This window comes from Microbacterium sp. Z12_35 (genome assembly GCF_058310475.1).
This window is the reverse complement of the sequence record NZ_JBZEGJ010000001.1, coordinates 109981-222273: the sequence shown is the minus strand read 5'-3', so window position 1 is coordinate 222273 and position 112293 is coordinate 109981. Positions and strand designations below refer to the sequence as shown.

109 protein-coding genes, 2 tRNA genes and 2 pseudogenes (2 of these 113 cut by a window edge) are annotated in these 112293 nt (G+C 67.6%); 55 read left to right on the top strand and 58 right to left on the bottom strand.

Annotated features, from left to right (window positions below; all coding sequences use genetic code 11):
• From mmsB to AC4FS1_RS01145, 5 genes are all read right to left on the bottom strand, one after another.
• A protein-coding gene (gene mmsB, locus AC4FS1_RS01165; RefSeq protein WP_491151933.1) for a multiple monosaccharide ABC transporter permease crosses the window boundary here: on the bottom strand, window positions 1-916 show its 5' portion. The gene continues 308 nt to the left of window position 1, outside the view; 916 of the gene's 1224 nt are visible here — the first part of the coding sequence; its start codon is at window positions 914-916; the stop codon falls past the left edge of the window.
• A gap of 22 nt (window positions 917-938) precedes the next feature.
• Window positions 939-2465, bottom strand: a complete 1527-nt coding sequence (gene mmsA / locus AC4FS1_RS01160) for a multiple monosaccharide ABC transporter ATP-binding protein (protein WP_491151932.1) — start codon at window positions 2463-2465, stop codon at window positions 939-941.
• Window positions 2466-2563: 98 nt separating this feature from the next.
• Complete coding sequence (chvE, locus tag AC4FS1_RS01155) at window positions 2564-3691, bottom strand: multiple monosaccharide ABC transporter substrate-binding protein (protein WP_491151931.1); 1128 nt, start codon at window positions 3689-3691, stop codon at window positions 2564-2566.
• A gap of 44 nt (window positions 3692-3735) precedes the next feature.
• Window positions 3736-4470, bottom strand: coding sequence for an L-ribulose-5-phosphate 4-epimerase (locus AC4FS1_RS01150; RefSeq protein WP_491151929.1), 735 nt, complete (start codon window positions 4468-4470; stop codon window positions 3736-3738).
• 117 nt (window positions 4471-4587) lie between these two features.
• The gene (locus AC4FS1_RS01145) at window positions 4588-5607 is read right to left on the bottom strand and encodes a LacI family DNA-binding transcriptional regulator (RefSeq protein WP_491151927.1); all 1020 of its coding nucleotides are present in this window, start codon (window positions 5605-5607) and stop codon (window positions 4588-4590) included.
• A 117-nt stretch (window positions 5608-5724) separates the two neighbouring features.
• On the opposite strand from AC4FS1_RS01145, the gene AC4FS1_RS01140 reads away from it, so the two are divergent.
• Window positions 5725-6282 (top strand): hypothetical protein, encoded by a 558-nt coding sequence (locus AC4FS1_RS01140; RefSeq protein WP_491151925.1) that lies wholly within the window; start codon window positions 5725-5727, stop codon window positions 6280-6282.
• On the opposite strand, the gene AC4FS1_RS01135 is transcribed toward AC4FS1_RS01140, so the two are convergent.
• Window positions 6266-7591: a M20/M25/M40 family metallo-hydrolase gene (locus AC4FS1_RS01135; RefSeq protein WP_491151923.1), complete on the bottom strand. Its 1326-nt coding sequence runs from the start codon at window positions 7589-7591 to the stop codon at window positions 6266-6268. The genes AC4FS1_RS01140 and AC4FS1_RS01135 overlap by 17 nt on opposite strands.
• Window positions 7592-7714: 123 nt before the next feature.
• Between AC4FS1_RS01135 and AC4FS1_RS01130 the strand changes: the two genes are divergently transcribed.
• The 4 genes from AC4FS1_RS01130 (at window position 7715) to AC4FS1_RS01115 (ending at window position 11934) form a co-directional block, all read left to right on the top strand.
• Window positions 7715-8578: an NYN domain-containing protein gene (locus tag AC4FS1_RS01130; RefSeq protein WP_491151921.1), complete on the top strand. Its 864-nt coding sequence runs from the start codon at window positions 7715-7717 to the stop codon at window positions 8576-8578.
• A gap of 155 nt (window positions 8579-8733) precedes the next feature.
• Window positions 8734-9804 (top strand): substrate-binding domain-containing protein, encoded by a 1071-nt coding sequence (locus AC4FS1_RS01125; protein ID WP_491151920.1) that lies wholly within the window; start codon window positions 8734-8736, stop codon window positions 9802-9804.
• Between the two features lie 73 nt (window positions 9805-9877).
• The gene (locus tag AC4FS1_RS01120; RefSeq protein WP_491151918.1) at window positions 9878-10669 is read left to right on the top strand and encodes an ATP-binding cassette domain-containing protein; all 792 of its coding nucleotides are present in this window, start codon (window positions 9878-9880) and stop codon (window positions 10667-10669) included.
• Window positions 10666-11934 carry a sugar ABC transporter permease gene (locus AC4FS1_RS01115; RefSeq protein ID WP_491151916.1) on the top strand — a complete coding sequence of 423 codons (1269 nt, stop codon included), beginning with the start codon at window positions 10666-10668 and terminating at the stop codon, window positions 11932-11934. The genes AC4FS1_RS01120 and AC4FS1_RS01115 overlap by 4 nt, the downstream gene beginning before the upstream one ends.
• Before the next feature lie 17 nt (window positions 11935-11951).
• Here AC4FS1_RS01115 and AC4FS1_RS01110 read toward each other — a convergent pair whose 3' ends face one another.
• The 7 genes from AC4FS1_RS01110 to AC4FS1_RS01080 all read right to left on the bottom strand — a co-directional run bounded on the left by AC4FS1_RS01110 (window position 11952) and on the right by AC4FS1_RS01080 (window position 20783).
• The gene (locus AC4FS1_RS01110) at window positions 11952-12644 is read right to left on the bottom strand and encodes an NAD-dependent deacylase (protein WP_491151914.1); all 693 of its coding nucleotides are present in this window, start codon (window positions 12642-12644) and stop codon (window positions 11952-11954) included.
• A 1-nt stretch (window position 12645) separates the two neighbouring features.
• Window positions 12646-13275: a hypothetical protein gene (locus AC4FS1_RS01105; protein WP_491151912.1), complete on the bottom strand. Its 630-nt coding sequence runs from the start codon at window positions 13273-13275 to the stop codon at window positions 12646-12648.
• 31 nt (window positions 13276-13306) lie between these two features.
• Complete coding sequence (locus AC4FS1_RS01100; protein WP_491151910.1) at window positions 13307-14830, bottom strand: ATP-dependent DNA ligase; 1524 nt, start codon at window positions 14828-14830, stop codon at window positions 13307-13309.
• Window positions 14831-15982: 1152 nt separating this feature from the next.
• The gene (locus AC4FS1_RS01095; protein WP_491151909.1) at window positions 15983-16390 is read right to left on the bottom strand and encodes a DoxX family protein; all 408 of its coding nucleotides are present in this window, start codon (window positions 16388-16390) and stop codon (window positions 15983-15985) included.
• A gap of 20 nt (window positions 16391-16410) precedes the next feature.
• Complete coding sequence (locus AC4FS1_RS01090; protein WP_491151907.1) at window positions 16411-17178, bottom strand: LLM class flavin-dependent oxidoreductase; 768 nt, start codon at window positions 17176-17178, stop codon at window positions 16411-16413.
• 69 nt (window positions 17179-17247) lie between these two features.
• Window positions 17248-19806 (bottom strand): ATP-dependent Clp protease ATP-binding subunit, encoded by a 2559-nt coding sequence (locus tag AC4FS1_RS01085; RefSeq protein ID WP_491151906.1) that lies wholly within the window; start codon window positions 19804-19806, stop codon window positions 17248-17250.
• A gap of 86 nt (window positions 19807-19892) precedes the next feature.
• Window positions 19893-20783, bottom strand: coding sequence for a hypothetical protein (locus AC4FS1_RS01080; protein ID WP_491151904.1), 891 nt, complete (start codon window positions 20781-20783; stop codon window positions 19893-19895).
• A gap of 68 nt (window positions 20784-20851) precedes the next feature.
• Between AC4FS1_RS01080 and AC4FS1_RS01075 the strand changes: the two genes are divergently transcribed.
• Window positions 20852-21619: an EI24 domain-containing protein gene (locus tag AC4FS1_RS01075; protein WP_491151903.1), complete on the top strand. Its 768-nt coding sequence runs from the start codon at window positions 20852-20854 to the stop codon at window positions 21617-21619.
• Here AC4FS1_RS01075 and nhaA read toward each other — a convergent pair.
• Window positions 21573-23423, bottom strand: a complete 1851-nt coding sequence (gene nhaA / locus AC4FS1_RS01070; protein ID WP_491151901.1) for a Na+/H+ antiporter NhaA — start codon at window positions 23421-23423, stop codon at window positions 21573-21575. The genes AC4FS1_RS01075 and nhaA overlap by 47 nt on opposite strands.
• Before the next feature lie 106 nt (window positions 23424-23529).
• Here nhaA and AC4FS1_RS01065 point away from each other — a divergent pair, with 106 nt between their 5' ends.
• Window positions 23530-23685: a hypothetical protein gene (locus AC4FS1_RS01065; RefSeq protein WP_491151900.1), complete on the top strand. Its 156-nt coding sequence runs from the start codon at window positions 23530-23532 to the stop codon at window positions 23683-23685.
• A 133-nt stretch (window positions 23686-23818) separates the two neighbouring features.
• Here AC4FS1_RS01065 and AC4FS1_RS01060 read toward each other — a convergent pair whose 3' ends face one another.
• A complete protein-coding gene (locus AC4FS1_RS01060; protein ID WP_491151899.1) occupies window positions 23819-24283 on the bottom strand; it encodes a DUF3817 domain-containing protein in 465 nt (154 codons plus the stop codon).
• Window positions 24284-24400: 117 nt separating this feature from the next.
• On the opposite strand from AC4FS1_RS01060, the gene AC4FS1_RS01055 reads away from it, so the two are divergent.
• Complete coding sequence (locus AC4FS1_RS01055; RefSeq protein ID WP_491151897.1) at window positions 24401-25531, top strand: class I SAM-dependent methyltransferase; 1131 nt, start codon at window positions 24401-24403, stop codon at window positions 25529-25531.
• Window positions 25532-25567: 36 nt separating this feature from the next.
• Here AC4FS1_RS01055 and AC4FS1_RS01050 read toward each other — a convergent pair whose 3' ends face one another.
• The 6 genes from AC4FS1_RS01050 to nrdH form a co-directional block, all read right to left on the bottom strand.
• The gene (locus tag AC4FS1_RS01050; protein ID WP_491151895.1) at window positions 25568-25984 is read right to left on the bottom strand and encodes a hypothetical protein; all 417 of its coding nucleotides are present in this window, start codon (window positions 25982-25984) and stop codon (window positions 25568-25570) included.
• Window positions 25985-26058: 74 nt separating this feature from the next.
• Window positions 26059-26376, bottom strand: a complete 318-nt coding sequence (locus AC4FS1_RS01045) for a hypothetical protein (RefSeq protein ID WP_491151893.1) — start codon at window positions 26374-26376, stop codon at window positions 26059-26061.
• Window positions 26377-26497: 121 nt separating this feature from the next.
• The gene (nrdF, locus tag AC4FS1_RS01040; RefSeq protein ID WP_491151892.1) at window positions 26498-27472 is read right to left on the bottom strand and encodes a class 1b ribonucleoside-diphosphate reductase subunit beta; all 975 of its coding nucleotides are present in this window, start codon (window positions 27470-27472) and stop codon (window positions 26498-26500) included.
• Between the two features lie 32 nt (window positions 27473-27504).
• Window positions 27505-29604 (bottom strand): class 1b ribonucleoside-diphosphate reductase subunit alpha, encoded by a 2100-nt coding sequence (gene nrdE / locus AC4FS1_RS01035; RefSeq protein WP_491155613.1) that lies wholly within the window; start codon window positions 29602-29604, stop codon window positions 27505-27507.
• A 50-nt stretch (window positions 29605-29654) separates the two neighbouring features.
• The gene (nrdI, locus tag AC4FS1_RS01030; protein ID WP_491151890.1) at window positions 29655-30122 is read right to left on the bottom strand and encodes a class Ib ribonucleoside-diphosphate reductase assembly flavoprotein NrdI; all 468 of its coding nucleotides are present in this window, start codon (window positions 30120-30122) and stop codon (window positions 29655-29657) included.
• Window positions 30123-30156: 34 nt separating this feature from the next.
• Window positions 30157-30390, bottom strand: a complete 234-nt coding sequence (gene nrdH / locus AC4FS1_RS01025) for a glutaredoxin-like protein NrdH (RefSeq protein WP_491151888.1) — start codon at window positions 30388-30390, stop codon at window positions 30157-30159.
• 382 nt (window positions 30391-30772) lie between these two features.
• Here nrdH and AC4FS1_RS01020 point away from each other — a divergent pair, with 382 nt between their 5' ends.
• Window positions 30773-31978 carry an MFS transporter gene (locus tag AC4FS1_RS01020; protein WP_491155612.1) on the top strand — a complete coding sequence of 402 codons (1206 nt, stop codon included), beginning with the start codon at window positions 30773-30775 and terminating at the stop codon, window positions 31976-31978.
• Between the two features lie 9 nt (window positions 31979-31987).
• On the opposite strand, the gene AC4FS1_RS01015 is transcribed toward AC4FS1_RS01020, so the two are convergent.
• On the bottom strand, window positions 31988-32392 hold the full coding sequence (locus tag AC4FS1_RS01015) for a pilus assembly protein CpaE (protein WP_491151887.1): 405 nt from the start codon (window positions 32390-32392) through the stop codon (window positions 31988-31990).
• Between the two features lie 60 nt (window positions 32393-32452).
• Between AC4FS1_RS01015 and AC4FS1_RS01010 the strand changes: the two genes are divergently transcribed.
• The 5 genes from AC4FS1_RS01010 to AC4FS1_RS00990 all read left to right on the top strand — a co-directional run bounded on the left by AC4FS1_RS01010 (window position 32453) and on the right by AC4FS1_RS00990 (window position 36606).
• Complete coding sequence (locus AC4FS1_RS01010) at window positions 32453-33208, top strand: alpha/beta fold hydrolase (RefSeq protein ID WP_491151885.1); 756 nt, start codon at window positions 32453-32455, stop codon at window positions 33206-33208.
• Window positions 33209-33308: 100 nt separating this feature from the next.
• A complete protein-coding gene (locus AC4FS1_RS01005) occupies window positions 33309-34472 on the top strand; it encodes an acyl-CoA dehydrogenase family protein (RefSeq protein ID WP_491151883.1) in 1164 nt (387 codons plus the stop codon).
• 34 nt (window positions 34473-34506) lie between these two features.
• Complete coding sequence (locus AC4FS1_RS01000) at window positions 34507-35778, top strand: DUF445 domain-containing protein (protein WP_491151882.1); 1272 nt, start codon at window positions 34507-34509, stop codon at window positions 35776-35778.
• A gap of 16 nt (window positions 35779-35794) precedes the next feature.
• Entirely contained in the window at window positions 35795-36145 is a 351-nt protein-coding gene (locus AC4FS1_RS00995; RefSeq protein ID WP_491151880.1) for a gamma-glutamylcyclotransferase family protein, read from the top strand.
• Complete coding sequence (locus AC4FS1_RS00990; protein ID WP_491151879.1) at window positions 36142-36606, top strand: SixA phosphatase family protein; 465 nt, start codon at window positions 36142-36144, stop codon at window positions 36604-36606. The genes AC4FS1_RS00995 and AC4FS1_RS00990 overlap by 4 nt, the downstream gene beginning before the upstream one ends.
• A 73-nt stretch (window positions 36607-36679) precedes the next feature.
• On the opposite strand, the gene AC4FS1_RS00985 is transcribed toward AC4FS1_RS00990, so the two are convergent.
• A complete protein-coding gene (locus tag AC4FS1_RS00985; protein WP_491151877.1) occupies window positions 36680-37678 on the bottom strand; it encodes a LacI family DNA-binding transcriptional regulator in 999 nt (332 codons plus the stop codon).
• Between the two features lie 153 nt (window positions 37679-37831).
• On the opposite strand from AC4FS1_RS00985, the gene AC4FS1_RS00980 reads away from it, so the two are divergent.
• The 5 genes from AC4FS1_RS00980 to AC4FS1_RS00960 all read left to right on the top strand — a co-directional run bounded on the left by AC4FS1_RS00980 (window position 37832) and on the right by AC4FS1_RS00960 (window position 44226).
• On the top strand, window positions 37832-39070 hold the full coding sequence (locus AC4FS1_RS00980; RefSeq protein WP_491151875.1) for a sugar ABC transporter substrate-binding protein: 1239 nt from the start codon (window positions 37832-37834) through the stop codon (window positions 39068-39070).
• Window positions 39070-40182 (top strand): carbohydrate ABC transporter permease, encoded by a 1113-nt coding sequence (locus AC4FS1_RS00975; protein WP_491151874.1) that lies wholly within the window; start codon window positions 39070-39072, stop codon window positions 40180-40182. Before AC4FS1_RS00980 ends, AC4FS1_RS00975 begins: the two co-directional genes overlap by 1 nt.
• Entirely contained in the window at window positions 40179-41108 is a 930-nt protein-coding gene (locus AC4FS1_RS00970; protein WP_491151873.1) for a carbohydrate ABC transporter permease, read from the top strand. The genes AC4FS1_RS00975 and AC4FS1_RS00970 overlap by 4 nt, the downstream gene beginning before the upstream one ends.
• Entirely contained in the window at window positions 41105-43039 is a 1935-nt protein-coding gene (locus AC4FS1_RS00965; protein WP_491151872.1) for a glycogen debranching N-terminal domain-containing protein, read from the top strand. The genes AC4FS1_RS00970 and AC4FS1_RS00965 overlap by 4 nt, the downstream gene beginning before the upstream one ends.
• 71 nt (window positions 43040-43110) lie before the next feature.
• Window positions 43111-44226, top strand: a complete 1116-nt coding sequence (locus AC4FS1_RS00960; protein ID WP_491151870.1) for a baeRF11 domain-containing protein — start codon at window positions 43111-43113, stop codon at window positions 44224-44226.
• Window positions 44227-44252: 26 nt separating this feature from the next.
• Here AC4FS1_RS00960 and AC4FS1_RS00955 read toward each other — a convergent pair whose 3' ends face one another.
• Both AC4FS1_RS00955 and AC4FS1_RS00950 read right to left on the bottom strand, forming a co-directional pair.
• Complete coding sequence (locus AC4FS1_RS00955; RefSeq protein ID WP_491151869.1) at window positions 44253-44729, bottom strand: YbaK/EbsC family protein; 477 nt, start codon at window positions 44727-44729, stop codon at window positions 44253-44255.
• Window positions 44730-44765: 36 nt separating this feature from the next.
• Window positions 44766-45566, bottom strand: a complete 801-nt coding sequence (locus AC4FS1_RS00950) for a class I SAM-dependent methyltransferase (protein ID WP_491151867.1) — start codon at window positions 45564-45566, stop codon at window positions 44766-44768.
• A gap of 129 nt (window positions 45567-45695) precedes the next feature.
• On the opposite strand from AC4FS1_RS00950, the gene AC4FS1_RS00945 reads away from it, so the two are divergent.
• A complete protein-coding gene (locus AC4FS1_RS00945; RefSeq protein WP_491151865.1) occupies window positions 45696-46772 on the top strand; it encodes a Glu/Leu/Phe/Val dehydrogenase family protein in 1077 nt (358 codons plus the stop codon).
• Between the two features lie 6 nt (window positions 46773-46778).
• On the opposite strand, the gene AC4FS1_RS00940 is transcribed toward AC4FS1_RS00945, so the two are convergent.
• The 3 genes from AC4FS1_RS00940 to AC4FS1_RS00930 form a co-directional block, all read right to left on the bottom strand.
• On the bottom strand, window positions 46779-47510 hold the full coding sequence (locus AC4FS1_RS00940) for a ThuA domain-containing protein (protein WP_491151864.1): 732 nt from the start codon (window positions 47508-47510) through the stop codon (window positions 46779-46781).
• Window positions 47507-48637 (bottom strand): Gfo/Idh/MocA family protein, encoded by a 1131-nt coding sequence (locus AC4FS1_RS00935; protein ID WP_491151862.1) that lies wholly within the window; start codon window positions 48635-48637, stop codon window positions 47507-47509. The genes AC4FS1_RS00940 and AC4FS1_RS00935 overlap by 4 nt, the downstream gene beginning before the upstream one ends.
• A gap of 475 nt (window positions 48638-49112) precedes the next feature.
• Window positions 49113-49838 (bottom strand): acetolactate decarboxylase, encoded by a 726-nt coding sequence (locus AC4FS1_RS00930; protein ID WP_491151861.1) that lies wholly within the window; start codon window positions 49836-49838, stop codon window positions 49113-49115.
• Between the two features lie 143 nt (window positions 49839-49981).
• Here AC4FS1_RS00930 and AC4FS1_RS00925 point away from each other — a divergent pair, with 143 nt between their 5' ends.
• Window positions 49982-50413, top strand: coding sequence for a DUF6069 family protein (locus AC4FS1_RS00925; protein ID WP_491151860.1), 432 nt, complete (start codon window positions 49982-49984; stop codon window positions 50411-50413).
• 350 nt (window positions 50414-50763) lie between these two features.
• Window positions 50764-51303: a GNAT family N-acetyltransferase gene (locus tag AC4FS1_RS00920; protein WP_491151858.1), complete on the top strand. Its 540-nt coding sequence runs from the start codon at window positions 50764-50766 to the stop codon at window positions 51301-51303.
• A gap of 254 nt (window positions 51304-51557) precedes the next feature.
• On the opposite strand, the gene AC4FS1_RS00915 is transcribed toward AC4FS1_RS00920, so the two are convergent.
• The 4 genes from AC4FS1_RS00915 to galU form a co-directional block, all read right to left on the bottom strand.
• A tRNA-Ala gene (locus tag AC4FS1_RS00915) sits at window positions 51558-51630 on the bottom strand.
• A gap of 67 nt (window positions 51631-51697) precedes the next feature.
• Complete coding sequence (locus AC4FS1_RS00910) at window positions 51698-52645, bottom strand: large exoprotein (RefSeq protein ID WP_491151856.1); 948 nt, start codon at window positions 52643-52645, stop codon at window positions 51698-51700.
• A gap of 147 nt (window positions 52646-52792) precedes the next feature.
• Window positions 52793-53422, bottom strand: coding sequence for a GNAT family N-acetyltransferase (locus AC4FS1_RS00905; RefSeq protein ID WP_491151854.1), 630 nt, complete (start codon window positions 53420-53422; stop codon window positions 52793-52795).
• A gap of 23 nt (window positions 53423-53445) precedes the next feature.
• On the bottom strand, window positions 53446-54336 hold the full coding sequence (gene galU, locus AC4FS1_RS00900) for a UTP--glucose-1-phosphate uridylyltransferase GalU (protein WP_491151852.1): 891 nt from the start codon (window positions 54334-54336) through the stop codon (window positions 53446-53448).
• Between the two features lie 108 nt (window positions 54337-54444).
• Between galU and AC4FS1_RS00895 the strand changes: the two genes are divergently transcribed.
• The 3 genes from AC4FS1_RS00895 to mscL are packed head-to-tail and all read left to right on the top strand — an operon-like array spanning window position 54445 to window position 55816.
• Window positions 54445-55041: a 5-formyltetrahydrofolate cyclo-ligase gene (locus tag AC4FS1_RS00895; protein WP_491151851.1), complete on the top strand. Its 597-nt coding sequence runs from the start codon at window positions 54445-54447 to the stop codon at window positions 55039-55041.
• A gap of 14 nt (window positions 55042-55055) precedes the next feature.
• A complete protein-coding gene (locus AC4FS1_RS00890; protein ID WP_491151849.1) occupies window positions 55056-55361 on the top strand; it encodes an FmdB family zinc ribbon protein in 306 nt (101 codons plus the stop codon).
• A 26-nt stretch (window positions 55362-55387) separates the two neighbouring features.
• A complete protein-coding gene (gene mscL, locus AC4FS1_RS00885) occupies window positions 55388-55816 on the top strand; it encodes a large conductance mechanosensitive channel protein MscL (RefSeq protein ID WP_491151848.1) in 429 nt (142 codons plus the stop codon).
• Between the two features lie 601 nt (window positions 55817-56417).
• Here the strand turns inward: mscL and AC4FS1_RS00880 are convergent.
• Both AC4FS1_RS00880 and AC4FS1_RS00875 read right to left on the bottom strand, forming a co-directional pair.
• A complete protein-coding gene (locus tag AC4FS1_RS00880) occupies window positions 56418-56624 on the bottom strand; it encodes a hypothetical protein (RefSeq protein WP_491151846.1) in 207 nt (68 codons plus the stop codon).
• Entirely contained in the window at window positions 56611-60309 is a 3699-nt protein-coding gene (locus AC4FS1_RS00875) for an AAA family ATPase (RefSeq protein WP_491151844.1), read from the bottom strand. The genes AC4FS1_RS00880 and AC4FS1_RS00875 overlap by 14 nt, the downstream gene beginning before the upstream one ends.
• A gap of 200 nt (window positions 60310-60509) precedes the next feature.
• Here AC4FS1_RS00875 and AC4FS1_RS00870 point away from each other — a divergent pair, with 200 nt between their 5' ends.
• On the top strand, window positions 60510-61019 hold the full coding sequence (locus AC4FS1_RS00870; RefSeq protein ID WP_491151842.1) for a methylated-DNA--[protein]-cysteine S-methyltransferase: 510 nt from the start codon (window positions 60510-60512) through the stop codon (window positions 61017-61019).
• A 63-nt stretch (window positions 61020-61082) separates the two neighbouring features.
• Here the strand turns inward: AC4FS1_RS00870 and AC4FS1_RS00865 are convergent, their stop codons facing one another.
• Complete coding sequence (locus AC4FS1_RS00865; protein ID WP_491155610.1) at window positions 61083-62693, bottom strand: monocarboxylic acid transporter; 1611 nt, start codon at window positions 62691-62693, stop codon at window positions 61083-61085.
• A 32-nt stretch (window positions 62694-62725) separates the two neighbouring features.
• A complete protein-coding gene (locus tag AC4FS1_RS00860) occupies window positions 62726-63076 on the bottom strand; it encodes a DUF485 domain-containing protein (protein WP_491151840.1) in 351 nt (116 codons plus the stop codon).
• A gap of 139 nt (window positions 63077-63215) precedes the next feature.
• Between AC4FS1_RS00860 and AC4FS1_RS00855 the strand changes: the two genes are divergently transcribed.
• The 3 genes from AC4FS1_RS00855 (at window position 63216) to AC4FS1_RS00845 (ending at window position 64858) form a co-directional block, all read left to right on the top strand.
• On the top strand, window positions 63216-64073 hold the full coding sequence (locus AC4FS1_RS00855; protein ID WP_491151838.1) for a response regulator transcription factor: 858 nt from the start codon (window positions 63216-63218) through the stop codon (window positions 64071-64073).
• 32 nt (window positions 64074-64105) lie between these two features.
• Window positions 64106-64456 (top strand): histone-like nucleoid-structuring protein Lsr2, encoded by a 351-nt coding sequence (locus AC4FS1_RS00850; RefSeq protein ID WP_491151836.1) that lies wholly within the window; start codon window positions 64106-64108, stop codon window positions 64454-64456.
• Between the two features lie 117 nt (window positions 64457-64573).
• Window positions 64574-64858, top strand: a complete 285-nt coding sequence (locus tag AC4FS1_RS00845) for an iron-sulfur cluster biosynthesis family protein (protein WP_491151834.1) — start codon at window positions 64574-64576, stop codon at window positions 64856-64858.
• A gap of 118 nt (window positions 64859-64976) precedes the next feature.
• On the opposite strand, the gene AC4FS1_RS00840 is transcribed toward AC4FS1_RS00845, so the two are convergent.
• A complete protein-coding gene (locus AC4FS1_RS00840; protein ID WP_491151832.1) occupies window positions 64977-65174 on the bottom strand; it encodes a hypothetical protein in 198 nt (65 codons plus the stop codon).
• Window positions 65175-65320: 146 nt separating this feature from the next.
• Here AC4FS1_RS00840 and AC4FS1_RS00835 point away from each other — a divergent pair.
• Window positions 65321-65392 (top strand) — tRNA-Arg (locus tag AC4FS1_RS00835).
• A 218-nt stretch (window positions 65393-65610) separates the two neighbouring features.
• On the opposite strand, the gene AC4FS1_RS00830 is transcribed toward AC4FS1_RS00835, so the two are convergent.
• Window positions 65611-66741 (bottom strand): site-specific integrase, encoded by a 1131-nt coding sequence (locus AC4FS1_RS00830; protein WP_491151830.1) that lies wholly within the window; start codon window positions 66739-66741, stop codon window positions 65611-65613.
• Between AC4FS1_RS00830 and AC4FS1_RS00825 the strand changes: the two genes are divergently transcribed.
• Window positions 66731-67351 (top strand): DNA/RNA helicase domain-containing protein, encoded by a 621-nt coding sequence (locus AC4FS1_RS00825; protein ID WP_491155608.1) that lies wholly within the window; start codon window positions 66731-66733, stop codon window positions 67349-67351. The two genes, AC4FS1_RS00830 and AC4FS1_RS00825, sit on opposite strands and share 11 nt — an antisense overlap.
• Before the next feature lie 457 nt (window positions 67352-67808).
• Here AC4FS1_RS00825 and AC4FS1_RS00820 read toward each other — a convergent pair whose 3' ends face one another.
• The 9 genes from AC4FS1_RS00820 to AC4FS1_RS00780 all read right to left on the bottom strand — a co-directional run bounded on the left by AC4FS1_RS00820 (window position 67809) and on the right by AC4FS1_RS00780 (window position 77929).
• Window positions 67809-69167 (bottom strand): DNA methyltransferase, encoded by a 1359-nt coding sequence (locus AC4FS1_RS00820; protein ID WP_491151829.1) that lies wholly within the window; start codon window positions 69165-69167, stop codon window positions 67809-67811.
• Entirely contained in the window at window positions 69164-70039 is an 876-nt protein-coding gene (locus tag AC4FS1_RS00815) for a ParB/RepB/Spo0J family partition protein (RefSeq protein WP_491151828.1), read from the bottom strand. Before AC4FS1_RS00815 ends, AC4FS1_RS00820 begins: the two co-directional genes overlap by 4 nt.
• On the bottom strand, window positions 70036-70881 hold the full coding sequence (locus tag AC4FS1_RS00810; protein ID WP_491151826.1) for a ParB/RepB/Spo0J family partition protein: 846 nt from the start codon (window positions 70879-70881) through the stop codon (window positions 70036-70038). Before AC4FS1_RS00810 ends, AC4FS1_RS00815 begins: the two co-directional genes overlap by 4 nt.
• A 343-nt stretch (window positions 70882-71224) precedes the next feature.
• Complete coding sequence (locus tag AC4FS1_RS00805) at window positions 71225-72244, bottom strand: sigma-70 family RNA polymerase sigma factor (RefSeq protein WP_491151824.1); 1020 nt, start codon at window positions 72242-72244, stop codon at window positions 71225-71227.
• Window positions 72245-72304: 60 nt separating this feature from the next.
• Window positions 72305-72694: a hypothetical protein gene (locus AC4FS1_RS00800; protein WP_491151822.1), complete on the bottom strand. Its 390-nt coding sequence runs from the start codon at window positions 72692-72694 to the stop codon at window positions 72305-72307.
• Window positions 72691-74664: an AAA family ATPase gene (locus tag AC4FS1_RS00795; protein WP_491151820.1), complete on the bottom strand. Its 1974-nt coding sequence runs from the start codon at window positions 74662-74664 to the stop codon at window positions 72691-72693. Before AC4FS1_RS00795 ends, AC4FS1_RS00800 begins: the two co-directional genes overlap by 4 nt.
• Complete coding sequence (locus AC4FS1_RS00790; protein ID WP_491151819.1) at window positions 74664-74882, bottom strand: hypothetical protein; 219 nt, start codon at window positions 74880-74882, stop codon at window positions 74664-74666. Before AC4FS1_RS00790 ends, AC4FS1_RS00795 begins: the two co-directional genes overlap by 1 nt.
• Before the next feature lie 19 nt (window positions 74883-74901).
• Entirely contained in the window at window positions 74902-76944 is a 2043-nt protein-coding gene (locus AC4FS1_RS00785; protein WP_491151817.1) for a DEAD/DEAH box helicase family protein, read from the bottom strand.
• 136 nt (window positions 76945-77080) lie between these two features.
• Window positions 77081-77929 (bottom strand): FRG domain-containing protein, encoded by an 849-nt coding sequence (locus AC4FS1_RS00780; RefSeq protein WP_491155606.1) that lies wholly within the window; start codon window positions 77927-77929, stop codon window positions 77081-77083.
• 495 nt (window positions 77930-78424) lie between these two features.
• On the opposite strand from AC4FS1_RS00780, the gene AC4FS1_RS00775 reads away from it, so the two are divergent.
• The 4 genes from AC4FS1_RS00775 (at window position 78425) to AC4FS1_RS00760 (ending at window position 82284) form a co-directional block, all read left to right on the top strand.
• A complete protein-coding gene (locus AC4FS1_RS00775) occupies window positions 78425-81169 on the top strand; it encodes an AAA family ATPase (protein WP_491151815.1) in 2745 nt (914 codons plus the stop codon).
• Window positions 81170-81212: 43 nt separating this feature from the next.
• The gene (locus AC4FS1_RS00770; RefSeq protein WP_491151813.1) at window positions 81213-81446 is read left to right on the top strand and encodes a hypothetical protein; all 234 of its coding nucleotides are present in this window, start codon (window positions 81213-81215) and stop codon (window positions 81444-81446) included.
• The gene (locus tag AC4FS1_RS00765; protein WP_491151811.1) at window positions 81443-81787 is read left to right on the top strand and encodes a type II toxin-antitoxin system PemK/MazF family toxin; all 345 of its coding nucleotides are present in this window, start codon (window positions 81443-81445) and stop codon (window positions 81785-81787) included. Before AC4FS1_RS00770 ends, AC4FS1_RS00765 begins: the two co-directional genes overlap by 4 nt.
• A gap of 215 nt (window positions 81788-82002) precedes the next feature.
• Complete coding sequence (locus AC4FS1_RS00760; RefSeq protein ID WP_491151810.1) at window positions 82003-82284, top strand: hypothetical protein; 282 nt, start codon at window positions 82003-82005, stop codon at window positions 82282-82284.
• 61 nt (window positions 82285-82345) lie between these two features.
• Here the strand turns inward: AC4FS1_RS00760 and AC4FS1_RS00755 are convergent, their stop codons facing one another.
• Together AC4FS1_RS00755 and AC4FS1_RS00750 are read right to left on the bottom strand one after the other, a co-directional pair.
• Window positions 82346-82966 carry an HAAS signaling domain-containing protein gene (locus tag AC4FS1_RS00755; protein WP_491151808.1) on the bottom strand — a complete coding sequence of 207 codons (621 nt, stop codon included), beginning with the start codon at window positions 82964-82966 and terminating at the stop codon, window positions 82346-82348.
• The gene (locus AC4FS1_RS00750; RefSeq protein WP_491155604.1) at window positions 82956-83297 is read right to left on the bottom strand and encodes a PadR family transcriptional regulator; all 342 of its coding nucleotides are present in this window, start codon (window positions 83295-83297) and stop codon (window positions 82956-82958) included. The genes AC4FS1_RS00755 and AC4FS1_RS00750 overlap by 11 nt, the downstream gene beginning before the upstream one ends.
• 166 nt (window positions 83298-83463) lie before the next feature.
• Between AC4FS1_RS00750 and AC4FS1_RS00745 the strand changes: the two genes are divergently transcribed.
• The 12 genes and pseudogenes from AC4FS1_RS00745 (at window position 83464) to AC4FS1_RS00690 (ending at window position 96714) form a co-directional block, all read left to right on the top strand.
• On the top strand, window positions 83464-84063 hold the full coding sequence (locus AC4FS1_RS00745) for a hypothetical protein (protein ID WP_491151806.1): 600 nt from the start codon (window positions 83464-83466) through the stop codon (window positions 84061-84063).
• Window positions 84032-85564 carry a restriction endonuclease gene (locus AC4FS1_RS00740; RefSeq protein ID WP_491151804.1) on the top strand — a complete coding sequence of 511 codons (1533 nt, stop codon included), beginning with the start codon at window positions 84032-84034 and terminating at the stop codon, window positions 85562-85564. The genes AC4FS1_RS00745 and AC4FS1_RS00740 overlap by 32 nt, the downstream gene beginning before the upstream one ends.
• A 274-nt stretch (window positions 85565-85838) precedes the next feature.
• A complete protein-coding gene (locus tag AC4FS1_RS00735) occupies window positions 85839-86069 on the top strand; it encodes a hypothetical protein (protein WP_491151803.1) in 231 nt (76 codons plus the stop codon).
• 133 nt (window positions 86070-86202) lie between these two features.
• Window positions 86203-87189, top strand: a complete 987-nt coding sequence (locus tag AC4FS1_RS00730; RefSeq protein WP_491151802.1) for a phospholipase D-like domain-containing protein — start codon at window positions 86203-86205, stop codon at window positions 87187-87189.
• A gap of 439 nt (window positions 87190-87628) precedes the next feature.
• Window positions 87629-88318, top strand: coding sequence for a hypothetical protein (locus AC4FS1_RS00725; protein ID WP_491151801.1), 690 nt, complete (start codon window positions 87629-87631; stop codon window positions 88316-88318).
• Window positions 88319-88698: 380 nt separating this feature from the next.
• Window positions 88699-88860, top strand: a pseudogene (locus AC4FS1_RS00720) (NERD domain-containing protein); the annotation flags it as partial.
• Between the two features lie 221 nt (window positions 88861-89081).
• Window positions 89082-89270, top strand: a pseudogene (locus AC4FS1_RS00715) (type I restriction enzyme endonuclease domain-containing protein); the annotation flags it as partial.
• Window positions 89271-89276: 6 nt separating this feature from the next.
• Window positions 89277-89945 (top strand): hypothetical protein, encoded by a 669-nt coding sequence (locus AC4FS1_RS00710; protein WP_491151800.1) that lies wholly within the window; start codon window positions 89277-89279, stop codon window positions 89943-89945.
• A complete protein-coding gene (locus AC4FS1_RS00705; protein WP_491151798.1) occupies window positions 89938-92808 on the top strand; it encodes a hypothetical protein in 2871 nt (956 codons plus the stop codon). The genes AC4FS1_RS00710 and AC4FS1_RS00705 overlap by 8 nt, the downstream gene beginning before the upstream one ends.
• Before the next feature lie 186 nt (window positions 92809-92994).
• A complete protein-coding gene (locus tag AC4FS1_RS00700) occupies window positions 92995-93717 on the top strand; it encodes a DUF6994 family protein (protein WP_491151796.1) in 723 nt (240 codons plus the stop codon).
• A gap of 86 nt (window positions 93718-93803) precedes the next feature.
• The gene (locus tag AC4FS1_RS00695) at window positions 93804-95102 is read left to right on the top strand and encodes a hypothetical protein (protein WP_491151795.1); all 1299 of its coding nucleotides are present in this window, start codon (window positions 93804-93806) and stop codon (window positions 95100-95102) included.
• 427 nt (window positions 95103-95529) lie between these two features.
• Entirely contained in the window at window positions 95530-96714 is a 1185-nt protein-coding gene (locus AC4FS1_RS00690) for a hypothetical protein (RefSeq protein ID WP_491151794.1), read from the top strand.
• A 304-nt stretch (window positions 96715-97018) separates the two neighbouring features.
• On the opposite strand, the gene AC4FS1_RS00685 is transcribed toward AC4FS1_RS00690, so the two are convergent.
• Together AC4FS1_RS00685 and AC4FS1_RS00680 are read right to left on the bottom strand one after the other, a co-directional pair.
• A complete protein-coding gene (locus tag AC4FS1_RS00685) occupies window positions 97019-97351 on the bottom strand; it encodes a hypothetical protein (protein ID WP_491151793.1) in 333 nt (110 codons plus the stop codon).
• Between the two features lie 379 nt (window positions 97352-97730).
• Complete coding sequence (locus AC4FS1_RS00680) at window positions 97731-98435, bottom strand: TetR/AcrR family transcriptional regulator C-terminal domain-containing protein (RefSeq protein ID WP_491151791.1); 705 nt, start codon at window positions 98433-98435, stop codon at window positions 97731-97733.
• 154 nt (window positions 98436-98589) lie between these two features.
• On the opposite strand from AC4FS1_RS00680, the gene AC4FS1_RS00675 reads away from it, so the two are divergent.
• From AC4FS1_RS00675 to AC4FS1_RS00665, 3 genes are all read left to right on the top strand, one after another.
• Entirely contained in the window at window positions 98590-99288 is a 699-nt protein-coding gene (locus AC4FS1_RS00675) for a hypothetical protein (protein ID WP_491151789.1), read from the top strand.
• 69 nt (window positions 99289-99357) lie between these two features.
• Window positions 99358-100128, top strand: coding sequence for a DUF2382 domain-containing protein (locus tag AC4FS1_RS00670; RefSeq protein WP_491151787.1), 771 nt, complete (start codon window positions 99358-99360; stop codon window positions 100126-100128).
• 250 nt (window positions 100129-100378) lie between these two features.
• Window positions 100379-101050 (top strand): VOC family protein, encoded by a 672-nt coding sequence (locus AC4FS1_RS00665; RefSeq protein ID WP_491151785.1) that lies wholly within the window; start codon window positions 100379-100381, stop codon window positions 101048-101050.
• Between the two features lie 15 nt (window positions 101051-101065).
• Here the strand turns inward: AC4FS1_RS00665 and AC4FS1_RS00660 are convergent, their stop codons facing one another.
• Together AC4FS1_RS00660 and AC4FS1_RS00655 are read right to left on the bottom strand one after the other, a co-directional pair.
• A complete protein-coding gene (locus AC4FS1_RS00660) occupies window positions 101066-102307 on the bottom strand; it encodes an amidohydrolase (RefSeq protein WP_491151784.1) in 1242 nt (413 codons plus the stop codon).
• Between the two features lie 56 nt (window positions 102308-102363).
• A complete protein-coding gene (locus AC4FS1_RS00655) occupies window positions 102364-103149 on the bottom strand; it encodes an alpha/beta fold hydrolase (RefSeq protein ID WP_491151782.1) in 786 nt (261 codons plus the stop codon).
• A 194-nt stretch (window positions 103150-103343) separates the two neighbouring features.
• On the opposite strand from AC4FS1_RS00655, the gene AC4FS1_RS00650 reads away from it, so the two are divergent.
• Window positions 103344-103937, top strand: a complete 594-nt coding sequence (locus AC4FS1_RS00650; RefSeq protein WP_491151781.1) for an HNH endonuclease signature motif containing protein — start codon at window positions 103344-103346, stop codon at window positions 103935-103937.
• Between the two features lie 150 nt (window positions 103938-104087).
• Window positions 104088-104762: a Type 1 glutamine amidotransferase-like domain-containing protein gene (locus tag AC4FS1_RS00645; RefSeq protein WP_491151779.1), complete on the top strand. Its 675-nt coding sequence runs from the start codon at window positions 104088-104090 to the stop codon at window positions 104760-104762.
• Window positions 104763-104786: 24 nt separating this feature from the next.
• On the opposite strand, the gene AC4FS1_RS00640 is transcribed toward AC4FS1_RS00645, so the two are convergent.
• Entirely contained in the window at window positions 104787-105803 is a 1017-nt protein-coding gene (locus tag AC4FS1_RS00640) for a LacI family DNA-binding transcriptional regulator (protein ID WP_491151777.1), read from the bottom strand.
• A 155-nt stretch (window positions 105804-105958) separates the two neighbouring features.
• Between AC4FS1_RS00640 and AC4FS1_RS00635 the strand changes: the two genes are divergently transcribed.
• From AC4FS1_RS00635 to AC4FS1_RS00625, 3 genes are all read left to right on the top strand, one after another.
• Window positions 105959-106894, top strand: coding sequence for a dihydrodipicolinate synthase family protein (locus AC4FS1_RS00635; protein ID WP_491151775.1), 936 nt, complete (start codon window positions 105959-105961; stop codon window positions 106892-106894).
• A gap of 133 nt (window positions 106895-107027) precedes the next feature.
• Window positions 107028-108338: an Nramp family divalent metal transporter gene (locus AC4FS1_RS00630; RefSeq protein WP_491151773.1), complete on the top strand. Its 1311-nt coding sequence runs from the start codon at window positions 107028-107030 to the stop codon at window positions 108336-108338.
• A gap of 65 nt (window positions 108339-108403) precedes the next feature.
• Window positions 108404-109285 carry an alpha/beta fold hydrolase gene (locus AC4FS1_RS00625; protein ID WP_491151771.1) on the top strand — a complete coding sequence of 294 codons (882 nt, stop codon included), beginning with the start codon at window positions 108404-108406 and terminating at the stop codon, window positions 109283-109285.
• Here AC4FS1_RS00625 and arfB read toward each other — a convergent pair.
• The 4 genes in view from arfB to AC4FS1_RS00605 are tightly spaced (at most 23 nt apart) and all read right to left on the bottom strand, a layout consistent with a single transcriptional unit that may run on beyond the window.
• Window positions 109254-109691 carry an alternative ribosome rescue aminoacyl-tRNA hydrolase ArfB gene (gene arfB, locus AC4FS1_RS00620; RefSeq protein ID WP_491151769.1) on the bottom strand — a complete coding sequence of 146 codons (438 nt, stop codon included), beginning with the start codon at window positions 109689-109691 and terminating at the stop codon, window positions 109254-109256. The two genes, AC4FS1_RS00625 and arfB, sit on opposite strands and share 32 nt — an antisense overlap.
• A gap of 23 nt (window positions 109692-109714) precedes the next feature.
• Complete coding sequence (locus AC4FS1_RS00615) at window positions 109715-110716, bottom strand: Gfo/Idh/MocA family protein (RefSeq protein ID WP_491151767.1); 1002 nt, start codon at window positions 110714-110716, stop codon at window positions 109715-109717.
• Complete coding sequence (locus AC4FS1_RS00610; protein WP_491151765.1) at window positions 110716-111768, bottom strand: zinc-dependent alcohol dehydrogenase; 1053 nt, start codon at window positions 111766-111768, stop codon at window positions 110716-110718. Before AC4FS1_RS00610 ends, AC4FS1_RS00615 begins: the two co-directional genes overlap by 1 nt.
• 2 nt (window positions 111769-111770) lie before the next feature.
• Window positions 111771-112293 carry the 3' end of an alpha-galactosidase gene (locus AC4FS1_RS00605; RefSeq protein ID WP_491151763.1) on the bottom strand. The gene runs 1679 nt beyond the window's last position, so only the last 523 of its 2202 coding nucleotides appear in the window; its start codon lies off the right edge, out of view — the gene reads right to left on this strand; it ends in the stop codon at window positions 111771-111773.

The window sequence follows — 112293 nt, the reverse complement described above, 5'->3', positions numbered from 1 at the left end:
TCACGAACAACCAGAAGTCCACGCGGCGGGTCTTGATCCCCGACAGCTCCGCGGCGTGGCGGTTGCCGCCGATGGCATAGATGTGGCGGCCGAACACCGTCCGCTTCATCACGAGGCCGTAGACCATCACGAGCACCGCCAGCACGATCAGGGTCACCGGGATGCCCTTGTACGACGCGAGCGAGTAGGTGAAGAAGGCGATCGCCGCGGCGATGAGCACGAGCTTCACGATGACCCAGACGATCGGCTCGACCTCCTGACCGTACTTGGACCGCCCCGCGCGGGTGCGCATCTGCTGCACGACGACGGCGACGATGGCCACGGCGCCGATCGCGAGCGTGAAGATGTCGGGATCGGTTTCGCCGAACAACCCCGACAAGAACCCGTTGCCCAACGCTCGGTACTCCGTCGGGAACGAGCCGATGTTGGCGTTACCGAGGACCACGAGCGCCAGCCCGCGGAAGATCAGCATGCCCGCCAGGGTCACGATGAACGCGGGAATCCCCACGAAAGCGATCCAGAAACCCTGCCACGCGCCCACCAGCGCTCCGATGAGGAGCGACAACAGGATGGCGAGCCACCAGGGCATGCCCATCTCCACCGCGAAGACGCCCGAGAGCGCCCCGACGAAGGCCGCCACCGATCCCACCGAGAGGTCGATGTGCCCGGCGATGATCACCATGACCATGCCGATGGCCAGCACGAGGATGTAGCCGTTCTGCACGACCAGGTTCGAGATGTTCTGGGGGCGGAGCAGGATGCCGTTGGTCAGGATCGTGAAGAGGGCGACCACGGCGATCAGGGCGATGAAGATGCCGTTCTTGCCCAGATCGGCCAGCACGTGGCTGAACCAGCGCGTGAATTTGTTGTCCGGCGGGTTGATGTTCGCGCCGACGGCCTCGGTGTTGTTCGTCATTGATCTGTCTCCCGAACCCCCGTCAGCGGGGGTTCTCCATGGTCATGAGCTTGAGGACGGACTCGGGGGTGGCTTCGGAGATGGGCACCTCGCCGGTGATGCGGCCCTCCGACAACGCATACACGCGGTCGGAGATGCCCAGGAGCTCCGGAAGCTCCGAGGAGATGACGATGATGCCCTTCCCCTCGGCCGCGAGCCGGTTGATGATCGTGTAGATCTCGTACTTCGCGCCGACGTCGATGCCGCGGGTGGGCTCATCCAGGATGAGCACGTCGGGGTCGGAGTAGATCCACTTCGACAGCACGACCTTCTGCTGGTTTCCGCCGGAGAGCTTTCCGGTCTTGACGAGCACGCTCGGGGCCTTGATGTTCAGTTCGCGCCGGTAGTCGTTGGCGACCTTGAACTCCTCGTTGTCGTTGACGAGACCGGCCTTCTCGAGCTTCCGCAGGGAGGCCATCGAGATGTTGCGCTTGATGTCTTCGATGAGGTTCAGCCCGTACGTCTTGCGGTCTTCCGTCGCATACGCCAGGCCGTTGTCGATCGCCTCCGACACGGTGCGCGTCTTGATCTCTTTCCCGCGCATGAACACCTTGCCGGAGATGCGGGTGCCGTAGCTGTGGCCGAACAGGCTCATCGCGAACTCGGTGCGCCCGGCGCCCATGAGGCCCGCGATGCCGACGATCTCCCCCGCGCGGACGTTCAGGGAGACCTTGTCCACGATGACGCGGGACGGATCCTGTGGATGGTGCGCCGTCCAGTCCTCGACGCGCAACAGCTCTTCGCCGATGTGCGGCTCGTGGTCGGGATAGCGGTGCTCGAGGTCGCGCCCCACCATGTCTTTGATGATGCGGTCTTCGGTGACCTCGGCCTTCGCGATCGTCTCGATCGTCTTACCGTCGCGGATGACCGTCACGGTGTCGGCGACGCGTTTGATCTCGTTCAGCTTGTGGCTGATGATGATCGAGGTCACGCCCTCTTCCTTGAGCTGGAGGATGAGGTCCAGGAGGTGCGCGGAGTCCTCGTCATTGAGCGCAGCGGTCGGCTCATCGAGGATGAGGAGCTTGACGTCCTTCGACAACGCCTTGGCGATCTCGACGAGCTGCTGCTTTCCCACGCCGATCTGACTGATCTTCGTGGTGGGGTTGTCGCGCAGTCCGACGCGGGCCAGCAGCGCTGCCGCCTCGAAGTTCGTCTTGTTCCAGTCGATGAGACCGGCGCTCGTGCGCTCGTTGTTGAGGAAGATGTTCTCCGCGATCGACAGATACGGGCTGAGCGCCAGTTCCTGGTGGATGATGACGATCCCGCGGGCCTCGCTGTCGCGAAGGTTGCGGAACTGCACCTCGTCACCGGCGTAGACGATCTCGCCGTCGTAGGTGCCGTGCGGGTAGACGCCCGACAACACCTTCATGAGCGTCGATTTGCCGGCGCCGTTCTCGCCGCAGATCGCGTGGACATCTCCCGAGCGAACCGCGAGGGTGACATTCGACAGCGCCTTGACGCCGGGGAAGGTCTTGGTGATGCCGCGCATCTCCAGGATGTTCTCTGACACGTTTCCGACTTCTTCCGAGAAATGGGGATGTAGCGGGCCGCCGCGACGGTGGACGGGAGCCGAAGCCCCCGCCCACCGTCACGGTTCAGGTTCGGACCTTAGAGGCCGAGGTCCTCGGCCGTCCAGTATTCGGACTCCACGAGCACCGGCTCGACGTTGTCCTTCACGACCGGAACCGGCGCGAGGAGGTACGACGGGACGATCTTCACGTCGTTGTCGTAGGTCTCCTCGTCGTTGACCTCGACCTCGTCGCCCTGGAGGGCGGCGATGGCCATGTTGGCCGCGACCTTGGCGAGCTCGCGCGTGTCCTTGAAGATCGTCGCGTACTGCTCGCCCGACAGGATCGCCTTGACCGAGTCGACCTCGGCGTCCTGGCCGGAGATGGTCGGCCACTCGTCACCGACGGAATACCCGGCGTCGGCGAGGGCCGAGATGATGCCGCGCGAGATGCCGTCGTACGGTGACAGCACCGCGTCGACCTGGGTGCTGCCGTCGGAGTAGGACGAGGTGAGGATGTCCTCCATGCGGCTCTGGGCGGTCTCGCCGTCCCAGCGGAGCGTGGCGGCCTGCTCGATGTCGGTCTGACCCGAGTTCACGACCAGCGTGCCGTCTTCGATCAGGGGTTCGAGCACGTCCATCGCGCCATCCCAGAAGAAGAACGCGTTGTTGTCGTCCAGCGAACCGGCGAACAGCTCGACGTTGAACGGGCCGGCGGGGGCACCATCCACGGGGTTGCCCTCGAGGTCGGTCAGGCCCAGGCCGTTCAAGAGCGTCCACGCCTGCTGCTGCCCGACGAGGAAGTTGTCGAACGTGGCGTAGTAGTCGACGTTCTCCGAACCCTTGATGAGGCGGTCGTAAGCGATCACCGGGATGTCGGAGTCGGCGGCCGTCTGCAGGACCTCGGAGAGGGTCGTGCCATCGATCGACGCCACGATCAGCGCCTCAGCGCCCTTGGTGATCATGTTCTCGATCTGAGAGACCTGCGTGGGGATGTCGTCCTCCGCGTACTGAAGGTCGACCGAGAAGCCCTGCTCCTCCAGCGTCTTCTTGACGGCGTTGCCGTCCTGGATCCAGCGCTCAGAGCTCTTGGTGGGCATCGCGACGCCGATGAGACCGCCGTCGCCGCCGCCCTCCCCGCCGCTGCCGCTGCCGCTGCCTCCGCTGCAGGCGGAGAGCATCAGGGCGCCTGCGGCGATGGTCGCGAGAAGAACCTTCTTTGCCTTCACTGTGTGTCCTTTCGTTGGACGTCTTCGTCTCGGTGTTCCGATATTCAGTTGTGTGCTTGTTGGCCGTAGACGTTCTGGTACCGGTCGTAGAGCCGGTCGATGGCGTCCTGCGGGATGGGGATCAACTCACCGGCCTCCCGCGCGTAATGGACGGTGCGGGCCACGTCCTCGAGCATCACGGCGGCCTTCACTGCATCCCGTGCGCTGGAGCCGATGGTGAACGGTCCGTGGTTCTGCATGAGCACGGCGCGGCTGCGATGCCCCCGAAGGGTCTCGACGATGCCGCGACCGATCGAGTCGTCGCCGATGATCGCGAACGGGCCCACCGGGATGGGACCGCCGAACTCATCGGCCATCGCGGTGATCACGCACGGGATCCCCTCGCCACGCGCCGCCCATGCCGTAGCGAACGTCGAGTGCGTGTGCACCATTCCCCCGACTTCGGGCATGCTCCGGTATACGTAGGCGTGGGCTGCGGTGTCGCTGGAGGGAGAGCGATCGCTCCCGGGGGTTCCGGGCACCACGACACCATCCAGGTCGCACAGGATCATGTTCTCCGGCGCCAACTCGTCATACGAGACGCCCGACGGCTTGATGACGAACAGGTCGGCCCCCGGCACCCGTGCCGAGACGTTGCCGCCGGTCCACACGACCAGGCCGTAGCGCACGAGTTCGCCATGCAGCGCAGCGACGTCGGCGCGGGTACGCGCGATCGCAACCTCGGTCCTCGCGCCCACCACATACTGCTCCTGGCGGCTGGCCTCGGCGCTCCCGCTCATCCCGTGGACTCCTTCGCCTCTCGGATGCCCGGTCTATGTGACCGTTCACATCGGGCAACTATAGTTCCCATTCCGACCGGGGTGTCAACTGTGGCGGTTTCGTTACCGTAACGGCCGCTAGAGCCGCGCGGCCGGCCCGGTCGACGTGCGGACGACGAGTTCGGGCACGATCGCCGCGCTCACCGCGTCGGTCGGCAGGTCGCCTCCCCCGAGCAGCAGGTCCACACATCGGCGTCCCAGCTCGGGGAAGTCCTGGCGCACCGTTGTCAGCGGAGGCGAGAAGTGCGCAGCCTCGGGGATGTCGTCGAAGCCGACGATGCTGATGTCGCCGGGGACCTCCAACCCTTCCTCCCTGGCGGCGTGCAGGAGCCCGAGCGCCATCTGGTCGTTCGAGGAGAAGATCGCCGTGAAATCGCGCACGCTGAGCAGTTCACGGCCTGCGTAATACCCGAAGTCCGCCGTCCAATCGCCCAGGATCGGAGCCGTGGTGGGAACGTCCTGCGCCGACATCTCCTCGAGGAAACCGCGCATCCGCGCCTCCGCCTCCACCCAATCCTGGGGCCCGGCGAGGTGGTAGATGTGGCGATGCCCCAGCTCGATGAGGTGGCGCGTGGCCATGCGCGCACCGGCGATCTGGTCCACCGACAGTGTGTGGCCCGGGTCGATTTCGGCCGACTGCAGCGTCACGTAAGGGATATCCAGTTGCTGCGCGACGATCGCCCGGATCACCCGCACCTGCGGTGCGATGACCACCAGACCCTCGATCGACTGGGCCATCAGGTGCGAGATCCCCTGCGCGATGGAGTCCGGGTCACGCGCTTCGATGTAGGCCGTGCTGACCCAGTACCCCCGCGCGCGGGCGGCTGCCTCGATCGCGGCGATGCTGGAGGCCGGGCCGTACTGCGTGCTGGAAGCGGCGAGGATGCCGATCGTCTGCGAGCGCGAGGTCACCAGCGCCCGCGCGGCCCGATTGGGCCGATATTGCAGCTGCGCCATGATGTCCAGCACTCGGGCGCGCGTCTCCGGGCGGATGCTGGGGTGGTTGTTGAGCACCCGCGAGACCGTCTGATGCGAGACATCTGCCAACCGCGCGACGTCGCGGATGCTGGGGCGTCGCCCGCTCGCGTCCTCGCTCATCCTTCTCCTCCGGCACTGTCGTGTGCGCGAACGATACCGCCCGCATGTGACTGTCACACGATGGTGAAGCGCACGTCGGATTCTGTCACATGAGTGTCACATGCCTACACTGTGCGCGTGTCCCGGTTCGCGCGATTCCTACCCCTCAGTCAGCGGGAGACCGCTGATGAAGCGGCCGTCTCGAGCGACCGGCGAGCCGCCGTTGCCGACGTGGTGGACCGTGCAGCCGATCTCATCGGCGCGGCTCCGGCGACCGCGGCGGAGCGCATGGAGCTCTTCCTCGCCGACGCGGGCCTCCGCGGCGAGGCGGGCTCGCCGCTGACCGAGGACCCGGTTGCGGCCCTGCGCAGCGTCGCCGTCGCCGTCCGCTCCGGCCGGCGGCGCAGCATCCGCACCCTCGCGGCGACCGTGCGCGCACTCCTCGTGCTCGCCCGCGAGAACGGCGTGGACGCGGGCCTCGACCCGTTCCTCGCCGGGGCCGCCGCCCTATACGCCTCGGGCTCCGCTCCCGCGGATCGTCGCGCCGTCGTCCGGGGGTTCACCGTCCGGGCAACGGATGCGGACTGGTCCTTCGGACACGGGCCGGTGCTGGAGGGCACCGCATCCGGCATCGCCGCGTTCCTCCTCGGGGTCTCCGACGACCCCCCGCGGCGACCGGTCAGCGGGCGAGAATGAGCTCGCGGTAGAACGCGATACCGCGCAGCCACACCTCCACGCCGATGCGCTCGTCGTGCGCGTGCAGCGCATCGCGCTGGGCGCGGGAGAGGCGGAAGGGCGCGAAGCGGTAGACGCTTTCGCTGATCGTGGTGAACCAGCGGCTGTCACTGGCGCCGAGCTGCACGTAGGGCAGCGTCACCGCATCGGCGCCGAGCGTCCCCTGCACCGTCGCAGCCAACCGTCGCCACTCCGGCCCGCGCCAGGGCGACACCGGCGAGGGCTCGGAGCCCTCCTCGAGGGAGATCTCCACGAGCGGATCGGCGATCGCGCGGCGGAGGTGCGCTGTCGCCCCCGCCAGGGTGTCGCCGGTCAGCAGGCGGACGTTGACCCACGCCCGCGCAGACGTGGCCAGCACATTGCGTCCGTCCGCGCCGGCCAGTTCGGTGACGACGGCGGTCGTCCGCACGAGCGCATTGGTCTCGGGTCCGAGCGCTGACAACGCGCGGGTGAGCACCGGCGCGAGGGCCCCCGCCCCCGCGTACACCGCGCGCAGCGGCTGCGGAACATGCGCGGCGGCGGTGGCGAGCATCGCCCGCACGGGAGCGGCGAGGCGGACGGGGAAGGGGCGGCGGCGGATGCGGTCGATGGCCCGGGCGAGCCGGGCGGTCGCCGGCATCCGCGGCGGAGTGGAGGCGTGACCGCCGGCTTCGCGGGCGGTCAGCACGAAGGTGGCGATTCCGCGTTCCGCGACGCCGATCATCGCGGCGGGAGCCGACAGGCCCGGCAGGACGTCCTCCACAATCGCTCCGCCTTCATCCAGTACCAGCCCCGGCTGCACGCCGCGCTCGCGGAGAGCGGCAGCCAGCGCCTGCGCGCCGGTGCCGTGCGTCTCCTCGTCGTGGCCGAACGCGAGATACACGTCCCGGGGCGGCGTGGCCTTCTCGGCGAGCAGAGCTTCCACCGCCTCGAGGATCGCCACCAGCGCGCCCTTGTCGTCGATCGCGCCGCGCGCGTGGATCTCGGCGACGGGCCCTTCCCCGACGATCTCCGCGGCGAAGGGCGGATGCTGCCACTCGGCGTCCACGACCGGAACGACGTCCTGGTGCGCCATCAGCACCAGCGGCTCGGCGGAGGTCTCACCCTCCCATCGGTACAGCAGTGCCCCGTCGCCCACGACCTCCCGCTGGAGCCGCTCATGCACGAGCGGGTAGAGCCGCTCCAGTGCAGCGCGGAACTCCTCGAACCCGGCGGGGTCGATCTGCGACGTGTCGGAGCGGGAGACGGTAGGGATGCGCAGCAGCTCTCGGAAGCGGTCGATCGGGTTCACGCGATGAGCCTAGGGGCCCGTTGCGCTCGAAGCTCAGCCGACTCCGCGGCTGCGCACGCCGGACAAGTGCCGCAAGGTGGGTCTGCGGTACCCGGGCGAGGGCGTACCCGGCAGACTGGTGCCATGCCCGATTCGCAGAACGCCCGCGTCGCCGTCTACCTCGACTTCGACAACATCGTGATGTCCTGGTACGACCGGGTGCACGGCCGCAACGCGTATGCCCGCGACCGCAGCAAGATCGCAGAGAAGCCGGCCGAACCCGAGATCGTCGAGCGGCTCGCCCAGGCCACGATCGACGTCGGCGCCATCATCGACTACGCGGCCTCGTTCGGCACGCTGGTCCTCACCCGCGCCTACGCCGACTGGTCCTCCCCCGTCAACGCCGAATACCGCACGCAACTGGTGGCGCGCGCGGTCGACCTCGTGCAGCTTTTCCCGGCCGCCGCCTACGCCAAGAACGGGGCGGACATCCGCCTGGCAGTGGATGCTGTGGAAGACATGTTCCGCCTCCCCGACCTGAGCCACGTGGTGATCGTGGGCGGGGACTCGGACTATGTTCCCCTCGCCCAGCGGTGCAGACGACTCGGTCGCTTCGTCGTCGGGGTGGGGGTGGCCGGCTCCACCGCGAAGTCTCTGGCAGCGGCGTGCGACCAGTTCGACGCGTACGACTCTCTCCCCGGCATCGCACTGCCCACCCCGGAGAAGAAGGACCCATCGCCCTCGCGGTCGCGGACCCGCAAGCGCACCACCGATCCTGGCGCGGACCTGCTCGAGCGTGCCCTGCGGCTGGGCGGGGAACGCGAGGAGAACGAGTGGCAGCACGCGTCGACGGTGAAGAGCCTCATCAAGCGCCTCGACCCGGCGTTCAGCGAGAAAACGTACGGTCAGAAGAGCTTCTCCGACTTCGTCAAGGCGTACACCGAGGTCGCCGAGACGGACGAGTCCGGCAACGTGGTGCTCGTTCGCCTAGCACCTGCACGCGGCTGAATCCACCCTCCCCCGGACGAAACTTTCGCAGTGTTTACCGAAACGTGACCTCCCGATCGATGCGCTAGCCGCGGGGGGCAGTGCATCATTTCAGGGCCACGTCCATGGAGGCGGGGGCACACCAGGAAACACCTCACACCAATGGAGGGTGAGAAATGAAGCGAAGCTCATTGTCCGCCGTGGTAGCGCTCTCAGGCGCTGCGGCGGTGCTGCTCGCAGGATGTTCCGGGGGATCTGGGGGCGGATCGTCGACCGAGGGCGGAGGGGAAGCCGCCGACCGGGCGTGCGTCATCCTCCCCGATGCCGCCTCATCGCCCCGCTGGGAGAACTTCGACCGCAAGTACCTGCAGGAGGGCCTCGAAGAGGCCGGGTTCGACGTGGACATCCAGAACGCCCAGGGCGACACCAACAAGTACTCGACCATCGCCGACCAGCAGCTCACGCAGGGCTGCGGCGTGATGCTTCTGGTCGACTACCAGGGTGCCGCGGAGGCCGTCGCTGCCAAGGCCACCGCCGAGGGTATTCCCGTCATCGCATACGACCGGCCTTTCGAGGGCGCCGACTACTACGTGTCCTTCGACAACGTCGAAGTGGGTCGCCTGGAAGGCCAGACGGTGCTCGACGGGCTCGCGACGGCCGGCAAGGACCCGGCCACCGCGGTCGTCGTCTACATGGGGGGCGACCCCACCGACGGCAACGCGGCCATGTTCAAGGAGGGCGCCGTCGAGGTGATGGAGGCCGCGGGGATCACTCCGGCCGCCGAGCCCCCGGGGATCTGGGACCAGACCAAGTCGCAGACCAACTTCGAGCAGGCGCTCACCTCCCTCGGAGGGGCCGTCGACGGAGTCTGGGTGGCCAACGACACCAACGCGGCCGGCGTCATCAAGGTTCTGCAGAACAACAACCTCGCCGGCGTGGCCGTGTCCGGCCAGGACGCCAACGTGGCGGGGCTGCAGAACATCCTGCTCGGCTGGCAGACGGCGACCGTCTACAAGCCGGTGAAGGAGGAGGCCGACGCGGCAGTGGAGGTGGCCGTCGCCCTGCTGAACGGGGAAACGCCCACCGCCGACCAGGAACTGGAAGACGGCACACCGTACATCGCCGTCACGCCGCAGCTGGTGGGCCCGGAAGAGGTCATCAACGTCGTCGAAGCCGGCGACGCGGATGCCGCCGAGATCTGCACGGGCGACGTCGCCGCCAAGTGCACCGAGTTCGGAGTGCAGTAACGCTCCTCCGTGGGGCGCCGCGTCCTCGGGCGCGGCGCCCCCGCTCTGTCCGATGGAAGACAAGGAAGCGGGAATGACACAGCCGATCATCGAACTCTCGGGCGTGAAGAAATCCTTCGGCCCCGTCAACGTCCTCAAGGGCGTCGACCTGAAAGTGCACCCCGGTACCGTGACGGCCCTCGTGGGCGACAACGGCGCCGGCAAGTCGACCCTCATCAAGGGCCTCGCGGGCGTGCAACCCTACGACGAGGGCGAGGTCCGGATCGACGGTACCCACCGCGACCTGCACACGCCGCGGGATGCGGCCGGCTTCGGTATCGAGGTCGTCTATCAAGACCTGGCGCTCTGCGACAACCTCGACATCGTGCAGAACATGTTCCTCGGCCGGGAGGAACTCACGGCGGGGACCCTGGACGAGGGGCGGATGGAGCGGGAAGCATCCGACACGCTGCGGTCACTGTCCGTGCGGACCGTCAAGTCCGTCCGTCAGAAGGTGGCCTCGCTCTCCGGGGGTCAGCGTCAGACGGTGGCGATCGCCCGCGCCGTGCTGAAGAAGGCCCGCGTGGTCATCCTCGACGAGCCGACCGCCGCGCTGGGTGTCGCACAGACCGAACAGGTGCTGAACCTCGTTCAGCGTCTCGCCCAGCAGGGGGTGGCTGTCATCCTGATCAGCCACAACCTCGCCGACGTCTTCGCGGTCGCCGACGACATCGCCGTGCTGTACCTCGGCCAGCTGGTCGCGCAGGTGTCGGCGAAGGATGCCACTCGCGACGACATCGTCGGCTACATCACCGGCACCAAGACACCGCCCGGCGTGTCCCTCCTCTCCACCGACACGATCATCACTCCGGGAGACCTGGCATGAGCACCGTCACCAACGCCTCACCCGACCCGGTCGCCGGCGACCTCATCGGAAGCGGTGTCGAAGGAGGACTCCGCGACCAGATCGCCGCCTGGTGGCAGCGGATCCGCTCCGGAGACATGGGCGCCCTTCCCGCCATCGGCGGGCTCGTCGTCCTGGCTCTGCTGTTTTCCACGCTCAGCCCGTTCTTCCTCACCGAGCGGAACTTCGCCAACCTGCTGAATCAGGCCGCGACGCTGGTGATGCTCGGCATCGCCCTGGTCTTCGTGCTGCTTCTGGGCGAGATCGACCTGTCGGCGGGCGTGACCGGCGGTGTGGCGATGGCCCTCTTCGTCGTGCTCAACGCACAGTTCCAGGTGAATTGGATTCTCGCGCTCCTCGTCGGGTTCGCCGTGGGGTTGGCCACCGGAGCTCTGATCGGGTTCTTCGTCGCCCGGGTCGGCATCCCCTCGTTCGTCGTGACGCTGGGCTTGTTCCTCGGCTATCAGGGGCTCGCCCTCCTGATCATCGGGGACGGCGGACTGTACCGCCTGCAGGTGCCCGAACTCGTGGCCCTGCAGAACGGAAACCTTCCCGTCTGGGCCGGGTGGGGGATGCTGGTCGTCATGCTCGCGGTCTCGGGCGGGACGTCGTTCTTCGATCGAGCGCGTCGCACGAAGGCGGGGGTCCCCAACCGGGCGCTCTCGCTCGTGTGGATCAAGCTGGCGGTCATCGCCGTGATCGGTGGGGTCTTCGTCTTCATCCTGAACCAGGACCGCGGCCAGTCCGTCGTCGCGGTGCAGGGCGTGCCGATCATCGTGCCGGTCACGCTGGTGATCCTGTGGATCGGAACCTTCGTGCTGGACCGCACGCGGTTCGGCCGCTACATCTACGCGATCGGCGGCAACGCCGAGGCGGCTCGCCGCTCGGGGGTGAAGGTGCGCTGGGTGAAGTGGTGGGCGTTCGTCATCTGTTCCACGCTCGCGGTCGTCTCGGCCCTGTTCAGCGTTTCCCGGGTGGGGTCGGTGGATGCGACGGTCGGGCGCGACATCGTCCTCAGCGGTGTCGCGGCGGCGGTGGTCGGCGGCGTGAGCCTGTTCGGAGGCCGCGGACGCCTCATCCACGCCGCCATCGGCGCGCTCGTGATCGCATGCATCACCAACGGCCTCGGGCTTCTCAACCTCCCCGCGGGCATCAACCTGCTCGTCACCGGCGGCGTCCTGATCCTCGCCGCCACGGTGGACGCCGTGTCTCGAGTACGGGCGGGAGGGTCCTTCCTCCGAAGCTGAGCGTCGGCCCGGCGACGTCAGGCGCGGGCGAGGACTTCCTCGACCCACGCGGGCACGACAACCGTCGCCGGGCCGGTGCGCACCTCGTCGAACGGCACCAGCGGGTTGCTCGGCACGAGGTTCAGCTCCATGGTGCGCCCGCCGCACGCAGCCGCCAGCGCCGCGTAACCGGCGGCGGGGTAGACCTCACCGGAGGTACCGACCGAGACGAAGAGGTCACACTCGCTGACCGCACGCTCGATGGCGTCCAATCCGTACGGCATCTCCCCGAACCACACCACGTCGGGGCGGAGCGTGCGGGCCCCGCAGTGCGGGCACTCGGGCCGACCGAGCAGGTCGCCCATCTCCGGGGTGCGCGCGCCGCAGCGGGAGCAGAGCGCCTTCTGCAGCTCTCCGTGCATATGAATCAAGCGCGACGTGCCGGCCCGCTCATGAAGATCGTCGACGTTCTGCGTCACGACCAGGAGATCGTCGCCGAGCGCCTGCTCCAGACGCGCGAGCGCGAGGTGGGCCGCGTTGGGGGCGACGGATCCGGCGATCCGGCGTCGGAGGTCGTAAAAGGCGAGCACCGTGTCGGGATCGCGGGCGAATCCTTCCGGGGTGGCGACGTCGGCGATGTCATGCCCCTCCCACAGGCCTCCCGCATCACGGAAAGTGGCGAGGCCGCTCTCAGCGGAGATTCCCGCCCCGGTGAGGACGACGATGCGCATGTCAGGGGCTCGGAATCTGCGCGTCGACGTGCGTGAGGACCCGGTCCCAGACGTCGGCGAGTGCCAGCCGCGCGTCGCCGGCTCGCGCGGGGCTCGGGGGGATGATGTCGGCGCGTGCGCTCGCGAGGTGGGCGGCGTACCACTCGGCTGCATCCGGCGGGGCCGTCGCATCCCGTGACCCGTTGAAAATGGCCGTGGCTGCGGGCACACGGGCGAGGGTGGCGGCCGTGAGATCTGCCGCGAGGGGACTGTCGGGCGGAGGCGCGGCCACGAGGGCGAGCCGGTCGACCCGCGCGCCGAGGCCGGCCGCGAGCGCGACGGTGAACAGGGCGGCCGCGCGCTCCCCCACCAACCCCACGATGCCGCGGGGCACTTCCTCGCGGAGGAGCGTGAACACCTCCGCGGCGGCCGATTCGGCCGGTGTCTCCCCGCCGAAGGTCGGCGGGTTGTCCAGCTCCGCAGCCCCGACCTCCACCAGGAGCAGCCTCACCCCGTGCCGCCTCGTGATGCCGGGTTCCGGATCCGTCAGGGCGATCGGGCCGCTACGCAGCACCAGGACGGTGCGGGGCGCCTCCGCCGGGCCGACGCTGCGGTATTCGATCTCGAAGGCGGGTCCCTGGGCGCGGGTCATGTCGTCATCCTGACACGGGCGGACCCGGACGTCAGCCCCGCAGCATCCCGCGCAGTCGCTGGATGCTGTCGGCGTCGGCCGGGCGTTTGTCGGGCCGGTACGCCTTCACGCGAGCGAAGCGCAATGCCACCCCGCCGGGATAGCGGGTGGAGCGCTGCACCCCGTCGATCGCGATCTCGACGACGGCCACCGGCTCCACGTACACGGTCCGCGCGGTGCGACGTGTCTGGATCGTCGGGAAGTAAGCGGTCTGCCAGCGCAGCAGCTCGTCGGTGAGCCCCTTGAAGGTCTTGCCGACCATGACGAAGTCGCCGGGCTCACCGAATTCCCCCTCGGCGTCATACGCGCCGAGGTGCAGGTTCGACAGCCACTGCGCTCGGCGTCCTGACCCCTCCTCGACGGCGAGGACGACGAGGTCGAAGGTGTGCACCGGCTTGATCTTGATCCACGCGGCGCCGCGGCGGCCGGCGACGTAGGGCGCGGCGACATCCTTGACCATCACGCCCTCATGGCCCGCGTCCAGCGCCGCTGCCGAAAAGGCCTCCCCCGCCGCGGGGTCGTCCGTCGTGAGGACGGGGACGCGCCAGGGACCTGCGATCCGCTCCAGCTCGCTCTGGCGGGTGGACAACGGCTCGTCGAGGAGGTCGCGTCCGTCGGCGTGCAGGATGTCGAAGAACCAGGGGCGAAGCGCGACCTCCCGGGCAGCCTCGGCGCCGAAGCGTGCCATCGTGTCTTGGAACGCACGAGGGGCGCCGGACTCATCGAGGGAAAGCGTCTCGCCGTCGAGGATGAGGTCGGTGGCCGGCAGCGCCCGGACCACCTCGACGATCTCGGGCACGCGAGCGGTGACGTCGGCGAGACTGCGTGTGAAGACGCGCACCTCGTCGCCGCGGCGGTGCACCTGGATCCGGGCACCGTCGAGCTTGTATTCCACAGACGACATACCGGTCGCCGAGACCGCATCGGCGACCGTCGCCGCCGTGCTGGCCAGCATCGGGAGCACAGGGCGGCCCACGACGAGTCCGACATCCGCGAGCGCCGCCGGCGGTTCGGTCAGCGCCACGCGAGCCGTCTCCCCGAGATCGCCCGAGAGCATCGCCGCTCGGCGCACGACGGCAGGATCGCGCTCGGCCGCGCGGGCGATCGCATCCAGCAGCACGCCCTCCAGCGCGCCTGTGCGCAGCTCCCCGAGCATGACCCGAACGATGAAGTCCCACTCCTCGGTCGTCGCCCGTTCCGCCAGCGCCGCCAGGACGCGCGTGCGGCGCGCACCGGAACCGGCGCCCGCGGTACGAGCCAGTTCCTCGAACGCGGCGTCGACGTCGGCGATCGCGAGCGAAGGCGAGTCCGGATGCGCGACCGAGAGGTCGGTCATCGAACGCCATCCCACGCCGAGGCGTCCCTGCCGCGGCGACGCGGTGAGGAAACCCACGGTCGCGAGGATCTCGTCGGGTTCCAGCCGGGCGAGCAGCCCGGCGAGCGCGTCGACCTTCGCCAGCCGCGACCGCGTCGCCGCGACGGCGGATGCGGTGGCGACGACCTCGGCGAGGAGCATCCCGGAATTCTCGCACCCACCCCCGACACCCCGCGCCGGGGTGGCGGACGCCCTGCCCGCCGGATAGGAGGTGTCCTGCGGTGCGGCGGAGGTGCGGCGTGCGGGGGCGGGGTGGGCGCGGGTGAGGCGGGGTGGGGCGTGGCGCGGCGGCCGGGGGCGGGGCGGGGGCGGGGGTGTGCTGGCGGCGCCGCGGGCGTGGGGGCGGGCACCCTCCGCCCGCCCCCACGGGCACCTCGGGAGGAGATGTGCACTCCGGAGGACCCAAACCCCACATTCCCCCCTCCCCACTGCACATCCCCTCCCCCAGTGCACACCCCAACGCCACGCGGGCGGGGCAGGCGGGCACCTCGGGAGGAGATAAGCACTCCGGAGGACCAAAACCCCACATTCCCCCCCTCCCCACTGCACATCCCCTCCGCAACCGCACACCACAACGCCGCGCGGGCGGGGCAGGCGGGCACCATCCGCCCGCGCCCCAGAGGCACGTCGGGAGGAGATGTGCACTCCGGAGGGCCCCCAAACCCCACATTCCCCCCTCCCCACTGCACATCCCCTCCCCCAGCGCACACCCCAACGCCACGCGGGCGGGGCAGGCGGGCACCTCGGGAGGAGATGTGCACTCCGGAGGACCCAAACCCCACATTCCCGCCTCCCCACTGCACATCCCCTCCCCCAGCGCACGCCACAGCGCCGCGGGGGCGAGGCGGGCGGGCACCATCCGCCCGCGCCCCAGAGGCACGTCGGGAGGAGATGTGCACTCCGGAGGGCCCAAATCCCACATTCCCCCCTCCCCACTGCACATCCCCTCCCCCGGCGCACGCCACAACGACCCCCGGGCAAGGCGGGCGGGCACCTCGGGAGGAGATGTGCACTCCGGAGGGCCCAACCCCCACATTCCCCCCTCCCCACCGCACATCCCCTCCCCAACCGCACACCACAACGCCGCGCGCGGCGTCCCGTTCGAGACGAGCACTATCCGCTCGCGCCCCACGAGCACCTCGGGAGGAGATGTGCACTCCGGAGGACCCAAACCCCACATTCCCCCCTCCCCACCGCACATCCCCTCCCCAACCGCACACCACAAAGCGCACCGCGCGTCCCCCGACGCGCGGCACCGGGCGTCCCCCGAGGCGCGCGAAGCGGGGTGCAGCGCTAGCGCGACGGCGGGCGCGTGGCCCACAGCGCCCAGGCCACGAGGATGGGCTGGAGGAAGAGCCGGATGAGGCGGGCACGGTCCGTGCGCAGGCCCGGGGCCGGCCGACCGGTGCGCCATTGATGCACGTTGCCCGGGAAAACCGCAACGAAGAAGGCCGCGATCACCGCGCCGATGCGCATCCGCTCACGCGGCAGGCCCACGACCGCCGCTCCGAGCACCAGCTCGGCCGCGCCGGAGGCCACGACGATCGCATCCTTGTCCATCCGCAGCATCCCCGGCGCCCAGTCCGGCACGACGATCCGGTAGCCGCGGCGTCCCCAGGTCAGGTGGGAGGCGCCGGCCGCCAGAAGGAGCGCGGCGAGCGCCCATCGGGCCGATGTCCGGAGGGATTCGAGGCGCAGCATGCCGACAGTGTCGCACGCGTTCAGCGCAGGCGAGCCGGCGCCGTCGCGGCGACGAAAGACAGGTACGCCTCGAGGTCCTCGGTGTCAGTCACGGCGCGGAGGACCACTTCGCCGGCTTTCTCGTACGTGGGGAGGCCCCGACGGAGCGCGGCCTCATCGGGGAAGGTCGCGGCGGCGGCGTCCACTCCCATCCGTGCGAAGTTCGCGGCGTAGTTCGGGAAGGATGCGTAACGTGCGGTCTCGGCGTCCAACCGCGGGCGCGCGCCCGCGGTAACCGCAGTCCGGACGTAGACGGCGACCTGCGCGTCGGGTGACACCGCCGCTGCTTCCTGCGCTTGCGCGACCGCCAGCTGCGGGGGTACCCAGTTCAGGAGAATGCCGTCGGCGTGCTCGGCGCCGAGTCGCCGCATCCGCGGTCCCAGTGCGCCGACGACGATGCGCGCGTCGAGGCGGCTCCGCAGCACGGCGATCGCGTCGGCGACACGCCCCACGGCCCCCGCGCGGGCGGCACCCGAACCGATGCCGAGGACGAGGCGGTCAACCGGGATGCCGGCGGCCTCGACATCATCGGCGATCTCGGCCGCGGGACGCCGGTCGACAGGGATGACCCCGGTGGCGAGCGTCAGGCGGGTGGTGGTGCGGGCCGCGGCCGCCAGCGCGGCGATCGCGTCGCCGCCGGGGGTGTCGTTCACCCACAACCTCGCGAACCCGGCATCTTCCACCGCCGGCGCGAGGCGAGCGATGAGGTCGGGGCCGAGCGAGCCTGCCACTCCCAACGAGACCGTCATGGTTCCACCCTGCCATCAAACGCCGAATGCCCCCGAGGCTGACCTCGGGGGCATTCGGCGTTTTCAGAGTCAGGCGGCTTGAGCGAAGGCGGACACCGACCGGACGGCGAGGTCGCCGTTCACGGCGTCGACCGCCACCGCACCTCCGTCGACGAGCGCGCCCGTCACGAAGAGGTCGGCGATGCGGTCATCCAGCTCGCGCTGGATCAGACGCCGCAGCGGGCGAGCGCCGTACTCGGGCTCGTACCCGTGCTCGGCGAGCCAATCCACGGCCGCCTCGGTGACCTCGAGCGTCACCTCGCGCTTCGTCAACCGCGCCTCGGTCGCGCCCAGCATCAGCCGCACGATCTGCCGCAGCTGCGGCTGGTCGAGCTTGCGGAAGAGGACGATCTCGTCGATGCGGTTCAGGAACTCCGGCCGCATGGCCTCGCGGAGCTTGCCCATGACACGGTCGCGAAGGTCCTTGTCCGACCCGAACCCGGTCGCTCCCCCGCCGTCGGCGATGAAACCGATCGCTCCGGAGCGCGACGCGAGGAACTCGCTGCCGATGTTCGACGTCATGACGACCACCGTGTTGCGGAAGTCGACCGTGCGTCCCTGACCATCGGTGAGGCGACCGTCGTCGAGCACCTGCAGGAGCAGGTTGAACACGTCGGGGTGCGCCTTCTCGATCTCGTCGAACAGGACGATCGAGTACGGGTTGCGCCGCACACGCTCGGTCAGCTGCCCGGCCTCGTCGTAGCCGACGTATCCCGGAGGGGCACCGACCAGCCGCGAGACCGTGTGCCGCTCGCCGAATTCGCTCATGTCGAAGCGGATGACCGCGGAGTCATCGTCGAACAGCGACGCGGCAAGCGCCTTGGCCAGCTCCGTCTTTCCGACACCCGTGGGGCCGAGGAAGAGGAACGAACCCACCGGCCGGTGGGCATCGCCCATGCCGGTGCGGTTGCGGCGGACGGCCTTGGCGACCGCGGCCACCGCGTCGTCCTGACCGATCACGCGTCCGTGCAGTTCGTCCTCCAGCTGTGCCAGACGCTCCCGCTCGGACTCGGTCACCCGGTTCACCGGGATGCCGGTGGCCCGGCTGATGACCGCGGCGATCTCGGGCTCGTCCACGACGGCCTCGCCGGAGCGTGCCGAACGACCGGCGGAGGTCGCCGCATCCAGCTTCTCCTGAACCTTGACGATCTCATCGCGGATGCGGGATGCCTCTTCGTAGTGCTCGCCGGAAACGGCGGCGTTCTTGTCGGCCTCGAGAGTCGCCAGGCGCTCCATCAGACCGGAAACGTCCACCTTCACTCCGAGCCGAAGCCGGAGGCGTGCACCGGCCTGGTCGATGAGGTCGATCGCCTTGTCGGGCAGCACGCGCTCGGTCAGGTAACGGTCGCTCAGCTCGACGGCGGCACGCAGCGCGTCGTCGGTGTAGGTGACGCCGTGGTGCTCCTCGTACGCTGAGCGCAGGCCGCGCAGGATCTCGACCGAGTCCTCGACCGAGGGCTCGCCCACGCGCACCGGCTGGAAGCGACGCTCCAGCGCCGGGTCCTTCTCGATCGTGCGGTACTCCTTCAGAGTGGTCGCACCCACGAGGTGGAGATCCCCCCGCGCCAGGCGCGGCTTGAGGATGTTCCCGGCGTCCATGCCACCGTCACCGGCGCCACCGGCGCCCACGACCGTGTGCACCTCGTCGATGAAGACGATGACCTCGCCCTTGCGGGCCGCGATCTCTTCCAGCGTCTGGGTGAGGCGCTCCTCGAAGTCGCCACGGTAGCGGGTGCCTGCGAGCATCGCCGGCAGATCCAGCGCGATGACGCGCTTGTCGCGCAGCTGCTCGGGTACGCGCTCCTCCACGATGGCGGAAGCGAGCCCCTCCACGATGGCGGTCTTACCGACGCCGGCCTCTCCCACGAGAACAGGGTTGTTCTTCGTACGGCGGCTCAGGATCTCGATCGTCTGCTCGATCTCGTCTGCACGCCCGATGACGGGGTCCAGCTCGCCGGCGCGCGCGCGGGCGGTGAGGTCGGTGCCGAACTTGTCGAGGTTCGGCGTCTCGCTCTGGCTCGCGGCGTCTGCCGGTGCCTCTTGCGACCCGCCGGCACCCACGGTCTCCCGCAGTCCCTGCGTGAGGGCCTCAGCCGTCACACCGGCCTGCGCGAGCACCTGCCCGGCGGGAGCGTCCTGCGCGAGGACGAGCGCGAAGAAGAGGTGTTCGGGGTCGACGTAGGTGGAGCCGGATGACCGGGCCACCTGGAAAGCGTGGAACAGGGCGCGCTGCACCGATGCGGTGACGACGGCGCCGTCCACGTCGGCCGGGGCGGATGCGGCGGGAAGCCGCTCCTCCGTGGCGCGGGCGATCGCGGCGGGGTCGGCACCGATGCGGGCGACGGCCTCCCGGGCCGGCTCGTCATCGATGAGAACGCGCAGCAGGTGCAGCGCGTCAAGCTCTCGCTGGCCGCGCTCGAGCGCGAACCGCCCCGCGTTCTGAAGCAGGGTCTGCGTGCGTGCGCTCAGGAAGCGACTGAGGTCGATCGACCGCTCCGCACGTGCACGTTCGCCGGCGAGGTACCGCGCGAGGAACTCGTCGAACGAGCTCGCGCCGTCGCCGGTGTTCGGGGTGAAGTCTTCGGGCATTCCCGTCTCCTGTAGTACTTGAGTCGTGAGCGATCAAGCTCTAACTTGAGCGCTCTGTTATCAAGTTCAACGCGGACGGTGCGACGCTATTCCCGGTTCGTGGAGAAAACGCTCGGGTCGATGTCGTCCCACAGCTCCACCGTCTGGACCAGCCAGAACACCGCGAAGAGCACCAGTGCGACAGCCTCGCCCGCGAAGACGAGGGGCCGCCCGGAGGAGGCGGCGGCAACCGCGGAGGCGCCCGAGGCGTCGAGGGCGGTGACGGCGGCGAGGAAGAGCAGAGAGACGGTGATGCCCGCCGCGATGACGGCATACACGAGACGCAGGATGCTGCGCCGCTGCGCCGACCGTGCCCAGGGGCGGAGGGCCGCCAACGCGGCCACCGCGGCGACGAGCGCGAAGAACCCCAGGGTCGCCGCGAAGTGCGCCCCGGCCACGAAGGACTCCGGCGCCAGCGTCCACCACGCCGTTCCGCCCAGCACGAGCAGGCCGGCGGCGAGGATCGTCGCCGCTCCCCCGACGGTGAGCGTCCGCTGGACCGCACCCACGACCAGGGCCGTCACGACGGCGAGGGCTCCGATCACCGACAGCGTCAGCATCCCGTTCGCCACATCCGCGAGCGCGGAAGCGGGCACGCAGGGCGTCGCGTCGGGACAGCCCGGGTCGAAACCGGGGACCGCAGCCGGCGTGACAGGCGTCGGCACGAGGGCGATCACGGGCGCCAGCACGGCGGCGAGATCCAGCAACGCCTGCTCGACGCTGCGTCCGGACAGCGCCAGAAGCGCCAGCGACACCGCGCACAGCGCACCCACGAAGACGTTGCGTGCCGGGGTGTAGTAGGCCGCGCTCACCGAACCCAGTGGCCCGCCGAGCGCCACCTGCGCCCCGATCCCTACACCGAGGAACACCAGCACCCCGATCAGGGACAGGCGCACATACCGATACGTGCGGTGTGTCGATGTGGTCCGCAGTCGCACGGCGCCTCCTCCCCCGACGGGCTCCCATCCTGTCACCGCGCTCGCACGCGGGCTGGAAGACTGGCGGTATGCGTGAATTCGCCAGAGGGGTCGGGACACTGGGGCGGGGGTTCGCACTGTGGCGCCGCATCCCCGCCGTCATGGCGCTCGGGCTCGTGCCGGCGGTCATCGTGGTCGTTCTCGTGGTGGGCGGGCTCGTCGCTCTCGCCTTCGCCCTTCCCGACATCGCCTCCGCCCTCACCCCGTTCGCCGACGGGTGGCCGGAGTTCTGGGCGGGAGCGCTGCGGATCGCGGTGTCGCTGGCCACCCTCGGCGGAGCGTTCTTCCTCGCGGCCGTGACCATCACCGCGGCGACTCTGGCCCTCGGCGAGCCGTTCTACGACCGAATCTGGCGTGCGGTGGAGCGGGAGACGACCGGTGCGATTCCCGACGCCGCTTACGGCTTCTGGCGTGCGGTGGGCGACGCGGGTCGGCTCCTCCTGCGGGGCCTGGGCGTGGCGATTCTCGCGTGGATCGTCGGCTTCGTCCCCGTGGTGGGGAGTATCGCGGGAGCGATTCTCGGCGTCACCCTCACCGGCTGGCTCCTCGCCGACGAACTGTCCTCGCGCGCCCTCGCCGCGCGCGGACTCGACCGGCGTCAGCGGCGAGCGCTCCTTCGCGCCTCCCGCCCGCGCGCTCTCGGGTTCGGGGTCGCGACGCAGCTCTGCTTCCTCATCCCCTTCGGCGCCATCGTCGTGATGCCCGCTGCGGTGGCCGGCTCCACCCTGCTCGCGCAGGACCTCCTTCGCCTCAGCGCTCCTTCGGGGCCGCCGGAACCCGGCTCTGCAGCGCGCTGATGAGCGTGGCGGAGTCGTACGGCCCCGTGTGCCGATAGCCGTTGACGAAGAACGTCGGCGTGGAGTGGAGGTCCATGATCTCCGCGTCCAAGCGGTCATCCTGGATGTGGCGCTGCACCCTCCCGGAGGCGAAGTCGCGCGCGAAGGTGTCGGGGTCGAGACCCAGCATCTCTGCGTAGCGGAAGAGATCGTCGCGCTCGAGGTGATCCTGGTGGGTGAAGAGCTTGTTCGCCATCCGTCCGAACTCGCCCTGGCGTCCGGCGGCTTCGGCCGCCTGAGCGGCCTCCTGCGCGTGCGGATGCACGTGATCCAGGGGAAGGTGACGCCAGACCCAGCGCACGTCGGCGCCGAAGTGCTCGCGCACCGCGTCGACCGACCCCGTCGCCCGGCTGCAGAAGGGGCACTCGAAGTCGCCGTATTCGACGATCTCGTACGGCGCGTCCATGGTGCCGAACACGTGGTCCCGCGTGGGGTCGACCGGTCGGGCCAGCTTCAACCCGATCGCTTGCGGCGGAACCATCCGGTCCCCGAGAGCCAGGATCGCCCAGCCGAGGAAGAACGCCAGAACGGATGCGGTGAGCACGGCGACGCGCGCGATGTCCTGGCTCTCGGGGTCGCTGATGGCGATCGGAACGAGGAAGAGGGAGATGGTGAACCCGATCCCCGACAGTGCTGCGCCGCCCGCGACCCGGTGGAAGCTGAGGCCGGGAGCGAGCTGCCCCTTTCCCAGGACGCACACGAGCCATGCCGCACCGAAGATGCCGACGAACTTGCCCACCACGAGACCCGCGAGGATTCCCCACGCGAGCGGCGAGGTCACCGCATCCTGGAGCGTCTGCCCGGTGATGTGCACCCCGGCGTTGGCCAGGGCGAAGATGGGCAGCACACCGTAGTTGATGTAGGGCCGCCATGCGGCCTGGACGCGGTCGTTGATCGAGATGGAGTCGCGCAGGCTGCGCGAGACCGCCGCCGCGTATCGGGGGTTCGGCGATTCGCGGAATGCCTGCGCCTGCTCGGCGGCGCGCTCCACGTCGCCGCGGCGGGGCGGGAAGACGGGGATGAGCAGCGCCACGGCCACGCCCGCGAGCGTCGGGTGGATTCCGGCCATGTAGATCTCGACCCATAGCGCCGCGCCGAGCACCACATAGGCCAGACCCCGGACAGGGGCGGGGAGGAAGCGCACCAGGGCCAGGAGCCCGATGAGAGCGATGGAGATCACGAAGGGCCAGACATCGAGGCCGTTGTTGTAGAACAGTCCGATTGCCAGCAGCGCACCGATGTCGTCCACCACCGCGAGGGTGAGGAGGAAGGTGCGGAGCCGTGCCGAGAATCTGGGCCCGATGATGGCGAGTGCCCCCACGAGGAAGGCGGTGTCGGTCGAGATCACGACACCCCACGCGTCCATTTCGCCGCTGTTGAGGTTGAGGAGGATGAAGATGACCGCCGGGATGATCAAGCCGGCGACGGCGGCCGCGATGGGCACCATCGCGCGCGACCGATCCGTCAGCTCACCGACAGTGAACTCGTTCTTGACCTCCAGCCCCACGAGGAAGAAGAACAGGGTCATGAGCCCCTCGTTCACGAACGCGTGCAACGTGAACGTCACCGACGCGTCTCCGGCGCCGATCGTGAGCGGCAGCTCCCACAGGTCGTGGTAGGTGTTGCCCGGCAGGTTCGCCCACACCATCGCGACGACCACGCTGCCGAGCATGATTGCGGCCGCGAGGCGGTCGCCGCGCAGGGGCTTCCTGTGGTGTCGCCCGTGAACCTGATCACTGGGGCGCGGTCGCTGGGCGGTGGTCACGTCTTCATCCTGTCTTGTCCGCCATGGGATGCGTGAGGTGCGGGGCCTCCGCGGGGATGGAACATTCGGGGCCGCTGGGCACGGTACCCTGGGTTCGGGAGGTTCCATGTACGTTATCGCGCTAATCCTGTTCCTCGGTGGAGTCTTCCTCGTGGGCATCTCCTTCGCGTTGGTGCCATTCCAGGCTCTCTTCTTCATTCTGGGCATCCTGTGCGTGTCGGCGGCCCTCGCGCTGCCCATCCACTTCAGCCGTCGCGTCTGACGCGCCGCCGCGCCCCGCGGTGTAGCCGCGCCCAGGACCGCGAGACCGCTTCTCCGCCACGAGACCGCTGACGACGGCGGTCGTCTCGTGGCGGTGATGCAGTCTCGGGGCCCGGGATGCTCCGGGGGCGAGGTCAGCGGGGTCCGCCGGGCGGGCCGATGACGAGCAGCACGACGTACAGCGCCGCCACGCCGGCGAGAAGCACAAGCGCGAGCACCCACGGTCGACGCAGGAAGAACCGCAGCATCCGGTCCAGCGGGCGCCGGTCACGCGGATCGGCGGTCTCCTCCCGCCGCCACTCCCCCGTCAGCCGGCCCGTGCGATGCAGCCACACCTCGGTGGGCACGGTCGCGTACGGGATGACGGCGCTGGCGATCGCGACCACAGTCGGCCAGGCACTCCAGCGCTGGTTGAGGGCGACGAGGATGGCGGTCGCGCCGTAGGCGAGGAACACGAAGCCGTGGATGCCGCCACCGATCGTGACGGCGATGCTCCAGCCGGCAACCGCCCGCATGATCAGACCCGCGAGAAGCAGGGTCCACGAGATCGCCTCCGCGATCGCCAGCGTGCGGAACAGCGTCAGGGGCGCGCGGAACACAGGTTCTCCTTGTCGGGTGGGTTCTCACCAGCCTATGGGCGTCCCCGGAGGGGGCCGACGCACGTCCGCCCCCGAGGGGACCGACGAACGTCCAGCGCTCGCGGGTACCGTGGGGAAGTGGAATTCTCCCTTGACGCCCTGCGCCGTGACCCCGAATCCGAACGCGAACCCGGCGACGCTGAGCTCGCTCACGATGCGGCCGATCGCCTGTTGCTGGACGCGTCCGCCGCCGCCCGCGAACCCCTCGGCCGCGATGAGATCGTCGTGATCGGAGACGTGTACGGCGCGCTCGCGCTCTCCGCCGCAGCCGAAGGCCCGTCCGGGGCCTCCGCTGTCCGGGTGCACCAGGATGCCCTGTCGGGCGAGCGCGCGCTCGGCGGGAACGCCCGCCTGACCGGCCTCGCGGATCGTGTCCGGTCGCTGCCGCTGGACGCGGATCTCGTCCGCGACGCACGCCTCGTGCTGCTGCGTCTGCCGCGCTCACTGGACGAACTCCGCGACATCGCGGGGCTCATCGCCGCGCACGCAGCGCCCGACGTCGTGGTGTTCGCCGGCGGGCGGATCAAGCACATGAGCCTCGCCATGAACGACGTCCTGCGCGAGAATTTCACGACGCTCGACGTCACGCACGCCCGGCAGAAGTCTCGCGTACTCATCGCCCGCGGACCCAAGAACGGGCATGATCCCGTGCCGAGCCGGGGCGAACACGACGGCGTCACGATCTGCGCCTTCGGCGGGGTCTTCGCGGGCGCCTCCCTCGACATCGGAACGCGGCTGTTGCTCGACCACCTGCCCTCCCCGGCGCTCCCGGCCGGCGAACCGGCCATCGACCTGGGCTGCGGCAACGGCATCGTCGCCGCGACGCTGGCGGTGCGCGATCCGGACCTGCAGGTTTACGCGTCCGACGATTCCGAGGCCGCGGTCCGATCGGCGCGTGCCACGGCCGAGGCGAACGGGATCGCCGACCGGATGACAGTGGTGCGCGATGACGCGCTCTCCCGCCTCCCGGACGCCAGCGCGTCGTTCATCGCGCTGAATCCGCCGTTCCACCGCGGCGCTGCAGTCGACGAGGGTCTCGCCTCCTCCCTGTTCGCCGACGCCGCACGGGTGCTGCGCTCGGGCGGCGAATTGTGGACGGTGTGGAACTCGGCACTGCAGTACCGCCCCACCCTCGAGCGCGTGGTCGGCCCGACGCGCCAGATCGCGCGCAACCCCAAGTTCACGGTGACGGCCTCGCGGAAGAACTGAAGGGGCTGGGGGCGGCCACCGTCAGCTCCCGCGCGATCACCCGCCGGCGCCGCCGGGATCGAGCAGCTCGCCGATCTCGGCCACCCGTACGATTCCCTCGGCCGCAGCCGCCAGCGCAGGGTCGTCGGTGATGAGGGCATCCGCCTGCAGGGACGCCACGGCGAGGTACTCCGCGAGTGCCGTGTCTTCCCAGTCGTGTTGCGCGGCGATCCGCCACGCGGTGGCTCGCGAGACCCGATCGCCGAGCAGCCGGATCTTCAACCCTGCGATCTGTTCGAGGAGCCGGCGCCCCTCGGCTTCGCCCCGGCGGCCGGCGCGCACGTCGCGATACAGGGAAGACAGAGCGTGGGAACGGAGCACCGCCGGCCCCACGAGCTGATGCCCGGAGGCGACGGGGAGCGCGTCCGTCACGATCCGGAGGGCGACAGCGGCATCGATGGCGTATCGGGTCATGACGTCATGCTCCCGCGGACCCCGGACATGCGCGCAGGGCGGATGCCGCAGCATCCGCCGCTCGCCGCAACAGCTCAGGCGACGACGTCGAAGTGTTCCACCGTGGGCTCACGGTCGACGAGGAACGCATCATCCTCGGGGTAGAACACCGCCACGGAGATGTCGGCGCCGGCGAAGGCCACGATGTCGTCCCGGGAGCGCCACAGCGACAGCGTTCGCACTTCGGTGCGCCCGTCGCCGAGGTCGCGCATCACGGCCCACGCGCCCCGGTTTCCGGGCGTGGCCCGATACTCCCGCATCCCCGTCTCGGTCAGGTAGCGGCCGTACGCGTCGCGATCGGCGGTGCGGATCCAGCCGGTCCAGCTGCGGAGAACCGTGGCGTCAGCATCCATGCCGGCAGTCTGTCACGCCCCGATCCCGGTCGCCGGGGTCGGAGAAAACGACGAAGGTCGGAGGATTCACGTGGAATCCTCCGACCTTCGTGCGATCATCCGACGCTGCGGATGCGGAACTTTAGAAGTCCCAGTCGTCGTCCTCGGTGGCCTCGGCCTTGCCGATGACGTACGACGAACCCGACCCACTGAAGAAGTCGTGGTTCTCGTCGGCGTTCGGCGACAGGGCCGACAGGATCGCCGGGTTGACGTTCGTCACGCTCGCCGGGAACATCGCCTCGTAGCCGAGGTTCATCAGCGCCTTGTTGGCGTTGTAGTGCAGGAACTTCTTGACGTCTTCGGTCAGCCCGACGCCGTCGTAGAGGTCCTGCGTGTACTGCACCTCGTTGTCGTAGAGCTCGTACATCAGCGAGAACGTGTAGTCCTTGAGGTCGGCCCGCTCGGCCTCGGAGACCCGCTCGAGCCCCTTCTGGAACTTGTAGCCGATGTAGTACCCGTGCACGGCCTCGTCGCGGATGATGAGGCGGATGAGGTCGGCGGTGTTGGTGAGCTTGGCGCGGCTGGACCAGTGCATCGGCAGGTAGAAGCCCGAGTAGAACAGGAACGACTCGAGCAGCGTCGAGGCGACCTTGCGCTTCAGGGGCGAGTCGCCACGGTAGTACTCCATGACGATCTGCGCCTTCTTCTGCAGATTCGGGTTCTCCACCGACCAGCGGAAGGCCTCGTCGATCTCCTTCGTCGAGCACAGGGTCGAGAAGATCGAGGAGTAGCTCTTCGCGTGCACCGACTCCATGAACGCGATGTTCGTGTAGACAGCCTCCTCGTGCGGGGTGATCGCATCGGGAATCAGCGAGACCGCTCCGACCGTGGCCTGCACGGTGTCCAGCAGGGTCAGGCCGGTGAACACGCGCATCGTCAGCAGCTGCTCGTCGGGCGTGAGCGTGTTCCACGACTGGATGTCGTTGGAGAGGGGGATCTTCTCCGGCAGCCAGAAGTTGTTCACGAGGCGGTTCCACACCTCGACGTCCTTATCGTCCTGGATGCGGTTCCAGTTGATGGCCTGGACAGAATCCAGGAGTTGGAGCTTCTCGCTCATCGTCTCTTCTCTCGAAATCCCTGGTCAGAGCGTTACAGCGTGCAGCTGACGCACTCGCTCATGTCGGTACCCTCGAGCGCCATCTGGCGCAGGCGGATGTAGTAGATGGTCTTGATGCCCTTCCGCCATGCGTAGATCTGCGCCTTGTTGATGTCACGCGTGGTCGCGGTGTCCTTGAAGAACAGCGTGAGCGACAGGCCCTGGTCGACGTGCTGAGTGGCGGCGGCGTAGGTGTCGATGACCTTCTCGTAGCCGATCTCGTACGCGTCCTGGTAGTACTCGAGGTTGTCGTTCGTCATGAACGCCGCCGGGTAGTAGACGCGCCCGAGCTTGCCCTCCTTGCGGATCTCGACCTTCGCCGCGATGGGGTGGATCGAGCTCGTGGAGTTGTTGATGTAGGAGATCGAGCCGGTCGGGGGCACCGCCTGCAGGTTCTGGTTGTAGATACCGAACTGCTGGATCGAGGCCTTGAGTTCGCGCCAGTCATCCTGCGTGGGGATGTGGTGTCCGGCGAACATTTCGGAGACCTTCGGGGTCTTCGGCGCCCACACCTGCTCGATGTACTTGTCGAAGAACTCCCCCGACGCGTAGGTCGAGTCCCAGAAGCCGTCGAAGGCCTGCCCGCGCTCGATGGCGAGCTTGTTCGATGCGCGCAGCGCGTGGAACAGCACCGAGTAGAAGTAGATGTTCGTGAAGTCCACCCCTTCCTCCGAGCCGTAGAACACGTGCTCGCGGGCGAGGTAACCGTGCAGGTTCATCTGGCCGAGGCCGATCGCGTGCGTGCGGTCGTTGCCCTCCTCGATCGAGCGCACCGAGCGGATGTGGCTCTGCTCGCTCACCGCGGTGAGGGCCCGGATGCTGGTCTCCACCGTCCGCGCGAGGTTGCCCCCGTCCATCGCCAGGGCGATGTTGAGCGAACCGAGGTTGCACGAGATGTCCTTGCCGATCTGGTTGTAGGACAGGTCTTCGTTGAACGTGGTCGGGCTGTTCACCTGCAGGATCTCGCTGCAGAGGTTCGACATGTTGATCCGGCCCTTGATCGGGTTGGCCTTGTTCACCGTGTCCTCGAACATGATGTACGGGTAGCCCGACTCGAACTGGATCTCGGCGAGGGTCTGGAAGAACTCACGCGCGTTGATCTTCGTCTTCTTGATGCGCGGGTCATCCACCATCTCGCGGTACTTCTCCGTGACGGAGATGTCACCGAAGGGCACGCCGTACACGCGCTCCACGTCGTACGGCGAGAACAGGTACATGTCCTCGTCGTTCTTGGCGAGCTCGAACGTGATGTCGGGCACCACGACACCCAGCGACAGCGTCTTGATGCGGATCTTCTCGTCGGCGTTCTCACGCTTGGTGTCGAGGAAGCGCAGGATGTCGGGGTGGTGGGCCGACAGGTACACCGCGCCGGCGCCCTGGCGTGCGCCGAGCTGGTTGGCGTAGCTGAAGCTGTCTTCGAGGAGCTTCATGACGGGGATGATGCCGCTGGACTGGTTCTCGATCTGCTTGATCGGCGCACCCGCCTCGCGGATGTTCGAGAGCAGCAGGGCGACACCGCCGCCGCGCTTGGACAGCTGCAGCGAGGAGTTGATGCCGCGCGAGATCGACTCCATGTTGTCTTCGATACGGAGCAGGAAGCAGCTGACGAGCTCGCCGCGCTGTGCCTTGCCCGCATTGAGGAAGGTCGGGGTCGCCGGCTGGAAGCGGCCGGAGAGGATCTCGTCGACGATCTCGGTGGCGAGCTTCTCGTCACCGTCGGCGAGGGCGAGACCGGTCATCACGACGCGGTCTTCGAAGCGCTCCAGGTACCGCTTGCCGTCGAAGGTCTTCAGCGTGTAGCTCGTGTAGTACTTGAACGCACCGAGGAACGTCTCGAAGCGGAACTTCTTCCCGTACGCGAAGTCGTTGAGCTGCTGGATGAACTCGAACGAGTACTTCTCGAGCACGGCCGGCTCGTAGTACTCCTTCTCCACGAGGTAGTCCAAACGCTCCTTCAGGGAGTGGAAGAACACCGTGTTCTGGTTGACGTGCTGCAGGAAGTACTCCCGTGCGGCGCGCTTGTCGGCGTCGAACTGGATCTTGCCGTTCTCGTCGTACAGGTTGAGCATCGCGTTGAGGGCGTGGTAGTCCATGCCGTCGAACCGCAGATCCGTCTTGAAGTCGTTCGCGGTCAATGCCGCTTCTAGTGCTGTGGATTCCACCATCGTTCCAATCCTTCGTTGACGCGCGCGACGTCGTCGGGGGTGCCGAACAGCTCGAGCTTGTACAAGTGCGGCACGGAGCACTTGCGGCTGATGATTTCGCCGGCGAGGCCGAAGTGCTCGCCGAAATTCGTGTTGCCCGCCGAGATGACTCCGCGGATGAGGCTGCGGTTGCCGGCGTCGTTCAGAAACCGGATGACCTGCTTGGGGACGGCGCCCTTCTCGACGCCGCGCCCGGAGCCCCCACCGTAGGTGGGGGTCACGAGCACGAACGGTTCGTCGACCGTGAGCGGAGCGTCGCTCGCGTGGAGAGGGATGCGCACCGCGCGGGCTCCGAGCTTCTCGATGAAACGCGCGGTGTTGCCCGACACGCTCGAGAAGTAGACCAGGAGCGGTGCGTCGGCGAGGCCTCGATGCGAGGTGGCGGAATCCGCCAACTGCGCAGTCATGGCTCGCTCCGATTCTCGAGGTCCGTCGCGAGGGTCAGGAAAGGCGGGCGGCGAGCTCGTCGATCTTGTCGGGACGGAACCCGGACCAGTGGTCCTCGTCCGTGATGACGACGGGCGCCTGAAGGTAGCCGAGCGACTTGACCTGCTCGAGGGCCGCGGGGTCCTGAGAGAGGTCGTGGACCTCGTATTCGATGCCCTTCGAGTCCAGCGCGCGGTAGGTCGCCGTGCACTGCACGCACGAAGGCTTGGTGTACACCGTGATAGCCATGATTACCTGTTTTCCCCTCAAGATCCCGACTTCCCGGAACGCTCCTGTCCCGGGAGCTCAATACTACATATGGGTGCCGACATTGGAAGTCACCACAAGGGCTAGTAGTTACATTCATGTGATTTTGCACCGCTCTCCCCAGGTACAACACATGTTGTCCACCGTTTCATCCACAGGCAGGGCCCTTTCGGGAAGCCTGGAAAAGCCCTGAATCCCGCCGCTTTCACGGGCCGTGGCGACATCTGTCCACAGGCCCGAGGCTACGGGTGGCCTCCGACACGCGGACTTCTGTGGAAAGTGCGATCACGGCGTGTCGGCCCCCGTCGGCGGGATGCCCCCGCGCTGGCCCGTCGAGGGGACGGAGTCGCTACCGTGGGATGTCGTGGCTGGTTATCGGGAGCTCCTGCGGACGCGCGGCGTCGCGCGGATCATCGCCGCGCAGCTGGCCGCCCGTTTCCCGAACGGGATGACGAGCCTCGCCGTCCTCCTCCACATCGAGCACATGACCGGGTCCTACGGCGCCGCGGGACTCGTGCTCGCCGCGACCTCGATCGGCCAGGCCATCGCGGGTCCCATCACCAGCCGTTGGATGGGCCGATGGGGGATGCGGCGGGTGCTGACCCTCACGCTCGTCGTCTGCGCCGCATCCATCGCTCTTCTCGCGCTCCTGCGTCTGCCCGTGCCGGGCTACATGGCGCTGGGGATGCTGGCGGGTCTGTCCACGCCCCCGGTCCAGTCGGCCGTGCGCACCATCTACCCCAAGATCGTGACCTCGCGTCAGCTCACGCCGCTGTTCTCCCTGGATGCGTCGTTGCAGGAGATCATCTGGATCGTCGCGCCGGTCGTCATCACCTTCGTGGCGACCCAGGTCGGCACCGTGGAGGCGCTCTGGCTGATCGTGGTGATCCTCGTCGTCGGCGGCGCGTGGTTCATCCTCTCCCCCGAGGTGGGGCGCGTCCGCATCCCACGCAGCCGCCGGAGCTTGGGCAAGGTGCTCGCCAAGCCCCCGGTGCTCCTGGCGACTATCAGCGGGTTCCTTCTCATCGCCGCGTGCTCCGCGGTGGAAGCCGGCGTCGTCGCCACCTTCGGCCACAGCGGCGCCGCCGCCGGCCTGGTCCTGGCGGTGTTCTCCATCGGGAGCCTCGCGGGCGGTCTGTCCTTCGGGGCCATCCCCCTCGGACGGTGGGCGATGGCCCGCCGTCTCGCGATCGTGGCGGTCGGCCTCGTGCTGGCGATCTTCGCCCTGGATGTGTGGTGGCTGGGCGGCACGCTGTTCCTCGCCGGCATCGGGGTCGCCCCGGCCCTGGCGGTGATCTTCGCGATCACGTCCGCCAGCGTGCGCTTCAGCGAGACGGCCGAGGCCTACGGGTGGATCGGCACCGGGCAGCTCATCGGCGCGGCAGCCGGCTCAGCCGCGGCCGGCTTCCTCATCGACGGCGTGGGACCCCAGGGCGCCTACGTCGCGGGAGCGGCCTTCGCCTTCGTCGGCGTCGTCGTGGCCGTCGCCTGCGTGCGCGGCTTCCCCGACCTGCGGCACCGCGACGCGAGCCCCATCCCCGACACCGAGCCGGTGCCCACGATCACCTGAGCACCTCGCTCACGCGATGCGGGCCAGCAGAGCCATGACGGCGAGCGCGTACGCGTCGGCGGGCTCGGGATGCTGGAAGGTGCGGCTTTCGCCGGCGACGACGATCTCGACCTCGTAGGTGTCGGTGAGCCGGCGGAGCCCCCGGAAGGTGGTGCGGAGCATCTCGCGGAGCTGCTCTTCGGAGGGCAGCCACAGCGCCTCCTCGAGGGCGACCGAATCCAGCGCCCACTCGGTCGTCCCGTTGAAGGCGAGGATCACGCCGGTGGGATAGGCCCGCGCCTCGATCGTCATCTCGCTGACAGTGAAGACGTCGGCGTCGAACTCCGGCTCGTCGAGCTGGAAGCGATCGCCCGATCGGGGGTGCCAGACGAGTCCGGCCTCCCGCAACGCCCGCGCCGCCTCCGTCGAGATCATCCCTCTATTGTGCGGGGGCCACAGGGCCCCGGGGTCGGCGGGTGTCATTAGCATGAACGCATGCCTGTCCCCGTGATCCTGCCCCGCATCACGTGGGGTGAGCCCGCCGCGGGTCGCCGCGCCCTCCTCGTCCACGGCCTCGGTTCCAACGCCGCGCTGATGTGGCGGTACGGGGTCGCGCTGGCAGAGGCCGGGTGGCGGGCGGATGCGGTGGACCTCCGCGGGCATGGCATCGCGCCGCGCGGGCTGGACTACACGATCGACGCCTACGCGGCCGACCTCGCCGGCGTCCGCCCGGAGGAGGGCCCGGGGTGGGACCTCGTCATCGCGCACTCGCTCGGCGGGGCGGCGGCCACCGTCGCCGCCGCCGACGATCCCGAGTGGACCGAACGGCTCGTCCTCGTCGACCCCGCGATCCACCTCGCCGCGCGCGACCGTGAGATCGTACGCGCGAGCCAGGAGCAGGCGTTCGCCGACACGAGCGTCGCGGCCGTTCGGGCGGCGCATCCGACGTGGCATCCCCAGGACATCGAGCTGAAGGCTCTGTCGGCCCAGCAGGCGAGCGCGTGGGCCGTCGAGCAGACCAGCGTGCAGAACCCCGAATGGGATGTGCGCGACGCCGCCGCCCGACTTTCGGTTCCGACGCACATCCTCGGTGCCGACCCCGGGGTGTACTCGATCTTCACGGGCGCGCTCGCCGAGGAGGTGCTGCAGAACCCGGCGGTGTCGATGTCGATCGTGCGGGGCGCCGGGCATTCGCCGCACCGCGACAAGCCGGAAGACACCGTCGCCGCGTTGTTCGCCGCCCTCGTCTGAGCCCCCCGGCCGAGCGGCCGGGGCTGCCCGGCCGCAGCACCGCACCCGCCCGCAGCGACGCACCCGGCCGGGATACCGGGATGCGGACGACAATGGGAGCATGACCGCCGCGTTCGATCCCGCGCAGTACCTTCCCGACGACCTCCTCGAGCGCATCCGCGAGCGCGCGGCGGTCCACGATCGGGAGAACACGTTCCCCGCCGACGACCTCGACGAACTCCGTGCCGCCGGGTACCTCAGCATCCTCGTTCCCACCGACCGCGGCGGAGCCGGCCTGGGGCTCGCCGAAGCCTCGCTCCTCCAGCAGCGCCTGGCCACGGCCGCCCCCGCGACCGCACTCGCGGTGAACATGCACCTCGTATGGACGGGCGTGGCGAAGGTGCTGCAGGATCGCGGCATCGACGACCTCGCGTTCGTGCAGGCCGGAGCCGCCGCCGGCGAGGTGTTCGCGTTCGGCATCAGCGAAGCCGGCAACGACCTCGTGCTGTTCGGCAGCGACACCGCGGCCCAACCGACCGGCGACGGCGGGTACAGCTACACCGGCACGAAGATCTTCACGTCGCTGGCCCCCGTGTGGGATCACCTCGGTGTCCACGGCCTCGACACGACCTCGGCCGACGGCCCGAAGATCGTCTACTCCTTCCTTCCCCGTACCGACGCGATCGTGACGCGCGACGACTGGGACACGCTCGGGATGCGCGGCACCCAGAGCCGCACGACCGAGCTGCACGGCGCCGTGGCCCCCGCCGACCGGGTCGTGCGGCGCGTGGATCCGGGCCCGCAACCCGACCCGCTCGTCTTCGGGATCTTCGCCGTGTTCGAGATCCTCCTGGCCTCCGTCTACACCGGGGTGGCACGCCGGGCACTGGACCTGGCAGTGGATGCGGCGACGACGCGCCACTCGAAGAAGACCGGCAAGGCGTACGCGCAAGACCCCGACATCCGCTGGCGTGTGGCCGACATGGGGCTCGCCTACGACGCGCTCCCCCCGCAGCTGGCGACGCTCGCCCGCGACGTCGACACGCTCACCGACCACGGGCCGCGCTGGTTCGCGCTGCTGGCCGGGGTCAAGCATCGCGCCGTCACCACGGCGAAGCGCATCGTGGATGACGCGATCCTCGTGTCGGGCGGCTCGTCCTACTTCTCCCGCAGCGAGCTGTCCCGGCTGTATCGCGACGTGCTCGCGGGACTGTTCCACCCCTCCGACCCGGAGTCGGCCCACTCCGCCACCGCTACGGCGTTGCTGGGGCCGCTGCAACCCTGATGTTCGCCCAATACGCCCGTGCGAGGATGACCGGGTGCCCCCGACTCCTCCCGCCCTGCTGAGCCCCGCCGACCAGGAACGGCGCCGTGCCCTGCGCACGATGAAAGCCGTCGCGCTCGGTGCGCTCATCCTGATGGCGGTCATCTTCGCGATCTCGTTCCCGCTCCAGGAGCGCTACCCGTGGGTGCAGTGGGTGCGGGCGGCGGCCGAAGGTGGCATGGTGGGCGCCCTCGCCGACTGGTTCGCCGTCACCGCGCTCTTCCGCCACCCGCTCGGAATTCCGATCCCGCACACCGCGATCATCCCGCGCCGGAAGGACGAGATCGGCCGCAGTCTCGGGGAGTTCGTCGAGACGAACTTCCTCTCCGCGCCCGTCGTCCGCGGGAAGCTCGAATCCACGCCGATGGCCACACGGCTGGGCGCCTGGCTCACCCAACCCGAGCACGCGGAGCGCGTCGCTCGCGAAGGTGCCACCGCCGCGACGGCGGTCCTCAACGCGCTGAGCGACGACGACGTCCGCGACGTCATCGAAGACCTCGCCCGAGAGCACCTCATCGCCCCCGACTGGGGACCCTCGGTCGGGGGCTGGCTGGAGCGGGTCGTCGACTCGGGCGCGCACAACGGCGCGGTGGATATGGCCGCCGACACCCTCGCGTCGTGGCTGGCGGGGAATCAGGACGCGTTCTCCGGCCTCGTCTCCCGGCGCCTCCCCTCGTGGCTGCCGGGCATCGCCTCGCGCATCGTCGACGAGACCGTCTACCGGCAGGCGCTGGCCTTCGTCGACGCGGTGCGCGATGACCCCCAGCATCCCGCCCGCGCCGCCATCGACCGCTACCTCGGGCGCCTGGCCGACAACCTGCAGCACGACCCCGAGACGATCGGCAAGCTCGAAGACGCCAAGGCGACACTGTTCGACAGCCCCCGCGTCCGCGCGCTCGCCGCGGAGGCGTGGCAGACCGCCAAGACCGGACTGCTCGCTGCGCTCGAGGACCCCGAGAGCGGCCTGCGCCGGCGTGCCGTGCAGGCGCTCGTGGAGATCGGCGAGCGGCTGACGACCGACGCATCCCTGCAGCAGCGGGTGGACGGGTGGGTGACGGATGCGGCGGTCTTCGTCGTCGAGCGGTACCGCCACGACATCGCCTCGGTCATCACCGACACCGTGGAGCGCTGGGACCCGGCGGAGACGACCGAGAAGATCGAGCTTCTCGTCGGCCGCGATCTGCAGTACATCCGCCTCAACGGCACGATCGTCGGCGCACTGGCCGGAGCGGCGATCTTCACGGTGGCCTCGCTCGCCCTGGGCTGACCGCTAACCTGAGAACGTGGCCGAGGTACCCGCCGACCAAGCTCTCTTCACCTATGGCACGCTGCAGCTTCCCGGGGTGCAGCGCGACACATTCGGGCGACTGCTCGAGGGTGAAGAGGACGTTCTGGCCGGGTACACGCTCGACTACATCGAGATCGAAGACGTCAGAGTCGTCGAAGTGTCGGGCGCCGAGACGCACCCGGCACTCCGGAAGACCGGAGACGCACGCGACAAGGTGGTGGGGATGGTGGTCTGGTTGACCGCGGATGAGCTCGAGGCGGCAGACGAGTACGAGGTGTCGCTGTATCGGCGCGCTTCGGTGACGCTCGCCAGCGGGCGCCCGGCATGGGTCTACGTGACCGCATGATCCAACTCTCCCTCGCCCGGCATGCCAAGTCCGACTGGGCCGACTCCTCCCTCGACGACCACGAGCGTCCGCTGAACTCGCGCGGTCAGCTCGACGCCCCCGAGGTCGCGCGCCGCGTGCTCCGCACCGGAGTCCGGCCCGAAGTCGTCCTGACGTCGACCGCGGTGCGCGCCCGCAGCACCGCGGAATACTTCGCCGCGGCGTTCGACGCGGAGCTGCGCCCGATCCCCGAGCTCTACCTCGCCGAGCCGGACGCCATCCTGCAGGCCGCGCGCGACAGCGGCGTCGACGAGGTGATCGTCGTCGCACACGACCCCGGGATGAGCGCCCTGGTGAGCAGCCTCGCCGGACACGACGTGAGCATGTCCACCGGCGCCGTCGCCGTCTTCACCTGGGAGCAGGGCACCTGGGATGACGTGGGTTCCGTCGCCCCCGACGACGTCCAGCTGACGACCCCGTAGCCGCCACCCCGTCGCGGCCACTGCCGACGCCCCACGTTCCACACCCCACGCCCAACGGCCCACAGGCCGGGGCTCAGCGCACCACGAGGCGCGGCGTGACCAGGACGTGCGCCGACCCGGATGCTGCAGCCCGAGGCGCCACGATGCTGCCGGTCGCGCCCATCAACAGCTCGAGGGTGCCCGCGGCGACCTCCTCCGGAAGCTGCTCGACGCTCGACAACCCGAGCGCCTCCACAGCGGGGGTGTTGTCGAACCCGACGATCGGGAGGTCCGCCCGATCGGCCGCCCCCGCGGCGAGATGCGCGCCGATCGCCAGGGAGTCGCTCGCGCACACGATGCCATCCACGTCGGCCCCGGCCTCCAGCGCCCGGGCGACGGCCGCCCGCCCCGCAGCGACCCCTTCCTCCGCCACCCACCGGGGGCCGCCGCCACCCGCCGAGCGCCATCCCCGCTCACGGTCGTCACCGGTCCCCGAGCCGGCAGGCCACCCGAGGAAGGCCACCCGGCGCCCGGCCGTCGCGAGCAGGTGACCCGTCGCGGCGGCGGTGCCGGCTGCCCCGTCGACGTCCACCCACAGGTGCGCGGGCGCCTCGACATCGTCCTCGCCCCACGGACGCCCGAACGAGACGAACGGCAGCGCGCGCTCGGCCAGCCATCCGGTGCGAGGATCACCGTGGAACGTCCCCGTGACGACCACCGCATCCACTTCGCCGCCGTCGAGCAGGTCGGCCAGGCGGGCGATCTCCTCTTCGGGGGTCCGGGCGGCGTACACGAGCACGCGCATACCCCGGTCGCTCGCGCGTTCGGTGAGCGCATGCACGAACCGGTCGAGCACGACGCCGGAGACGCCGCCAGCATAGGGGTCGAGATGGATGCCGATGGTCGAACTCCGCCGGGTCCGCAGACGCCGCGCGGCGGCGTGCGGGCGATAGCCGAGGTCGGCGATCACCGCCTCGACCCGCTCCCGGGTGGCAGCACGCACGACGTGCGGCGCGTTCAGCACGTTCGACACGGTCTGCCGGGAGACGCCGGCGACCCGCGCGACATCGTCCACCGTAGGCGCCTTGGCCATTGCATCTCCCGCCCGATCGGCTTCCCGTGCGCCATCTTAGGCGTCACGCTCGGGCGCCTTGACAGCTCCCGCCCGCACTACATACGGTGAGGAGACGCGCAGTTTGATCGTTCAAATTAGCGCGCCACATGCCTCATCGAAGGAGAGAGACACATGACACGGCACACCACGCGGGCAATGCTCGGCGCAGGCGCGCTCCTCGTGACCGGTTCGCTCACGCTCGCGGCGTGCGGCTCCGGTTTCAACGACTCCGGCAGCGGATCGGACGAATCCGCCGACGGATCGCTCAGCATCCTCATCGGCTCATCCGGCGAGGCCGAGACGACCGCCGTGGAAGAGGCGGTCGCCGCCTGGTCGGCGGACGCCGGCATCGAAGCCGAGGTCCAGGTCGCCAACGACCTCCCCCAGCAGCTGTCGCAGGGCTTCGCGGCAGGATCGCCGCCCGACCTGTTCTACCTCGCCCCCGAGGCGCTCGCCGGGTACGCCAGCAACGGCTCGATCCAGGCGTACGGCGACGAGCTGGCGAACAAGGATGACTTCTACCCGTCGCTCGTGGAGAACTTCACCCTCGACGGCGAGTTCTACTGCGCACCGAAGGACTTCTCCACCCTCGCGCTGGTCATCAACACCGACCTGTGGGCTGAGGCCGGCCTGACCGACGCCGACATCCCGACCGACTGGGACAGCCTCGCCGCGGTCGCGCAGCGCCTCACCACCGACGGGCAGGTGGGTCTCGCCTTCGGCGCGGAGTACCAGCGGATCGGCGCCTTCATGGCGCAGGCCGGCGGCGGTCTCCTCACCGACGGCGCAGCCACCGCCAACAGCCCGGAGAACGTCGAGGCGTTGACCTACGTGCAGAGCCACCTCGCCGACGGCTCCTTCGCCTTCGCCAGCGACATCGGCGCCGGATGGGGCGGCGAGGCCTTCGGAACGGGGGCCGCGGCAATGGTGATCGAGGGCAACTGGATCACGGGAGCGTTGACCAACGACTACCCGGACGTGAACTACGCGGTCGCGGAGCTCCCCGCCGGTCCCGCCGGTCAGGGCACGCTGCAGTTCACCAACTGCTGGGGCATGGCTGCCGACAGCGCCAACCAGGAGGCTGCGCTCGAACTCGTGGAGTACCTGACGGGCACCGAGCAGCAGCTGGCCTTCTCGGAGGCGTTCGGCCCGATGCCGTCGATCCAGTCCGCAGCGGATGCGTGGACCAGCGCCAACCCCGACCTGTCGGCGTTCCTCGCCGGGGCCGAGTACGCGCAGTTCCCGCCGAACCTGGCCGGTGCCGCCGACGTCATCTCCGACTTCAACGCACAGATCGAGTCCCTCGCCACGGGTGACCCGCAGGCGATCCTCGACACCGTGCAGGCCAACCTCGAGGCCATCGTCGAGTAATGACCGCGTCATCCACCGCGGTTCGCCGCGCCGGGTCCTCCTCTCGGGGGCTCCGGCGCGGCGAGACCGCCGCGGGATGGATCTTCACGCTCCCCGTGCTGGTCATCCTCGGCGTCTTCCTCCTCATCCCGGTGCTGATGGCACTGTGGGTGAGCTTCTCGGACTGGAGCGGGCGCGGAAGCCCCTTCGCCCCGGGCGTGAGCTTCGTCGGCGGGGACAACTACGCGGAGATCACCACGGGCGGCGGCCTCGCCGAACGTGACTTCGGCATCGCGCTGCGCAACAACGCGTGGTACGTCCTCCTCGTCGTTCCCTGCCAGACCGCCCTCTCTCTGTTCCTCGCCGTCCTCGTCAACCGCGCAGTGCTGCGCGGGCGCGGGTTCTTCCGCACGGCGTTCTACTTCCCCTCGGTCACCAGCACCGTCGCGATCACCGTGCTCTGGCTGTTCCTGTTCTCCACCTCCGGAGCCATCAACCAGGCGCTGTCGTGGATCGGCATCAACGGCCCGAACTGGTTCAACGAGCCCCGGGGCGTCGTCCACAACTTCCTCGGCGTCTTCGGGGTGCAGTCCGGTCCCGCGGCACTGACGCAGAACGCCTTCCTCGGGGTGTCGTGGTGGGACTGGATGGCCGGGCCCTCGGTCGCGATGTCCGCCTTCATCCTCATGGCCGTGTTCACCACCTCCGGCACGTTCATGCTGCTGTTCATCGCGGCGCTGCAGAACATCTCCGGCGACGTGGATGAGGCCGCGATGATGGACGGCGCCAACGCCTGGCAGCGGTTCTGGCGTGTCACCCTCCCCCAGCTCAAGCCGACGCTTTTCACCGTGCTGACGCTGGGCCTGATCGGCTGCTGGCAGGTGTTCGATCAGATCTACACCGGCACCCAGGGCGGGCCGGGCAAGACCACCCTGACTCCCGCGTATCTCAGCTACGACTCCGCCTTCATCTCCCAGGAGTGGGGCCAGGGCGCCGCGATCGCGTTCGTCCTGTTCGTCATCATCGTGGCGTTCACGATCCTGCAGCGCTGGGTTCTCCGCGACCGCCCGGTCTCGCGTCGCCGGGCGCGGCAGTACGAAGTGCGTCCCACATCGAAGGGAACGGCACGATGACGGCAGCAGCCACCAGCCTCCAGACCGACGTCCTCATCGGGCAAGAGCTCACCGGCGGCGCCACCGACCGGCCCCCGCGGCGACGGCGCCACCTGCCACGGAAGACCGTCGTGTGGCAGATCGTCCTCTACGTCGCGCTGGCCGCCCTCGCCCTCATCTACATCTATCCGTTCCTGGTGCAGGTGGCCACGTCCTTCAAGACCGACGCGGATGCCGCGGTGGATCCCATCTCGCTCGTGCCCTCGACGTTCACGTGGGCGGCGTACGAGCAGCTGTTCCTGCGGTCGGACTTCCCGACATGGTTCGCCAATTCGGCGATCGTCACGATCTTCGTCACCATCGGCCGGGTGTTCTTCAACTCCCTCGCCGGCTACGCGCTGGCCCGGCTCCGCTTCCGCGGTCGCGGCATCATCTTCGCGGCGCTGGTGGCCGTCATGGCCGTGCCCACCGTGGTGCTCCTCATCCCGAAGTTCCTCGTGATCAACCAACTCGGGATGTACGACTCGTACGCGGGCATGATCCTGCCCCTGCTGGTGGATGCGGCGGGCGTGTTCATCATGAAGAACTTCTTCGAATCGATCCCGGCGTCCGTCGAGGAGCAGGCCCGGATCGACGGCGCCGGCACCTTCCGGATCTTCTGGTCGGTGGTGCTGCCGATGGCCCGCCCCGCGCTCATCACCATCGTGATCCTCTCGTTCCAGGGGTCGTGGAACGAGCTGAGCCACTTCGTCGTCTCGACCCAGTCCCCCGAGCTCACCACCCTGACCAAGGGCGTCGCGTCCCTGGCCAGCGGTCAGCTCAGCCAGGGCAGCCAGTACCCGATCAAACTCGCGGCCGCTGCCATCATGACGATCCCCGTCGCCGTGATGTTCTTCATCTTCCAGCGCCGCATCATGAACGCCAGCGAAGGAGCCGTCAAGGAATGACCCGCGACACCGAGGGGCTGCCGCAGCCGTTGCAGCCCCTGCTTTCCGATGCCGTGATCGCCCTGCGCGCACCCACCCAGGTGTGGTCGCGCGCCGGCGGCGACGCCGGCGCCGCCGCGATCGACGGGATCTACCACGGCGACGTCCGGCACGTGCGCGCGCTGGAGCTGTCGTGCGGCGGATCGGCGATCGAGTGGATCTCGGCCGCTCCCGACGGCCCGTCGCGGATCGTCTTCGGTGGCCTGATCCGCGGCCTGGATGACGCGGAGCCCGACCCCAAGGTGCGGCTGGAGCGCGACCGCCGTGTCGACGGCGGTCGCGTGTCCGAGACGCTGACGGTCCGCTCGCACCTTCCGGAATCCGTGTCGACGACACTGACCTTGCGGGTCGTCCCCGACTTCGCGCTGCTGCACGAGGTCAAGTCGGGTCGGGATGCTCCGCGGCCTCGGTCGTTCCGGATGACCGAGGCGGGGGTCGTGGCGTCAGCCGGCGCCGCCTCGTTCGAGCTCGCGGCGCCGGGCGCGCGGGTGGACGCCGAGGGCGATGCACTCGTGATCACGTGGCCGATGGATGTCCCCGCGCGCGGCTCGGCGGCGGTGGAGTGGTCGCTGGAGCTGCACGACGAGTCCCTCGTCGTGCAGGCGGCCCGCACCCCGGTGCGGTGGGACGCGGCGGCGTCGGCGTCGGCGGCGGGGTCCTCGGCGGCGTCGGCCGATCCGCGGCTGGCGCGGTGGCTCGAGGTCGCCCTCGGCGACCTCGACGCCCTCCGGCTGGCGCTGCCGGATGCGCCGGACGACGACTTCTTCGCCGCCGGAGCCCCCTGGTTCTTCACCCTGTTCGGCCGCGATTCGCTGTGGGCCGCGCGGCTGGGGCTTCCGCTGGACCGCGGCATCGCCGCATCCACTCTCCGCGTCCTGGCACGCCTGCAGGGCACCGACGACGACCCGGCGACCGCCCAGGAGCCGGGGAAGATCCTCCACGAGCTGCGCTCGTCCGCGATCGAACTCCCCGGCGAAGGGATCGTCCTCCCCCCGCGCTACTACGGCAGTGTCGACTCGACGCCGTTGTGGGTGTGCCTCCTCGCGGATGCGTGGCGAGCCGGGATGCCGGAGGCGGAGGTCCGCGAGCTGATCCCCGCCCTCCGCCGTGCCCTGCGGTGGATCCTCGAGTACGGCGACAGCGACGGTGACGGGTTCCTCGACTACATCGATCGCCTCGGCACGGGGCTGGCCAATCAGGGCTGGAAGGACTCCGGCGACTCGATCCAGTGGCGGGACGGCACGCTCGCGGCCGGTCCCATCGCGCTCTGCGAAGTGCAGGGGTACGCGTACGAAGCGGCGCTGGGCGGGGCGGCGCTCCTCGAGGCGTTCGGCGACGACACCGACGATGCCGAAGGGCTCCGCGCGTGGGCCGCCGCGCTCAAGGCGCAATTCGGAGCGGCCTTCTGGGTGGACACGCCCGAGGGACGCTACCCGGCCGTCGCGTTGGATCGCGACAAGAACGCCGTCGACACCCTCACCAGCAACATCGGGCACCTCCTGGGAACCGGCATCCTGGAGCCGGCGGATGAGGCGCACATCGCCGGTCTCCTCCGCGGGCCGACGATGTCGAGCGGGTACGGCATCCGCACGATGTCGACACAGGCCGCGGGGTTCTGGCCGCTGTCGTACCACGGAGGCAGCGTGTGGGTCCACGACACCGCCATCGCGGTGCACGGGATGCTGCGCGCCGGCCTCGACGATGCCGCCCGCGCCGTGGTGCAGGAGCTGCTGGCCGCGGCCGAGGGCTTCGGATACCGCGTGCCCGAGCTGCACTCGGGTGACCCGGCATCCGCCATCTCCGTTCCCACGCCCTACCCGGCCGCGTGCCGCCCGCAGGCGTGGTCGGCAGCCGCCGCCGTGACATGTCTCGAGGCGCTCGCCCGCCCGTGAGCGGAACCCCGGGGTCCGCGGGGCCGCCGCAAGGTCTAGCCGGATGGCGCCGGCAGCCCTAGGGTCGGGGCATGTTCCCTCGTGATCTCCCCGACAACCCCCAACTGCTGGCTCTGATCGAGGCGCGTCACCCGGGCAGCGTCAGCCTGGTGGTCGGCTCCTCCCCCGTCCCCGCCGACCACGAGCGCGCCCGCATCGCCCTGCGCGACGCGATCGACGAGGCCGCGCGACGCCTCGATGAGCTCGACCTCCCCCGCGGCGAGCGCGCCGCCACCGTCGAACGGCTGCGCGGCCTTCTCCAGGACGACGACGTCTGGGGTTCGCAGTCTCAAGCGATGCTCGTCCTCGCCACTCCCGACACCGCCGAGTGGTATCAGCTGCCGTTCGAGGTCACCGACGAGGTCGTCGTCGGTGATCGTTTCGACGTACGGATGCTGCTGCGCGCGTGCTCGGACAGCTCGTCGGCGTTCGTCCTGCAGCTCTCCCGCGGACTCGCGCGTCTCACGGAAGTGACAGCGGCGCCCGGGCTCATCGAGCACCCGCTGACCCTGCCCGATGACCACCAGCTGATGCTGGAGCATGCCTCCAACGACGGGCGGATGGACCGGGACCCCGCCCGGGGGTCCGACGGCGACCGACCCGAGCGGGAGCGGTTCTGCCGCGCCGTGGACCAGGCGGTGGCTGCGGTCATCCGCCGTGGCGTCCCCTTGATCCTGGCCGCGACCGACGAGTTCCGGCCGGCCTATCGCGCGCAGAACACCTTCGCGCTCTTGCTCGACGAGGAGATCACCGCGCACCCCGAGTCGCTCACCGACTCCGAGATCGAAGACCGCGCGCGCGAGGTGCTGAGCATGCGCCACGCACACCAGGTCTCCGCGTGGAAGGAGCGGTTCGGCACGCTTCGCGCGCAGGAGCTGGCGACCTCCCGCGTGTCGCAAGTGGCGGCGGCCGCCGCGGCAGCCGCGATCGATGAGCTCCGCCTCGATCAGGATGCCGAGCGCTCGGGCACCGTGGATGAATTCGGTCGCGTGCACGCGGGCGAGGGGATGTTCCTCCTTCTCGACCTCGCGGCGGACGTCCTGCGCACGGGCGGATCGGTGCTCGCCGTACCGCGGGAAGAGCTCACCGACGGCTCGCCCGTGGCCGCGACGCTCCGTTTCCCCGTGCCTTCCACGACGAGGTCCTGAGCGGCGGCGCCCGTCCGCGTCTGAGGTCAGTCCACCTTTCCCACGACGCCGCCGGTGAGGCGGACGAGCTCATCGAAGGTCAGCGGGAACACGGTGTGCGGCGTGCCGCCGGCCGCCCACAGCTCCGGATACGCCGCGAGCGCCTCATCCACCACCGTCGTCAGCGGGGCGGGGTGCCCGGTGGGCGCGACGCCGCCGATGGGCTGCCCGGTCGCTTCGCGCACCTGCTCCGGGCTCGCCCGGCGGATAGGCCCGCGCCCGAGACGCGCGGCAAGCGCCGCCGTGTCGACACGGTGCGCCCCGCTGGTCATCACGAGCAACGGCTCGCCGTCGCTCATGAACACCAGGCTGTTGGCGATCGCCCCCACGTCCACCCCGAGGGCAGCGGCCGCCAGGGCAGCGGTGGATGCCGCATCGGGCAGCACGACGATCTTCCCGGCGATCCCCTCCTCCGCCAGACGCTCGGCGACCAGACGGCTGCGGGCGGGGAGGTCCACACTCATGCGTCCCACCCTAGGCGCGCGTCGCAGCCGTACCCTTCAGGCCGCCGCGCGCGCGAGGATCTCGCCGTGCGGCATGACGAGCCATCCGTCCGGCGCCGCTGCCCACTCACGCCAGCCGTCGGCGATCCGCTGCAGGGCGTCGCGGTCGGCGAGCCCGCGATCGAGGGCATGCTCGGCGAAGTCCGACTCCGTCGCGCGCTGAGCCCACGAGTCCGCGAACCACGAGCGGTCTTCGGGCGTGGCGTAGAGCCAGAGGGATGCGCTGGGAACGATGTCGCGCAGGTCCGCCTCGCGCGCCCACGACAGGAGTCGCCGCCCCGCGGAGGGCTCGCCGCCCAGCGCGCGTCCGAGCCGGAGGTAGAGGTCCAACCACTCCGCCAGCACCGGCGACTCGGGGAACCACGTGATCGCGCCGTAGTCCACTTCGCGAAGCGCCACGATCCCGCCCGCCCCCACCCGCGCGAACTCACGGATGGCGTCGACCGGACGCGCGAGGTGGTGCAGCAGCTGATGGGCGTGGACCACATCGAATTCGCCGCGACCGGCCGCCAGGGCGTAGGCGTCACCGGTCGTGAAGGACACACCGACCCCACGCTGCTGCGCGACCGTGCGCGCCAGCTGCAACGCGAGCGCGGAGGAATCCACGCCGACCACACGCCCGGGAGCCACCTTCTCGGCCAGATCCACCGTGATCGTTCCCGGTCCGCACCCGACATCCAGGAGCGACATGCCGGCGCGGAGGGAGGGAAGAAGGTAGGCGACGGAGTTCTCCGCCGTACGCCGGGCGTGCGAGCTCACGACGCTGGAGTGGTGGCCGTGCAGGTATTCGTCAGCCATGACGGAAGCGTAGCCGCCGTCGCCCCCCTCCCGTTCGGTGGAGTCCCCGGGCACAATGGTTTCCGGATGCCGCACACCCGTGACATCCGAAACCCCAGGCCCACGAAGCCCGCCGGAAGAGGATCGACGATGACTCCTGCCCTGCCCCTGCCCGAATTCACCCACGAACGCGTGGAGGTGAGGACCGGCGAACGCAGCGGCCTGTTCCTCGCCGTCGCCCTGCACTCCTCCGCGCTGGGCCCCGCTCTCGGCGGCGCCCGCGTCTGGACGTATCCGCACTGGAGCGCCGCTCTCGGCGACGTGCTTCGCCTGTCGGCCGCGATGACCCTGAAGAACGCCGCGGCCGGACTCGACGCCGGCGGCGGCAAGGCCGTCATCGGCCTGACCGAGGGAACGGTCCTCGACCCCGAGCGCCGCCGCGCGGCGTTCCTCGACCTCGGCGACGCGGTCGAGTCACTCGGCGGGCTCTACCGCACCGCAGAGGACGTCGGATCGACGGCCGAAGACATGCTCGTCGTCCGCGAACGGACCGCGTCCGTCGTCGGTCTGCCGGATGCCTCCGGGGGCTCGGGCGAGCCGGCCGGTCCGACGAGCGTGGGCGTGTACGAGGCGTTGCGTGCGACCCTCGAGCGTGTCGCGGGTTCGGGCGACGTGGCCGGTCGCCACATCACCATCTCCGGGCTGGGACAGGTCGGAAGCCGCCTCGCCGTCCGGCTGGCCGCCGAGGGCGCCGTGCTGCACGTCACCGACGTGAACCCCGCCAAGCGCCACCTCGCCGCCGACCTCGGCGCGACCTGGGTCGCACCCGGCGACGAGCACCTCGTGACCGCCGACGTGTTCGTTCCCGCCGGGATCGGCGGCCTCCTCACCGACGAGGTCATCGACGCGCTCGACGCGCGCGCGGTGTGCGGCCCGGCGAACAACCCCCTCGCCGACCGCAGCGGAGCAGAGCGCCTGGCGGCCCGCGGCATCCTCTACGCCCCGGACTTCGTCGCCAACGCCGGCGGAGTGATCTACCTCGACGCCGCCGACAAGGGACTCGGCGACCGCGCGCAGATCATGGCGCGCGTCGCCGCGATCGGCGACACCACGCGGCGCATCTTCGACGAGGCCGAAACCCGGGGTGTGACCCCGCTGATGGCCGCAGAAGGACTCGCCGCCGAGCGGCTCAGCGCCGGAGCATCCCGGACTGCGCTCGTCGGCTGAGCCGCCTCACCCGTGCGTACGCGCGGGGTTGGTGACGGTGGGCAGCACCCGCGGGGCATCCCCCGGGTGCGCCCACCTCACGGCGTTCGCGAGCACGCGCCGGATCTGCGGGTGGTGGTAGACGGGGTACTCCTGGTCGCCCGGTGAGAAGTAGAAGACGCGTCCGCGCCCTCGCCGGTAGGTGAGGCCGGAGCGGAACACCTCGCCACCGGCGAACGACGAGACGAAGATCTGCTCGTCCGGCTGGGGCACGTCGAAGAACTCGCCGTACATCTCCTGCCGGTCGATGGTGATGGGATGCTCCACCCCGTCGGTGATCGGATGACCCGGGGCCACGGTCCAGACGAGTTCGCGCTCACCGTCGTTCCGCCACGCCAGCGAACACGTCGTGCCCATGAGGCGGATGAAGATCTTCGAGAAATGGCCCGAGTGCAGAACCAGCAGGCCCATACCCGACAGCACGTGCTGGTGGACGCGGTCCACGACCGTGTCGTCGACCTGGTCGTGGGCGATGTGCCCCCACCACAGGAGCACGTCGGTCGCGGCGAGCGCCTCCTCCGACAGGCCGTGCTCCGGATCGCGCAGCGTGGCCGTGCGCACCTCGACGTCGCTCCCCAACAGGTCGCGGAGGCCCTCCGCGATCGCCCCGTGAATGCCGTCCGGGTAGATCTCCTGCACAGCGGCGTCGTGCAGCTCGTGCTCTCCCTCGTTCCAGACGAGGACGCGAATCGCGCTCATTTCATCGCTCCGATCTCGATCTGCTCCACGGCGACTTCCCGCCCTTCCTCCGCCGACCGGTAGCAGGCGTCGATGATCGCGGCGCGGCGTGCGGCCACACTGCCGTCGTTCGCCGCCCACTCCTCGGGGTGTCGGACGGTGCGGATGAATTCGTCCACGACGCCCTGGTGTCCGGCCGGCTCGCCACCGGGGAGCACGCGATCGGCCACCGCATCGGCGGTGCCGGAGTAGAGGGCGACATCCGTCGCCGGGGCGTAGTCCACCACGCGCAGTTCGGCGCCGCCCTCGGTGCCGTAGAGGGTGAAGCCGAACTCGTCGCCGCTCGGGCGATACGAGGCCCAGCTCGTGTCGAGCGTGACGGACGCACCGCCTTCCAGGCGCAGCAGAACCGTCGCGAAGTCCTCGACGTCGAACGCCGAGCCGGTGAACTGCTTGCCGCCGAGCGCCGCATCCGGGCCGCCGAGACCGCGCGGGCCGAATTCGGCGTGCACCACCGCGGAGGCCGAGAGCACTCGCGGCTCGCCCATGAGGTCGAGCACCGAGTCGATCATGTGCACTCCGATGTCGACGAGCGGACCGCCGCCGGCAAGCTCCTTGCTCGTGAACCAGCTGCCCAGAGTGGGGATGCCCGCGCGTCGCAGCCACGCCGCACGCACGTGGTAGATGCGCCCCAGCGCGCCGGAGGAGATCTCGCTCGCGAGCGTGCGGACATCGCCGCGCAGACGGTGATTGAACGCGACCTGCAGCACGCGCCCCGCCGAGCGGGCGGCCGCCACCATCTGGGCGGCTTCCGAGGCGCTGCGGGCGATCGGCTTCTCCGAAAGCACGTGGATGCCGCGCTCCAGAGCCGCTACCGCGACCGGGGCGTGCAGGAACGTCGGCACCGCGACACTCACCGCATCCAGCGGCGTGCTGTCGAGCAGCTCTCGCCAATCGGCGACCGCGACCTCGACGTCGAACTGCTCGGCCAGCTCGCGGCGCGCGTTCTCTTCCAGGCCCGCGATACCGACCAGCTCGACATCGGGATGCGCGGTGTACGCCGCGATGTGCTGCTGACCGGCCCAGCCGAGGCCGACGACCCCGACACGCAGCGGAGGGGTGGATGGACGGGGTGATGCCACGGTCATGGACTCTCCGGGGGGTGGATGAGGCGATGTGTGCTGAGCGGCGCCCGAAGGAACGGCCCGCTTGGAGTCAAGCACAGGGGTCCCCCACGCGGGCGCGCCTTGCGGGAATTCCGCGATCCCGCACCGGCCGCCACCGACGCTTCGTCTCGCTGCGCTCGCTCAGCGCCCGGGGACACCGGACCCTGAGCGAGGAGCGCAGCGACGAGACGAAGGGCCCCCACGGTACCGTCCGGGGCCGACGCTTCGTCTCGCTCCGCTCGCTCAGCGTCCGGGAGGCGACCGGCCGCGCCGCTGGGCCCGCACCCTGACGCTTCGTCTCGCTCCGCTCGCTCAGCGACGAGACGAAGGGCCCCCACGGTACCGTTCGGGGTCGACGCTCCGTCTCGCTGCGCTCGCTCAGCGTCCGAAAGCACCGGACCCTGAGCGAGGAGCGCAGCGACGAGACGAAGGGCCCCCGCAGCGACGAAAAGCGGGGTCAGTGGGAGACGCCGCCCTCCATGGCCACGATGCGGTGATCGTCGCCGTGGGTGAGCGGAGTGCGCAGGAAGACCTCGTCGGTGGGGAGGCGCAGATCGAAGCGCGGATACGCGGCGAGGCGCAGCTCCCCTGTCGCGACCGTGACCTCGAGCACGTGCCCGCCGGAGAGCCGGTCGGCCGCGATGAAGTGGAGGTGCAGCCCAGCCACGGCGATCCCTTGATAGATCTCCGGCGCCCAGAACCCCACGAGCGTTCCGGTGCGCTCCTCGAGCACCGTCTCGACCTGGTCGCGCGTAACGTCGGCGAGCGACCGGAAAGGCGCCTCCCGGCGACGCGGCACGCGGATGCGGACGGTCGCCACCACCCCGTCCACCCGGACGGCGTGGAACAGGTTCCGACTGACCAGGCGTTCCTCGACCGCAGCCGTCAAGGCGGCCAGGTCGAGGGCTCCGACCGTCTCAGCCGCGACATCCGGAAACGTGCACACGTCGAGGAAAGGCAGCGACTCGTCGTCGGCCATCTCGCGGGGCGCCGCCTCATCGGTGCATTCGAGGAGGTCGCCGTCGACCAGGATCACTTCGCCGGCGAGCCCATCGCAGCATCCGATGCCGAAGTCCCCCAGCCGGCGAGCATCGGTGGCGGGGAGTCCGGAGGTGTAGGCGCCCGCCAGGAGCGCATCGAGCACGGCGTACTGGGTGACGGCGTCGGTGGTGAGAAGGGTCATGGCGGCGACGCTACAGCCCCGGCGACGGCACACGGCGCGAAACCGGTACTCCCCCCGGAGGTAGCGGGGTTACATCGTCCGGCAGATGTGGGCACCGAGCCGCGACCGTAGCGTCACAGTCATCCACCGACGATCGGAGCATCATGTCCACCGAGCTCATCCGCCCCCGGGCCGCCACGGCGGCACTCCTGGTCTTCGCCGCGGTCGTCGCGACGGCGATCGCCCTCACCGCCGTGGCGTTGGGCGCCCTCGCGCTGGGCGCCGACAGCACGTTCGCGCCCCTGCAACCGGGGCCCTACCTCGCCTTCGGCATCGCCGGCGTGCTCGCCGGTATCGCGGGGTGGGTGCTGGTCGTCCGTTGCGTGCGCCGATCCGCGCGGCTCCTGCGGGTCCTCGTGCCGGTGCTCGTGCTCGTGTCGTTCATCCCCGACGTGCTGCTGCTCGTCGGCGGTTTCATCCCGGGCACCAGCGTGCTCGGCGTGCTCGCCCTGATGCTCATGCACCTCGTGGTCGCGGCGATCGCGGTGGTCACCGGGCAGCGGATCGCGCCGGCGCGCTCGCCCGGTCACCCGTGATGACGCGCGGGCGGTCCCGAGAACCGAATCGCGACGAGCCGATCACCGGCGTGCCGACGGCACAGAGGTCGCCCTCTCAGCCGAGAGGTGAAGGCGAAGCCTGGGGATAACGACGGATGCTCCAGACGGTCGGGGTGTTACCGTGACCGTCGCCCCGGGCCGAGGGGCGGCGCGGGCGAGGGCAGATCCTCGCGCCCGCGCCGACATCTCTTCAGACGGGAAACACACACGTTGACCATGACCAACACATCGGATGAGATCCTGTTCACGAGACGGACCGATGCGCTCAACGTCGATCCGCGAACGCGGTTCACCGGTATTCCGCTGAGCCTCACCGGGAAAGAGTCGCTGTGACTCCCGCACGTTCGATTCGCCTGCTGCCTCCGACGGCCGCTGCCGACAGCGACCTGGTGCACCTCGTCACAGCACTGACCAACGACGTCTACGCGGCCGCAGAAGTCGGGATGTGGCACCCCGGCACGCCTCGCACCGATCACGACGAGATCGCGGCAGCCGTGGGCGCCGGGGAGATCCTCGCCGCATACGCAGACGAGCGACTCGTCGGTGTCGTTCGGACGGCCGTCGCCGACGGGGTTGGCTGGCTCGGCATGCTCGCCGTCGACTCCGGTGTCCGAGGGGCCGGGATCGGGCGGGGGCTGGTCGATGCGGCCGAAGACCTCGCCCGCGACGCTGCAGCGAGCGCCATGCAGATCGAGGTCCTCACTCCGCTCGACGGCAGCAACGCATCGAAGGCCGAGCTTGACCGCTGGTACCGGCGACTGGGTTACGAGCACATACGCGACGACGAGCTCGCCGCGCACCACGCCACGCTCGGCGCTCTGCTCGCCACCCCGAGCGTTCTCCGGGTCTACGAGAAGTCCCTGCTCTAGCCGAGGCTTCTCCTCCGGCCAGGCCGCCCGAGCGAGATCCGACGCCGAATACGGGATGCTGCGATGCCGTGATGGGAGTCCGGCCGCGGCCCCGGATCGTCGTGCGCCGGGAGGCCGAGACGCGGCGGTCCCCGGGTCGCGGGGCGTGCGGCTCGCGTGCACGAACAACAAGAGCCCGGCCGATGGCCGGGCTCTTGTTAAGTGACAGCTGTCTCGCGACATATGAGACGCATGTCGCGAGACATCACAATGGGTGGACCTGAGGGGACTCGAACCCCTGACCCCCTCGATGCGAACGAGGTGCGCTACCAGCTGCGCCACAGGCCCCTGAACCTCCGCTACATTATCACGGCGGCAGAGGCTCCCCGCGCCGCTCGGCAGCTCCGCGCGAGGGCTACTGGCCGACGGCGCGACGCGTGAGCAGGTCGCGCACGTGCGCCTCGATCTCGGCATCGTCGACGTAGCCCATGCGGGTGAACTCCGACGCACGGGCGACGCGTGCCTCGTCGATCGACGGCGGCTGATTCTGCTGGGCCAGATCGCGGATCGCCTCTTCCCGCGCGGCGACCCGGAGGGCTTCGCGGGCCTCCTGGGCGTCGAGCACGGCTGCCGCGCGTGAGCCGCTGGACGAGGCGAGCGGCTTCGGCAGCTCCCGCGGCGTCCACGCCGCGGACCGCGGGCGACCGACAGCAAGGTCGGGCATGGCGGGCGCGACGCGCTCGGTCGCGGCGACGGGCCTCTCGCGAACCGCTCCGCGCGAGGCGACGCGGGACATCCGGATAAGCACCACGGCAGACAGCAGGAACATTCCGCCGCCGGCCCACAGCAGCACGGAGGTCGCGGCGGACAGGAACTGCCACACCCCGACGCCGGCGGCGGCGAGTGCGGCAACGGCGAGGACGGTGGTGGTCAACCGCATCCGTCGTCGTGCACGTGCGCGGCGGAGGGCCGGGCGCTCGCGCACGGCTGCGCGCTCAGCGCGTGCCGCGGCGACGGCTTCGGCCTGGGCGGCACGGGCGAGCTCGCGCTCGGTGGCGCTCTCCTCCTTGGCAGCCTCCAGGGCGGCTCGTGCCACGGCGAGGTCCGCCTGTTCCCGCTCGGCCTGAGCGCGGCGGGCGAGACGTTGCTGGGCGAGGGCGGTGCGTGCGTTCAGCTCGAGCCTCACCTCGCGGGGAGTCTCACTGGTCTCGGCGAGCACCCGCAGCGCCTGATTCAGGCGAACGGCGTTACGCTCGGATGAGGTGTACTGGTAGCGGCTGGCCCAGGAGGGCAGCAAATACACGAGCCAGAGCGCGACGGCGACGGCGACGATCACGCCACCGCCCAACACCTGCCCGCCCATGCGCCTAACGGTATGCGACCGGGCCGTTTTTCCCCGCGCACCGCGCGCGCGTGTCGTCGCACAGTGCGGATGCATCGCGGCCCGTCAGGTCGAGGAAAACCGCGGCGGAACCGCACCCGATCGTCGCCCCAGAGATGAGCCCGGGTTTCAGGCCGGGAGTCGGTCGGACGGCGGCACGGTCGCCGCATCCGGCGGGACCCGCCCGCTCACCCAGCGCGCCAGCACCCCGTCGGGAACCTCTTCGCGCACCAGCGCAAAGGCGTAGTGGTCGCGCCAGTCGCCGTTGATGTGGATGTAGCGGCGCCGGAGTCCCTCGTACCGGAACCCGAGCTTCTCCACCACGCGGAGGCTCGCCACGTTTTCGGGGCGGATGCAGATCTCCATGCGGTGCAAGCGCAGTTCGTCGAAGCACACGTCCGTGGCGAGCGCCACCGACGTCGGGGTGATCCCGCGTCCAGCGAACCGTTCGCTGACCCAGTATCCGATCGTCGCCGACGCCAGCGACCCACGCGCGATGCCCCACACGTTGAGCTGGCCGGCTACTTCCCCGTCGTACTCCATGACGAAGGGAACGCCCGCGCCGTCGCGGTGCTGCTGCAGAAGCCGGCGGATGCCGAGCCGCATGTCGAACGACACGGGTCCGTCCGGGCTCGTCGCCTCCCACGGCCGAAGCCATCCGCGATTCGACAGGAGCTCGTTCTGAAGCGCTCGGGCGTCGCGGGGGCGCACGAGCCGAATGGAGATCGGCCCGTGTCGTCGCGGGATCGACAGGTCCATCCCACTCCCTCGATCTAGCAGCGTCAAAGACCCGCCGCGAACTCCTTGAACCAGGGACGCAGCTCCGGACCCAGGTCTTCGCGGTCCGCCGCCAGCTGCACGATGGCCTTGATGTAGTCCACCTTATCTCCGGTGTCGTACCGGCGACCGCGGAAGATCACGCCGTAGACCCCGCCCCCGTCGCCCGCACCCTGGGCGAGTTCCTGCAGCGCGTCGGTGAGCTGGATCTCGCCGCCCTTGCCCGGCTCGGTGTGCTCAAGGATCTCGAAGACGTCAGGACCGAGGACGTACCGTCCGATGATCGCGAGATTCGACGGCGCATCCTCGGCCGCGGGCTTCTCCACGAGCTGGGTGACCTTCACGACATCGTCTTCGTCGGTCGGCTCGACGGCTGCCACCCCGTACATGTGGATGGATGCGGGGTCCACCTCCATGAGGGCGATGACGGTGGCGCCTCGGCCGTCGTACTCCTCGAGCATCTTCGACAGGAGCGCGTCGCGCTCGTCGATGAGGTCATCGCCGAGCAGCACCGCGAAGGGGTGGTCGCCGACGTGGGCCTTGGCGCGCAGCACCGCGTGACCGAGCCCCTTCGGTTCCCCCTGGCGCACCATGTGGATATCGGCCAGGTCGGAGGAGTGCTCCACCTTGGCGAGTTTGTCCTCGTCGCCCTTCGCCCGGAGCTTCTGCTCCAGCTCGGGCATCGCGTCGAAGTGGTTCGCGATGTTGTTCTTGTTGCGGCCGAGGATGATGAGCACGTCGTCGATACCCGCAGCGACGGCCTCTTCGACGACGTACTGGATGGCTGGCTTGTCCACGACCGGCAGCATCTCCTTCGGCATCGCCTTTGTGGCGGGAAGGAAGCGCGTGCCGAGTCCGGCGGCGGGGATGACGGCCTTGAAGGGCTTATGCGACATGAACACAGGTTAGCGGGATGCGTGTGAACAACGCGTGAAGCATCCACCTCCCGCCTGTAGGCCGGCCCTTCGCCGGCGGCACTCCGGCGCCCGCCTAGAATCGACAGCATGTCGGACACCATCGAGCAGGCCAAGCGCGCACTGCGCGCCGACCTGCGCGAGCGACGGCAGATGATGTCCGATGCCGCCCGCGAGCACGCCGCGGAGGGCATCCGCGCGCAGCTGGATGACCTCGTCGCGCGGGTCGGCGCCCGGTCGGTGTCGTGCTTCCTGTCGACTCCGACCGAACCCGGCACCCGCGGGTTCGTCGACGCGGCCGTGCGCCGCGGCATCCGCGTGCTCCTTCCGATCACCCGTGCCGACGGTCTCCTCGACTGGGCGGTCGCTGTCCCGGGCGGTGACATCACCGACGGACTGCTCGGGATGCCCGAGCCGGTCGGCGAGGTGCTCGGCCCGATCGCCGTCAACGACGTCGATCTGCTGGTCATCCCCGCGGCGGCCGTCGACCGCACCGGGATGCGGCTGGGCTGGGGCCGTGGCTACTTCGACAAGACGATCGGCTCGATGGAGAACTGCCCGCCCGTGTACGCGGTGGTCTTCGATTCGGAACTCCTCGACGACGTCCCGCGCGACGTGCACGACCAGCCGGTCACCGGCATCGTGACGCCGACCCGCACCCTCACCTTCTCCCCCGCGTCCCGCTGAACTCTAGGAGCCCCATGCCCACCTACGCGTATGCCTGCAAACAATGCGGCCACCGCTTCGACGCGGTGCAGTCCTTCGCCGAGCCCACCTTGAGCGTGTGCCCGGAGTGCGGAGGTGCATTGCGCAAGGAGTACGGGTCGATCGGCGTCACCTTCAACGGCTCCGGCTTCTACCGCACCGATTCGCGCGCGGCCGAGAAGAAGAGCTCCGACAGCTCCACCTCCAGCAGTTCCGAAAGCGCAAGTGGTAGCGCAGCGTCCTCCTCATCGGCATCGTCGGGCAAGAGCAGCCCGGCCGCCTCGGCCTCGTCTGACTCATGACACTCCCCCCGGAAAAGGAGAAGCCCATGATCAGAGGATTCAAGGAGTTCATTCTCCGCGGAAACGTCGTCGACCTGGCCGTCGCCGTCGTCATTGGTAGCGCGTTCACCGCCATCGTCAACGCCGTCGTCACCTCGATCATCAATCCCCTGGTGGCGCTGTTCTATCAAGCGGATGCGGCGGGCCAGTTCGGTCCGACCTTCACAGGCATCTACGGCCAGGAAGTCACCTTCCCACTCGGTTCGCTCCTCAGCGCCGTCATCAGCTTCTTCGCGGTCGCTGCGGTCGTCTACTTCGTGTTCGTCTACCCGATGAACCGCATCAAGGAGCGCGCCGCCGCGCGCGCCGGCATCAGCGAAGCGGCCGACGAGCCGAAGCTTCCCACTGAGCAGGAGCTTCTCGTCCAGATCCGCGACCTGCTCGAGACGCAGCGGTCGGGCGCCACGGCCCGCTGAGCCTTCCCTCCACCCCGAGCGGTTCGGGAGGAGATGGCGCTTCGGAGGACGGTTCAGGGCTTTACGACCCTCCGCACTGCACATCTCCTCCCCAGCTGCCCGCCCGGGCCGCTTCGGTCGGCAACTCGCCCGCAGCAGCCACCCCATGCCCGAGCGGTTCGGGAGGAGATGGCGCTTCGGGAGGATGCTCCAGGGCTTTACGACCCTCCGCACTGCACATCTCCTCCCCAGCCGCCCGCCCGGGCCGCTTCGGTCGGCGACGTCGCCCGCAGCGACCGCCACGCCCGAGCACTTCGGGAGGAGAAGTCACTTAGGGAGGACGTTTCAGGGCAATACGGCCCTCCGCACTGCACATCTCCTCCCCAGCTGCCCGCCCGGACCGCTTCGGTCGGCAACTCGCCCGCAGCGACCACCGCGCCCCGAGCGGCTCGGGAGGAGAAGTCACTTACGGAGGACGGTTCAAGGCAATACGGCCCTCCGCACTGCACATCTCCTCCGCAAGTGCACGCACGCACGCCTACCCACCCGCCCGGGGTGAGCACGCCACGCCCGCACGCACGCCCGCCCGCACGCACGCCCGCCCGCCCGCCGCACGCCCGCCTCAGTAATGCGGGGGGACGTCCCGCCGAAGTTGCTCGTCATTGGGTCCGCGCACCGGAACCGTGGATGCTGCGCCCGCGACCTCCGCGGATTCCTCAGCCGGCTCGTCCGCGGGCACCGGCTCGGGTGCGGTGCCGGGCGCTGGTGTCAGCTTCGCCCGGCGCGCGCCGGGGACGCGTTCGATCCGCTGGCGGTCAGTCGGGGACATCGATGGGCTGCGTCGCCGCGTCGGCGGTCGGCCCGTCCGGCTGCACCCCGAGGAGCGCGGCGATGCGAGCGGCGACCGACGCCGGGTCGCTGTACAGGTCGAAGGCGTGCACGCGGACGTAGTGCCACCCCAGGCGCCGCAGCGTCTGCGGGCGGAGGCGCAGGGTCTCGCGCAGGGAATCAGCGGCGGTCTCCGGGTCGGATTCGGCCACGACCGCCTTGCCGCCGTGCTGGGCGACGAGGGGCAGAAGACCGCGGTAGTGCACGTCGACCGCGAGGCCAAGGCGCCGCAATTCCCGGGCCAGGGCCAGGGTGAGCGGGTCGGCGAGGTCCTCGAGTCGCGCGTCGCGCCCGCGGGCGGCGAGGCCGCCGAGGATGCTCATCAGCGTGGCCGCGCCGTGCTCGAGCCGGCCGTCGTCGAAGGCCGATGGGCGGATGGAGGAGACGATGACCATCGACCGGCGCGCGCGGGTCATGCCCACGGTGAGCAGCCGCTCCCCGTCGGGGGTGGACAGGTCGCCGAAGTCGCTGAGGACCCGGCCGTGCTTGGTGAGACCGAATCCGAGCGAGAAGATGACGCGGTCACGGCTTTCGGCGACCGATTCCTCCAGCGTCAGCACGGCGAACGGCTCCGCGGTGTCGCGGGAGACGAAGTCGGCCACATCCGATCGGCCGGCGAACGCCGACTCCACGGCGGCACGGACGCGCTCGGCGTGGCGGGCGCTGGCGGTGACGACCATGAGCGACTCGGCGCCGCGGTTGACGGCGTGCTCGACGACGAGCGTCACGACACGCGCGACCTCGGCGTCGGGGCTCTCGACGGCCCCGGTGATGGGGTCGGGGGCGCCGGTTCCGCCTTCGACGTAGTCCACGCTCAGGCTGCCCCGGCCGAGGTACGACCCCGCCCACGGCAGCGACACGATCTCGCCGCCGTAGAACGCGTCGTTGACAAGCTCGGCGAGGTCTTCGCCGCCGGCGCGGTAGCTGCGGGTCAGGGTCGCGACCGGAAGAAGCTCCGCGAGCCGCTCGAACACCGAGACGCTGTCGAACGGCACCTCGTCTTCGCCGTCATCCGGGGTGAGCGTCGCGCTGACACGGAAGGCCGTGGGCTTCTGCGTGACCGGGTCGCCGAACAGCACGACCTGACGTGCCCGGCGGATGGCGGGCACGGCCTCCGCGAGGCACAGGGCCGCAGCATCCGCGATGATGACGACGTCGAACGGCCGCTCGTCGGGGATCTCCGGCACTTCGTACGGGGATGCCAGCCACACCGGCGCGAGCGTGTTCAGCAGCGTCGGGGCGGCATCGGCGAGTTCGCGCGGGGTGTTGAGTCCCCGCTTGAGCGCGTCCTTCAGGGCCGTGGCTTCAGCGGCCTCATCGACGATCCCGATGCGCCACTGCTTGGCGAGGTGGGCGGCGAGGAGGGGCCCGGATGCCGCGGCATGGGCCTCATCGACGAGACGGAAGTCGCGCTCCAGACGGTCGACGACCGTGGTGTTGGCTCCGAGGAGGGCACGGTCGGTGCGGAGGAAGTGCTCCAGCGCCGACTGCCACCACGCGAATTCGAGCTCCTGCCCGACGCGATCCTCGGGGACGTGGCGCACCGACAGCTCAACGAGAAGCGACTCCAGGCCGAGCTGCGCGAGCTCGGAGCGCAGCTTGGCGCGCTCGACGAGGTTGTCGAAGAATTCGGATTCGGCGGCGAGGCCGGCAAGGGTCCGCACCAGGCGCTGCACGGGAAGGGAGGCGAGTCGCTCCGAGCCGTCGCGGCCGAGGATCGCGTCCAGTTCGCTCAGCTCCGCGTCGACGCGCTGCCAGGCGACGGAGACGTCGGCGAGCCCGAGCGGAACCTCGGGGGTGACGCCGGCCTCGACGACGCGCTGCCACTCGGTGCGCTGCTGCTGGATGCGCACCAGCGCCTCGTACATGTCGGGGACGTGCACGCCCGGGCGCACGTACTCCTTCGACAGGCGCTTGAGCCGACGCCGATTGGGGCCGCTCATCGTGGGCGCGTCACGGCGCGGCGCGTGCGCCTGGATGAGCTCGAGCAGCGGGCGCTCGAACACCGTCGGGCTGAACCGGTCGAGCGAGTCGCGGATGCCCCGCAGCAGCCGGAGGTACTGGCCGAGTTCGGAGATCGTGTGGAACGGGCGCATGCGCGTCTGAGCGATGAGCTCGTATCCGCGCTCGAGCAGCCCCGACACGTCCTGTCGATGCAGCTTGCCCGCGAGCTTGTGCGCGGCGCGCGCATCCTCGGTGCGGGTGAACGACACCCCGTACCAAGGCGAGTCGTCGGGGCCGAAACGGAACTCTCCGAGCCGCGCGGCTGCGGCGAGCGCCGCGGATGCCTCGGCGCGGCGTCCTGCGAGCCGCTCCAGGGTGGCGAGGTCGAACCGCGCGCTCGTGGAGGGCGCGGGGGCGAGCCCGGCGATCTTGGTGAGCGCACCGAGGGTCTCGAGCACGGAGACGCCGAGCGCGGGATGCTCCGCCGTGACCGCCCCGCGATAGTCGCGCAGCACGGTGCGCAGTCGCACCAGCGCGTCGTCGATCTCGGCGACCTTGGGCTGCTCGGCCTTCTCATTGCGCCCGATGGCACGGATGAGGTCACGCCGGAGGTGCGTCGGCGAGACCGCGAGACCGGGGAGTCCGATGCCCGCGAGGCGATGCCGGATCCCCTCGAGCGTCGAGCGACGCGCGCTCACGACGAGGACGCGCTTGCCCGACTGCACGAGCTGCCCGACCGCGTTGATGACGGTCTGCGTCCCGCCGGTGCCGGGAAGCGTGTGCACCGCGAGCGAGTGCCCGGCGGCGATCCGTGCGAGCACGGCCTCCTGCTCGGCATCCGCGTCCAGAAGAAGAGTGTCGGATGCGGGAGAGCGCTCATCCGCGCTCGTCACCACCGGATCAGCCCGGCGCACCGACAGCCGGGCGCGGTCGTCCGGGTGTCCGGCGAGTGCGTTCAGCACCAGGTGGTCGAGGTCGACGGTGTCGCGCGCCATCGCCGAACCCACGTCGGCGAACGACGAGATCACCAGACGCGGGTGCACGACGAAGGTCGGGAGGTGCCGGGTCAGCGCGCGCAGGTGGTCGATGACCGGCTGCGGCTTGAAGACCCCCTGGTCGTAGGCGAGCCCCGCCAGGGCGGTGCTATCGAGCGGAATGCCGAAGTGGCCGCGGAAGGCGCGCGCCAGCTCGGGGTTCATGAAGAACGTGCCGTGGAGCTTGAGCTCGAAGTCGCCGTGGTGCCGGCGGATGGCCAGCGGCCGGAGAAGGACCGGCGCAGACCAGGTCACTCCCCCGATCTTCCACTCCGCGAGCCCGACGGCCAGGTGCACCGGCTCGATGCCGCGCGCGGTGCGCAGCTCGACGTTCTTCGCGGTGATCCGCTCGGCGGCCAGACGCGCCGACCGCAGCGCGACCTCGTCGCGGAAGAGGTTCGACAGCAGCGTCGAGCGGCCGGTGATGAACTGCGGCAGGCTGCCGGGGTGGGCCTTGGTGATGTCGATGCCCGCGTCGGTGGCGTCGTCGAAGCGCAGCAGCGTCGAGCGTCCGCCCAGCGTCGCCGCTTCCGCGCGCAGCCGATCCCGTTCGGGGTCGGCGACGTGCCGTACGCTCACACCGGGCTCCGCCACACCCAGGTCTCCAGGGTTCACGGATGCGGCGTCTCTGTCCTCTTCGCCGACCACGGCGTTATATTCACCTCGCCACACACGAGCCACAGTAGGCGCGGGTACCCCCGGTACGCCGCATCCCGCGCGGGTTTCGGGCGATTCGCAGACACGCCGGGCCATCGGGCCTTCCTCCCCAGGGGTGGCACGGGCGCCATTCGCTCACAGGTCGTCGTCGCGCAGCCCGCACCGCGGGTGTGCGCGGCCAGGATGTCAGCATGACCCGATACACCACCGCCGTTCACGACACCCCCGTCGGCGACGTGCTCCTCACGTTCGCCGACGAGCGGCTGGCGAACCTGCGCGTCGTGCACGACGATCTCGCCGCCGCGCGTGAGAGCCTCGTGCGCCTTCTCGGTACGCAGCCCGAGGAAGACCGGGATGCTGCCGCCGGAGTCGCCCGGCAGCTCGATGAGTACTTCGACGGCGCGCGCCGCGACTTCGACGTGCCGCTGGACTGGGGCTTCACCCGCGGGTTCGGGCGCGCCGCCCTGCAGGCCGTCTGCGAGATCCCGTACGGCGAGACCGCGGCCTATGGCGAGGTCGCGATCCGGGCCGGCTCCCCCGGCGCGGCACGGGCGGTCGGCACGGCGTGCGCCACGAGCCCGTTCTCGATCATCGTGCCCGTGCACCGCGTGGTCCGCTCCGACGGGTCGATCGGTGAGTACGGCGGGCATCCGGAGGTGAAGGAGTACCTCCTCCGCCTCGAACAGGAGTCGGGCGCGTAGGCCGCCCCGGCACGAGCCGAGGCCCCGGGAACGCCGTCCCCGGGGCCTCGGTCCTCGCAGGATCTAGTGCGAGGTGGCCTTCTCCGCCCCGAAGCCGGTGAGGGAGCGCACATCCATCTCCGCCGCCTTCTTCGGGTCTTCGCTGCCCTTCTTCGAGGTCATGGTGCCGAGCCAGCCGAGGAAGAACCCGAGCGGGATCGACACGATGCCCGGGTTGTTGAACGGCCAGATCGCCACGCCCGTGTCACGGAAGACGCTCGTGGGCGTGCCCCAGAACACCGGCGACAGCACGATGAGGATGACCGCGGCAGCGAGCCCCCCGTACATGCTCCACACCGCGCCGCGCGTGGTGAACCGGCGCCAGAACAGCGAGTAGAGGATCGTCGGCAGGTTCGCCGACGCCGCCACCGCGAAGGCGAGCGCCACGAGGAACGCGACGTTCTGCCCCTGCACCCCGATGCCGCCGAGGACGGCGAGGACGCCGATCACGACCACCGTGCGACGGGCGACCTTCACCTCACCATCGGGCGGCACGTTGCCCTTCTTCACGACGTTCGCGTAGATGTCGTGCGCGAACGACGCCGCCGCCGTGATCGTGAGACCTGCGACAACCGCGAGGATCGTGGCGAAGGCAACCGCCGAGATGAAGCCGAGGAGGATGGGCCCGCCCAGCTGCAGGGCGAGCAGCGGTGCGGCCGAGTTCACCCCGCCGGGCGCCGCGGCGATCGTCTCCGCTCCGACCAGCGCGCCGGCACCGTAGCCGAGCACCAGGGTGAGCAGGTAGAAGAGGCCGATCAGCCAGATCGCCCACACCACCGACCGGCGTGCTTCCTTCGCGGTGGGCACCGTGTAGAAGCGCATCAGCACGTGCGGGAGGCCGGCCGTTCCGAGCACCAGCGCCAGGGCGAGCGAGACGAAGTCCCACGGGTTGGCGCCGTACTGCAGGCCGGGGCCGAGGATGGCCTCACCGTTCGCCGAATTATCGACCGCGGCCCCGAGCAGCGTGTTGAGGTTGAAGCCGTGGATCGCCAGGACCCAGATGGTCATGACCAGCGCGCCGCCGATGAGGAGGAACGCCTTGACGATCTGCACCCAGGTGGTGCCCTTCATCCCGCCGACGAGCACGTAGACGATCATGAGGAGGCCGACGACGGCGACGACGATCGACTGTCCGAGTGTGTCGCTGATGCCCAGCAGCAGGGAGACGAGCCCGCCGGCGCCGGCCATCTGAGCCAGCAGATAGAAGAAGCACACCGCGAGGGTCGTGATGGCCGCAGCCATCCGCACGGGGCGCTGCTTCAGGCGGAACGACAGCACGTCGGCCATCGTGAACTTGCCGGTGTTGCGCATGAGCTCGGCCACGAGCAGCAGCGCGACGAGCCAGGCGACGAGGAAGCCGATCGAGTACAGGAAGCCGTCGTACCCGTTGATGGCGATCGCGCCGCAGATCCCGAGGAAGGACGCCGCCGACAGGTAGTCGCCCGAGATGGCGAACCCGTTCTGCGGCCCGGTGAAGGAGCGCCCGGCCGCGTAGTAGTCGGCCGCCGTCTTGTTGTTGCGGCTGGCGCGGATGACGATGAACAGCGTCACCGCGACGAACGCCCCGAAGATCGAGATGTTCAGGATCGGGTTGTTCTCCACCGTCTCCGCGGCGGCGTGTACGACATCGGCCATCGGCTGCTGAGCGAGCGAAGTGAGATGACGCATCATGACTGTCCCCCTTCAGCGCGCTCCAGGTCTTCCCGCAGCTCCGCGCTGAGCGGGTCGAGCTTGCGGTTGGCGTACCAGACGTACGCCATGGTGATCGCGAACGTCGTCACGAACTGGCCGAGCCCGAACAGCAGGCCCACCGTGATGTCGCCCGCGACGCGCTGCGACATGAAGTCCCGCGCGAAGGACGAGAGCAGGACGTAGACGAAGTACCAGACGAGGAACGCGATCGCGAGGGGAAACACGAAGCTGCGCTGGCGCCGCTTCAGTTCGCGAAACGGTGGGGACTCCTCGACCGCGATGTAGTCGATGGCGCCTGGGGCGGCATCGGTACGCGGATCGGACATGTGGCCTCCTTGCCTCATGGGCCCGGAGCACCGGCGGGCTCCGGAATGCGGGATGTCTGGGCGCCGCGGTGGTGCCCGGTGATATGGTCGACGCTACGAAGGCGGCGACGTGGCCGTCACCCCCGGAAGTAGGTAGTTCGTGGGAGTTGCAAGCCCCCAGCTCGACCAGGCCGATCTCGTGTCCCACGCCGTCGGTGAATTGGCGCGCCGGACGCGGTTCCCCGTGGCCTTCGGAGGTCTCGAGCGCGACGGAGCGATCCACGTCACCACCATCGTGGGGGCCCGCACCCGCAGCATCCACGGCCTGGTCGTCGAAGAGAGCCGGGGCCTCGGCGGACGCGCGTTGGTCGAGAAACGCCCCCGCCTCGCGATGGACTACCGCACGTCGCGGACGATCACCCACGACTACGACCGCGCGATCCTCGGCGAGGGGATCTCCACGCTGTTCGCCGTGCCGGTCGTCGTGACCGGGTCGGCCCGCGGCGTGCTGTACTGCGGGTCGTGGACCGAAGCCCCGGTGGGCGATGTGGTCGCGCAGCCCGCGTTCCGGGTCGCCGCTGAACTCGCCACCGAACTGCGCGTCCGGGACGAGGTCGACCGCCGCATCGCGATGCTGCCGCAGGGCAGGCCGGATGCTCCGCTCACGCCGGCGGCTCAGGAAGAGCTGCGGGAGAGTTACGCCGAACTCCGCAGCGTGGCCGCAGCCATCCGCGACGACAGCCTCCGCCAGCGGCTCGCGCAGGTCGAGCGGCGATTGGCCGCACTCTCCGGTGCGCAGGAAGGGGCGTCGGGCGAGCCGAAGGTCCGCCTGTCCGCGCGGGAGCTCGACGTGATCGCGTGCGCGGCGCTGGGCGCCACCAACTCCGAGATCGCGGCGCAGCTCGACCTCAAGGAGACGACCGTCAAGTCGTACCTGGCGGCCGCGATGGGAAAGCTCGACGCATCCACCCGCCACGCTGCCGTCACCCGCGCCCGGCGGCTCGGCATCCTCCCCTGATTTCCGCCGCCCCTCTCGCCTAAGGTGTCACCATGGCCCGCAGAATCGTGCATCAGCTCGTCGACGACCTGGACGGCACCGTTCTCGAGGTCGGGGAGGGCGAGACGGTGCTCTTCTCCCTCGACGGCGTCGCCTACGAGATCGACCTGACCGAGGAGAATGCCGCAGCCCTGAGGGACGCCATCGCGCCCTACATCCGGGCCGCGCGGTCGGTGTCGACGCGCTCCGCCTCGTCGGCCGGCGGGAGCGGGCGACCCCGGCGGCGGACCGGTCAGCAGGACTACACGGCCATCCGCGCGTGGGCGAAGGAAGAGGGCCTCTCCGTCTCGGAGCGCGGCCGGATTCCCGCATCCGTTCTCGAGGCGTACGAAGCCGCGCACTGACCCTCGCCTCTCGCGGCACCAGGTGAGAATCCCCTGGCAGTGGGCCGCGGGCGCTTGAGGTGTGCGCCGATTCTCGGAATCGTGGCTGCCTTCGAGTCCGCAACGGAAGGGGCATTCATGCTCACGCTCACCGAGCAGGCAACAACCGCCGTCAAGACCATCACCGCGCAGTTCCCGGATGTGGCTGATGGCGGGGTACGTATCCAGGGTTCCGGCGCGCCGGAGTCGGAGTTCCAGCTGACAGTCGTTCCCGGCCCCGAGCCGGCCGACGCCGTCGTGGAGAACGACGGCGCTCGCGTCTACCTCGACCTCGAGGCCGCGCTTGTGCTGGACGACCGCGTCCTCGACGCCCAGCCCGACGGCCAGGGCGGCGTGCAGTTCGCCGTCACCGCCCGCGACTGACCCGCGTCTTCCGACAGCGCCCCGGGGATCCTCCCGGGGCGCTGTCGTGTTCCGGGTGCGGGTCGGTGCGCCGGTCGCTGTGCTTGTCGAAGCGTCCGGCGCTCCGCTCAGCGTCCCGTCACTCGGTTACACGACTCCGCGTCCGGTAGGCGTGCGCGGCCACTCCCCCGGCGACGATCAATCCGCCCGACCAGAGCACTCCCCCGGCGGTCTGCCACGAGTCGTTCTCCAGGCCGAGGGTGAGGCCCATCCCGAGTACCCACGCCGTGACGGCGACGCCCCCGATCGCATCGTGACGGAACGTAGGGGCAGCCATGGAAACAGTCCACCTTACGTAGCGGCCGTGCGATAGCCCTGGCCGCCCGAGCGGCGAGGGCACTACACTCAACGGCCCGCTCGTCCCGGTGTGCACGGTGGTCTGCGCCGGGAGCATCCGGCGCGCTCAGTAGACTGGGGCCGCCAGCCTCTGTAGCTCAATGGAAGAGCAGTTCCGTCCTAAGGAAACGGTTGGGGGTTCGAGTCCCTCCAGGGGCACAACATATTTCTGCGTCTGACCAGCTGTTTATTTCGGCCAGCCTAACTAGTTTTCCGTTTTTGCCCGCTTTTTGCCCGCATTTGCGAAAGCTATGAGGCGAAAACGGGGCAGCTTCGAGGGGCATCACGACGCGTCGTTCGACGTCTCAGAACGACGAAATCGAGCGTTTCTGGTTGCGTTTGCCTCGTCGAAAAACTGAGCAATCTGCTCTCTGCGGCTACTGCGGTCGGGCGTAGCGCTTCTGCGGACCCGACGGCAGCGCCACCAACGGCATCTGGTCGTTCAGCCGAGTTGCGACCGCGTCCAGATCGTCGTCGAAGAGATCGGCGTACGTGTCCAGCGTCATCGCCGCCGACGCGTGGCCGAGCATCCGCTGCACGGCCTTCACGTTTGCGCCCGAGCTGATCGCGAGCGATGCGGCGGTGTGACGGAGATCGTGAGGAGTGACCCGCGGGATCGACGGATCGAACTCCTGCGCACGCCGAACCGCGTTCGCGAACCACCCCTTCGCCCCTGAGTTGCGCATGTGATTGACCCCATCGCCGAAGAGCAACCCTTCGGGACCCTTGCCGGCGCACGCCTGTTCGATCATCGGCGCGAGACGCTCGGGATACGGGACCGAGCGCCGCTCGTGCGTCTTGGGTGTGCCGACATGGATCTCGTACGCGATCATCACCGCGTTCTCCTCGATGACGAAGCGTCGACGAAGCCGGTTCACGCTCCGGACGCGCAGACCCGTAGCCTCGCCCCATCGCAAGCCGCAGTACGCCAGCGTCAGGACGAGCGTCGGATATGCCGAGCACGCCGCCAGCGTCGCCACCTGGTCATGTGTGAGGTAGACGCGGCGCTTGCCCGGCCCATGCCGGGGAAGGTTGCGCACCTGGCGGGCCGGGTTGCTTGCAAGACGCCGATCGTCGATGGCGACGTCGAGGATGCCGGCGAGGATTCCGAGCGAGCGGATAACGACCGTGCGCGACTTGCGCGTCGCGAGCTCTGATACCCAGTCCTGCACCTCCGAGCGTCGGATGGACGAGATCTCCCTGTCCGCCCACACCGGAGCGACGTGGTTGTTCCACGCCCGCTCGAGCGTCATGTAGTACGACGGCTTCGACATCGGCGGCTGCTTGGACCGCAACCAGCTGTCGGCGAACATGCTGACAGGAACCCGCGATAAGGCCGGGTCGATGTACTCACCCTTCGCCTTCGAGACCGTGACCATGGAGAGATACAACTTCGCCTCACGCATCGTCGTGAAACCGCGCTTCTCCGCCTCCGTTCGATCGGGCTTGCGATAGCGCACGCGGTAGCGGCGACCCTTGGGCGACTCGTACGGGGTGATGCTGCCCATCTCGACCTCCGCTCATGCCGGCTCCACGGCCAGTATCCGGGCCAGTGTCGGACATGTTGATCTTGTCGTCAACGGCCGCGAAACTGGGTGCAATGGGATGGCCGAGAACGTCGCCAAGTGTCGACGGTGGCGGGCGGGTCGCCTCCCTCCGACTGCAAGAGTAGCGATCGGCCGCGGCCTCGTCCCGCGCTTTCGACGCTCTGTGCTCGGTCCTCCGCTGCGCTCCGGCCCTGCGCTGTGCGAGTCGATTCGACGCGTCTTCAAGAAGACGCCGAACCTACACCCATCGATGGTCCTCTCACCGTGGGATGTGGGGCTCGGAGACGCCGGCGTGATCATCGGACCCGATCCGCGGTACGACCCTGAGCCGGACCAGGCGTTTATCGACCGTGAGTCATACCGAGATAAGAAGGGCAGTGAGAACAACCCCGCCTCGAAGTTGTACTCCGACGACCTGCTCCAGTACATCCGTAAAATCTACGGCGTCCTGCTGACGCGTGGAGTGATTGGTACGTACATCTGTGTCTGTGACTCTGCGTTGCGCGACTACATGAAATCACGCCTGCGGCTAGCGGATCAGGCTCCTGTACGGTGTTGGGGATGCTCTTAGCTATCCTGGCGACGCCTCCTAAACGCACCTCGGGTCGCCGAACAATGCAACGCGTCGAGATGGCCGCCCGGCTCTTGAGTTTCGAGTCGACCAGAGTTGTGAACCTGTTGAATGTTCCCACCGATGACGTTACTGATATCGCAACCGTTGGGCGTCAGGAACTCCCGTGGCTCGCCTCCCGAGATGCCCTTCGTGACGGGATAGATGCTGCCGACGCCGTCCTTCTGGCGTGGGGCGCATCTGAGCCGAGTGGCGTCGCCCGCGGTCACTTCCGGGAACAGGTTTCCTGGGTGGAGGGACTCATCATGTCTCGCTGCATCGATGGCTGGACCGTTGGGCTTTCTGCGCGACACCCATCCCGATGGCAACGGTATACCGCTGCCCAAAGCGGGTCGATGTCATTCGAAGTCGCGCTCCATGGCGCTTTCACTCGGAGGTTCGCTGGATCGCGCGGGGACTAGCGTCTAGCCGCTAGGCGAACACGTTCGTGCGCGGCATCGGGGCCAGCGTCGCGATACGGCTCTTCCCAGCTGACGTCGTGGTCCCTAATTCGTGGTTTGCCGTCCTTGTGCGCGAGGACTAGCGTGCAGTCTCGGTTGGTCGCCTGCCCCTTTGTCTCACCCCAGATGCGGCTGACCTTATTCTGCGTGGGAAGATCGTCTTCGATCATTTCGAGCAATCTCAAGTTTGTGTGTGCAGAGAGGTCATCCCAGAGCTGCGCAGCTAACGGTAGGGGCTCCTTGCCTGGATCTGCGACGTCGCCAATTACGAACGCTGCTACTCCGTCCGGCGCGAGGCTCTCCTGAGTGCTCAGGAACGTTCGAAGCATGAAGGCCTTATATGCGTCGTATGAATGCCCGTGATCCAGCACTGCATCGAGCTTCTTCCTGCCAGCGCCGCTGTCTCGGCCGACGTCGTCGACGCCGAGCAGCCAGAGCCGAATCCAGTTTGCCGCGGCGTAGTTGACGACTCTGAGGTAGGGCGGCGAGGTGACTACGAGGTCAACGCTCTTAGGTTCAATCGGACCGTCGCTCATCAGCGTGGCGGCATCGAGATGATGGGCAGCGCCTGCTGGTCCGGTGACATCGTCGAGGTATAGCCTCGCGAGCTTGTCCCTCAAACGCTCAAACACATCCTGTTCGATCTTCTCCAGAGAGTGCTCGCGTATGAACTTCTCGACGTATCGAGGGGACATACTGAACGTGTTGGGCATGCTGATGCTTAGGTACTGGGAGGTGCCGTCTCTTCTCCACGAACCATGCATAATTCCTGCCAGTGCGCCCCCGACCATCAGCTCTTTGGGCGCCCATTGGGTGATGGGCTTGCTCAGCAGATTCGATCGAATGAAGCACAATTGCGCAAGCGTTTTCTCGTGATACAGCATCGCGATGTCGGGCGAAACTGCTGAATCGACGGTTCCGCTCGCGCGATACGAGCGCTCCAGTTGATCCACATACGCGTTGATCTCCTCCCAGGATGGAGGATTTGCCTTGGCGGCGGTTAGTACATAAGCGAGCGGACTGAGATCGTTGCCAACTGCCCTGCGACCTTCGACCCGCGCTTGGAGGGCAGTCGTGCCTCTACCGCTGAAGGGGTCTACGACGAGATCCCCGGGCTCTGAGTATCGCTGGATGAAGAAGTGTGCAACCTTCGCAGGGAACATGCCGTGGTATGAGCACATGGTGTGCATCGAATGGCCCCATCGGGGGCTCACGCTGTGCCACAGGTCGCCTGCCGACGTAGTGCCGCCGTCAACCGATCCCACATCTGCTGACTCAAAGAAGGCGTCGCTTGACCAGTCGACGTTGACAGTCACGCTAGAAACTCTCGGATGCTGGAGGCGGCGGAGCGAAGCACAGGAGCCGACGATTCGCATGCCACTCGCTCGAGTTGCGCCATCGCGCGCGCGCGCGTAATTAGTCGCTTGGAGCCGTCGGCGCCGGACCCTTTGCGGAGTCCGAGGTCCCGCTTCGCCAGGCGAACTTCCGCATTCACTCGATAGAACTCCGGCGGAAGCGCGTCCGTCGCTCCCTCCACAAACTTGATGGGGAAGCGGACGTAGTCTCCGCGCCGGGCGGCCAGCGTCACGCTGGTGATCCATGGTTCTGGATCGAGGTCGCCGGTGAAACTTTCGCGAAGAACCTTCGCAAGACCATCCGATGTAAGTCGTAGCCAGGCGTAAGGATTAGAGGCTGGTAGAACGCCTACATCCATCAGTTCGACGATCCGCGCAAACAAACCACCCCTCTCCAAGAGGCGCCATAGTCCGGTGTAGTTCCGAAGCGTTGCAGGCGACACGCCGATGTAGCGAGCGATGTCCGCCTTCAAGATGTTCTCGCTCTCATGGAGATGCTCGACTAGCACAGCCATCTGACTGGGGAGTAGGTCTTGGTAGATGTCCGATTGGAAACGAAATTCGAACCGTCGGTCATAATCCAGCACGTAGACCGGGATACTGACGAATCGTTCCGGGTGCTTCTCTCGGATCGCTCGAATGGCGCGCAGCCGGAGCGCACCGTCGATGACCGTGTATCCTCCCTCAGGATTCACCGCGACTTTGAGAGGCTCGGCGAGCCCTATCTCCATCAGCGAAGACTGGAGCCTCTCCTCGAACGATCGCGCACTGCCAGTCCGAGTGAGTTCCGGGCTGAGGGAGAGGTCTTCGGAAGTGACATAGACGTGGTTCATCGTGCACTCACAACGAGGCTATTGGACTCGGGAAAGTCGGTCGGCAGTTGACTGGCCACCTCTTGGAGCCGGTCCTTGAATGACCCGGGTGGAGTGCTCTCGAGGGCTTTGCAGATCCAGCCCAAGAGCAGGAGACGTTGGGCAGCGAATGCTGGACCAAGGTCGGAGAGTCTCTGCCAGCCGATGGCAATCAACAGACTCTCCAGGTCCTTCGCGCGGATAGACGTGGAGATGACTGCGGAGAGAGCCGCTTCTCTTTCTTCTGAGCGGACGTGGCGACTAACAACCGCATGCACGGCAAGAGTGACTTCACCCTTGTTGAGCGCTGAGACCTCACCCTGGGTAGCTCCGTCGAGCTGAGCTAAGAGTCGACGTACTGTCGCGGCAGACAGGCCGAATCGCCGAGCGATGCTTGATGTCTCTTCGCCGGCTTCCCGAGCGCGGTGGATGAGCAGCGCCCGGTCAACGGGACGCATCTTCAGTCGCGCCACGTTCTCGACAAGAAATTGCTGAACCTTTTCGCGTTCCGCGTAGTCCTCACCGACCACGATGGCTGGGACGGTCTCTAGTCCGAGTAGGCGGCATGCAAGAGTTCGCCCTTCACCCTTGATCAGCAGGTAATCGCCGCTGCCGTCTCGTGACGGTCGCACCGTGATTGGCGTCAGTACCCCAAACTCGGCAATTGATCTCTGGAGCTCGCGGTGCCCCTCGCGGTCGCGTTTCCGTCCTAAGCCTGTCTCAGGCCTGATCCTTGCGACGGGAACATCTCGCACCGGCCTTGCATCGACCAAATCCGGCATGGGGGCGCGGTTGCGTTCAGTATCTTCTTTCGTCGTGGTCACGTCTCCGCCTTCTGTCCTCCGTCGATACTCGCAGGTTGCTGCGACGACACGACGCATTGAACGGGGCGGTACTCAAATCTGACCTCCGCGTTCGCGGCCAAGGCTACGTGGGACCGCTGACACGACAATCTTGGGTCGTTGGGCTCCACCAACTCACCGGCGCCAAGGGCATGTCCTTCTCGCGCTTGGGCTCGGTACGGAGAGTGCAGCCGTCGCCCGACGTCGGCGGATTTGCCCGCAGTCGCTGTTCAAGCAGACGTTACCGGGCAATATCACGTGAACAACACGGCTGCTTACTCGGCCCCCCGCCGGTCGGACGCTACTCGACGCTTGTCCCGCGCCATCAGCGTCTCCGGGGTCGCACGACCGGCGGACCTGCTGGTGCAACTGCCGCTCTGCCGCGCAGCGCAACCATCGCCTTCTTTTCCAGCTGACGGATGCGCTCCCGCGTAACATTCCAGACCTCGCCGATCTCTTCCAGCGTCTCAGGGCCATCGAGGTCATCTCTTAGGCCGAACCGGCGCTGGATGATGTCGAGGGATCGCTGATCAAGAACCTCTAGAAGGCCGCCAATTTGCCTCTCTCGATCAATGCGATCCTCTACCGCGCTCAGACCTCCGTCCCACGAAGCGTCCTCGCCACGATCGAGCATCGCCTCGATTGACGCGAGGTCCAGGGCGCGATCGGCAGCTTTGCGCGCCTTGTCGCTCGGCACACCGTCCGAAGACGCCAGTGCCTCCCACACATGGACCGGCAGTCGAATGATCATCACATCGTTGGCGCGCCAGCGTTGGATGGCTTGCCTGACGTGCCACGAAACGAACGTGCTCAGCTTGTATCCCAACCGGTAGTCCCAGCCTTGCAGGCCTCGCATGAGGCCGATGCAGCCAACCTGAAAAGCATCTTGGGCCCAGTCACTGTCGACTGAACGTGCGACCCCTTTGGACCAGTGGAAGACCAGGCGGAGGTTAGTCAGAACCAGCCAGGTCCAGGCGTCGTCGCCCCGTTGAATGAGCGTATGAAGCGCTGCAAGCTCGCGTCGGGAGGAGGTTTGGTGGTCGAGCCGTTCTCGCCGATCCCTGGCAAGGAGCCCGATCTCGACGCGACGTGCTGCCTCTTCGATGAATGAGTCATCCGTCTTCGGAAGTGCAGTGAGAATCTGTTGGTACCAGGCGAAGTCGGATCCACGTCGGTCGTGATCGCCTCGGGTTGGGCGGCTTTGGCGGCTAGTCCTCAGTGCAGTGGGCGCCGGAGTGCGCCCGAGTAGAGTGTCGACTTCGGCGGCTAGGGCGGTCTCCGCAAGTTGCGGATCAGTGGCAAGAAGTTGATCGAGGAAAGTCTGAGCAGCCGTCTGCGCGTCCACCTCCCACCCCTCGTCCCCCCCACTGAGGAGGTCGCCAGTCATCAACTAGGAACGCCTGCGCTAGTCGATTTCAAGCTCGGCAAGCTCGTAGATCTCGGATAGCGGGTACCCACCAGTCCTGACTTTCTCGGCGATGTATGCGGTGCCGGCGTTGCCGAGTTGTGCAAGGAGACGCACGGGAGTGTTGGTTGGCACATACCAGCCGAGGAACTCCAGCACTTGGAGGTTCACGCTGCCCCGATTCCACATCGTTCCGGTGGAAGGGGGCGCCTGCTCGGGATCGAGGCCCTTTCGCAGTGCGAGCATCGCCGCAGCCTGAAATGCACCAATGGAGGTCTTGAAATGGCCCTGGCGGACGAGCGCCTCCAGTACTTCGCGGTTGGACGCGGAAGGCCCGAAGGTACGCCGATCGTCGTCTTCCGGCTCGGGAGACTCGTAAGTGTCGCTCATGCGACGGACACCTCTGATCGGCTCGGAGATACTCGGTCAATCATGTACTCGCGGCCGATCTTGCCGCTCAGGATTGCAGCGTCGCGAGTGGGGTCGTACTCACCCGACTGAACAAAAAGAATGACTTGTCGATCAAACGCGCTCACCCACTCCAAGATGGCGCGGCGATGGCCGACGTCCAGACGGCCAAATGGCGTGTCCATCACCATGGGGGCTTCATCTACGGAACACTCACCAAGTGCTCCGATGAACGCCATCGTCAGTATCTGATTGGCGCCAGCGGAGATCATGCTCAGCGGCCGCTGCTGGTGATCCGTTACCGCAAGGTGGTAGTCGTCGCTGATCGCGACGCCCGAGTATTCCTTCTCCGTTGTGAGCTTTCTGAAGAGTTCGCTCGTGGCCGCCTCGACGCGTTGGCGCATGGCGCCACGAAACCCAGCGAATGAGCGTCCAACGATGTCCACGCCTTCTGTCGCCATCGCTTGGAGACGACGGTCGATTGGGTCGACCTCGGGCTGTTCCGCGAGCTTGCTGCCAAGCTTGTTCGCTTCTGCTTTCGCTGTCGTTCGTTTAGCCTCGAGCCCGACGATCGCACTCGCTATCCGCGTCTTCGTGTTCCGCAGGTCCAGATAGTTGCGCTCGAGTACGTCAATTTCGACGTTGGTGCCGACGAGTTGGTCCGAGATCGCTCGGATTTCCTGACGACGCTTGTCGTTCTTGAACGCTTCCTTGCGCACATCCAACTCTTGGTTGTGAATCCACTCGAGCACGCTAGGGGCGGCAGCGTACTTACGCAGGCGAGTTCGTCTCAGCCGCAGATCGTCAAGTTTACGCGTTGCAGTTTCGTTGAGGCTTTCCCGGAGCTTATCGAGCTCGGCTGATAACTCGTCGAGGTTATGTGTCTCTACAGGTTGGCCACAGCTCGCACATGTGCCCGTGGCGATCTGTCCTTCCAGCTGTTCGATCTTAAGTCGGGTCACAATCTGACCACGTTCGAGCGCCTCCGCCTCAACAATCTGCTCGTCAACGGTTTCGATTTCATTGAAGAGCCTGTCGGCCATTGGAAGCCACCAGACGGCTTCTGCGCGTTCAGCGATGGCACCTCGATAGTCTTCGATGGTCGCCACGGAGGCGTCTAGTTCCTTCTCGAGGCTCTTCCGGCGATGGTAAGCGTCCTTTATCTCATCGACCTTCGCGAGTTGGGCTTCGACGTCCTCTATCTGTCTTGACACTTGCTCGTCGTGTTCGCGCAGCTGCACCAAGTTGGCATCGATGGCATTGAGTTCTTCAACTTTGGCCCGGTACGCGTCACTGTCCTTGTCGTGAGCTTTTGCTCGGCGAACAACCTGGTCGATCGCGGAGTTGACCTCACCTAAGACGGCATCGAGATCCTGCCCAAGTTCGGTGAGGAACGGAAGGCCTAGCGCGCGCTCCACCTGCGCTCGGACGAACCCTTGAGGCGCGGACCGTTCTTCGCGCAGACGTTCCTCAAACCGATTGAGCATCTCGCCGTCAAACAGGAAGAAATCTGATATCTCACGGCTGAGTATGCCGTTGATGACATCTGGGACCTGGGAGGCGGGATAGGGCGCACTTCCCGTGGGGATCAAGTCGACCTTTGGGGCCTGAACGCGAGCGCGTCCGGGCCGATCCTCCGTTGCGGTTGATGTCCGGTAGAGGGTGTACTCACTCCCGGCGTGCGAGAACTTCAGGCGCACACCGAAGTCAGTCTCGCCGGCAGTCAACGCATCGATGTTGACCATCCGGCCTACGTCGAGCTGTGTGCGTCCGTCTTGCTCGCGAATCTCGCCGTACAGAGCCCAGATGATCCCGCGGAGCAGACTGGTCTTGCCACGCATATTTTCGCCACGAAACAGGATCACCGGGGCGTTTGAATCCACGCTGAGCGGGATGCTGTGCACCCCGAAGAATGGGCCCCAGTTGATCAGTTCGAGTTCGGTGAGCTGCATTAGGACTCGTCTCCTGCGCGCCCGGATTCGACGAGAATGGCGCGAACTTGACGGCGGATGTCGCGTCGGTCACCGACATGTGAGCGGTTGTCCCAAGCGAGGGTGACGAGACGGTCCCACGCATCTTCGCCGATCAGTACGGCTTCTGAGGTCGCACACGACTCGAGGATGGCGTAAAGCGCCTCTTGGCGCGGCGAGGGCTTCTGCGGGCTATCCATGACTTCCCATCATTTACGATCACTCGTCCTCGACGTCGAGGCCGTCTGTCTTCATCCCAGCCGGCAATAAGTCTTCAAGATATATCTCCGGCCCGAGGTTGCGGGAGTCTTCAGCAAACTCCATCGCGCGCACCACCTCGCTCGGAGTGATTGCGCGTCCATCGCTGCCCACCACGATCACATCGAAGAGGTGCGAACTGTACTTACCAGGAGACCGGCGGAGCACTCGACCGCGGCGCTGGATGTACTCGCGGGGATTCGTCGACGAGGCGAGGATCAAGGCGCGGTTGATCATCGGGATGTCCACGCCCTCATCGAGGCACTTAATGGCCAGCAAGATGCCGCCGCGATTCGAGAAGAACTTCAGCGTCGCCTCGTGATCGCCGTCGTCCTGTGAGTGGTACTCGAGGAGGTCGATGCCGAGCCCCTCCAGTTCTGCACGCACAGACCGCAGATGGTTCACGTCGTTGCAATAGACCAACCAGCGGTCGCCAGGGTGGTACGCCTCCAGAATCACTCGGCGTGCGATCGCCGCTTTCCCATGCGCACCCTTCGATATCCGCGCGCGCTGACGGAGCAGGTGCAAGGCGAACTCCGAAAGGTCGCCGTTGTTCCGCGCGATCTCGCGCGCCACCCGATCGGTGAATTCGTCCCACGACTCCTGTTCGTCTTCAGTGAGGGGACAGGTGACGAAGTCGTAATCGTAGGGGACTAGCACCGACGCTTCGAGTGCGTCTCGTAGAGTGAACTCGGGCTGAAGTACGGGCCCGAAGTAGTCGAGGGTCGACGCTGTGCCAAGCGGGTCGCCGTAGCGCTGCGGCGTGGCACTAAGCCCAAGGCGCGCACCGCCATCAATCTGCTCGAGTATGCGTCGCGTGTCGGGAGCTCCAACTCGGTGGACTTCATCGCCGACGACAAGGAGGTGCTCACCGTCATGAATCAGCTCGAGAAACCGGTCGGTCGCTGCGGTTTGATAGGTGGCCAAGACGACGCGCTGTCCTAGCGTTTCATCTGGCCGGGTGTAATCGGCGAGCCGTCGGCTCCAGCTATCGCGTGCGTGGCCCGCTCCCGCAAGCAGAAGAGCCGGATTTCCAAGGAGTTCCGCGATCTCATCAGCCCACTGGCGGTGTAGCAGCTCTGAGGGCACGAGGATCAAAGCGGGCTTCCCGTCCGCTGTCCAACGGCGAACTGCCTCGAGCGCCGTGCGAGTCTTACCGCCGCCGGTCGCGAAAGCCACAATGCCGCGGCATCCCGCGGCCTCCCACGATTCCAGCACCGCTGACTGGTATGCCCTCAGTGAGATAACCTCCGGATGAAACTCCGCCTCTTTGAGCGCATCCCGGAGGGAGGCGACAATCTCATCGAGAGGCTCGGCGGGCACGTACTCGCGAATTACTCTGGCCGCGTCCTCAGCGCTAGTGACGTTTAGATTCCGACGTAATCCGTGCCATGTCTCATCGAATTGATCGGCGTGCCTTGAACATCTCCTTGCTTCCGAGTCCCCTAGCCAGTGCGGGAAAACCTCGATGCCCTCGTGATTTGCCATACCGGACCAGGCCGCGGCGGTCTCGTTTGCGCTGCCACTGAAGGACAGGCGGTTTCCCTCGGCATCACTGAAAATGCCGATCTTCTCGTGGTACAGGCCGGACCTGCCGACCGTAACAAAGCGCACTTCGAGGATCTTGGCGTCAATCAGGGCGCGCATGCACGCCACCGCTCTCGTCTGTACCTGGCTGCCGTGCGCCAGCGCGGCCAACGAGCTGGCCGCGACTTCAATCGGTGTGGGACGGTGTGACTCGGGGAGTGTGAGGATCGCCTCGGCGTCCGCCTCGCTCAGGTTGGGTGAGCACAGCAGTCGAATCTTGCCGCCGCGCGTCACGAACTCGCTGAACACTGCGGGAGCGAGGGCGAGAATGGCCGATGAGAAGTAGCCGGCGGCCCGGTCGTACTTAATCGCGTGTGACAGCGCGGGTGTATAGAACTCGTGAAGCATAGAGGTGCCACTCGTCGAGTAGTTCTCTTGGAACGACACGTCGCGAAGACTTGCCGCGCGTACGCTCATGATCACCTCAGACGAGTCTGCCTGCCGCGAGTCTATCGACGAGTTGTCATTGAATGGCCAAGGCGCCGAGCACGTGTCGCGATCGACCCCACGGACTGGGGAAGTCCCACTCATGTCCCTCACCGAGAGACAGTCATCATCGGCGTGTTTTCGCGTCGGTTTCCTCTTCACTGATCCTGGGGGTTGCGGTGGAGGAAAAGTCCCGGAAACCCGCGAAGTCCGGGAAGAGCACCTTTGCGCTGCGATTGTACGAATTCTCAAGTATTCGTCGTAGGCGCACCTTCAGGTACGACTGCACCCTTACTGCGATAAAGGGAATGCGTTGCTTGGTGACGTGATGGGTGTCGTGCAGCATGTCGTCGAGAAGCTGTCGAGGATACTTGTAGGGAACCTCGCTAAACTCGAGATCAAGTCCGACGAATGGGCTCGAGGTGCGCGGTTGCTCGGGAACGCGGGATGCAACAAAGTAGCCGCTCTGAGCGCGTAGCCGGTCATTCGGGTGAAGCGAGTTCACGACGAATGGCGTCCCGCTCTTGAGCCCCAGATCTAGCTCCCATCCCATCGGATTGTCGTTGGCTGCGCGGGTGCCAGCGGGCTGACTCTTGCCGAAGCGAGGCCACGCAGCGGTATCTATCGCCACGAGCACCCCAGAGTTTGAGAGCCCATCTTCACCAACTTCCTGCGAGGCGAACCATAAGGCGGTCATGGGGTCGCTAGTCACGTCAATCAAGCGGGTACTGGTCCCATAGTGCTGAAGGTCGGCCAGCAGCTGCAGATCGGATGACCATCCCCCCATTCCATAGCCAAGGCCCCATGATCGCGCCTCGTCCAGGATGGCGGTCTCGCGCATGCGCACCTGCGTTTCAGTTGCGCCGACATCGGTACGCTGCAATGAGGACACATAGTCGTAATCGATGCTTCTCATTCCGCGCCAGGAGAAAGTGGCTCGCTCGCTATACGCACCTACACTCGCGATGTTCGCCATGAGCGCGCCCGCTGAAGTCGGCGAAAGATACCAGCCCATGTTCCGCCATCGATCTCCGGACACGGTGCCCCCTTGGGTCGTTTGAATGAAGGCTAGCCAACGACATCCGGGGTGGGTGAGACCGAAACCATAGAATACTCAGTCGCCGCAAATGGTGCAGTCCATCCAACTTGGATCCTGGTCGGGGATGCTTGACTATCGCCCCGGCCCCTCGGTGGCCGAGCTCAGATGCGCAGTCAGCCGTAACGTTCACGTGTCTAGCGAGCAATCGTTGCCCAACGGATACGCTCGGCACAAACGCGTTCCATAAACCGACGACGGACTCGACCCGCAACGCGAGCCAGCATACAGACCACGAGGCATGAGACCGCGATGCACGCAGGCACCGTTCAGTGGGGCGGTGATCCGGGCGCCATTCTGAAGCATCCGGCTACACTCACCTGCGCACCGCAAAAAGTGCTGGCCAGGGGCTAAAAGTAGTCGTACCCTGGCGCCATGCGCGGGGGCCTGCAGCGATGGAAGAGAGGCGCCGGATCCGGTGGGGTCGGGCGAGCGATCGACTACGCCGTCAAGGGAACCTGCGACGCCCATCTCCACCTTTCGGCTGGCTCCGATGCGCTCGAGGTGTACGGCAACGCCGGCGATGCGAGCGTCACCCGGTACGTAGTGACGAATGGCGCCATCGCAGCCGATGAGCTGTCGGCGGATGCTCTCCGGGTGTGGCTCACCGGCCATGACCCGGTCACCGGCGAGGAGCGCGGAACCCAGCGGCTCAGCGCAGACGCCGACCTCTTGCTGGATGCGACACTCAACCATCCCAAGTCGTACAGCATCGCCGCCCTGCTGCATCCGGATCTGGCGACCGAGTTCGAGTCGCTGCAGGACCGCCTGCGCGACCGGATCCTGACCACCTGGCTCGACGAGCTCAACGCACGTCGCGGGCATGGCGGACTCATCCGGGAAGACATCACCCGCATCGAGGTCGTCGAGCTCGACCACCGTCGCTCGCGCGCGCTCGACCCGCACGCCCACCGCCACCTTTGGCTGAACGTAAAGGTGCTCGGCGCCGACGGCAAATGGTCCAACGTCGACTCCCGAGTCGCGATGAAGCTGCACACGCTGATCAACGCCGAAGGTGACCTCGCCGCACGCACCGACCCGCGGTGGGTCGCGGCGCTCGCTCGTCACGGATTCACACTCGACGATGACGGCGAGGTTGCGGAACTGGCGGCGGTGGTTCGACCCCTCTCACGTCGGTCAGCGCAGATCGAGGCGAACCGAGCCAAGCTCATCGCGGAGTGGAGTGCCGAGCACGAAGGCGCGAGCCCCAGCATCCGAGTCCTGACGCAGATCGACCGTCGCGCATGGGCAATGTCGCGCCCGAACAAGCCCACTAACCTCGACGAGCAGTCGTGGGAGGCCGCCGTCCGCGACGAGATTGCGGGGCTCCTCCCCCGGCTCGTCTTCGACCATTCACCAGTACCGCTCGTCTCGAATCCAATCGACGCGCTGGACCTGGACCTTCTTGCAGACGCCGCGGTCGTTGATGCGGATGAGCGGTCCACCCGCTCCGGCGGCCGGTTCAGTCAGTTCGACCTCCGCGCCGGCGCCACGCGAGCTCTCTCACGCAGCGGCGTGATCGCGACCCGGGACGAGCTGACCGCAACGATCGATGCGATCGTCGACCACGCGCATCGCAAGTGCGTGCGACTGGTGAAGGATGCCGATATCCCGGGCCACGTGAAGGCGTTCATGGCGACCGAGACCATGCGCCTGAAGATGCGCCTCGCTGGCCACCTCGACGCACTCGCCTCCCCCGGCCGCTCACTCTTGCCGCATGAGTTGCGTCAGTGCGCGGCCTCCCCGGAAGACGTCGAGCGGCTCGACACCTCGCAACTTGCCGCGGCGGGCGCGATAGCGGGGACAGCCGGACTTGTCGCGATCACCGGGCCGGCCGGCGCGGGTAAGACCACGATGCTGCGCATCGCGTACGAGGGACTGAGAGCACAGCGACGACGGATGCTGGTGGTCGCGCCGACACGTAAGGCGGCGTCCGTCGCATCACGCGAGGTCGGTGCCGAGGCGTCGAGCCTGCATGCTCTGCTCGCCGATCACGGCTATCGCTGGGGCACCGACGCGACCGGGGCGCAGGTGTGGACGCGGCTGTCGCTCGGCGAGGCGGACCCGCACAGCGGGGTCGTCTATGAGGGGCCATCGCGGTTCATACTCCGGCGCGGCGATCGGATCGTCGTGGATGAGGCCGGCATGGTCGACCTACAGACCGCAGACGCGCTCGTTGATCTTGCAATCCGACAGCACGTGGGCGTGGCCATGGTGGGTGATCCGTACCAAGCGCTTCCGGTCGGACACGCAGGAGCGATGGCATCCGCAGTGCGCTTTGCGACAGCATCCGTCGAACTCGACACTGTGCACCGGTTCAGCGATCCCGAGTACGCCGCTCTCACGCTTCGCCTGCGTGACCCACGCGACCGCGATGACGCTCTCACGGTTGCAGGAGAGTTGCTCGCGCGCGGGCACGTGCACCGGGCGCGGAACACCGAAGAAGCGCGCGACGCGATGGTCGCGGCGTACTTCGAGTGGCACGCGCGCGGGAAGCGCGTCGCGCTGGTTTCGGGCACGAACAGCGAGGCGGATTCGATCAACGACGCGATCCAGCAGCGTCGTGTCGACGATGGCGAGCTCGACGCCACCGTGCTTGCACTCGGGATGGCGGAGCAGCGCATCCTCGTCGGCGACACCGTGCAGACGCGTCGCAACGACCCGCGCACCGGAGTCGAGAACCGTGCGCAGTGGGTGGTGCGCGGGATACGCGACGACGTAATCACGCTCGCGTCTGCGACCGACAGCGGCGAGATCCGGGCCGTGACTCCCGAATACGCGCTCGAACACGTGCAGCTGGCGTACGCGTCAACGGTGCACGGCATCCAGGGCGAGACGACGGATGCGGCCGTGGTGGGACCGGATGTCGACGCAGCCGGGCTGTACGTCGGACTGACCCGAGGGCGTCACCAGAACGTCGCGATCACGGTCGCGCGGACAGACGAGGACGCGATTGCACAGGTCGGCGCAACGATGATGCGCGGGACGACCGAGCTCACGATCCAGGACGCGATGCGCGCCGCGCACGCCGAGCTGCGGCGGGCGGCGCGAGAGCGGGAGACTTCCGGCCCTCGGACCGCACCGAGCGCGTCTCCCTCGCGTGGCGGGCTCTCTCTCTAGTCGCGCACCGAGGTGTCCGCTCGCTCGCCGGTATACTCCGAGTATGACTACGACCATCAAGGTCAGCGACGAGCTCCGCGACCGGCTTAAGGAGCAAGCCGCCCGGGACGGGCTTACCCTCGGTGCGCACCTCGCACACCTCGCAGATGCCGAGGACAGACGATGGCGTCTGCACACGCTGAAGTCCGCGATCGATGCGTCGAGCAACGACGATGCAAGGTCACACGCTGCGGAGACTGAAGACTGGGAGCGCACCGAACTGGCCGACGCTTCGTGACGGCCGCCGACCTTGCTCCGGGCGCCGTGGCCTGGGCGGCACTCGAGCCTGTCCGCGGCAGAGAGCAAGGTGGTCATCGCCCGGTGCTGGTCGTCGCGTCCCCCGGCTACTTGGATGCTGTGACGACGCTCGTCATCGTGTTGCCGATCACGACCACCGACCGCGGATGGCCGAACCACATTCGCGTAGAGGGGTCTAGCGGGCTGGACCGGCCATCGTGGGTCATGACCGAGCAGCCACGCACGTTGTCGCGGGACCGACTCACGGGGCTGGCCGGCGAAGTGTCGACCGACTGTCTCGCAGAAGTACGCACTTGGCTGGGCGACTTCCTCGATCTCTGACGGGTGTGACGACGGCAGACACGAGGTCTCGGCATCAACGGTCGCGGGCTTCGGCAGCGTTGCAGTTGGCGGAGCTCAATCCGGCATATCTGCGCGCGGGGCATACGAGGGGTCTGCTCCACAGCCGCCGCACAACGGAGACACTCCAGCCACGCTTAATCGAGGACCGGCTCGCGGGCGCGATGAGGTTCGTCGCTGCGGGGTAGGTTTCTCACATGGCGAGCTGGCAGGCGGGGCGATTCATAACGGACTGGGCCGACGCATCGGAGGTCGAAAAGCTGCTCGCGCTTATGCCGGTGCAGGAAGCCGGGTCACTCGCGGATGACCAGAAGCTCGAGCGTCGTGTCGCTGTGTACAACGCCTTTGGTCTCGGTGCAGTCGCACTCGATGGCGGCGTTGAGCATCGACCGGGTGTGAGTGTTGAGGACCAGCCGCTGCTGGCGGCTTTGGACTCGCTGCTTGAGCGTCGGTATTCGGCGGCGCCCCGAGAGGACTGACTACGAAGTCGCATTCGAGCCTGTTCGTTGATGGACCGCTCTTCGTGCGTAGACGTTGCGCTCAGGAGCGCCGGAGCGCGCGGACGAGCAGCCAGAGTCCGACAGCAAGGTTCGCGATGGAGACGACGAACAACGCGTTGACTGCCACGATCGGCGTGAAGTACCAGGCATACCAGGGAAGCCCGAAGTCTTCGGCAGCGGGCACCCCGAATCCGGGCACGAGCGAACTGCCGCCGTCTCCACTGGGAATGCGGGTGAGTACGAAGAACGACGCGGTGAGGAAGCCTGCGAGAAGCGGTGTGAGGGTTGCGACCACCTTCTCCCATCGCAGCCACGCTGCCGAGACCCACACCATCACGAACCCAGCCACGGCGCCGAAGATGGGCACGATGTAGATGCCGACGGCGACTGCCGAGCTCGCCATGATGATGTACGGGCGCGATTCCACTCCGGACTTGCGCCGCCGAGTGCGCTCGGGCGCGCCAATGCGGGCTTCGGCGGCGATGAACTCCGGATCCCCGAGTTGTTCGATACGCGCTCTGGCCGCTTCCGCGTCCAGAGATGAGAGCTCTTCGGTGACGCCTTGGCGAATCTCGTCGGCAGTGTGCGTGGGAACGTCCTCCAGCGCGGCATCGAGTCGCTGAAGGTAACGGTCCACGTCGGCCGGGCGGTCAGTGTTCATCGTCTCCAACCTCTCCCACGATCTCGGTGACCGCGGCAACGAACGGGCCCCACTGCTCCCGAAAACTCTCCAGCTCAGATTCCCCCCGACCCGTAAGCCGGTAGTACTTGCGCACCGGCCCTGCTCCCGCGTCCCGTTCGAACGAAGTGATCAAACCCCGTTCCCGCAGGCGCGAAAGGATCGGGTAAAGCGTTCCGATGCTCGCGATGAGGCCAGGCTTCGATAGCGCCTCGGACAACTGCCAGCCGTACATCTGCTCACGTGCGAGCAGGCCCAGGATGCAGTACTCGGCGACACCCTTGCGCAGCTGAGCACCGACCGAAGCTATCATGCGTGACAAGCTAACATGCTATACAAGATAGGCGCCACTGTAGCCCCTAGAACAACGACGTCAGGAACAGGTCCGCCCGCTGAGCGACCCCTCTATGCGCGTGCGCCGACAGGAGACGCGGTGACATGAGGGCGCGTTTGACACTGGCCACCGCTACGGTCAGAAGGTGAGTTCCGATTCGGAAGATCTGCCGCCGTTCCCTGCGGTCGCAGAGGAGTATGTCGCCGCGGGGCTGGAATGGTTCGGGACCCGGGTCATCGAACTGTCCGAGGAGCTGCACCCGTTGCTCAAGTCGTTCTCGAAGCAGACGGTTACCGAGTTCCCGGATGTGGAAGTTACCGACGAGGTCTCGATGGACTACCGGCAGTTTGCTCCCCGACACGAGATCGTACTCACCCGGGACACCGCTCTCGAGTTCGACGTCGACGCCGTGATGGGTGCGCTGCACGAGATCGCGGATGGCCTCGGCAGGCAAAAGGAGCAGGGGATGCTGCGGTTCATCTCCGACTCAGCCGAGGCCAGCGGCGATGTCGTCCACGTGAACCTCGATGATCCGGTGGAGATGTACATCGAGGCGCTGAAGACTGTGGAGGTGAGCTTCGACGAGAACGGCGAAAGCAACGTGACGTTGGTGGCATCACCGGAGCTTCTGGAGCGCCTGCGCGCGAGCCCGCCGACCGAGGAGCAGACCCGACGTATCGACGCCATCATGGATGCCAAGCGAGAGGAGAGCCGTGCTACACGCAGCCGTCGGCAATTTCCTTGAGTCGGTCAGCGAGCGCGAGTTCGACCCGACCTTGCTGGCGCTGCTCGCCGCGCAGGGCTTCTACGACGTTCGCTTCATCCACGGTGCGTTCGAGTTCGGGAAGGACGTGATCGCCAAGCGCCGCGACCCCGAAACCGGCACGACATACCAGTACGCGATCCAGTCCAAGGCCGGCGACCTCGGCCAGTCGGAGTGGCGGGCGGTTCGACCGCAGCTGGAAGAGGCCGAGTACAACACCCGCGCACACCCCAGCTTCGACGCGGACCTTCCGCGTGTCGCCGTGCTGCTCACCACCGGAAGACTCAAAGGTGCCGCCGCGGTCGACGCGCAGGAGTACGCCCAGGCGCGAGCTGCTCGAGGCGCGGGTCGGGTGGAAGTCTGGGATCGCGAGGACCTCAGCTCGTGGCTGACTGCCAACCCGAACGTGGCCATCCTGTCCGTGTCGGAGCAGCGGGAGCTCCTTCACATGCTGACCGACATCCACGCGCGCCGTGTGGACGAGCCGGCACTCGAGCGGTTCACCCGTCGATGGACACAACCGGGCATGATGGGGGTCGCAGGAATCGAAGCAGCCATCCTTATTCACGCGCTACGTGCGCATGACCGACTGGATCTCGCAGCGATGTGCGCGCTGCACCTGTTCCGCGGCGCGCGTGTCCGCGGTGCGGACGACGCGCAGGCGGAGTCCGCCAGCAGGTTGTTCCATGCGGTCTGCGGTCTGCTGCTCGAGGCTGTTCAGCCCGTGCTGGACGAACCGGTCGCGCTCACCCGTGAGGACTCGTCACCGACAGGCTTGGTGTCGTACGCGGTCACCACCGTGCGCGCGACCGAACTCCTAGCGCTGGCTGCGCTTTCGACGAAGGAGCCCGCGGGCCGGGAACCGTTCGAGGAGGCGGTGGTGCTCCTGGCGGGCCGCCACCCCGGCGCACATCGCCCGGTGTCAGAACAGTTCGCGGTGTCCCTCATCCCCATCGTGTGCGTGGTGCACCGACGCGATCCTGAGGCTGCGGCGCAGTACTTGCGGGCCGCAGCGACATGGCTGATGCAGCGCACGGATCCGGCCCTCAACGGCCTGGGGCTCGGGACCATGGACGAATCTCCGCGAGATGTCGTAGAGCGGCTGCTCGGCGGCTGTCTCACCGCAACTTCGCTGTCCCCGTCACGCGCGAGCTACGTCCTCACCGTCATCCTCGACCTGTGCCTGGCGACGGCGAACCTTGACCTGTTCGACGCTGTCCTCAGCGACGCGCGGAGTTTGCAGATGACGCCGTGCACCACGAAGGTGGCGGGCGGAGAGAACTTCCGTCGCGCAGGCGGCGGCGTCATCCCCGTCCCCCGCATGGAGTTCAAGGACCACGCACTGTCCTACCCCGCACTGCCGACCGACTCGGGATGGTCCAGCAGGGACACGACCCTGCTCGTCGCGTCGTGCCGCTCTCGTCACTACACGGATGCGATCCGTCAGCAGCTCGTCGGAACGCCAGCCGCCGCCGAGGGTTGAGTCAAGGCGGACGACGCGGCTCCATCGATAGCGGCGCGTCACCCCTTTCACAGGTTTACGCGAGACAGTCCGCGGTCGTGCCCATGCCCGCTTGGGGATGCCTGTCGAATGCGCTGATGCCCGCCCGCAACGTACCACCTGCGAGCACCGCCCTTGAGCCGATCGAAGAGGAACGTGCGCCAGATTCACTCACTCGAGGGTTGGTCGAATCGCTCCGTCAGACGTATCACTCAATAGAGGGCTTCACAGCGAAGCCCAATGGAACGGAGACGAAATGAACCTCGATGAAGTCGAGCAGGCGCACGGCGGCGTGGGATTCTTCTCTGCTGCAGACTCACAGCATGCAGGAAAGCATGTGGCAACAGTCGCCCAGAGCGACGGGGCTTGGGAGGTCGCGCCCGCCCCGTTCACATTTTGGAGCGGGCTGAGCGGCCGCTTCCCGACGAAGGAAGGCGCGTTGACTCACGTGCGCGACGTGGCAAGCAGCGGCCCGTCAGAGGACTGATCTCGAGCCTGTGGTTGCTGCGCGCGCAGTTGACTTCCAAACCTGCTTGCACAAATCGGCCCGCGAAAGCCGGCGATGCCCGGATACGGATCGAACCGGCACCAGGTGTTGGCGGTTCGCTACCGTTACAGCCGTGACGAGTCTGCTGACGATTGCCGAACCCGAACTGATGAACGCGCTCCGGGCGGCTTCGGATCGGGTCCGCCTCGCGTGCCCTTTCATCAGCATCCGGATCGCCAAGCAACTCGCCGGCATTGCAAGCACCTCCACCGCCACATGGTCGCTGATCACCCGGCTGGATGCGGCGGCGGCCGCTGGCGGCTACCTCTCCACAGATGGACTGCGCGCCCTCATAGACGCCGGCGTTGATGTGCGGCACGCACGCCGCCTCCACGCGAAGGCGTACTTGGCCGACGAGACCTTTGGCATGATCGGCTCGGCGAACTTGACAGGCCCTGGCCTCGGCGCGTCGGCCGACCCGAACCTTGAGCTGTCCCTCCGGCTGCGCCCCGAGGATGCGCTTGCTGCACGGACTCGAGTGGACGAGTGGTGGAACACGTCCACAGCGGTGTTTCGCCAGGACATCGACGACCTCGACCGGCGGGCACGCGAACTGCCACGCGCTATCGCCGTCCAGTTGTCGCCCGAGCTCGATGGAGCTGACGAGGATGTCTCACAGCTCGCGAATCTCGTCAGCGACGCTCGCGAGAGAAACCTCTGGGTGAAGGCTCAATACGGTCAGCCGAACTACGACCAGTGGCGCAGCGAGTTCTGGTTCTCCAGCGCCGCACACCGACGGCCGTCTTTCGCACCGGGCGATCTGGTGCTGGTCTACGCGAAAGACGCGCACGCTTGCTACGCGATTGTGGAGGTGGTCGACGAGCCGCGGAACGACCCACGGTACATTGTGGATCGAGGTGGCCGTCCCGAAGAGGAAGCCAACAGATGGCCTTGGGTGAACCGGACGACACCTCGGTTGGTCCCGACGCGCGAGCGCCTCGTGAGGCCCGTTGATCTGGGCTTCACTGGTCAAGGCCTTCAAGGTGGACACAAGCGGATCGGGCTGCCCGAGTTCGTGGTTGCTGTTCGAGCGCTCGGCGGCGAGAGCGAATCGCTCTAGCGAGACCGGGAGCGACGCGTGGTCAAAGTGATTGACAGGCCACTCGCGGTCGCGATCCCCTCCCTCGCACGAGGTGGTGCTGCTTCCGGTGCGATACACGGATATGGATGGCAAACGCAAGTGACATCAGCCACGCGCGACCGCTCCCCTTGCCCGTCCTCACCGAGACGATTCGCGCCGACCGATGAAGCGCCTGAGTAGGTCCGGAGTCTCACTACGATCGAGACATGAGCGGTTCGGGGGGAAACGGTTGAGCGGCGGGCCGCGCGACTACACCGTCGGAACTGAACGTGCTCTTTTCCGACTAGCCCAAGGGACCTGCTACTTTCCCGGGTGTACCACGCCTGTGATCGCGGTCGAGGGCGGGCACCCGATCGTCGGGGTGGAGATTGCTCACATCCGGGGAGCAAACCCGACCTCCGCGCGGTACGACCCGTCTATGACCGATCCAGAGCGCGCGTCGTACGGCAATCTCATTCTGCTCTGCGTACCGCACCACAAGCTGGTCGACCGGCTTGAGCCCGAGAAGTACTCGGTCGAGCTCCTCACGAAATGGAAGGTCGACAACGAGACTGCCGAAGGCACGGAAGCGTTGAGGTCTGTCGCCAACGACGCCAACCTCGAGGACCTTATTGCGAGCGTGGTGGAGCGACTCGGGCCGAGACGGGCCGTCGAGGTCGAGCTCACTGCGGGTATCATCACGGGACCTGACGGCGTACTGACGATGCCGCTGGACTTCCTGGGCACGACGCTTCGTTTCAACCTTCACATGGGTGCGAACCCGGCGGTCCTCGTTGTCGACGTGCGCAACACCGGCACAGCCGACATCACGGTCGCCGCAATCGACGTTCATTACGTGGTCGCGGTGCCCGAGAGCCCGGGCGATGCCGACTTCGCGATGCTCGGACGCAACGATTTCGCCACGCTCAACCCAAAGCTCCCGTTCCGCCTGCAGGATGGCGAGGCGGTTCAGTGGTTCATGAAGATCGAAACGGTCCACATGGTGATCGCGGCGATCGCCGCGCAGGACCGAACGATGTCTGGCCTAATTGCCAGGGTCCGCCTTGCGTCGGGTGAGACAGTGGGCTCCGACACGGTTCCATGGCCGACGGATCTGTCCACGACCTAACCCGTGCGCGCGCAGCTGGCGCGGCGTAGTCCGAGTGCCAAGCCGTGGCTCGTTAAGAACCGATCCGGCGATCCGGCAGTGCGGTAACCGGATTCGACTGCACCCGCTGCGCGACTACGGAGAGCGGACTGATACGGTCGGCGTCGTGACGCTGGAACTGGGGCCAGACGACAAGCGGATGTTGCTGCGCTACGCCGGCACAGGCCGACTCTGCGGTTGAAGAAGGTCCGCTGTGTCCAATGCCCTTCGGCGGCCGCACCAGAGGTCACGGCCGCTGCGGTCGCGGGCCCACAGGCGGGCACGGCGGGTGCGTCCGCGCGTCGAGAGTTCGAGCGCCGCAAAGAGGCCCATGAGCGGCGGACCCGCGAGAATCACCCGAACTGGGCGGTCTGATCCCGGCTCTGTCCGATGAGCCACAACGCACGACGGCATGGGAGCGCGGCGCGATCGGTGAGGAACTCCTCGCTGAGCGACTCCACGATCTGCCAGATGCCTTCCGCGCCCTGCATGACCGCCGCATCCCTCGCCCCCGCGCGAACATCGATCACATCGCCATCGGACCGTCCGGAGTGTGGGTAATCGATGCGAAACGGTACAAGGGCAACGGCCCACCCTTGAGGTCGAGGGCGGCATTTTCCATGCGCGAGGGTGCGCGGCGGATCTCCCAGCGGGCCGCGGCCGTGTCTGGTCGGACGCCCGAGTTGGGCGACCGCGGCTCCAAGGGCGCTAGAAGATGTGCGCTTCGCAGGATTCGAAATCGCCCGTCCATCCCGTGTCGAGGCATGCCGACTGGGCGACTGCTACTGTCAACGACAGTGTGCCCGCCGAGATGCGTTCGAAGGTGCGCCGCCTGCTGGCGAAGTACGACTACCCGCCGGACGCGGAAGAGAAGGCGGTCGAGCTCGTGCTCGAACAGGCGGAGCTTTTCGCGAATGGCATGGCAGACAGGTAGGACTCAGTGACCGAGCCTGACACGTTCATGGATGACAGGCAGCGACGGATACTCGCCGCGCTGCAGGACAAGCGTGCGGAGCTAGCCAACTTTTATCGAACCGCGTTGAGGTTGCTCAGAGGCGAGCTCGAGGTATCCGATCCGCGCACGCGTGTTGCTTTCATTGGACACTGCATGCGGGAGGTCATGAATCGTGTACTGGGTGCGCTGGGCCGGCCTACGGCCCCTCGGTTCAAGCCTTCCTCGGGCGACCAAGTAAAGGCACTCCCAGACCTTCTCGCAAGGTTCCCGGAACTCGAGCTGGACCGTGACGGCGACTCTGTCCCAGTGCCTCAAGAAGTCGCCGCTGCAATGAACACGCTGTTCAAGGCCGCGATCCACGAGAAGCGCCGGATCAGGGACGATGTCGCTGCACTAATTACCGACGACGACAACGCAAGCCACATTGCCGTGTCGCAGTGGATTCAGTCGCGGGATTATTTCGTGAAGTGGGCACATCTCCACGAGCGCGATGTCGCGGAGTCAGACTTGCCAAATGACCACGAGATATGGGGACACGTCGGTGTCTTCGAGGAGTTGCTCGACGGAGTCATAACCGCCTTCTTCGCTTCTTTGCACGCGATCGACGATCTGCTTAACGAAATCAACGCCACGGAGGAGGGGATCGATGCCTAGCTTCCGTGCTCCAACTCCAGAGCAGGTGCGCGCCGCCTTGCTCAAGATCCCGACGTTTCAGCTTCGACGGGCCTTCTACGAGCGACTCGAAAATCCACTCTGGGTTCGTCCCCTTCTTGATGCCGGGGCGTTCACGAACCCGCCGGAGCCGGAGTCAACCGGCGACGGGTACCTCCGTGACACGTACTGGCCGGAAATTTCCTTCCTAACTCGGATCGCGCCACAGGCGCCCGACGACGTCGTGGATGTGTTGCTTCAGTTGAAGGAGAGCAACAACGGCTGGGTTCGCCGCGCCGTGTTTGAGATCGGATCACAGATCCCGACCGAATCAAGCGTTCGACTGGAACCACTCATCAAGGCTTGGGTGCCGACGGGTTTCGGTTGGAGGACTGATGCGCGGTCCCTCGTGTCGCTTTCGATCAATTTGCTCGAAGGCGGTCAGCCTCGTCTTGGTCGTTGGCTCGCCAACACTTTGTTCGAGCCTCGCCCAAGCGACGACACCAAGTCCATTCGAAGGCCTGAGCTGCTCCTCGAGGAGTACTGGTACGAGCAGGAACTTCCGCGGATGGTCCCCGCGCTCGGCGAGAATGCGCTCAAGGCGCTCGTGGGCTGGCTAACGGCTTACGTCAAGGCTTCCGGTCATGCCTCGGGCGATCGCGACTTCAGCGCGATGGACCGGTCGTCGATTGACGCGCGTGGCGACCACACGGATCGCCCAGAGGATGTGCTCATCGATGCCGTCCGCGACGTTGCGGTTCGGGCAATGGGCACGGATCCGACCGGAACGCTTAACGTTCTGCTGCGCGGCGGTGTGAAGCTGTTGAGGAAGATCGCGATCTACGTTGTGGCCGAGGCGATTCGTCAGGAACTCGAGGCGGGAGGCGACGTCGCGGCCCTTATCGACGCGGCGAAGCAATTGCTTGAAGATCCGGAATCGGACGATGAATATGTTCGCGTCGAGTATGCGCAACTGGCGCGAGCCACCGCTCGGGCAGAGCCGACTGCGACGTCGGTCGTAACTCCGTTCCTCGCGCGAGCATTCGAGGTCGACCTTGCCTGGATGCGAGAGCGACTTCCGCGCCCAGAGGGTCTCACTGATCCAGAGTGGGAAGCGAGCATTCAAGCAAGAGCGCGGCGGTACCGGCACAGTTGGCTTTCGGCGATCGGGCACGACGCTTTGCCGGCAGACTTGCGCGAAGAGCTTGCCAAACTGGACGAAGCACTCGGCGCAATTGACGACCCGCTCGAACCGATGGGTCGAGTCACCAGTTGGAGCGGCCCCAACCCTCACACGAGCCAGGACGCAATGGCCGCTATGGCGCCGGCGGAACTGGTTGTTCACCTCGCGAGCTGGCATGACAAGGGCGATGGCTGGGGACCTGAACCGTCGCATGAAGGCCAAGGCAGAGCCCTTTCGGGCCTTCTGACGACTAACCCGCTGGCCTTGAGGGGCGTTCGTCAGCTTGGGAATCAGCTTCGCCCAACCTACCTGCGCGCGATCTTGCAGGGTTGGGAAGCGGCGACCAAAGCTGATCACGAGCTTGATTGGTCGCAGGTTGCTGAGCTAGTGGAGCACGTGCTCGATCACCCGCTACCTTCTCCTTTTCCGGTTGAAGGCGGCGACTTCGACGATGACAAGGACTACAGCGGTGCGAAGGACGCGGCTATTGGCTTGCTCGAGGAGCTGCTCAAGAAGCGAGGTTCGATCGTAGTTCCGGACGAGTATCAGGAGCGGTTCGCGCGGCTTCTGATCGATCGCTCGGACGACGAAGACGCCTGGGCCAGTTACGACTCCTACAGCCACGAAGGTTCCGGGTGGGATCCACTCACTATGTCCCTCAATTGGCAGTGGCCAAGCAGGGTCCGAGCGCTCATCGTCGCCGCGACCAGCGCGGAGAACTCGCCATGGCAGGACGACGCACTCAAGGCGATCGAGGCCGAGGCGTCACGCGTCGACCAGCATGGCGCGGGCCGAGCCGCACTCGGCGAGGGACTCGGCAGACTGCTGAACGCAGCACCTGACTGGAGCAAGACCCACCTCGACGATCTGGTCGGCACTCGCGCAGGCATCTCGGTCGAGCAGCAAATCGTCCTAACCACAGCGATGGCAACACATCGCTACAACCGCCCCATGTACGAACTTCTGACTCCCGCGATGCTTGCGGCGATTGACGTCGGCGACGCGCTCGTTGCTGGTTGGAAGGGAGAGTCTGACCCACTGCCGCGCATTGGCGAGTGGGTCATCGATGCGTTCGTCTTTGGGCACATAGATGCAGAGGATCCGGTCTTCGATGCCTTCTTCTCCAAAACCAGCCCAGAGGTTCGCGGTGACGCTCTAGGCAAGATCGCATGGTCCTTCTTCCGTGCGTCCTCGGTAGAAGATCCGATTCGCGATAGATTCGCAACTCTTTGGGACGACCGCATTCGTCACGTTCGGGAGCACCCCGGTGACGGCAAGGAGCTCGTGGGTATCTATTGGCTGGCTAAGAGCAGCTCGTTCTCGTCAGAGTGGTGGCTTCCCCGCATGTGTGAAGCACTCGAACTCGAACCCACAATCGCGACCGAGCGATACATGATCGGAAAAGAGCTGGCGCAGGCATCAACGACCGACCCGGCAGCTGCGCTCGCTGTGCTGAAGCTTCTTCTGGGGCGGCGCACCGAAGGCGGCGGAGTAGCGTTCGACCTGAGTCGGCACGCGATTCCCGTCGTCATCGCGAACGCCATGATGTCGCCAGATGAGGACCTGAAGAGCCGAGCCGAGGCATACATGAACGAACTTGGCGCCCAAGGGAACCACGCCCTCGAAGCCCAAGTTCAGGCTGTCCTCGACGGCAAAGTGGGCGCGGATGACATCGATGAGTAGGGCTGGCCTGGGCCAGCCGCGAGCAAAAGCTCGTTCAGGTACGCCTATCGGAGTCCCTACTGGGATCCGAGCGCACATCGACGCTCCGCTTCCGGGCAGTGCGCGATAAGGGATCCTCCCTGTCCGTGGCTATCGAGGAGAAGAGTGGAGTGCATATCGTCGGACCACGGCTGTATTGTCCGCAGCATGACCGACGGCGTTCAGATCGACACCACTCTCGATTTCCGAGCAGACTCGCGTGGGCGTGACTCGGACAGGCACAGTCCGACCCTCCAGTCGTATCACCGCCTCTTGTGGAGCCGACCGCTACCAGACGGCACGATGTTCGAGCTGGAGCCGGTGCGCCGTCGGGGTTCGTATCTTCTGCGGTACAGCGGTGACCGCGGCGACCTGTATCTTTCCAGCGATATCCTCGCCAACTCGAGCAAGCGCCCGTGCAGACAGTTCTACGAACTCGTCCCCGAGGACGTGCGCGATCACTTCCACTCGGTCGGCCTGTCGATCGGCGGCCGGCTTATCTTCCCCGCGGAGCGCGTGAGCGGGATGCAGACGGTCAACCAGCGACGCGGCACCCATCCGCGTATCAGAGACCGCTTCGACCTCACGCTCGAGTGCATCCGCCGGTACTACGTCGGCGAAGACAGCCCGCTCAGCCCAGTTCTCAGGGCCAACCAGGGCTTCTTCCAACTCTTCCGAGAGTTCGACCGGTACGTCGAGTTCTTCCTGCTGCAAGATCTAGTGGATGACTCCTCATCGGAGATCCGCTTCTACCTGCCGTTTGACGACTTCACGGGCGCGGCACTTCCTAGCTCGCCCGCGCAGTACGGGGAGTTTCTGCAACGCCAGGTGGACTTCGTCGAGGCAAGGAATCGCAGGATCACGCGGGCATTGGCCGTCGCAGCCGGATGACAATCCACGCCGGCCTTCCCAAGACCATCGGACCGCCAAGCGAGACTGACATGCTGGACGCACGCGAATAGGTGAATGGGGGAGACGTGACGGGGAACACTCGGGCCACAACGCAGGGCAGCGGGACGGAACTCACCGCCGCCGACGTCCCTGTACTGGCGGTCGATCACGCCAAGGAACTCGCACAAGCGGAGGGCTTCCAGGCACAGATCTACAAGGCGATCTCCGTGCAGCGCCCCGTCGTGCTGGAGTATCTCCGATCGGTGCGGCGAGACAAGCCGGCGGCTTCGCCCGCGGAAATCCTCAAGGAACTCGACAACCGGTACGTCGCCACTGTGACAATCGCCAGCAGTGGCGTTGGCGCGTCCGCCGCGTTGCCGGGCGTGGGTATCCCGCTTGCCCTTGGGCTTGGCGTCGTGGACATGCTGTTCTTCTATGAGACCAGCGCGCTTTACGTCCTGGCCGTGGCCGAGTTGCATGGAATTCCGGTAGTTGAAGCTGACCGTGCCCGTCCGCTTGTCCTCGGGACACTCCTCGGGCAGAAGTCCCAGAGCCAGATCAGCAAGATCGTGTTGACCGCGGCCGGGGCTGGCGGGGTCGATCAGGCCCGCTCCGCGGCAACAGGGGTCGTCGCCAAGACTCTTCCGAAGGGTTGGGGTGAAGTGCTTACTGAGCAGATCCCGGACTCAGCGCTGGCACCCCTTACCGTCGTGATCGGTCGCGAGGCGCTCAAGACCAGTGGCAAGCTCGGCGCAGGGACGCTCGGAAAGGCTGTCCCGTTCGGTATCGGCGCCGTGATCGGCGGAGTGGGCAGCTTCTACTTCGGCAAAGATGTGGTCAAGGCGGGGCGCGTCGCCTTTCCAGAGATACCGACAGACTTCCCGGACTGGCTCGAGGAGTACGCCAAGCCCGCGCAAGAGCCCACGCAACCATCGCGTGCTCTGATCGCCCTCGAGGCTGCGAAGAGCAACGTCAAAGACTTCGGCAGCGACGTTTGGGACAAGGTCGGCGCTGCCGCGGACGTGTTCCGGTCGCTAGACCTCGACGGCGACGGCATCCCCGATGAGGCGCGAGCTCTCACCGCAACCAAAGCAGCCGGCAGCGCAACCGCCGAAGCGGCGTTGGCAGTTGGCGGCAAAGCGAGAACCCTGAGCGCCAAAGCGACACGCGACTTCCGATCGGTAGACCTCGATGGCGACGGCATCCCGGACGAGGCACGGGCTCTCACCGCGGCTAAGGGCGCCGGGAGCGCTGCCGCTGGGCTGGCAAGGACGATCGCAGCAAAGGCCGCGTTGCAGTTGAGGTCCAAGAAGCAGGGTCAAGACCCTCGCTCGGACGTCGACAACGTCGACGATGACGTCCCGGATTCACCACCCAGCGACTGACTCCACGAATTGGGCAGGTCCTGGATAGTGCAGGCTGCAGGGGGGCGTGCCGGCCGGTTGGGTTCTGAGTTAGCGGGGAGTGTCGGCGCTACTCGGTACCTTCGCGGTATGCGAGGTGTGAGATGTCGGACGCGCCGTGCCCCGATCGCTACCCAGGCTGAGGCGGCAACGATCGCCGCCGGCGTGTTCAAGGGCGCGAGGGCTATGCACTGTCCTTACTGCGGCTGGTGGCATGTCGTGGGACGGGGTTCGCCGATCGAACGCCCGAGCAAGCCGCGGAAGCGCCGTCGGTAGGAGCGAACCGCGTCGCCGATCCCCGTAGCGTGCACAGCACGAATGCAGAACGCTCGAGGTGCATCGGCGGTGTGGGCGGTGCGTCTCCCCGTGACATCCGCCGCGCGTGCAAAACGTCCTCTAGGTTTACGGCATGAGCGAATCAGCCGCGGCGACGAACTCTGATCGCCATACATGGCGATCGACGTTCACGCAGATCGCTGTGCTTGCGCTTCTACTAGTAGTCACGGCATCGCTGGGATTGGCCGGCGTCGTTGCTAACGCACTGACTTCAGTTCCCGGCTCGTCACTGACCTCAAAGCTGGAGACCGCGGCAGAGGGTGCCATGGTCGGTTGGGCAAAGAGTCTGTCGGAGCTCTCTGGATGGATTGCGCCGCTCGCGACGACCGTACTGGTCGCTCTACTCGTGTGGTTGGCGATCCCGCACGATCGACCTGAACTGCTGCGTTGGACCAGAGACGGGCTCCCGGAGGTGGCACCCGGCGACGACCTTGTCGACCTAGCGTCGACTCGCTCCATCGTGGCCATGACCGCCACAGTGGTCACAGGGGCGTACGTCGCATTTGTGGTGATTCTGCTTGGCCTTTCAGCCCACCCGGCGGTGCCATGGAGTCCCTCGATCGTTGGACTCGTCGCGTTGGTCCCGCTGGTAGTTGTCGTCGGAGCGTCTTGCGGTCGCTACTCGCTAGGTTCTCTTTTGTCCCGCTACTTCATCGCTCGTGATCAAGCACAGCGGACCAGCAGTTGGGATGCGCGAATCGCGCGGCATTCGCACGCGCGCCCGTACCTTGCGTTCTGGAGCGCCTTCACGCTCTCGAGCGCGATCGCCGTGGTGCCGATCATCGTGGCGTCAGCGATCGGTGCCGCAAATGGCGAAGTTTCCCCATTTGGGCCGGTTGCACTCCTTCTATCGATGTGGGGCTTGGTCATGCTGTCGTTCGCGGTCCTCGCGACGGAGGCGAGATTCTTCTTCGACCCATGGGTACGGTGGAGTCTCACGTTGTTACCACTCGCGTTCTGGAGCCTATGGGCGATCAACCTCGTTCGCGCAGCGCTCGGTTACCATGGCCATGAGGTTGAGAGTGTCCTCTATCTGACGGGCTTCGTTCTTCCCGGTCTGCTGTGGGTCGGGCCTCGGTGGCGCGGACGCCTCGCCACGGTGATCTCCACGGACGCAAGTCGACGAGCGCGTGTCGCCGCGGCAGAGGCCCGCGAACGCACGCTCCTCGAAGCTCTTCACGAGAGTGAGGGCTATCGCGGCCGCGTGGCATTCTCTGACCGCATCCGCGCGCTGCTTGGGAATCGGCCGCCTCAGTAACCCGACGATTCGCGAGCGGCCGGCGCCGCCTGTCCTGCGATGGATCGACCGTGCGGACGGCAGCCCGAATCACCCCCAAGGCACAGATGGGCGGCTATCGATGGTGGTGGAGCACGTTCTTCTGTGAGACCACGCCCGAGCGCGAGTCGAAGCTGCGCTCGCGGCCGGAGGGAGACTCGTCGACGATTCATACGCGCCCGCCTGGTGGACGCCGGCGTCGCCGGACAACCACGGCGTAGATATCGCGGCCTGGACCGACACCTCCGACTGACTCCCGCTCGGGAGCATCCCGAGCGGGAGAATCTCACTTCGCCGCTACGGCGTTGTGGATCTGGGTGGCAACCCACACGTCGCCGAGGTAGCCCTCGATGTCATGGTGATCCTCCGCCGGATTGTCGACCTCCACATAATTGTCGGTCGGCCGCGAGGTGGGGAAGGTCTGCGCGTCGAGGGGGTGCAGAGCCCCGGCATCCAACGGATCAAGCGCATTCACCCAGCGCCCGACGGCGGGTGGATAGATCGCCCGCGGAAGGCTGCTGCGGATCTTGCCGACCGCCAAGGGCGAACCCAACGTGAGGAACAACGGCACGTGCCATTGCGCTGGATCCAGCTCGGCGAGAACCGAGTGGGCGACCACTGTGCCGATGATCCAGACCGAATCCGTGGAGCAGCACCACGGGGATGCCGGAGCCTGTCTCGTGTGCGAACAAGAAGCGAGGTTATCGCTCCGGCGTGTCGTGCCGTCTGTCCGCGAGCCGCTGCATATGCCACTCGTGCACGTCGGCCAACCAGTACAGCGGGGCCGACGGATCGACCCGCGCGCGTCGTCGATGACCCCGCCGTCCCGCGCGGCCGCCACGTAGGCGCGATCCTGATCGATGCGGACTCGGAGCTGCCCGACACCCCCGCCAAAACCGTGACCCGGGATGACCGCATCCACCTCGCCGGCGACGCTGTCGAGACGAGTAGCTGCGCGGCCTAGACGTCACCCCTCGGGACTGACGACCGTGATCGGGTCATTGGGACAGCTCGATATTCAGCCGGTCGAGGAGAACTTCGAGGGAGACTTCGAACTCCTCGCCGCTGCGGTCCTGGCTGAGCAGGGGACGGAGGCGTTCCACTTCTGTCGCCGCGTCCAGGGAGATTTGCCCGTCGCCTTCGGGGATGTCCGCGTTTCCCTCGTCGAGGGGCTCTTCGACGGGGCCCGTTTCGGCTCCGCGGACCGCGGACTCGAGGAGCAGGTGGCCGAGGAGGAAGCTGCTGAATGATCGGTACGCGTCAACAGCCTGCGCGTCGGTGAACCCGTGTCCGATGAGTGTGCTCAGGAATGTGTTGACGACCTCGACACTTCTCAGCGGCGGACGCAGCCAGGGCGCTGCGGGGTGCCGAGTGGCGACCAGTGGAAAGGCTTTGGGGTGTTCCATTGCGATGCGGCGGACCTGGTGGGCGGTGGTCTGCAGGAAGCCTTGCCAGTGCTCAGCCAGCTCCTCGTCGAGGTCCGAGGTCAGGTTGCTCATCAGCAGTGCGACAACGCCTTCGAGGAGGTCCTCTCTGCCGTGCACGTGCCGGTACAGGGACATGGCCTCCACACCCAACTCTTGCCCCAGGGACCTCATCGACAAACCCTGCGGTCCGGAGCGGTCGATCTGAGCCAGGGCGGTCTCGACGATCAACTCACGACTGAGGCGGGGGGCCGGCGCTCCCACCGGCTTCTTCCGCACGCGTTCCTCGATAGCACACTCTCCTCACGGCCGCCAGGGGCACTGGTGGTGGCGTTGCTTACACTGTAACGTCACGTCAGCTGCTTACGCTGTAAGCGGCTCTCCCCCGGCGGCTCGCTGCGTCTTACGCGAGCCCCACCCCCCATGAGAGGCAATGATGGCCAACAACGGCTCAAGCAGCAATGGCGGTGCGGCGGCCCTGCCCGTCACGACCGATAACGACGCCGGCAAGGAGTCGCTGATCGGCACCGAACGTCCCGGTCGCCCCGCGAACGTGTCGTGGGGATCGATCATCGCCGGTGTGGTGACGTTCCTTGCAGTATCGGTGCTGCTCTCGTTGGTCACCGCAGCAATCGGGCTTGGCGGCTCGGGCGTCGGGGCGGGCATCTGGAGCGCTATTGCGCTCGCTATTGCTCTCGCCGCCGCCGGCTTCGTCACTGGCGCTCTCGCTGTCCGCAGCGGGCTACTACACGGTTTCCTGACCTGGGCGACCTCGCTGGTCGTCGCTCTGGCCCTGACGGTCTGGCTCAGCGCCAGCCTGCTCGGAGCCGTCGGCGGCATCGTCAGCTCCGCCACCCAGGCTCTCTCCGGCACCGACGTGACCCAGGTCGCCGAAGACGTCCAGGGCAACGTCGACGAGGAGGCGGCCCAGGACCAGGCCGACGAGGCGCTCGATGACGCAGGGCAGGTGGCCAAGGACGCCGCCGACACTGCTCAGGCGGGCTCATGGTGGGGCTTCTTCGGTCTTCTGCTCGGCGCAGTGATCGCATCGTTGGGCGGCATGTTCGGCGTACGCACCGTCGTCAATCGTGACCGTCAGAACGACGCCGTAACCGGGCGGACTACCCGCTAACGCGGGGACGCCCGTACCTGCGGTCCGATAACTCGAAAAACGCATCTCAACAACAACTGAAGGAACACAATGATCAACTCGAACAATCTCGGCAGCCTCATCGGCAGCAACGTCATCGACTCGGACGGGGACAAGATCGGAACCATCGGTCAGGTCTACGTCGACACGGACTCGGGTGCGCCCTCGTGGGCGTCGGTCCGCACCGGGCTCTTCGGAATGTCGGAGACCTTCGTTCCCATCGACCAGGCAGAACAGGTCGGCGAGGACTTCCGGGTCCCCTACACCAAGGAGCGCGTCAAGGACGCTCCCCGCATCGACGTCGACGGCGCGCTCGAGCACTCCCAGGAGGACGAGCTGTACGCCTACTACGGCAACGGCTCGACCGGCGGGGCGACCGATTACGACCGCGGGGTCGACACGGACACCACCGTCGGCCACGACACGTCAGGGCCCTCCACGGATGACGCGATGACCCGCTCCGAGGAGCGTCTGCGCGTCGGCACCGAGAAGGTGGAGACCGGTCGTGCGCGTCTGCGGAAGTACATCGTCACCGAGAACGAGACGGTCACCGTCCCGGTCAGCCGTGAAGAGGTGCGGCTCGAGCGTGAGCCGATCACCGACGCGAACGCCGGCGACGCCCTGGCCGGACCCGACATCAGCGAGGAAGAGCACGAGGTCGTTCTCACCGAAGAGCGCCCCGTCATCGCCAAGGAAACCGTCCCGGTCGAGCGGGTCCGCCTCGACAAGGACACCGTCACCGAGAACGAGACGGTCACCGAGCAGGTCCGCAAGGAAGAGATCGAGCTGAACGACGACGCGGCCCGCACGGACCGCAGCTGACGCTGACCGATTCCACACGCCCCCGCGGGAACGACTGCCTACCAAGGTCGCGATCCCCGCGGGGGCGTGTGACGTCCCGGGGCGGGCGCGACCGACCGCCGACATCTCCCAGACGCTCAGCGCCTGCCATACATCGAGCAGCGCGGACTGTGGCGGACATTCCGCACCGCCCGACCCCCGAGTACCGTGGGTCCGCACAGGGTCATGGGCCGTCAGGAGCGGGCTCCGACCGCTTAAAAAGGAGTTCTCGATGAGCGAGCCGACGAGCGGATCAGTCTGGATCTCGCCGGCCGAGTTCCACCGGGCACCCGGCGTCTCCGACTGGCGCGTCACCGGCACAGGCCCGCAGGCCGTCTTCACCGCGACCTCACTCCCCCACGCGGCGAGCCTCATCGCCCCCATCGTCGCCGCAGCGGAGCGATTCAGCATCCTGCCCGACATCGACGTGCGTCCCGAGGCAATCGTCGTCCGCATCCCTCACCGCGGCGACGAGGGCATCCCGGCGGCCGCCCCGGAGTTCGCGGCCGCCGTGTCGCAGGCAGCCGCCGAGCTGCAGCTCACCGCCGACCCGTCGCGCGCGCAGTCGATCGGCATCTACGTCGCCCAGCATTCCCAGGTCGACGTCCGGCCGTTCTTCTTGGCCGTACTGGGCTATGAAGAGCTCGGTGAGACGGATGCCGTCGACCCGCTGCGCTCCGGGCCACAACTGGCGTTCAACCCGATCACCGGCGACTCTCCGGCGCGGGGTCGGACGCACTTCGATGTCTTCGTGCCGGCTGACCAGGCCCAGGCACGAGTGGATGCCGCCCTGGCCGCCGGAGGCAGAATGGCCGACGACTCGTATGCTCCGGCCTGGTGGTCGCTGGCTTCGCCCGACAACCACGGCGTCGACATCGCTTCCTGGACCGACACCGCCAACTGACGGGGTCGCGCCGGGTCAGCGGACCCAGGAGGTGCGGCCGAACCGCTCCCAGCGGTCCACGATCCGAGGCTCGCGCTCACCGTCGGCGGCCGGCTCGACCACCGGCCGGCCGTTGATGAAGACCTGTTCGACCTCTGACTCGATCGCCAGCGGGTCTCCGGACCACACGACGATGTCCGCATCCCGGCCCTCTTCCAGAGCGCCGACGCGCGAGTCCAGTCGGAGGATCGAGGCCGGGTTCACCGTGAGCGCCTCCAGCGCCGTCTGGGCCGGCAGCCCTTCCCGCACGGCGAGGATCGCCTGCAGGCGGATCTGTTCGATGGGGATGACGGGATGGTCGGTCGTGATGGCGACCTTCACGCCGGCCGCCGCGATCAGCGCGAGGTTGCCGATCGCGCGGTCGCGCAACTCGACCTTCGAGCGAGAGGTCAGCATCGGGCCGAAGATGACGGGGATGCCCTTCTCCGCCAGCACATCGGCGATCTTGTGTCCCTCGGTGCCGTGGTTCACGACGAGGTTGTACCCGAACTCCTCGGCGATGCGGATCGCCGTGGCGATGTCGTCGTGGCGGTGGCAGTGCTGGTCCCAGATCAGGTCGCCGTCCAGGACGGCGGCGAGCGTCTCGTCGGTGAGGTTCCGGTCGAAGGGCTCCCCCTTGGTGGCCGACGCCGACCGCTTCTCGGCATAGTTGCGCGCGCTCACGAACGCGTCGCGCAGGACGGCGGCGACGCCGAGCCGCGTGGAGGGCGTCTGCTTCTTGTCCCCGTACACGCGCTTCGGGTTCTCCCCCAGCGCCGACTTGACCGACACGTCAAGGGAGAGCACCTGCTCGTCCACCGTGCGACCACCCCAGGTCTTGATGGCAACGGTGCGTCCGCCGATGGGGTTTCCCGAACCCGGCTTGATGACCGCGGTCGTGACGCCTCCGCGTAGCGCGTCGCGGAAGCCGACCTCTTCGATGTCGATGCCGTCGAGCGCCCGGAACCGCGCGCCGTTCGGGTCGGTCATCTCGTTGGTGTCGTTGCCCGACCAGCCCTCGCCGTCCTCGTGGACGCCCAGGTGGCCGTGCGCCTCGATGAACCCGGGGAGCACCCAGCTGCCGGAGACCTCGACTATCCGCGCGCCCTCCGGAATCGGGGTGTCGGCCCCGCCCACGGCAGAGATCACGCCATCCGTGACGATGACCGTCCCGTTGTCGATCGGGTCGCCCGTTACGGGAACGACGTAGCCACCAGTGAGTGCGAGGTATTCAGTCATCCCTCAACCCTAGGGCGGCCTCGCCGTAGCCTTTGCCGCGGGTAGCCCGCATCCGGTCAGCTGAGCTGCTGCATCCTCGCCAGCCAGTCGGCGACGAGGGCTGAGCAGAGGTCGCGTTGCTCGAAGAGGAGGTTATGACCGGCCGCGTCGAGAGTGGCGAACGTCGCACGCGGGTAGTGGTCGATGTGGCTCCAGGCGTCGACGTAGCCGACGACATCGTCCTGACGACCCGTGACGTGCACGGTCGGCTGAGCGAACGGTTCGGGGTGCGCGTCCTCCGGTTCGCGGTCGAGGGAGTAGCTCTTCGCGATGCGATCGAGCGCAGCCGAGTCGGCGCCGTCGAGGCCCGGCAGGACGTACCGCAGGAACGCGCGCGCGTCGTCGACCGATTCCACCACGGCGTCTTCTCGATACTGTTCGAGCGCTGCCCCGAGGATGGGCTCGATGTCCGGGTCTGTTCTCAACACCGTTCGGGGCGGCACGGTCCGCTCGGCGTGCGGCGCGACGAAGACGCCGGCGAGGGTGGCGAGCCCGAGCACCTGCGAGCGCAGCTCATGCGCGACGTAGCGGGCGATCATCCCGCCGAACGAGTTCCCGAGAACGGCGAAGGGCGCGTCTCCGATCCGAGCCGCCACCTCTTCGGCAACAGCGTCCGCGACCGCCTGGGCGCTGCTCACGGCTCCCGCCGGCGACCCGGTCGCGCCGGGGAGGTCGAGGTAGATCCGTCGCCACTCCCCCGCGCGCTCGAACGCTGGCTCCAACGGGAGCAGGGAACGATGATCCAGACCGAACCCGTGGAGCAGCACCACGGGGATGCCGGAGCCTGTCTCGTGCGCAAACACCAAGCGAGGCTATCGCTCCGGCGTCTCGTCCTGCGGCGCTCCCCCTCGCCTCACCCGCAACCCCACTGGCTCACTCCCGCCCATACGGCAAGCGGTACTCGCAATCGCCCGCTTCCCGATGTCGTCGCAAGGGACGGTCACGGCTCGAGGCTGAACTACGAAACGCCCGGCGGCAGACGGCTAGCGTGATCTTCATGCCCACCCCGTCGAACTTCTCGATGCCCAAGCCCGTGCGCATCACGGGTCGCAGTTCGAGCATCACGAACTCGTTTGTAAACGGCATCATCCCGGTGATCTGGCCCAGCGCGGCGCAGGTCCGCGAAGCGCTGCGCATTCTCGGGATGGATATCGCCGTCTGCGCCTACTGCGGCAACGATGCCACCGAATGGGACCACTTCCGTCCGCTCGTCGTTGCGCAGAAGCCAACCGGCTACATCTCGGAGATCCATAACCTCGTCCCGGCGTGCGGAAAGTGTAATCAGAGCAAGGGGAACAAGCACTGGCGAGACTGGATGCTGAGTACAGCGCGGCTCTCGCCGACGACCCGGGGAGTCGCGGACATCCAGGAGAGGATCGCCCGCCTTGAGGAATTCGCGCGCTGGGGTACGCCCACCAAGGTGGACTTTGAAGCGCTCATCGGCGCCGATCTTTGGGCCCTTCACTGGGAGAATCACCGGGCGGTGCTTGATCTGATGCGGAAGGCCGAGCTCACCGCGGAAGCCATTCGTCACCGAGTCGCTGAGTCACGCTCGGGGGTGCAACCGCCCGTCCCGACCTCGACCCCGTGACGCCTTTGCGGCTTGTCTCGGACAGCCACCCCATCCTCTGCTAGCCTCCTGCCGATTGATTCACTCTGCAATGGTGGGAGCTTCGATGACGACTCCGATCGAAAGTCCCGATGTCCCCGGCGACACCGACGCGGTGCAGGAGGACGCCTCGTGAAGCTTCTCCTCACTTCCGGCGGAATCACGAACGGCAGCATCCGCCAGGCGCTGATCGGTCTCCTGGGCAAACCTCTCAGCGAGAGCAACGCTCTGTTCATCCCGACGGCGCAGTGGGGACACCCGGCATGTAATCCGCTGTCGGTGTGGCGATCCATCGCGAGCGCATGGCCCGACCAGCCCGGCCTGTGCGACCTGGGCTGGAAGTCGGTCGGCGTGCTCGAACTCACCGCGCTGCGGACCATCGGCGAAGACCGCTGGGCGCCCTGGGTCGGCGATGCGGACGTGCTCCTGGTCGACGGCGGCGAAGCGGTCTACCTGGCCCATTGGATGCGGCAGTCCGGGATGGCCGACCTCCTCCCCGCCCTCCGCGACACCGTCTGGGTGGGCGTGAGCGCGGGCAGCATGGTGATGACGCCGCGGATCGGCCGACAGTTCGTCGAGTGGGACCCGACCGGGAGCGATGAGACGCTGGGCGTCGTCGACTTCTCCCTCTTTCCGCATCTCGACTGCCCGGGTTGGTCCAGCAACACGTCCGCCCGAGCCCGGGAGTGGGCGACAGACATCGCGGGGCCGGCCTATGCCATCGACGACCAGACCGCGATCTCCGTCGTCGACGGCGCCGTCGAGATCGTCTCCGAGGGTCACTGGGAACTCCTCAATCCCGCCTGATGAAACGCGGGCCGCGGGGTCAGCTCAGCCGATCGGGCCGGTCGAAGACCGCGGAATGAGGGTCGGCAGAAAGCGGCGCAGCAGGTCGCCCTCGGCGTGGTTCTCGGTGATGAGCTGATCCATCGCCGACGCGGCGATCTGATCGAAGGGCACGCGCACTGAGGTGAGCGGCACAGGCAGCTGCGCCGCCAGCGGGATGTCGTTGTACCCGACGACGGAGAGGTCTCGCCCGATGACGAGACCGAGACTGGATGCGGCGGTGATGACGCCGATCGCGAGGTTGTCGTTCGCGGCGAAGATGGCGGTGGGCCGGTCGGATGCCTCGAGCATCGCCCGGCCGGCGGAGACCCCGGAATCCACGCCGTACCCGCGGGAAAGGACGCGGTCGCTGGGCAGTGGCGTGCCCGCCTCGTCGAGGGCCTGGCGAGCGCCGGCCAGGCGGTCCTGAGCACTGGACGTGAACGACGGTCCGGTGATGACGCCGATGTCGCGATGGCCGAGGTCGACGAGATGACGCGCCGCGAAATACCCACCGGCCGCGTCATCGCCCAGTGACGACGGGCTCAGCCCGTCGGTGCGGAGAACCAGGGCATGACGGATGCCGCGGTCTCGCAGCGACGCGGGCAAGGCGTCGTCGATGCGGGCTGTGGCGAGGATGAGCCCGTCCACTCCGCGATCGAGGAGGCGCTCGGTGGCTTGACGTTCCTCCTCCGGGTCATCCCCGCAGGTGGCGACGACGGCGAAGTAGCCGCGTGCGCGGGCGGTGCGCTCGATCGCCTCGAACATCAGCGCCATGACGGTGTCGGCCAGCCGTGGCACGAGGGCGCCGATCGTCCCTGTCTCCCCTCGCCGCAGGCTCGACGCGTAGATATTGCGCCGGTAACCGAGCTCATCCGCGACCTGTCGCACCCTCTCGGCGGTCGCTGACCGGGATGCGCGGGTGCGCTCGTCCAGCACCCGGCTGACCGTGGAAATGCTGACTCCGGCCGCAACGGCGACATCACGCAGCGTCACCACCTGCGTGTCGATGCGGTCGTTCATCAGGCCTCCGTCGCGGCGAGTCTATCCAGCCGGACAGATCCGGCTCTTGACATCGCACCTGTGTCCGATCATACTTGCAAACGTTCTTGCAAACGTTCCCGCTAACGTTCTCGCTCGAATTGCCCCTACCGGAACTGCTCACAAAGGAGCCAGCGATGTCCCTCAACCTGCGCGGTCTGAACCCCGCCCCCGTCACCCCGTTCACCACCGATGGCGAGGTCGACTATGACGCCATCCAGCGCCTCGGCTCCTGGCTCGGCTCGATCGACGGCGTGAAGAGCCTCGTCGTCCTCGGCCACGCCGGAGAAGGCACGTTCCTCACCGAGGACGAGCAGCTCGACGTGATCCGCGCGTTCGTCGCGTCGACCGACGGCCGCGTGCCCGTCATCGCCGGGATCACGAAGGAAGGAAACAAGACAGCCGCGCTCGAGGCGAAGATGGCCGCCCAGGCCGGCGCCGTTGCGGGTCTGGTCTATCCGTCTCACGGGTGGCTGCGTTTCGGATATCAGGACGGTGCGCCGCAGTCCCGATACAGCGAGATCTACGAGGAGTCGGGCCTGCCGCTCATCCTCTTCCAGTACCCCGACAACACCAAAGCGTCGTACAACCTCGACACCCAGCTCGAGATCGCCGGGCAGGACGGCGTGTTCGCCACCAAGAACGGTGTGCGGAACATGCGCCGCTGGTACACCGAGATCCCGGCGCTGCGTGCCGCCTACCCCGACCTGCAGATCCTCTCCTGCCACGACGAGTACCTGCTCCCGACGATGTTCGACGTCGACGGCCTGCTCGTCGGCTACGGCAACATCGCCCCGGAGGCTCTCATCGAGCTCATCGATGCCGGCAAGGCGCAGGACTACCCGCGCGCCCACGCCATCCACGAGCGGCTCCTCCCGGTGACCAAGAACGTCTACCACCGCGGATCTCACATGGAGGGCACCGTCGCGCTCAAGTGGGGGCTGGTGAACCGGGGCATCCTCGACCACGCCACCGTGCGCACACCACTCCTGCCGCTGCCCGACGGTGCAGAGGCCGAGATCGCCGCCGCTTTCGCGTCGGCCGGTCTCGAAAAGGTCACTGTCCCGGCCTAACGGATAGGCGGGGGCGGCATCCCACCGCCGCCCCCGCCTGGTGGTCTCCACCTCCCGGCGCCGCACAGCGGCACCTCAGTCAACGAAGACTTCGCGGCAACGGTGCCGCGCACCCCGACGAAGGAATACGATCATGACCGGTCGCACGACACCTCGCCACACCACGACCACTCCGGGGACCGGCCACGGCCGTGTTTCCACTGACACGATAAAGAGCATCGTCAACGCCCGCCGCACGCGCCGCTCCTTCTGGCAGCAGCTCACCCTCATCGGCCCCGCATTCGTGGCCGGTGCGTGGCAGTTCGGCCCGGGCAACCTCACCACCGCCGTGCAGGCGGGGAGCGGCTATCAGTACGCGCTCATCTGGGTGATCGTCGTCTCGACCATCCTGATGATCTTCCTCACGGACATGTGCGTCCGATTGGGCATCAAATCGCCCGTGTCGTTGATCAGCTCCATCAAAGACCACCTCGGAACATGGGTGGGCGTGGTCGCCGGTATCGGTATCTTCCTCATCACACTGTGCTTCTCCGTCGGTAACGCGGTGGGATCGGGCCTCGGGCTGTCCATGCTGTTCGGGGGAAACCCGGTCATGTGGACCGTCATCTGCACCGTCGCCGTTGCGGGGCTCCTCCTGCTCCGCAACGTCTATCGCGTGATCGAGAAGGTGCTCGTCGTCATCGTCGGCCTGATGGCGGTGGCGTTCGTGGTCTCGGCGTTCATTTCCAACCCTGACTGGGCGGCTGCCGGCACCGGCCTGATCCCCACCGTGCCCGACGGATCGTGGCTGCTCATCGTCGCGCTCGTGGGAACCAACTTCTCGATCAACGCCGCGTTCTACACGTCCTACGGGACGAAGGAGCGCAACCGGACGGAAGGCGACTACCGCGACGTCACCATCGTGGACACCATCCCCGGCATCGTCGCCCCCGGCGTCATGACCGCGCTCGTCATCGTGGTCGCCGCCTCGGTCCTCGGCAACACGGGAGAAGCCGCGCCGACCATCGTCGCTCTCGCGGGCATCTTCGAACCCCTCGCCGGACCTGTCGGGTCCACCGTCTTCGCGCTCGGATTCTTCGGGGCGGCGTTCTCCTCGATGATCGCGAACGCCACCGCAGGAGGCACGATGCTCTCCGACGGTCTCGGCCGAGGTTCCTCGTCCAGTTCACGGACAGCGAAGATCGTCAGCGCCAGCATCCTGGCCTTCGGAATCATCGTGACGCTGATCTTCCAGACCTCGCCGATCCAGCTCATCGTCATCGCACAGGCGTTCACGATCTTCGTCGCTCCGATCCTCGCCGCGCTCATCATCGTGATGGCCAACCGGCGGTCGCTCATGGGAGACATGCGAAACCGCTGGTGGCAGAACGTCCTCGGCATCATCGGCCTCGTCGCCGTCCTCGCCCTGTCAGTGCGCTTGCTGTTCACCCTGATCGGCGGGTAACCGCACCGGCGTCGCGCAGACGCAACCCCCTCGGGCGCCATGCCCCCACCGGTCAGGGTGGGGGCATGGCCGCTGCACGCCTCCACGCTTTCCGCCGCGGGGACCTCATCTTCGATGTGTCGGACACCGGGCTTATCGACGGGCCGGTGGTCGTCCTGCTGCACGGGTTTCCCGGGTCGCGTCACACCTGGGACTCCGTGACACCGCTGCTGGAGGCCGGCGGCGCTCGCATCCTCGCTTTCGACCAGCGCGGGTATTCGCCACGAGCGCGACCACGCCGGCGCCGCGACTACCGCGCCGTCGATGTCACGGGCGATGTGCTCGCGCTGCTCGACGCGCTCGGCAGGCAGCGTGTGCACGTGGTCGGCCACGACTGGGGCGGATTCGTCGCCTGGCGCGTCGCGGCCGTCGCTCCCGAGCGGCTGACCGGCATCACGGTGCTGTCCACGCCGCATCCCCGCGCCCTGCTCCGCTCGCTGCTGTCTTCGGCCCAGGGCCTGCGCTCGCTCTACATCGCCTTCTTCCAGCTGCCGTGGCTGCCCGAGGCGCTACTGCGGCCGCGCCTGGCCCGCCTGCTGCGCGCATCCGGTCTCCCCGCCCCGATCGCGGACGAGTATCAGCGGTTCCTCTCCGCCCCTCGTGCGCTTCGTTCCGCCTTGCACTGGTACCGCGGGATGTGGCTGCCTGACCGACGCGGATCGCGCGCCGCTCGGGCGCCGGTCACCGTGGACACGACGTACGTGTGGGGGAACAGGGACCAGGCACTCGGGCGCCGTGCCGCGCAGTTGACCCGACGTTATGTGCGCGGCGGCTACCGCTTCGTCGAACTGGACGAGGGTCATTGGCTCCCCGAACGCGCGGCGCCGCGGGTGGCTCAGGAAGTCCTCTCGGCGCTCGCCCGCAACGCTGCGGCGGTCAATCCTGCGGCGGTCGACGGAGCCGTTTGACGTCGGTGCGCTGCTTCTTCGCGGTCAGCCGTCGTTCCTTGGCGCCCCGCGTGGGTTTCGTCGGCCGCCGGGACGGCGCCGGCGGCCGCAGCGCGTCAGCCACGATCGCGGCGAGCCGAGTGCGCGCGGCATCCCGGTTGCGCACTTGTGCGCGGTGTTCGGATGCGGTGATCGTCAGCACCCCGTCGACAAGACGCCCGCGCAGCCGCTCGAGAACTCGTTCGCGCTGAACCGGCGAGAGGACGGCCGAGCCCGCCACATCCCATCCGAGCTCCACTCGCGAGTCGGCCGTGTTCACGCCTTGCCCGCCGGGACCGGACGACCGCGAGAACCGCCAGGTCAGCTCGGACTCGGGGATCGTGACGCTCGCGTTCACCCGGAGTCCGGGACGGGGAGCGGCAGGCATGGACCCATCATCCTCCGGCGCGGTCACTCCCCCGGATAACGGAGACCGATGGTCTCCCTGACGGCATCCATCGTCCCCATGACCGCCACCGAATCAGCGGGCGTGATCAGCGGGCTTCCCGGAACACCTTCCCGGACGAGCCGCTCCAGCTCCGCGGCCTGGAACTGCATCCCACGCCCCGACACGGGGGCGTCGTACACCTCCACGAGTTCATTCCGCTCGTCGTAGAGCGACACCGTGGTCGGCTGGTACCAGGTGTCGGCCAGTTCCAGGCGTCCCTTCGTCCCGACGATGGTTGCGCGGTTCGGCCCGCGCGCTTCCAGCGACGAGAACGAAGTGGAGATCGCACCGTTCCGGTGGGTGAAGATCGTCGCGACCGACGCGTCGACACCGGTGCGGGTGAAAGTGGCGCGCGCAGCGATATCGACGGGAACACCGAGGATGTCATGCGCGAACGAGATCGGGTAGACGCCGAGGTCGAGGAGGGCACCACCGGCGAGCGCAGGATTATTGAGTCGGTGGCTCTCGTCACGAGGCAGACTCTGAGCGTGATCGGCGTGGAGATGCCGGATGTCACCGAGTCGGCCCGCCGCGATGGTGTCGCGCACATGAGCCATGTGCGGCAGAAATCGCGTCCACATGGCCTCGAGGACCACGAGCCCCTTTCGGGCAGCCAGCTCGGTGACCGCCGTCGCTTCCGCCTGGGTGAGCGTGAACGACTTCTCGACGAGGACGTGCTTGCCGTGCTCGAGAGCGAGCGTGGCATTCTGCGCGTGAAAATTGTGCGGAGTGGCGACGTAGATGACGTCGATCCCCGGGTCGGCGGCCAGCTCTTCGTAGGATCCGTACGCGCGGGGAATGCCGTATCTCGCCGCGAAGGCTTCGGCGGACGGGAGCGAACGCGATCCGACCGCCGTCACGCGATGCCCATGCGTGAGGAGGTCTCGCGTGAATGCGCCGGCGATCCCCCCGGTGGCGAGGATGCCCCAGCCGAGGGCGCCGTCGGAGCGCGGGAACGGCTCCATCACTCGCCTGCCGCCGGCCGGTAGTCCAGCACCACCTGAAGTGCGCTCTCCGGTGACGTGTCGAGCATTTCAAAGGCAGCAGGAGCGTCTTCCGCCGGGAGCGTGTGCGTGATGAGTGACGTCAGGTCGAGACGCCCCTCGCGCGCGAGCTCGAGCGCGGTGGTCGACATTCGCAGCTCGTTCCAGCGGTGCTGCAGAGCGGGTGCCACGCCGGAGATCTGAGACCCGATGATCGAGATGCGGTTGTGGTGGAACTCCTCGCCGAGCCGCACCGGGGTCGCACTGCCCTGGAAGAAGCCTCCGACGACGACCCGGGAACTGTACGCCGCCGTGCGGACCGCCTCCTGCAACGCGTGGTAGCTGCCGCTCATCTCGATCACGACGTCCGCCCCGCGATTGCCCGTGACCTCACGGACCCTTTCGGCCACGTTGTCGGCCACGGGGTCAAGCGTCAGCGAGGCGCCGAGGCGTTCGGCCAGTTCCCGGCGACCCGGGATGAGGTCGACGCTGATAACCCGCGCCCCGTTGAGGCGGGCGAGCTGAGCCACGATCTGTCCGGGTACGCCCGTGCCGAAGACGACGACCGTCTCGCCGACGTGGATATCCGCGTCGAGCACCGCGTTCAGTCCGATCGCCCCGATCTTCGCGAAGATCCCGACGACGGGGTCGAGCCCGTCCGGCAGGAGGCGTTCCAGAACCCACGGCGCGGGGCGGACCACCGAGGAACGGTGACCCCACGTTCCCCAAACGAGAGAGCCGACGAGCCCGGGGTCGAGCCCTTCGCCGACCTCGGTCACCGACCCGACCTCTTCATAACCCCAGGCATCCAGGGGGTAGGCGTGCGTCGAGTCGCCCGGCACGAACAGCCGGCGTTCCGCATCCCACTCGCTGCTGAGATACGGGTTGCTCCCGCGATACGCCGTGAGTTCGGTGCCGGCGGAGATGCCGGAGTACAGAGTCTGCAGGCGGACTTCGCCGGCGCCGAGCGGGGCTTCTTCGAAGTCGACGACCTCGGCCACTCGTGGCGACGTGAAACGAACCAAGCGTCCCATGTTCACTTCCTTTCAACGGTGCGGGATGCGGGAGCGCCGGTGCCGTCGATTGCGACGAGGCGGAACAGCAGCGCCTGCTCGGGATACAGCATGGGGCCCTGGAGGCCGATGGTTCGCAGGACCCCGCCCGAGACGGTCGCGGGGGCACTCCACCAGGATGGCGGTCCGCCCGCCACACGGGTGAGCGCCGAGGCGGAGAGCTCGATCGGCTCGATGCGGTAGAACGCTTCGTCGCGGAGGCCGGGGATCCGGATGCGGCCGGGGTGCACGCCTACCGTCGTGCCGAGCGCGACGAAGGAGATGAGAGCCCGATCGCGGTCGGGCGAGACGTAGCCGTGGGCCCAGTACGCATCGTCCGGATAATCGCTGTGTACCGCGGTGCCGGTGTGGATGAGGTGGCGCTCGGATTTGTAGAGCTCGACCCAGGCCGCCAGCTCCTCCAGTTCGGACGGGGAGGCGTCCCGCAGGTCCCACTCGATGCCGAAGTGACCGAACACCGCCGTGGCCGCGCGGAACGCAAGCGAA

Excerpts from the sequence above, each read along its gene's own strand:
- AC4FS1_RS00925 (WP_491151860.1), top strand. The coding sequence starts at position 49,982 with ATGTCCACCGAGCTCATCCGCCCCCGGGCCGCCACGGCGGCACTCCTG.
- AC4FS1_RS00975 (WP_491151874.1), top strand. The coding sequence starts at position 39,070 with ATGACCGCGTCATCCACCGCGGTTCGCCGCGCCGGGTCCTCCTCTCGG.
- nrdH (WP_491151888.1), bottom strand. The coding sequence starts at position 30,390 with ATGGCTATCACGGTGTACACCAAGCCTTCGTGCGTGCAGTGCACGGCG.
- AC4FS1_RS01115 (WP_491151916.1), top strand. The coding sequence starts at position 10,666 with ATGAGCACCGTCACCAACGCCTCACCCGACCCGGTCGCCGGCGACCTC.
- AC4FS1_RS00830 (WP_491151830.1), bottom strand. The coding sequence starts at position 66,741 with ATGGGCAGCATCACCCCGTACGAGTCGCCCAAGGGTCGCCGCTACCGC.
- AC4FS1_RS00990 (WP_491151879.1), top strand. The coding sequence starts at position 36,142 with ATGATCCAACTCTCCCTCGCCCGGCATGCCAAGTCCGACTGGGCCGAC.
- AC4FS1_RS00945 (WP_491151865.1), top strand. The coding sequence starts at position 45,696 with ATGACTCCTGCCCTGCCCCTGCCCGAATTCACCCACGAACGCGTGGAG.
- AC4FS1_RS00840 (WP_491151832.1), bottom strand. The coding sequence starts at position 65,174 with ATGGCTGCCCCTACGTTCCGTCACGATGCGATCGGGGGCGTCGCCGTC.
- AC4FS1_RS01075 (WP_491151903.1), top strand. The coding sequence starts at position 20,852 with ATGCGTGAATTCGCCAGAGGGGTCGGGACACTGGGGCGGGGGTTCGCA.
- AC4FS1_RS01110 (WP_491151914.1), bottom strand. The coding sequence starts at position 12,644 with ATGCGCATCGTCGTCCTCACCGGGGCGGGAATCTCCGCTGAGAGCGGC.
- AC4FS1_RS01150 (WP_491151929.1), bottom strand. The coding sequence starts at position 4,470 with ATGAGCGGGAGCGCCGAGGCCAGCCGCCAGGAGCAGTATGTGGTGGGC.
- AC4FS1_RS00960 (WP_491151870.1), top strand. The coding sequence starts at position 43,111 with ATGTTCCCTCGTGATCTCCCCGACAACCCCCAACTGCTGGCTCTGATC.
- AC4FS1_RS00965 (WP_491151872.1), top strand. The coding sequence starts at position 41,105 with ATGACCCGCGACACCGAGGGGCTGCCGCAGCCGTTGCAGCCCCTGCTT.
- AC4FS1_RS00770 (WP_491151813.1), top strand. The coding sequence starts at position 81,213 with ATGACTACGACCATCAAGGTCAGCGACGAGCTCCGCGACCGGCTTAAG.
- AC4FS1_RS00815 (WP_491151828.1), bottom strand. The coding sequence starts at position 70,039 with ATGAACCACGTCTATGTCACTTCCGAAGACCTCTCCCTCAGCCCGGAA.
- AC4FS1_RS00690 (WP_491151794.1), top strand. The coding sequence starts at position 95,530 with ATGAGCGAATCAGCCGCGGCGACGAACTCTGATCGCCATACATGGCGA.
- AC4FS1_RS00705 (WP_491151798.1), top strand. The coding sequence starts at position 89,938 with ATGCCTAGCTTCCGTGCTCCAACTCCAGAGCAGGTGCGCGCCGCCTTG.
- AC4FS1_RS01085 (WP_491151906.1), bottom strand. The coding sequence starts at position 19,806 with ATGCCCGAAGACTTCACCCCGAACACCGGCGACGGCGCGAGCTCGTTC.
- nrdI (WP_491151890.1), bottom strand. The coding sequence starts at position 30,122 with ATGACTGCGCAGTTGGCGGATTCCGCCACCTCGCATCGAGGCCTCGCC.
- AC4FS1_RS00780 (WP_491155606.1), bottom strand. The coding sequence starts at position 77,929 with ATGGCGAACATCGCGAGTGTAGGTGCGTATAGCGAGCGAGCCACTTTC.
- AC4FS1_RS01065 (WP_491151900.1), top strand. The coding sequence starts at position 23,530 with ATGTACGTTATCGCGCTAATCCTGTTCCTCGGTGGAGTCTTCCTCGTG.
- AC4FS1_RS00775 (WP_491151815.1), top strand. The coding sequence starts at position 78,425 with ATGCGCGGGGGCCTGCAGCGATGGAAGAGAGGCGCCGGATCCGGTGGG.
- AC4FS1_RS01105 (WP_491151912.1), bottom strand. The coding sequence starts at position 13,275 with ATGACCCGCGCCCAGGGACCCGCCTTCGAGATCGAATACCGCAGCGTC.
- AC4FS1_RS00910 (WP_491151856.1), bottom strand. The coding sequence starts at position 52,645 with ATGGGCGGGCAGGTGTTGGGCGGTGGCGTGATCGTCGCCGTCGCCGTC.
- AC4FS1_RS01130 (WP_491151921.1), top strand. The coding sequence starts at position 7,715 with ATGCCCGATTCGCAGAACGCCCGCGTCGCCGTCTACCTCGACTTCGAC.
- AC4FS1_RS00665 (WP_491151785.1), top strand. The coding sequence starts at position 100,379 with ATGAGCGAGCCGACGAGCGGATCAGTCTGGATCTCGCCGGCCGAGTTC.
- AC4FS1_RS00850 (WP_491151836.1), top strand. The coding sequence starts at position 64,106 with ATGGCCCGCAGAATCGTGCATCAGCTCGTCGACGACCTGGACGGCACC.
- AC4FS1_RS00825 (WP_491155608.1), top strand. The coding sequence starts at position 66,731 with ATGCTGCCCATCTCGACCTCCGCTCATGCCGGCTCCACGGCCAGTATC.
- AC4FS1_RS00755 (WP_491151808.1), bottom strand. The coding sequence starts at position 82,966 with ATGAACACTGACCGCCCGGCCGACGTGGACCGTTACCTTCAGCGACTC.
- AC4FS1_RS00750 (WP_491155604.1), bottom strand. The coding sequence starts at position 83,297 with ATGATAGCTTCGGTCGGTGCTCAGCTGCGCAAGGGTGTCGCCGAGTAC.
- AC4FS1_RS00650 (WP_491151781.1), top strand. The coding sequence starts at position 103,344 with ATGCCCACCCCGTCGAACTTCTCGATGCCCAAGCCCGTGCGCATCACG.
- AC4FS1_RS00970 (WP_491151873.1), top strand. The coding sequence starts at position 40,179 with ATGACGGCAGCAGCCACCAGCCTCCAGACCGACGTCCTCATCGGGCAA.
- AC4FS1_RS00670 (WP_491151787.1), top strand. The coding sequence starts at position 99,358 with ATGATCAACTCGAACAATCTCGGCAGCCTCATCGGCAGCAACGTCATC.
- AC4FS1_RS00890 (WP_491151849.1), top strand. The coding sequence starts at position 55,056 with ATGCCCACCTACGCGTATGCCTGCAAACAATGCGGCCACCGCTTCGAC.
- AC4FS1_RS00615 (WP_491151767.1), bottom strand. The coding sequence starts at position 110,716 with ATGGAGCCGTTCCCGCGCTCCGACGGCGCCCTCGGCTGGGGCATCCTC.
- AC4FS1_RS01125 (WP_491151920.1), top strand. The coding sequence starts at position 8,734 with ATGAAGCGAAGCTCATTGTCCGCCGTGGTAGCGCTCTCAGGCGCTGCG.
- AC4FS1_RS00610 (WP_491151765.1), bottom strand. The coding sequence starts at position 111,768 with ATGGGACGCTTGGTTCGTTTCACGTCGCCACGAGTGGCCGAGGTCGTC.
- AC4FS1_RS00795 (WP_491151820.1), bottom strand. The coding sequence starts at position 74,664 with ATGCAGCTCACCGAACTCGAACTGATCAACTGGGGCCCATTCTTCGGG.
- AC4FS1_RS00865 (WP_491155610.1), bottom strand. The coding sequence starts at position 62,693 with ATGGCCGATGTCGTACACGCCGCCGCGGAGACGGTGGAGAACAACCCG.
- AC4FS1_RS00860 (WP_491151840.1), bottom strand. The coding sequence starts at position 63,076 with ATGTCCGATCCGCGTACCGATGCCGCCCCAGGCGCCATCGACTACATC.
- AC4FS1_RS00630 (WP_491151773.1), top strand. The coding sequence starts at position 107,028 with ATGACCGGTCGCACGACACCTCGCCACACCACGACCACTCCGGGGACC.
- AC4FS1_RS00675 (WP_491151789.1), top strand. The coding sequence starts at position 98,590 with ATGATGGCCAACAACGGCTCAAGCAGCAATGGCGGTGCGGCGGCCCTG.
- AC4FS1_RS01015 (WP_491151887.1), bottom strand. The coding sequence starts at position 32,392 with ATGATCTCGACGGAGGCGGCGCGGGCGTTGCGGGAGGCCGGACTCGTC.
- AC4FS1_RS00785 (WP_491151817.1), bottom strand. The coding sequence starts at position 76,944 with ATGAGCGTACGCGCGGCAAGTCTTCGCGACGTGTCGTTCCAAGAGAAC.
- AC4FS1_RS00635 (WP_491151775.1), top strand. The coding sequence starts at position 105,959 with ATGTCCCTCAACCTGCGCGGTCTGAACCCCGCCCCCGTCACCCCGTTC.
- nrdF (WP_491151892.1), bottom strand. The coding sequence starts at position 27,472 with ATGAGCGAGAAGCTCCAACTCCTGGATTCTGTCCAGGCCATCAACTGG.
- AC4FS1_RS01050 (WP_491151895.1), bottom strand. The coding sequence starts at position 25,984 with ATGACCCGATACGCCATCGATGCCGCTGTCGCCCTCCGGATCGTGACG.
- AC4FS1_RS00940 (WP_491151864.1), bottom strand. The coding sequence starts at position 47,510 with ATGAGCGCGATTCGCGTCCTCGTCTGGAACGAGGGAGAGCACGAGCTG.
- arfB (WP_491151769.1), bottom strand. The coding sequence starts at position 109,691 with ATGCCTGCCGCTCCCCGTCCCGGACTCCGGGTGAACGCGAGCGTCACG.
- AC4FS1_RS01095 (WP_491151909.1), bottom strand. The coding sequence starts at position 16,390 with ATGCTGCGCCTCGAATCCCTCCGGACATCGGCCCGATGGGCGCTCGCC.
- mscL (WP_491151848.1), top strand. The coding sequence starts at position 55,388 with ATGATCAGAGGATTCAAGGAGTTCATTCTCCGCGGAAACGTCGTCGAC.
- AC4FS1_RS00880 (WP_491151846.1), bottom strand. The coding sequence starts at position 56,624 with ATGTCCCCGACTGACCGCCAGCGGATCGAACGCGTCCCCGGCGCGCGC.
- AC4FS1_RS00625 (WP_491151771.1), top strand. The coding sequence starts at position 108,404 with ATGGCCGCTGCACGCCTCCACGCTTTCCGCCGCGGGGACCTCATCTTC.
- AC4FS1_RS00725 (WP_491151801.1), top strand. The coding sequence starts at position 87,629 with ATGACCGATCCAGAGCGCGCGTCGTACGGCAATCTCATTCTGCTCTGC.
- AC4FS1_RS00735 (WP_491151803.1), top strand. The coding sequence starts at position 85,839 with ATGAACCTCGATGAAGTCGAGCAGGCGCACGGCGGCGTGGGATTCTTC.
- AC4FS1_RS00870 (WP_491151842.1), top strand. The coding sequence starts at position 60,510 with ATGACCCGATACACCACCGCCGTTCACGACACCCCCGTCGGCGACGTG.
- AC4FS1_RS00980 (WP_491151875.1), top strand. The coding sequence starts at position 37,832 with ATGACACGGCACACCACGCGGGCAATGCTCGGCGCAGGCGCGCTCCTC.
- AC4FS1_RS00905 (WP_491151854.1), bottom strand. The coding sequence starts at position 53,422 with ATGGACCTGTCGATCCCGCGACGACACGGGCCGATCTCCATTCGGCTC.
- AC4FS1_RS01090 (WP_491151907.1), bottom strand. The coding sequence starts at position 17,178 with ATGACGGTCTCGTTGGGAGTGGCAGGCTCGCTCGGCCCCGACCTCATC.
- AC4FS1_RS01010 (WP_491151885.1), top strand. The coding sequence starts at position 32,453 with ATGCCTGTCCCCGTGATCCTGCCCCGCATCACGTGGGGTGAGCCCGCC.
- nrdE (WP_491155613.1), bottom strand. The coding sequence starts at position 29,604 with ATGGACTACCACGCCCTCAACGCGATGCTCAACCTGTACGACGAGAAC.
- AC4FS1_RS00790 (WP_491151819.1), bottom strand. The coding sequence starts at position 74,882 with ATGGATAGCCCGCAGAAGCCCTCGCCGCGCCAAGAGGCGCTTTACGCC.
- AC4FS1_RS00845 (WP_491151834.1), top strand. The coding sequence starts at position 64,574 with ATGCTCACGCTCACCGAGCAGGCAACAACCGCCGTCAAGACCATCACC.
- AC4FS1_RS01045 (WP_491151893.1), bottom strand. The coding sequence starts at position 26,376 with ATGGATGCTGACGCCACGGTTCTCCGCAGCTGGACCGGCTGGATCCGC.
- AC4FS1_RS00955 (WP_491151869.1), bottom strand. The coding sequence starts at position 44,729 with ATGAGTGTGGACCTCCCCGCCCGCAGCCGTCTGGTCGCCGAGCGTCTG.
- AC4FS1_RS01005 (WP_491151883.1), top strand. The coding sequence starts at position 33,309 with ATGACCGCCGCGTTCGATCCCGCGCAGTACCTTCCCGACGACCTCCTC.
- AC4FS1_RS01100 (WP_491151910.1), bottom strand. The coding sequence starts at position 14,830 with ATGCTCCTCGCCGAGGTCGTCGCCACCGCATCCGCCGTCGCGGCGACG.
- AC4FS1_RS00700 (WP_491151796.1), top strand. The coding sequence starts at position 92,995 with ATGACCGACGGCGTTCAGATCGACACCACTCTCGATTTCCGAGCAGAC.
- AC4FS1_RS00760 (WP_491151810.1), top strand. The coding sequence starts at position 82,003 with ATGGCGAGCTGGCAGGCGGGGCGATTCATAACGGACTGGGCCGACGCA.
- AC4FS1_RS00640 (WP_491151777.1), bottom strand. The coding sequence starts at position 105,803 with ATGAACGACCGCATCGACACGCAGGTGGTGACGCTGCGTGATGTCGCC.
- AC4FS1_RS00895 (WP_491151851.1), top strand. The coding sequence starts at position 54,445 with ATGTCGGACACCATCGAGCAGGCCAAGCGCGCACTGCGCGCCGACCTG.
- AC4FS1_RS01120 (WP_491151918.1), top strand. The coding sequence starts at position 9,878 with ATGACACAGCCGATCATCGAACTCTCGGGCGTGAAGAAATCCTTCGGC.
- AC4FS1_RS00950 (WP_491151867.1), bottom strand. The coding sequence starts at position 45,566 with ATGGCTGACGAATACCTGCACGGCCACCACTCCAGCGTCGTGAGCTCG.
- galU (WP_491151852.1), bottom strand. The coding sequence starts at position 54,336 with ATGTCGCATAAGCCCTTCAAGGCCGTCATCCCCGCCGCCGGACTCGGC.
- AC4FS1_RS00800 (WP_491151822.1), bottom strand. The coding sequence starts at position 72,694 with ATGAGCGACACTTACGAGTCTCCCGAGCCGGAAGACGACGATCGGCGT.
- AC4FS1_RS00985 (WP_491151877.1), bottom strand. The coding sequence starts at position 37,678 with ATGGCCAAGGCGCCTACGGTGGACGATGTCGCGCGGGTCGCCGGCGTC.
- AC4FS1_RS00935 (WP_491151862.1), bottom strand. The coding sequence starts at position 48,637 with ATGACCGTGGCATCACCCCGTCCATCCACCCCTCCGCTGCGTGTCGGG.
- AC4FS1_RS00930 (WP_491151861.1), bottom strand. The coding sequence starts at position 49,838 with ATGACCCTTCTCACCACCGACGCCGTCACCCAGTACGCCGTGCTCGAT.
- AC4FS1_RS00660 (WP_491151784.1), bottom strand. The coding sequence starts at position 102,307 with ATGACTGAATACCTCGCACTCACTGGTGGCTACGTCGTTCCCGTAACG.
- AC4FS1_RS01145 (WP_491151927.1), bottom strand. The coding sequence starts at position 5,607 with ATGAGCGAGGACGCGAGCGGGCGACGCCCCAGCATCCGCGACGTCGCG.